This is a genomic window from Mesorhizobium sp. M0408, from assembly GCF_040321495.1.
Lineage (GTDB): Bacteria > Pseudomonadota > Alphaproteobacteria > Rhizobiales > Rhizobiaceae > Mesorhizobium.
On record NZ_JAMYRO010000015.1, the window covers coordinates 56085 to 170233 of the forward strand.

The window sequence follows — 114149 nt, forward strand, 5'->3', positions numbered from 1 at the left end:
TGCCGGCATCGTCGGCGTCAACATCGGCGCCAACAAGGACAGCACCGACCGCGTCAGTGACTATGAACGCGGCGTGGTCCGGTTCGCGCGATATGCCAGTTATCTGGCAATCAACATCTCCTCGCCGAACACGCCGGGCCTGCGCAACATGCAGGCACGCGAACAGCTTGGCGAACTTCTGTCGCGGGTCATGGCCGCGCGTGCGGCAGCACCGGCAAAACCGCCCGTGTTCCTCAAGATCGCGCCGGATCTGGTCGAGGCCGAGCTTGAGGACATCGCCGCCGAGATCAGCGACAAGCAAATGGACGGCGTCATCGTCTCCAACACAACGATCGCGCGAGCCGGCCTGAGCAGCGCCGGCCTTGCCGGCGAGACCGGCGGGCTTTCGGGGAAACCCTTGTTCGAGCGCTCGACTATCGTGCTGGCAAGGATGCGAAAACTGCTTGGCCCGGATCCCACCATCATCGGCGTCGGCGGCGTCGATTCCGCCGAGACGGCGCTGGAAAAGATCCGTGCCGGCGCCGATCTCGTCCAGCTCTATACCGGCATGATCTATGCCGGGCCCGCGCTGCCGGGGCGCATTCTTTCCGGCATGGCCCGTTTCATGGACAGTCAACGGCTGAAGTCGCTGCGCGAGCTTCGCGACAGCCGCCTCGATCACTGGGCGGCGAAACCGTTTTAGCGATCAGCCAAAGACCGCGCGCACCCGCAGCCGCAATATGGCGAGCAGGCTGAAGCCGCGTACCAGCAGGAAGACATGCAACGCCGCCCACAAGCCGTGATTACCGAAGGCCGGCGCCAGGATCAGCAGCGCGGCGCTGAACGCCAGGAATGACAACAGCATCATGTTGCGCATGTCGCGCGACCATGTTGCGCCGATGAAGACACCGTCCATCTGGAAAGCCAGCACGCCGCTGAGCGCGGTGAACGCCGCCCAGGGCAGGTAGATGTCGGCAATGGCGCGGACGTCCGTCGCGGTCGTGATCAGGGCGATCAGATCCGTGCCCTCCAGCAGGAAGAAGAGTGTCGCCGCGCCGGCCAGACCGAGTCCCCAAAGCAGCGTCAGCCGCACCGCCTGGTTAAAGGCGGTGGCGGCGCGCGCTCCGATGGCGCGGCCGGCGAGCTGCTCGGCGGCAGTGGCGAAACCGTCGATGAAATAGCCGGCAACCAGGAACAGGTTCATCAGCACGGCGTTGGCGGCCAGCGTCAGCGTGCCGAACTGCGCGCCCTGGCGCGTGAACAGCGCGAAGGCGGCGAGCAGCGAAAAGGAGCGGATCATGATATCGCGGTTGAGCGACATCATGCGCAGGAATGCCGGCAGATCGAGGACGCGGTGGCGCGGCAGCCTGGGTGCCGCCCAGAAGCGCCGGCCGACGATGGCGAGACCCAGCAGCATGGCGACGAATTCGCCGGTGAGCGTCGCCCAGGCGACGCCGGCGACGCCCCAGCCGAACTCCAGGCCAAGCAGGAAGCAGAGGGCGATGTTGATGCCGTTCAGTATCAATTGCAGCATCAGCCCGAGCCCGCCCTCGCCGCGCCCAAGCACGTAACCGAGGATGGCGTAATTGATCAGGGAGAACGGTGCGGCGAGCATCCTGATGCGGATATAGACGTCCATCGCCGCGCTGACGCGCGGTTCGGCGCCTATGAACCATTGCCCGGCGGTGGAGACCAGCGGCGCAAGCGCGGCAAGCACGACGCCGGCGACGACCGCGATCAGCACGGCGCGCCAGAACACCGCCTGCTCCTCCAGCGCATCGCCGCGCCCGAAGGCCTGGGCGACGAGGCCGGTGGTGCCGGAGCGCAGGAAGTTGAAGGTGGTGAAAACGACGTCGAAGATCAGGGCGCCGGCCGCCAGGCCGCCGAGAAGGGCGGCGTCGCCGAACTGCCCAATCACCGCCGTGTCGACAATTCCGAGCAACGGCGTCGTCAGATAGGCAAGCGTCATCGGCACGGCGATGGCGAGCACCGAGCGGTTGGTGACGACGAAGGCCCTGGCTTCGGTGGCGTGGACTTCGGTGGGTAAAGCCTGCTCCAAACGCGTGTTGCTTCCTGTTGCGGCTTGATCGGCTAGCCGATGTGCCCCAGTTTGCGGACCTCGCGCAACCATCCACCCCGCTATGGTCAACCGAAACCCGCCTCTGGCGCACCGCCCGTCCCATGCCCTTGCAGATCGTTCATCATCCCGACTACGACGCCGGCTTCGCCGTCAACCACCGCTTCCCGATGAGCAAATATCCGCTGCTGATGGATGCCTTGCGGGCACGCGGCCTGGCGCAGCCCGAAGCGCTCAACATGCCGGAGGCGGCGCGGCCATCATGGCTGAAGCTTGCCCACGCGGTCGACTATGTCGACCAGGTGCTTGCCTGCGAAGTGCCGGTGGCGATCGAGCGCGAGATCGGCTTTCCCGTGGGACCGCGGGTTTCGCTGAGGGCGCAGCTCGCAACGGCCGGCACGGTGCTGGCAGCGCGGCTGGCGTTGCTGAACGGCATCGCCTGCAACACCGCCGGCGGCAGCCATCACGCGCGGCGCGCGCAAGGCGCCGGCTTCTGCACCTTCAACGACGTAGCCGTTGCCGCGCTGGTGCTGCTCGCCGAAGCTGCTGTCCAAAACATCCTGGTCGTCGACCTCGACGTGCATCAGGGCGACGGCACGGCGGATATCCTCAACGACGAGCCGCGCGTGTTTACCTTCTCCATGCATGGCGACCGCAACTACCCCGCGCTCAAGATCGCCTCCGATCTCGATGTCGCCCTGCCCGACGGCGCCGGCGATTCAGCCTATCTGGAGCGGCTGGACGCCATCCTGCCGGAGTTGTCGGCGCGAAGGCGCTGGGACCTCGTCTTCTACAATGCCGGCGTCGATGTCCATGTCGAGGACCGGCTCGGCAGGTTGTCGCTCACGGATGACGGGCTGCGTGCCCGCGACGATATGGTGATCCGCCATTTCCGCACGCTTGGCATACCGGTATGCGGCGTTATCGGCGGAGGCTATTCGACGGATGTCGCAGCACTTGCTGCACGGCACGCCATCCTGTTCGAGGTGGCGGCGGGCTACGCCTGAAAATTCATTTCCGGTAGTTAGCGATCCTGAGCAGGATGAAGGCCGGCACGACGATCGCGGCACCGAGCAGGATGTAGCCGAGGAAACGGTCGATGGCGTGGAAGCCCAAATTCCACAGGTCGATGAAGAATTTGCGAATGCCGTAAAGCACATCCATCGGCGACCAGCCGAAGGCATTCATGACCAGCCCGACGAGGAACGACACCACAAGCAGCTTCAGGATCACCCGGAGCGGCGTATCGCCGAGAAAGCGGTTCAGTGCGGACAAGCCTGTCTCCACAGTCGGGTGCCGCGATTCGGGCACATGCCTAGAAATACGCAGTTGATAGCCCTGCATCAAGCCGAGCCCTCAAACCGGATTGCGCATCGGCGCCGGGCCATGATATCGGAGGAACCAGCGCGGGTATGATGTAATGGTAGCTTGTCAGCTTCCCAAGCTGAACGCGCGGGTTCGATTCCCGCTACCCGCTCCAGCTTTTGCCCCCGGTGCATTGCACTTGTTCTGGCCAAGCTGAAAACCAGCGGATTTATAGGCAGTTTTACAGCCCGGCTGGCCGTCTTTCATCTGTTTGGCCGATGTGCCAGTTCGTGGAATATCTCACATTGAGGGTCGGCGGGGCCTCGAATGACCCCAACCGGAAAGTCTACCCTTGGCCCGCTGGCTTCTGCTGGCGGGCTTTTTTTGAGCATCAGGCAGTAGTGGCCGACGTGCATCGGCGCCGCTGCTGGCGGGCCTGTCTGGTCGTCTGGCCGGCCACGGGATGCGCCCGCTACCCGCTCCAACCCTCAGCCCACCTCTCGCAAAATAAAATCGTGCAGCATCTTGGCTGCCGGTGACAGCGCGCGGTTCTTCACCGTGATCAGGCTGTACGGCCTGACCTCGATGTCGAATTCAGTGTGGACGACATCGATAGCGCCGGCCAGGCCCTCGGGGTTCTGGATGAACTTCGCGACCTGGATCGACACCGGCGCGATGGCGTCGGATTGCGCGACCATGACCAGAGTCAATAGCAGCGAGCTGGTGTTGAGGATGCGGTCCGGCAGCGCGATGTTGCGGTTCAAAAAGTTGCTTTCCATCGCCTGGCGCAGCGGCGAGCCGCCCGACTGGAAAACCCAGTCATAGGCGGCGGTGTCTTCCAGCCGCACCGCCTTGCCCTTGGTCAGCGGGTGGCCGCGGCGCACGATCAGGCAGGCTTTCTCGACGCCGATGACGCGCGCTTCGAACAGCCGCGGATTGAGGTCGTCGGGGATGCGGGCGATGATGAAATCGTGGCGCGAGGCGATCAGCTCGCGCGCCAGGACGTTCGATGTCTCGACCTGCATGGTGATTTCGATGCGCGGATAAAGGCGCCGGATCTCGCGGATCGCCGGCACCGCCAGCTCGATCGCCGGTGCTGTCACCGCGCCCAGGAACACCGAGCCGCCTTTGCCCGCCTTGAGCTCGAAAATCTCGCGATCGACCTCGCGCATCTCGAGCAGGATCGATCGCGCGCGCCGTGCCAACGCCTTGCCATAGGGTGTCAGCGTGACGCCGCGCGGCAGCCTTTCGCAGAGCTTGACGTCGAGCACGGCCTCCATCTCGGCGATCATGCGCGAGGCCGCCGGCTGCGAGATGTTCATGACCTGGGCCGCGGCGCTCACCCGGCCGTGCTCGTCGAGGGCTGCGATCATGCGCATGTGACGCAGGCTCAAGCCGCTGCGCAGCAAGGTTCCGCCATCACCCGGAATTTCATCGTAACTGGCTGATATTCCGTCAGGATTTCGCAGCGCCGCCATGATTCTTCCCTACTCTTACGCCCGGCGCCCTGGCTGGATCCGGCAGCGTCGTCACTAGCCTAAGCCATATCAGTCTCGATATAGCAACCATCAAAGATCGCATTTGACAGTTATGGCAAAGCGACACACCCTTCGCGCGTCCTGAGGCTTGACGGTCGGTGACGAGGGAAAACTCGTATCGATTGAAACCAGAGTCTCGGGGCCGATTGGGAGGATACCGGAGATCGATTGACGGCAGCGGCGCGTTTGGCGCTCCTGCACGATTGCGCGGCCCACGAAACCCAAGGGTACGCGTCCATCAACCAGGGAGAGTTAATGTGAAGATTGTCAAGACACTGGCCGCCGTCGCGGCCCTAGGCATCGCGGCCATGACGCTGCCGGCGCAGGCGGGCGAAGGCCTGATCGGCGTGCTGATGCCCACCAAGACCTCGCAGCGCTGGATCAACGACGGCGACGCCGTCAAGTCCCAGCTCGAGGCTCTGGGCTACACTGTCGACCTGCAGTACGCGCAGGACGACATTCCGAACCAGCTCAGCCAGCTGGAAAACGAAATCACCAAGGGCCCGAAGGCGCTGATCATCGCTTCGATCGACGGCACCACGATGGGCGATGCGTTGCAGAAGGCGAATGACGCCGGCGTTGTCGTCGTCGCTTACGACCGCCTGATCAAGAAGACGCCAAATGTCGACTACTACACCACCTTCGACAATTTCGGCGTCGGCGTCATCCAGGCCAAATCGCTGCTCAAGGGTCTCGGTTATCCCGAGAAGAAGGGCCCGTTCAACATCGAGCTGTTCGGCGGTTCGCCGGACGACAACAATGCGTTCTTCTTCTATAACGGCGCCATGTCGGTTCTTCAGCCGCTAATCGACGACAAGACCCTCGTCGTGAAGTCCGGCCAGATGGGCATGGACAAGGTCGGCACGCTGCGCTGGCTGGCGGCAACCGCCCAGGCCCGTATGGACAATCTGCTCTCCGCCAACTACTCGGACGGCAGCCGCGTCGATGGCGTGCTCTCGCCCTATGACGGCCTGTCGCGCGGCATCATCGCTTCGCTGCGCGCCGTAGGCTACGGCACCGCCGATCAGCCATGGCCGATCGTCACCGGACAGGACGCCGAGACCGCTTCGGTCAAGGCGATCATCGCCGGCGAACAGTATTCGACGGTGTTCAAGGACACCCGCGAACTCGCCAAGGCGACGGTCGAACTCGTCGATAAGGTGCTCTCGGGCGGCAAGCCGGAAGGCCTCGACACCACGACCTACAACAACGACGTCAAGGTCGTTCCCTCGATCCTGTTGACGCCGCATGACGTCGACAAGTCGAACTACCAGGCCCTGGTGGTCGACTCCGGCTACATCAAGGCCGAAGAACTGAAGTAATCGCGGTTACAAAGCCTGGGGTCCTGCGCAGGCAGGGCCCCTTTTCGTTGGCGAGCCAGCCCGGTATTGTTTGCGGACCTCGCAGGAGTGGTATTCTCAATGGCATCGACGATTTTGGAGATGCGCGACATCACCAAGACGTTTCCCGGCGTCAAGGCGCTGTCGAACGTCAAGCTCATGGTCGAGGAAGGCGAGATCCATGCCGTGGTCGGCGAGAACGGCGCCGGCAAGTCGACGCTGATGAAGGTGCTGTCGGGTGTGTATCCGTCCGGCACCTATGACGGCCAGATCATCTATCGCGGCGATGAGTGCCATTTCAAAGGCATCCATGACAGCGAGCGCAAGGGCATCGTCATCATCCACCAGGAGCTTGCGCTGGTGCCGATGCTGTCGATCGCCGAAAACATCTTTCTCGGCAACGAGCACGCCAGATACGGCGTCATCGACTGGAATGCCAATGAGGCGCGCACCAGCGCCCTGCTCAAGAAGGTCGGCCTCAAGGAGGACCCCAACACGCTGATCACCAATATCGGCGTCGGCAAGCAGCAGCTGGTCGAGATCGCCAAGGCGCTCAGCAAGGAAGTGAAGTTGCTCATTCTCGACGAGCCGACCGCGAGCCTGTCCGAAAAGGACAGCCAGGCGCTGCTCGATCTGCTGCTCGAATTCAAGCGGCAAGGCATCACTTCGATCCTGATCTCGCACAAGCTCAACGAGGTGAACCGGGTCGCCGACAAGGTCACCATCATCCGTGACGGGCGGACCATCGAGACGCTGGCCAAGAAGGACATCTCGGAGGACCGCATCATTACCTCGATGGTCGGCCGTTCGCTCGACGACCGCTATCCGCCGCGCGAGCCGAAGATCGGCGAGACCGTTCTCGAAGTGAAAAACTGGTCGGTCTACCACCCCATCCATGCCGAGCGGCAGGTCATCAAGGGTATCAACCTCAACGCCCGCAAGGGCGAAGTGGTCGGCATTGCCGGGCTCATGGGCGCCGGCCGGACCGAGTTTGCCATGAGCCTGTTCGGCCGGTCCTATGGCCGTCGCATCACCGGCGAGGTGTTCCTCAACGGCAAGCCGATCGACGTCTCTTCGGTGAGCAAGGCGGTGGAACACGGCATTGCCTACGTTACCGAGGACCGCAAGACCTACGGTCTCAACTTGATCGACCACATCAAGCACAACATCACGCTGGCCAACCTGCCCGGCGTGTCGCGCCACGGCGTGATCGACGATTTGCGCGAGCTTTCGGTCGCCAACGATTATCGCGGCAGGACCAATATCCGCGCCTCGAGCGTCTACCAGATGACCGGCAACCTTTCTGGCGGCAATCAGCAGAAGGTGGTGCTGTCGAAATGGCTGTTCGCCAATCCGGAAGTGCTGATCCTCGACGAGCCGACACGCGGTATCGACGTCGGCGCCAAGTATGAAATCTATACGATCATCGCGCGTCTCGCCTCCGAGGGTAAGGCAATCATCGTCATCTCGTCGGAAATGCCCGAACTGCTCGGCATCACCGACCGCATCTACGTCATGAACGAAGGACGCATCGTCGGCGAAATGGCGGCAAGCGACGCCAGCCAGGAAAAGATAATGCGCGCCATCGTCCGCGGAGAAGGAAAAGCATCATGAGCACCGAAAGCGCTCCCGGGCCGCAGACCGGCGTTGCCCAGGATCTACAACAGGGACCTCGCATTGCCGTCTCGGCGCTGGTCACCAACCTGCGCGAATACGGGTTGGTGCTGGCGTTGATCGCAATCATGGTGTTCTTCCAGTTCACCACGTCCGGAACGCTGTTCAAGCCGGTGAACCTCAGCAATCTCGTGCAGCAGAACAGCTTCATCATCGTGATGGCGCTGGGCATGCTTCTGGTGATCGTTTCGGGTCACATCGATCTCAGCGTCGGCTCCGTCGCCGGCTTCATCGGCGCACTGGCGGCGATGATGATGGTCATCTGGCCGCTTGGCCCATTGAGCAATCCGCTGGTGGTGTCGATCATCTGCCTGATCGTCGGTGGTGCGATCGGCGCGGCACAAGGCTACTGGATTGCCTATCACCGAATACCGAGCTTTATCGTCACGCTGGCGGGCATGCTGATCTTCCGCGGCATCTGCCAGGCGCTGCTGGGTGGCGGGTCTTCCGTAGGGCCGCTTCCCGTCGGCTTCAAGGCGCTCAGTTCCGGCTTCATTCCGGACCTGATCGGCCCATTGACGCTGATACCGCCAACCGTGAACGCCGCCGGCAAAACCATTGTCGGCAGCGGCCTGACGCTGCACCTGACGACGATCGTGATCGGCCTCGTCGCCGTGCTCGCCTATGCCTATTTCGGGCTCAGGGCACGGCGCACCCGCGAGAAACATGGCTACGAAGCCGAGCCCTTCTCGCTGTTCGTCGTCAAGACCCTGGTGATCAGCGCGCTGGCGCTGTTTCTCGTCTACCAATTCGCCACCTATAGGGGCCTCCCCATCGTTCTCATGGTGATGGGCGTGCTGATCGCGTTGTTCGTCTTCGTTACCAAACGCATGACGATCGGCCGTCGCATCTATGCGATGGGCGGCAATGTCAAGGCAGCCCAGCTATCGGGCATCAAGACCGAACGGCTGACGTTGATGGTGTTCATCAATATGGGCGTGCTGTCGGCACTCGGCGGCCTGATTATCGCAGCGCGCCTGGGGCAGGCTGTGCCGGCGGCCGGCCTCGGCAGCGAGCTCGACGTCATCGCCGCGGTGTTCATCGGTGGCGCTTCGGCGATGGGCGGCGTCGGCCAGGTCATCGGCGCGGTGGTCGGCGGCTTCATCATGGGCGTCATGAACAACGGCATGTCGATCATGGGCGTCAATGTCGATTGGCAGCAGGTGGTCAAAGGCCTGGTGCTGCTCGGCGCCGTCGTCTTCGACGTCTACAACAAGAACAAGGCTTGAGAGGCAACCAGGAGGCATACGGGTCACATCGCGGCGCTGCCGGGCGGCGCAAAGAAGTCCCCCGAGGGACCTGATCCGCGAGCGCAATCCGGACGAAGAATTTCAACCGAGGCGCGGACAGGGTCCGGGCCGCGCAGGGCAGGGTTTGCCAAGAAAGGCACGCCAAGCCCACAATTCAGAGAGGGTTACCATGCTGATCTCACAAATCCTCGACGACGCCGAGACGATCCGCGTCGTTGCCCGCAGCGGCGGCAAGACCCGCGTCATCAACGGCGCCCGCAGCGTCTATTCGCTGGCGATGGAAGCCGCGCGTACCGGCAGCGGGCTTGTCGCCCTGATCGAGCGCAAGGGCTTCGGCGAAACCGTCGATCTCGACGCAGCCTACAAGAAGGGCCGGCTGCTGTCGCCGATCAACCATCCCGATCCGGCGCATCTCCATCTCACCGGTACCGGGCTGACGCATCTCGGCTCCGCCGCGACCCGCGATTCCATGCACAAGAAGCTCAGCACGGACGGCGAGGAACAGCTGACCGATTCCATGAAGATGTTCCGCATGGGGCTTGAGGGCGGCAAGCCGGCGAAGGGCCAGACCGGCGTGCAGCCGGAATGGTTCTACAAGGGCAACGGCACCATGGCGGTGGCGCCCGGTGCGGCGCTTATGTCGCCGGCCTTCGCCCAGGATGCCGGCGAGGAGCCGGAAATCGCCGGGATCTATGTGATCGGCGACGACGGCGCCCCGTTCCGTGTCGGCTTCACCCTGTCGAACGAGTTTTCCGACCACGTCACCGAGCGTGTGAACTATCTCTTCCTCGCCCATTCCAAGCTGCGCAACGCTTCGTTCGGCCCGGAGATCCTGATCGGCGACCTGCCGTCCGACATCCGCGGCGCTTCACGCATCCTACGCGACGGCAAGCTGCTTTGGGAAAAGCCGTTCCTGTCGGGCGAGGCGAACATGTCGCACACCATTGGCAATCTCGAGCATCATCACTTCAAATACTCGGCCTTCCGCCAGCCGGGTGACGTGCATGTACACATGTTCGGCACGGCGACGCTGTCCTTCGCCGACGGCATCAGGACCGAGGCCGGTGACGTATTCGAAATCGAGGCGCAGGATTTCGGCCTGCCTCTGCGCAACCCGCTTGAAATCGAGCAGCCGGTGAAGGTGGCGGTGAAGGCGTTGTAAACTGGTGACATAATTCAGGGGCGAGAAATGAACGGCCTGCGGATTGGCACTGTGTTCGTAAGTTTAGTCCTGTTCCTCGCCTATTTCTCCCCAGCGGCTTACAGCGCCGGACAATGCAGCGCAAGATCCTATCGCGAAGCCCGAATGTCGATGACTGACCGGCTTCTGGCCACCGGCTATTCGAAATCGCAAGTGAGCTTTCTGATGCGCAACGCGGATCGCATGACGTCCGCACTCCGCGCTGACAGACTGAACGACAATGGCAGAGCCTGCGGTATCGACTCCGCCAGAGCCCATGTGCTGGGATGTCTCGGCAAGCAGTTGTTCCCCTTGCAGTCCAGCTCAAGCGCCTCACTTGACGACGAGAAGCAAACCAGAGGTTTTTGGGGGAAGAAGCGATTGGCAGTGCGAGAACTGCTCTTTGTCGGTCAGTTTCATGGCTGCCTTGGCGCCGCGAAAGAATATCTGTTTCGCGGCTGATGGCCTGCGAACAAGATCAGCGGGCGACGCGGAAATGCTTGGACAGTTTCAGGCCCTGCGCCTGATAGTTCGAGCCTAGATCTGTGCCGTAGAGCGCCTGCGGCCGTTTCAGCATGTGCTCGTAGACCAACCGTCCGACGATCTGGCCGTGATCGAGGATGAACGGCACTTCGTGGCTGCGCACCTCGAGCACCGCCCGGCTGCCGGTGCCGCCCGACGCCGAATGGCCGAAACCCGGGTCGAAGAAACCGGCATAATGGACGCGGAACTCGCCGACCAGCGGGTCGAAAGGCGTCATTTCGGCGGCGTAGACTGGCGGCACATGCACCGCCTCGCGCGACACCAGAATATAGAATTCGTCCGGATCGAGCACCAGCTCGCCGGCACCGCTCTTGTAGAGCGGCTCCCAGAAATCGACGACATCCTGCGCGGCGCGCTTGTCGACGTCGACCAGGCCGGTGTGGTGCTTGCCGCGATAGCCGACAAGCCCATCCTTGTCGCCGTCGAGGTCGATCGACAGCGCGATGCCGCCGCCTGAGATGTTGGGTGGTTCGGTGGCGACCAGCATCTCGGCGCGGTGCAACTCGTGCAGCTCGCTTTCTGACAAGAGCGCATTGCCGGTGCGGAACCTGATCTGTGACAGCCGCGAGCCGGTGCGCACGACGATCGGGAAAGTGCGCGGGCTGACCTCCAGATAGAGCGGACCTTCATAGCCTGCGGCGATCTTGTCGAACTCGTGGCCACGGTCGGTCATTACCCGGGTGAAGATATCGAGCCGTCCGGTCGAGCTTTTCGGGTTGGCCGAGGCGGAAATATGCGCGGGCAGCGCCAGGCTTTCGAGCAGCGGCACGATGTAGACGCAGCCGGTTTCCAGCACGGCACCTTCGGCGAGGTTGATCTCGTGCAGCTTCAGCCGGTCGAGCTTGTTGACAACCCTGTAGTCCGGGCCGGGCAAGAAGGAAGCACGCACCCGCCAGGCCTTGTCGCCGAGCCTGAGGTCAAGGCTGGCCGGCTGGATCTGATCGGAATCGAGCGTGCGCGGCGATTTCAGCGCGCCCGTCTGGAACAGCGCGGAAATATCCTGATCGGGAAGAATGCCTGTCTGCCGCAAGGGTCTGGCTCCGTTCGAACGCCGGGCGAGGTCTTGTTCTGTCGCAGGTCCGACCGTGGACGCCTTTGGCACCTGCTTGGTACAACCCTCTTAATCATGCCGGCAATTGACGCAAGCGTGGCGCGGGTCTAAAGCTCGTTATCCCGTGGTGATTTGGCCGGTCGGCTTGCAGCCACGTTAAACAAGTCGCTAAAGGACCGTCGGGCCGCAAGGCCATATGGACCGGTTGCGACTTTCGCGACCGGTTTTTTGTTGTTTGGACCAATTTTGGTGTTTGGATGGAATGATGACCAAGAAGCGCGACTGGAAGCCTCAGACCGCACTCGTGCATGCCGGGACGCTGCGTTCCGGCTTCGGCGAGACCTCCGAGGCGATGTATCTCACCCAAGGCTATGTCTACGAGACGGCGCAAGCGGCGGAGGCCCGCTTCAAGGGCGAGGAGCCGGGCTTCATCTATTCGCGCTATGCCAATCCGACGGTCGACATGTTTGAGAAACGCATGTGCGCGCTGGAAGGAGCCGAGGACGCGCGCGCCACGGCATCCGGCATGGCGGCGGTGACGGCAGCACTGCTGTGCAGCGCCAAGGCGGGCGACCATATCGTCGCGGCGCGCGCGCTGTTCGGCTCCTGCCGCTGGGTGGTCGAGACGCTGGCGCCGAAATACGGCATTGAGGCAACGCTGGTCGACGGCACCGACATCGCCAATTGGGAAAAGGCGGTCAAGCCGAACACCAAACTGTTCTTTCTGGAAAGCCCGACCAATCCGACGCTGGAGGTGATCGACATCGCCGCCGTCGCGGCACTTGCCAATTCGATCGGCGCCAGGCTGATCGTCGACAATGTCTTCGCTACGCCCTTGCAGCAGAAACCCCTGCAGCTCGGCGCCCACATCGTCGTCTATTCGGCCACGAAGCATATTGACGGCCAGGGGCGCTGTCTTGGCGGCATCGTTCTGTCGGACAAGAAATGGATCGACGAGAACCTGCATGACTATTTCCGCCACACCGGCCCAAGCCTCTCGCCCTTCAATGCCTGGACGCTGCTGAAAGGCCTGGAGACGCTGCCGCTACGCGTACGCCAGCAAACGGAAAGTGCCGGCCGCATCGCGGATTTCCTCGCCGAGCGCCCGCAAATCGCCCGTGTCATCTATCCTGGCCGTGCCGACCACCCGCAAGCGGCGGTGGTCAAGAAGCAGATGTCGGGTGGCTCGACGCTGATTTGCCTCGATGTGAAGGGCGGCAAGCAGGCGGCCTTTGCCTTCCAGAACGCACTCGACGTCGTGCTGATTTCCAACAATCTCGGCGACGCCAAGAGCCTGATCACCCATCCGGCGACGACGACGCACAAGAACTTGACCGATGAGGCCCGCGCCGAGCTCGGCATCGGACCGGGAACGCTCAGGCTGTCAGTTGGCCTTGAGGACGCCGACGACCTGCTCGAAGACATCGAGCAGGCACTGAGAGTTGCCGGATAAGGGCTGGCCGAATAGAGGCGAGCGGGGACGCGCCGATCAGGCGCCGGACGGGGTCTCTTCCAGCTCCGCGACGGGCTTGGTCTGGATAGTCATCACATTGCCGCGCCAGTCGACGGCGCCGCTCAGCCATCCGCGCGCCCAAATGGCGGGAAGCATCAGGTCTCGCGCCATCATCGCCAGGATGGTGCGCAGCGACAGGTGCCATCCCTTGGCCGAGGCCAAGGCGCATTCCGGCAGGTAGGCCGCGACCAGCACGGCGATGGCGGTTGCCGGCAGGCTGACGCCGGCGTCAGCCGCCGCGATCAGCGCAAGCACCAGCGGCGGCGCTGCGCCGATCAGGATCTCGGGGGCGAAGAACAGCGCGAAGGTGACGCGGCGCAGCCGCGCCCAGCGCGCCTGCCGCGACCAGATCTCGCCAAACGTGCGCCGGCCGAGCGGCTGTTCGAAGGGCGAGGCGACAAGATTGACCCGCAGTCCGAACCCGTTGACCAGCTTGGTCGCGGCGGCGTCTTCGGCGATCTCGGCAGCAAGCGCGCAGATGCCGCCATTGGCGTCGAGCATCGGCTTATTCCACAACATGCTCTTGCCCTGCGCGAAGCCGAGGCCGAGCGCCTCTCCGGCGTACTGCCAGCGTGCCTGCAGCGTGTTGAGAAAGGCGCATTCGACCTCCCCCCAGAAGCCGTCCGGCCGCGAGCCGATCGGCGTCGAGCAGACGAGGCCGGTGTCGTGCCGCCACGCCGCCATCAGGTGCTGGACGTAGTCGCTCGGCATAAGCACGTTGGAATCGGCAAGGATGACCCAGCTATAATGCGCCGCTTCCCAACCCTTCACGCAATTGTTGAGTTTTGGATTGCCGCTGATGCGGTCGTCACCGACTAGAAGACGGGCGCGAATAGCTGGAAAGCGCGCCATTGCGGCGGTGATCGGCTTGACCACCGGGTCGTCGGCATGGGCAACGCAGAAGATGAGTTCGTAGCGCGGCCAGTCGAGTGAGAAGGCGCGCTCCAGCGTCTCTTCGGCAAACGGCTCGACGCCGCGCGCCGGGATGACGATCGATACCGGCGGCGCGTTGGCCGCGGGCGGTGCGATCCTGCCTGGTCGCTTCAGCTTCAGCGAAGCTAACAGGATGCTGGCGAGATTTGAAAGAAGGAGGGCTATGGAAAGGAGGGCGGCTGCGAATGTCGGTTCCATCGAGATCTGGTCACTCCAGAAGTGCCGGCCGCATGACGGCCGTTTTCAACAATTCGACAGAACGCTGAGTCGCCCGGCACAAGCCTGCACACCATCATTGTCATGTGTCACTTAAATGACATTGTTTTTCGGCACCTGCGCTCGAGTCGGGCAAGGAGATGACGCGCATCGTTGATCAAACTGCGCTGAGCGTCGAAGTTCCATCTACATTGCTTTGGAGCAGTTTATGTACAGCGCCGTCACCCGCAACATCGAAGTGCAGGTCAGGCCGTTCTATCTGGAGGATCACTCCGACCCGCCGCAAAACCGCTATGTCTGGGGATATCAGGTGACCATCGACAATCAGTCGGATGAGTTCGTGCAGCTTCTGTCGCGCTACTGGCACATTACCGACGGCACCGGCAAGGTCGAGGAAGTGCGCGGCCCCGGGGTCGTCGGCGAGCAACCCGGACTCAACCCCGGCGACAGCTATCAGTATACGTCTGGATGCCCGCTCTCGACGCCGTCCGGCATCATGGTCGGGCACTACACCATGCGCAACAAGCGGGGCGAGACGTTCGACGTCGCCATCCCCGCCTTCTCGCTCGACTTGCCGGGAATGCGGCGCACCGTCAATTGACGGCCGTCATCCGGCCGCTGCAAACTCCGCCGGGTCGAAGTCATATTGCTTCGAGCAGAATTCGCAGGCGACGTGAATGCTGCCATCCTCGGTGCTGTCCCTGATCTCCTCGGCGGAAAAGCCTTCGAGGATGCCGTGGATCTTCTCCCTCGAGCATGAGCACTGGTCGGCGACCGGCACCCCGCCGAACACGCGGACGCCATGCTCGTGGAAAAGCCGGTAAAGCAGCCGTTCGGCGCCGATCGTCGGATCGATCAGCTCGGTCGGTTCAATAGTACCAACCAGCGCCAGCAGCTCCTGCCAGGAATTGTCGGTCGGGTCGTGGATTTCCTCACGCGGATCGCCGTCGCCACCGGGAAGGTCGGGTACGCGCATGCGCTCCGCCGACTGCGGCAGGAATTGTGCCAGCAGGCCACCGGCCCGCCATTGCTCGCGGGCACCGCCGACGCCGGGCGTCAGAAGCTTGGCAACCGAAAGCCGGAGGTCGGTCGGAATCTGCTCCGACTGGCGGAAATAAGTGCGTGCGGCATCTTCCAGTGTGACGCCGTCGAGCTGGACGATGCCCTGGTAGCGTTGTGTGTGAGCGCCCTGGTCGATGGTCAGCGCCAGGACGCCGCTGCCGAGCAGCGTCTGCGGTGACGTCTCGCCGGCAGAAGTCAAAGCCTGCAGCCGGTCGGCATCGAAGCGGGCATAAGCGCGCAGCGCGTGCGGCGTGGAGAAATCCGCGACCAGCATGTCGACCGGCCCGTCGGTGCGGGTCTGCAGAATGAACTTGCCCTCGAACTTCAGCGAAGTTCCGAGCAATACCGTCAACACACAGGCTTCAGCCAGGAGCCGGGCGACCGGCTCGGGATAGTCGTGGCGGCTGAGAATAGCATCGAGCATCGGCCCGAGCTGGACGGTGCGACCGCGCACGTCGAGCGGGCCGACCTCGAACGGCACGACATGGTCGTCGCCGGCGTAGCCGAATTCGCCGAGCTTGGGTTTATGTTCAGCCAATTGATGAGTTTCCAACATGACAAAGCTCCGGGGCGCGGCGATGCCGCCCTCCGGGGCGCATGCGACGAGACGCGCTCGATTTGCGTGATGCGCCTGAGATAGGCACCACCAACTCCCGGATCAAGGCGGCCCAGATCAAGGCGGCGCAGATCAGGCCGGCCCGGATCACCGCGGCTCGTATCAAGCGCCCAGGCACCAGGCCAAGACCGCCTTCTGGGCATGGAGCCGGTTCTCGGCCTCATCGAACACCACCGAATGCGGTCCGTCGATGACCTCGTCGGTAACCTCCTCACCGCGATGCGCCGGTAGACAGTGCATGAACAGCGCGTCCGGCTTGGCTTTCGCCATCAGTGCCGCATTGACCTGATAGGGCAGGAAGACATTGTGGCCGCGGGCACGGTGCTCCTGGCCCATCGACACCCAGCAGTCGGTGACGATGCAGTCGGCCTCGTGAACGGCCTCCTCGGGCGAACGGCTGAATTTCAGCTTGCCGCCATTGGCTTTCGACCAGTCGACATGCTTCTGGGCCGGTTCGCTGCCCTCGGGCACGGCGACGTTCAGCTTGAAATGGAACCGCGCGGATGCCTCCAGCAGCGAATGCAGCACGTTGTTGCCGTCGCCGGTCCAGGCGATCGTTTTACCGGCCACCGGACCGCGGTGCTCTTCGAAGGTCATGATGTCGGCCATCAGCTGGCAGGGATGGGTCTCGTCGGTCAGCCCGTTGATGACGGGGACCGTAGCGTTTTCCGTCAGTTCCAGCAGCCGGTCATGCGAGGTGGTGCGGATCATGATGGCATCGACATAGCGCGACAGCACCTTGGCCGTGTCGGCAATGGTCTCCGAGCGGCCAAGCTGCATCTCGGTGCCGGTCAGCATGATCGTCTCGCCACCCAACTGCCGCATACCGACGTCGAACGACACGCGCGTGCGCGTCGACGGCTTGTCGAAGATCATCGCCAGCACCTTGCCTTCGAGCGGCTTGCTGCGTTCGCCGGCCTTGAGCCTTGCCTTTCGCACCGCTGCGTCGTCGAGCATGAAGCGCAGATCGCCTTCGGAAACGGCGGAAAGATCGGTGAAATGGCGAAGGGACATCAGAAATTCCAGGATTACTTCGCAGCGGCAGCGACGATGGCATCTGCCAGGCTCTTGGCGCCGGCACGAATGCGCTCGAGCGCTTCGTGGATCTCGGCGTCGGTGACGGTGAGAGGCGGTAGCAGGCGGATAACGTTGTCGCCGGCCGGAACCGTCAAGAGATGCTGGTCACGCAGTGCCACCGTGACCTTGGTGTTGGGCATCGCGCATTTAAGCCCGAGCATCAGGCCGGTGCCCCTGATGCTTTCGATAACATCCGGAAATTCGTCGGCGACGCCAGCGAGCCCCTGCTTCAACAGCAGTGCCTTGCGCCGGACGTCTTCGAGAAAGCCGTCTTCCAGCACCACGTCGAGCACGGCGTTGCCGACCGCCATTGCCAGCGGATTGCCGCCGAAGGTGGTGCCGTGCACGCCGGCGGTCATGCCGACCGCTGCCTCGTCGGTGGCGAGGCAGGCACCCATCGGAAAGCCGCCGCCGATGCCTTTGGCCACCGCCATGAGGTCGGGTGTGACACCCGCCCACTCATGCGCGAACAGCTTTCCGGTGCGGCCGACGCCGCATTGGACCTCGTCGAAAATCAGGAGCAGTCCGTGCTGATCGCAGAGCTGCCTGAGCCGCTTCAGCGATTGCGTCGGCACTTGCCTGATGCCGCCCTCCCCTTGCACCGGCTCGATCAGGATCGCCGCGGTTTCAGGCGTGATCGCCTTCTCGGCGGCATCCACATCGTCGAAGCCGACCTGGTCGAAGCCGTCGACCTTGGGGCCGAAACCTTCCAGATACTTGTACTGGCCGCCGGCGGCGATGGTCGCCAGGGTGCGGCCGTGGAAGGCGCCTTCGAAGGTGATTGTGCGGTAGCGCTCGGGATGGCCCTTGACGAAGTGGTAGCGCCGCGCCGTCTTGATGGCGCATTCGAGCGCCTCTGCGCCGGAATTGGTGAAGAACACCTTGTCGGCGAAGCTTGCGTCGGCCAGCCGCTCGCCGAGCCGGCTCTGTCCAGGAATCTCGTACAGATTGGAGACGTGCCAGAGCTTGGCGGCCTGCTCGGTGAGGGCCGCGACCAGATGCGGATGGCTGTAGCCCAACGAATTCACGGCGATGCCGCCGGCGAAATCGAGATATCGCTCGCCCTTGTCGGTGACCAGCCAGGTGCCTTCACCGTGGTCGAAAGCCAGGGGTGCGCGAACAAAGGTCTCGAAAAGCGCCGAACCGCTCATTATATGCGTCTCCGGAACCGGAAAAATCAAAAAGCCGCCAAAGCGGCGGCCCTTGTGGCTTATCGTGTTTTTCGGCCGTGAAGTCAACGAAAAGGTCGCGCAAGGTCGCGCGGCAAGCCCCCCAGCATAACGCCGGCTCATAAGCGACCGGGCAAGTTGGGGAAAACCGAAAAAACCGATTCGTGTTGGCCTTGGGACTCTTGTCACCGAGTCAGCGCATAAGGTAATTGTAGTAGAGAAATAACTAGATTTCGTGCGGCGGACCTAATCACCCGATATATGTGGTGTCTGCCCGGCAGAAGCCGGGTCGGGAATGGATTCCGATTGCCGCACGTTTCAGCAGGAGCGCGGTCTCATGAACTGGACTGACGAGCGAGTCGAACTTCTCAGAAAATTGTGGTCGGAGGGCCTCAGCGCCAGCCAGATCGCCGCACAGCTTGGCGGGGTCAGCCGCAATGCGGTCATCGGCAAAGTGCACCGGCTGAAACTGTCCGGTCGCGGACGCACGACCGCCTCACCGGCACGCCAGAAGAAGACGGTGCAGGGATCGACGATCCAGAAATCGGTGTCCCGGGCAGCAAGCGCCACGCGCCATGCCACCACCTCGATGTCGATCGGTGCGACCGCGCTCAAGGCGCAGTTCGATGCCGAACCGGTGGCGCGCCACTATATCCGCCCGGTCGAGAACGTCGTCGTGCCGATCTCGCGGCATCTGCAACTTGTCGAACTCAACGAGCGCACTTGCAAATGGCCGAACGGCGATCCGCTTTCGGAAGACTTCCATTTCTGCGGCAACGACGCCGCCGAAACCGGCCCCTACTGCAAGTACCACGCCCGCGTGGCGTTCCAGCCGGCATCGGAGCGGCGGCGGAGCAGATAGTTAGGGGAATAGGGGAGTAAGGCAGTACGGCAGTAGGTGAATTGTAGAGAAGCGCGCTCCCGAAGCGATAGCCTACTGCCCTACTGCCCTACTGCCCTACTGCCCTACTGCCCTGCTGCCCTACTGCCCTACTGCCCTACTGCCCTACTGCCCTCCTGCCCTACTGCCCTCGCTTCAAAGCCACCCATTCTTGCGAAACCGCCAGTAAAGAAACGTGCAGATCAGGGCAATTGCCGCCAGGACGGCCGGGTAGCCATATTCCATCCTCAGTTCCGGCATGTCGCTGAAATTCATGCCGTAAATGCCGGCGAATGCCGTCGGCACGGCCAAGATTGCGGCCCATGAGGCAAGCTTCTTGGAGATCGCCGTCTCCTGGCTTTGACCGACCAGAAGGCTCGCCTCGAAGGCGAAGGCGAGAACCTCACGCAGGCTGTCGATCTTTTCCTGGACAGTGCGGATGTGGTCGGTGACGTCGCGAAACAGCGGGTGCATGGCTGTGTGGATTTGCGGCAGATCGGCGCTGGTGAGCCGCCGGCAGACCTCCACCAGCGGCAGGGCCGCATTACGCAGGCGCAAGAGATCGCGGCGCAGCATATAAAGCCGTTCGATATCGGAGCCGGTCATCGGTTTCAGCAGAACCTTGTCCTCGATCGCCTCGACCTCGTTTTCGATCTGCTCAAGCACCGGCATATAGTTGTCGACGATGAAATCGAGAATGGCGTAGAGGACGAAATCCTCGCCCTTGGCAAGCGAATGCGGGCAGCTTTCCCAATGCTGGCGAACGGCCGCGTAGGAGGTCGACGGGCCATGCCTGACGCTGACAATGTAGCCCGCGCCGACGAACAGATGCGTCTCGCCGAAGGTGACGCGGCTGTCGATCAGCTGCGCCGTGCGGGCAACGATGAACAGGGCATCACCATATTGCTCGATCTTCGGTCGCTGGTGCGGATGCTCGGCGTCCTCGATCGCCAGCTCATGCAGATGGAATTGCGCCTGGACGCGCAGCAACAAATTGCGGTCGGGCTCCAGCAGTCCGATCCAGACCACGTGGCCCGGCTTCCCGGCCCATTCGCCGGCTTCCTCGATCGGAATGTCGGCGATGCGCCGCCCAGCCGTATAGACGCCGCAAGCGATTATACCCGACATCGGCGGCGCAGGAGCAAACTCGCGGACGTATTCCATCGCAGCCTCCTGAAGGCGGGGCCTTCATCGCGGAACTGAGAAGTCGGCGCGTCGAAAGCTTAGCGCAATTTTCTGTCAGGTGGCGAATCCGAAATTCGCATCAGTTCTGAGAGAACTCACTTCGCTGGTTGGGTTGCGGGAAGAATAATCTTGTCCGTCTTGTCGCCCTTCGGACGATCGGCCGGCATCTGATCGCCGGTGACGATATAGTAGATCGTCTCGGCGATGTTGGTAGCGTGGTCGCCGATGCGCTCGATGTTCTTGGCGCAAAACAGGAGATGTGTGCAGGGCGTGATGTTGCGTGGGTCTTCCATCATGTAGGTCAGCAATTCGCGAAACAGAGAGGTGTACATGGCGTCGATCTGGTCGTCGCGGTCGCGCACGAAACCGATTTTCTCCACCGACCGCGACGCGTAGACGTCGAGTACTTCCTTGAGCTGGGTCAGTGCCAGATTGGCCAAAGCCTCGAGGCCGCGGAACAGGCTGTTCGGCTGGCGCCCGTCTGCGACGGCAACCACCCGCTTGGCGACGTTCTTGCCGAGGTCGCCTACCCGTTCGAGGTCAGCCGAGATGCGGATCGCGCCGACGATCTCGCGCAGATCCGTCGCCATCGGCTGGCGTTTGGCGATGATGATGATCGCCTTGTCGTCGATCTCGCGCTGTCCCTCATCCAGAACCAGGTCGTCCCGAATGACTTTCTGGGCAAGCCCCGGATCCGCATTGACCAGCGCCGCGACCGCCTGCTCGACCATGCGCTCGGCATGCCCGCCCATCGCCGCGATGCGCTTCGACAGATATTTCAGCTCCTCGTCATAGGCGCTGACGATATGCACGGATTGCATGGACGAAATGCCTTCCCGGGATCTCGTGGTTGAGTCGTTCCCTCGAATCCCCGCTGATACGCTAGCCGGATGACAGAAAAAAGAAACGGCCCATTATGTGCTAGAGATAGTACTACGTTAGCGAGCCGGCAAATGGACCGTGAACGCCGCACCCTTGCCGACCTCCGACCTGATGGAGAGTCTGGCGTTGTGGCGGGTCAGGATATGCTTGACGATGGACAGGCCAAGGCCGGTGCCCTTCTGGGTTCGGCTGTTCTCGACGTCGATGCGGTAGAAGCGCTCGGTGATGCGCGGGATGTGCTCTTCGGGGATGCCGGGGCCGAAATCCCTGATGGTGACGTCGATGCCTGGTTCGGGATCGCTGTCGCTGCGTATGATCGACACCACGACGCGTCCGCCCGACTGACCATATTTGCAGGCGTTTTCCAGCAGGTTTTCGAAGACCTGGAAAAGCTCGTCCCGATCGCCGGGCACGTCGAGCGGCCCTTCCGCGAAATCACGCTCGATGACGACGCCGTTTTCCTTTGCGAGCGGCCCAAGCGAATCGATGACGCTGTCGATGGCCTGGCGCAGGTCGACCTCGGTTCCCGGCTTGAGATAGGGCTTCATCTCCAAGCGCGACAGCGACAGAAGGTCGTCGATGAGGCGCGCCATGCGGCTGGTCTGGTTCTGCATGATCTGCAGGAACTGCTCGCGCGCCGCGGGGTCGTTGCGGGCCGGCCCGCGCAGCGTCTCGATGAAGCCGGCGATCGAGGCGAGAGGCGTGCGCAGCTCGTGGCTGGCATTGGCAATGAAGTCGGCACGCATTCTGTCGATCCGGCGCGCCTCACTCTGGTCCTTGAACACCAGTACGTAGAGATCCGTGGCATGGCCGACTGAAGACGCGCTCACCCGATAGGCTCGTTCGACCGGCAGCTTTTCTATGTAGTCGACGCTGTCCGAAGCGACGTTGCCCGCCAAGATACTATCCAGCAAGCCCTGCATTTCCGGCGCGCGGAATTTCAGCGACAGCGACATGCCGGGGGCAATCCCGCCGAAGGCGGCAAAGGCAGCGGCGTTGGCATGGACGATGGCGGCGGAGCGATCGAAAATGATCAGCGGATCGGCAACCGCCGCCGCGAGATATTCGCCGGAAAGTTGTTGCACGCTCGACTCGATGGCCGCGGCATTTTCGGTCGATTGGCGGGCGATGCCGGCCGGCAGCATCGCAGCGGCAACCAGCACGGCGCCAGCCAGCAGCACCACATAGCCAGACATGCCGGCAAAACCATAGACCATCAGAACCGCAACGAGGCCGGCCGCCAGCAGCCAGCGGCTGTTCCACAGCCGCATGGCGACGGCTTGCGCCCTGCCTCTCCGCTCTGTGCCGATGTCGGCCATTTGCGCTCCGTCTGCGGCCACTTCAAGAACTTCTTGCTGGACCGGCGCTAGAGCGCAGTGCGTCCAATTGGACGCACAAAGGACGCTCTACCACTTTATCTGCTGCATCGTTCTTTCCGAAATCGATTCCGATTTTCGGGCCGATGCAGTAAGGCTCCCAATAGCACGAGTCCGGAAGCTGGAAAGGTTCGCCTCGATGAAAAACGCTAAGGAAAGCCCCGCCGCACCCTCATCGGGGCCGCTGAAGATCATGATCGACGGCAAGGAGAGGGCGTTCGACATCGAGGCCCCCGCGCTTCCCGACTGGGTCGAGGACCGCAAGCTCACCGCCGGCGGTTACCCTTACGACAAGAAGATGAAGAGCGAGGAGTATGACGAGAGGCTAGAGAAGCTGCAGATCGAGCTGGTCAAGGCGCAGGCGTGGCTGCAGTCGACGGGCAAGCGGGTAATGTCGCTGTTCGAGGGGCGCGACGCTGCCGGCAAGGGCGGCACGATCTTCGTTTTGCGCCAGTATCTGAACCCTCGCACGGCGCGCAACGTGGCGCTGACCAAGCCAACGCCCACCGAGCTTGGACAATGGTACTTCCAGCGCTACGTCGACCACTTCCCGACGTCGGGCGAATTCGTCACCTTCGACCGCTCCTGGTATAACCGCGCCGGCGTTGAACCGGTGATGGGATTCTGCACGCCCGAGCAGCACGAGCAATTTCTGGACGAGGTTCCGCATTTCGAGCGGATGATCCGCAACGAGGGCATACATTTCTTCAAATTCTGGCTGAACATCGGCCGGGAAACGCAGCTCGAGCGATTCCACGACCGCCGCTGGAGCCCGCTGAAGAGTTGGAAGTTTTCGCCAATCGACATCGCCGGCATCACCAAATGGGACGAATACACCAAAGCGCGCGACCTGATGGTCGAGCGCACGCACAAGGAGTTCGCGCCCTGGATCATTGTGCGGGCGAACGACAAACGGCGCGCGCGGCTGGCCGTCATGCAGCGCATTCTCCTTTCGCTTCCCTATGACGGCCGCGACCTCGACGTCATCGGCAAGGAGGACAAGAAGATCATCGGCGAAGGGCCGACTTTCCTCGAAAAATAAGCTCACCTCATCGATACGCGGCTCTCATGCCGCCAGCCGGGCAATCCGCTGCAGTCGCTTCAGCGTGGTGTCGTCCTGCAGCGCCTGCTGGAAAAGCGAGATCTCCTGGTCGATGCGGTCGCAGAGCGCGCCGGTGTCGCCCCTCAGCAGGTCGCGCGTCTGTAGCAGCGCCGCGACAGGCTTCTTGGCGAGTTGCCTGGCTCTTGCCAACGTGGCTTCCTCGACGCTGCCGTCCGTCACGATCTCGCCGACAAGGCCCAGCGCCCTGGCATCTTCGGCGGCGAGCGTGTCGCCCAGGCAGAAGAAGCGGAACGCCCCGGCATAGCCGAGCTTCTGCGGCGCCAGAATGCTGGTCGCCGCGTCCGGCACCAGGCCGAAATCGACGAACGGCACCCGAAACGTGCTCTTGCTCGAGGCGATCACCATGTCGCAGTGGAACAGGATGGTGCAACCGACGCCGACGGCGTCGCCGTCGACACAGGCAAGGACCGGTTTCGGGAACGTCGCCAGCGTGCGGAACATATCGGTGACGGCGGCGATCAGTCGCCGATGTTTGGTGGCGTCGAGAAATTCGGAGAAATCGGCACCGAGGCAGAAGCACCCGGCCAAGCCGCGCAGGACCACGACGCGGACGTCGTCGTCGACAGCGGCTTCGTGGAATGTCCTGGCCAGGCTTTCATAGGCCCGCCTGTCCAGCACCGGGCGGCCGTCACCCGACGATACCGTGACGATCAGCGTGTGATTGCGGAATTCTGCTTTTGAGTGAACGTTCATGGCCTTTCTCCAATCTCACGAGGCGCGTCTCTGTCCGAGCATGTCCGGGTACCCTCTGGCCAGCACCGGCGCAAAGTGGTTGCGGCGCGAACGCACCACGTCGAGCGTGTGCTCGTTGAAGGTGAGCAGTGTGGCAACCACCTGCTGGTTGCCATAGGTACGCTGGTAACCGAGCGGCGTTGCCAGGAAATGCAGCTGCAGCGCGCGAAGCACCCACATCGGCTCGAATTCGATGATCACCTGGTTGACGTTGCGCTTCAGTCCCCACTCGACGAAGCCGGCGATCAGCTCGGTGCCGACCGTCGACACGCCGCGCCGACCGTCGCGGAATCCCGGCGCAACCGCATAGCGGGTCAGTTCATAGACATTCGGGCCCGACGGTGGGGTTCCCTCATAAAGGTCCGCCAGCACATCGGTTAGAAGATGTGCCCGGGTCGTCGGCAACATCCGCTGATAACCGGCGAGCTCGCCATTGCGGATGACGATCTGGTGCACTGCCTCGTCGTGGTCGAATTGATCGATCTCGAGGCCATCAGGGCGCTGCAGATCGGTCCATCCCATCTCTTCGACGAAAACTCTGTAACGCAAACGATGAACTGCCTCCCAGAGGTCGGGCCGTTCCATCAATTCCTGGGTCGTGAGGGAAAAAAGCATTTGCCGTCTCCTAGTTTCAATAGGAAGATACGGCCGTGCTTTCCCAAAAAAATTACGCGATCACGCAAGCAAGAATTTCTAGGCCGGCGCGGCCGACCTAGTTAATATAGCCGCGCCTTATCGCTTCCGCGACGGCCTGGACCCGGTTAACAGCACCGAGTTTGCTTTTGGCGTTAAGAAGGTGTTTCTCTGACGTGTGTTCCGAAATGCCGAGAATTTGTGAAATCTCCCATTCGGACTTGCCAACAGCAGCCCATTGCAGGCATTCGCGCTCACGCGGCGTTAATTCGACATGATCGATGGTTTTGCCCGCCATAGTGTGGAGCTGCATTGCGCGGCCAATCGCATAAGTCGAGACCAGCGACACCAACCCGAACTCGGCACTCGACAATTCGACAGCCTCGCCGCCTAGCGACACCATGACGATCTGGCCATCGAGCGTGATTAGCGGGAAGGCCAACCCGTCGCGCAGCTTGAATTCGCCGGCATCGCCCATCACCTCGCCGCCGCTCTTGCCGATGCGGATGCCCTGAGATGCTTCCCGCCACTGGAATGGCGCTTGAAGCTGCTTCATGTGGCTGACGACGGGGTCGTGATCGACGTAGTTGCGCGCGACGTAGCGCTCAAGCCATTCAGCCGGCCAGTCGCAGAGCAGCACATGGTCCTTTTGCTGGTTTCTCGGCGTGCCAGGTTGCGGAACCGTCCCGGCCATCAGCGCCGTCAGCCCGAACCCGCTTGTTACCCCCAGCAGCTTTTCGCAGACGGCGGCGGCTGTGCCGGCGTGCTGCAACTGATCTATCAACTCCAGCGTACGATCGAAATGACCCATCGCAACATCTACCCCATGTTGCCTTCCGCTCTTGACGCCAATGGCAGTGATCAACCCGCACCACGCCATCAACCCCGGACTGCAAAGCTGCCTCCCCTGTGCGTCCTACTGCTCCTCTTCAGCCGGCATCACGCAGTCACTTGCAAACTCACTAAACAATATCCCTAAATTGCAATGATGAAACCAAAAACCGTCGTACCTGTGTTTTTTTCGTACAAAAACCTGTTATTTCGTACGAAAGCCGGGGCAAGACCGGACGGAGTCGTCGCGTGGCGTTTCGGCGCATATCCATTTCATTGATCTCGATATTGATCGGAGCGCAATCGCTTGCGGTTGCTGCGCTCGCCGCGGAGCCGCAGGTGCCGGTGTTCTGGGACGCCAAGGAGCGGCTGCCAAAGCCGGACCTTTCGATGCTGCCGCGGCTGCGATTCCTGACCACCACGGATTTCCCGCCGTTCAATTTCCTCGATGGGGCAGGCCGGCTGTCGGGCTTCCATGTCGACCTGGCGCGCGCCATCTGCGCCGAGCTCGGCATTGCCGAAAAATGCCAGATCCAGGCGCTGCCCTGGGCCGAGCTCGAAGGTGCGCTCGGGAAAGGCGAGGGCGAAGCGATCATTGCCGGCATCGCCGCGACGCCGGAGTCGCGGTCGAAATACGCATTTTCACGCTCCTACCTGCAATTTCCGGCACGCTTCATCATGCTGAAGACACAGGCGCTGACCGAACCAATGTTCGACAAGCTGCGCAGCAAGCGTGTCGGCGTGATCGCCGGCTCCGCGCACGAGCGGATGCTGCGCGATTATTTCGGCGACGTCCAAATCGTCCCGTTCGCAAAGCCGGAGGAGCTTTATGGCGAGCTGAAAGCCGGCAAGATCGACGCCGCCTTCGGCGACGGCATGCGTTTCGCCTTCTGGCTCGGCGGTTCGGATGCAGCGGGCTGCTGCCGCTTTGCCGGCGGCCCCTATCTGGCGCCCGAATATCTCGGCTCAGGCATGGCAATCGCCACCAGGGCCGACGATCCGGCACTGGCCGCCGCTTTCGACTACGCGCTGCAGGAAATCTCGGTGAAAGGCACGTTCGCCGAGTTCTATCTGCGCTATTTTCCCGTCAGTTTTTTCTGAGCTTGGCCGCCGGCTCAGGTCAGCGTGCGAAGGCGGGCCTTGGCGGCTCGCGCAATGGCGGCGACCGTCAGCGCATCGAGGTCGAGTTCCCGGCGGACGAGCTGCAGGACGCGCACCTCCTCCAGGCGCATTTCGAGATCGACAGCTGCGACCTCGAAGGCGGCGGCATAGGCGGTGTCACGCAGGCGTTCGGGCAGCGCCTCGGCGACGCGCGCCAGGACGCCCTCCAGCCCATCCTTTTCATGCAGCATTTTCTGGCAGGCCTGGGCGACCTCGACCAGCCGCTCCTGGTTGAAATCCTCAAACACCGGCCAGGATCGAACGACGTCGCCGATCCGCGCCAGTTCGACGTCGGTCATGTCGCGGTCTGACGCCGAGGTGATGACCATCAGGTAGATCATGGCTTCGTGTGGCGACAATGGCATTTACAACTCCTTGAGACGGTCCCGAAGTTAGGAACGAGGGACCGGCGCCGCAAGGAAAAACAGCCGCGATCGTTGGCGCTCCGATCACGCCTTGGAACTTGATCCATCCTGACTATCGGGACGGGGGCTCTTAATCTTCTTGCCTGATCACGGTGCTGCCCGAAAACCGGGTTCCACTTTTCGGGATCATGGTCTAGAGCATGCGGCTGCCGGCATGGATGCTGGCAAAGTTGCAGGAATAGCATCATGGCCGAACAACAGCCGATCGATCTCAGCCCGGAAGTCCTCGCCGCCGCCGCCGAAAGCAAGGCGTGGCCATTCGAGGAAGCGAACAAGATCGTCGCCCGCTACGCGAGCAGCGGCTACCCGGAAACGGTGCTGTTCGAGACCGGCTACGGCCCGTCCGGCCTGCCGCACATCGGCACGTTCGGCGAGGTGGCGCGCACATCTATGGTGCGCCACGCCTTCCGCGTGCTGACTGAAGACAAGGTCAAGACGCGGCTGCTGTGCTTCTCCGACGACATGGACGGATTGCGCAAGGTGCCGGACAATGTGCCTAACAAGGACATGCTGCGCGCCTATCTCGGCAAGCCGCTGACCAGGATACCGGACCCGTTCTCCAATGAGTATCCGTCCTTCGGCGCCGCCAATAACGCACGGCTGCGCGCTTTCCTCGACCGTTTCGGCTTCGATTACGAATTCGCTTCCTCGACCGACTATTATACTTCCGGCCGCTTCGACGCGACGCTGCTCAAGATGCTCGAGCGCTTCGATAAGGTGATGGCAATTATGCTGCCGTCGCTGCGCGAGGAGCGGGCGCTGAGCTATTCGCCCTTCCTGCCGATCCATCCCAAGACCGGCATCGTCATGCAAGTCGCGATCGACGAGCGCAAGCTCGACGCCGGCACCATCGTGTGGCGCGACCCGGACACCGGCGAGCGCTTCGAGACGCCGGTGACCAGCGGTCATGCCAAGCTGCAATGGAAGCCAGATTGGGCGATGCGCTGGGCAGCACTCGGCGTCGATTACGAGATGTCCGGCAAGGATCTGATCGATTCCGTCAAGCTCGCCGGGCAGATTTGCCGCGCGCTCGATGCTCCGGCACCGGAGGGCTTCAATTATGAGCTGTTCCTCGATGAGAACGGCCAGAAGATCTCGAAGTCGAAGGGCAATGGGCTGACCATCGACGAGTGGCTGACTTACGCGCCGACCGAGAGCCTTAGCCTTTATATGTTCCAGCGCCCGCGAACCGCGAAGAAGCTTTATTTCGACGTCATCCCGAAGGCGGTAGACGAATATTACACGTTCCTCTCTGCCTATCAGAGGCAGGACTGGAAGGAGCGGCTGGGCAATCCGGTCTGGCACATGCATGACGGCAATCCCCCGGCAGTCGACCTGCCGGTTCCGTTCTCGCTGCTGCTCAACCTGGTCAGCGCCTCGAATGCGCAGAACAGGGACGTGCTGTGGGGTTTCATTTCGCGCCACGCGCCGGGTGTGACGCCGACAACCCATCCCGAGCTCGACCGGCTGGCCGAATATGCCATCCGCTATTTCGACGATTTCGTGAAGCCGGCGAAAGTGTACCGTGCTGCCGACGCGGTCGAGCGCGAGGCGCTGACCAAGCTTTCGGAAGCGCTCGCCGCGCTGCCGGCTGATGCCGACAGCGAGGCAATCCAGAACGCTGCCCTCAATGTTGCGCGCAAGATCGAGCGCTACCAGGATCATTCCAAGCAGAGCCCGGAGGGCGGACCCGGTGTCTCCGTCGCCTTCTTCCAGATGATCTATCAGGTGCTGATAGGTCAGGAACGCGGGCCGCGCTTCGGCTCCTTCGCCGCGCTCTACGGCATCGCCGAAACGCGCGAGCTCATTCAGCGGGCGCTGGCTGGTCAGCTGGCGGCATGAGGACGCCGTCTTGCTCCTCCAGGATCGAGCTAGGCGCTACAGGCGCGGATCGCGACGCAGCAGCCGGGAGCGGCGGCAGGCCTGAAACGCTCGGCGGCGGCCCGAAGACGCCTTTTTTTGCTGCACGCGCCTTCTCGCCGGCTTCTACGTAAGGGCCGCCCTTGGCGGCGCGCGCCCAGCCATTTTCGACCAGCCATTGGCCGATATCCTGATTGCCGATCCGGCACTCGGCGGCGATCAGATCAGGACCGCCTTCGGGCGGCACGGCACAGACCACCGCACGACTGCGGAGAAAGGCGCGGAAGGCCGTTCGCGCCCGAATGCCGCAATTCCAGGACTCGCCGCCGTCGGTGCAAGTCTCCTCCTGCTTGACGATGTCGATACCGGAAACCGCAATCGAATAGCCCTTTGCTTCGATGACCCCGGCGGCCGACGCGACGGGCTGGAATAGTTTCGTGCCTTTCCAGTCGTCGGGCATTTTCGTTTTTGGCGGCTTGGGCGGTCCGGCCAATGCCAGATCGCTCAACGGGGCGCGCGGCTCTATCCGTTCAAGCTCGTTGGAACCGAGCTGCGGCGGCACCACGATTTCTGGATCGATTGCCCTCGAATGCGCCGCCTGCTTGGCCGGCACTGGTTTCGGGATGGCCGACGTAGCCGGCGCGGCGGGCTGCGGTTCAGCGCCGACCTGGATTTGCTCCCAGGGGCCGCCGCTTTCGCTCTGGACGGCGCGGCCGCCGGCGACAATTGCCGTGGCCATCGCCGGGATCGCCAGAACAGCCAAGGCAAGGTGAGGCAGACGCACCGGCCCCGCGCCTACTGGCTTGCCCAGACAATCCGCGCCACCCATTCGACATCGCGCATGGGGATGTCGCGGTCCGGGTGATCGGGATTGAGGGAGACCAGCGCGATCGACCTCGGTGTCTGGCGGTCGAGCACCTTGGCCATCACCTCGCCGGCATTGGTCTTGACGACGACGCGATCACCCTTTCGTATGGTAGCCCCTGGCTCGACGATCAGGACATCGCCATTGCGATAGAGCGGCAGCATGGAATCGCCCTGGACCTTCAAGGCATAGGAGGTTTCGGTTGCCCGTGCCGGAAGCTCGATCAGGTCCCATCCCTGCCCCGCTGGAAACCCGGCGTCGTCGAAGAAGCCACCGGCGCCCGCCTGGGCGAAGCCGAGCAGCGGCACCGACGATCTCTGCACGGGTAGTGCGCCGGAATTACCCCGACCCTCGACCAGCCCCGCAAATTCATCCAGCGAGGCGCCGGTCGCCTCGATGATCTTGGCCAGCGATTCGGTCGACGGCCAGCGCGGCCGTCCATCTGAGGACAGCCGCTTCGATTTGTTGAAGGCGGTCGAGTCGAGGCCAGCGCGCCTGGCCAGCCCAGAGGCCGAAAGCGAATAACGCTCGGCAAGAGCGTCGATGGCGGCCCAAACGCGGTCGTGCGAGAGCACCTTGCTCTTCCTTCGAAACAGGAAAAAATACCTTCCCTGTTTTACCCCTTGGCCGCCATCTTGTCCACCGCCGAAGACGGCGTCAGGCTGCCTCCTTGGCCTCGTCCCTGGTATAGGGATCGAAGCGCTCGTAGAAGGTCTCGCCCTTCTCGGCCATATCAAGCAGCAGCTTCGGCGCCTTGAACTCGGTGCCGTATTTCTTCTGCAGGCGCTTGGCGAGTTTGACGAATTTCTTCGCGCCGATGCCGTCGATGTAGGACAGTGCACCGCCTGTATAGGGCGCGAAGCCGAAGGCCAGGATCGAGCCGACATCGGCCTCGCGTGGGTCGGTAACGATGCCCTCTTCCATCACCCGTACCGCCTCAAGCGCGATGGTGACCAGCAGCCGCTGCTTCAGTTCCTCATAATCGACCTGCTCCGGCGCCAGCTGCGGGTAGAGATCCCTGAGGCCTGGCCACAGCTTCTTCTTGGCCGGTTTTGCCGGATAGTCATAGAAGCCCTTGCCGTTCTTGCGGCCCAAGCGACCATGCGTGTCGACCATCGTGTTGATCAGCGCCATCTGCTTCGGATCGACCGCCTTGTCGCCGAGGTCGCGCATGGTCTGCTTCATGATCTTCTGGGCAAGGTCGATCGCCGTCTCGTCGGTCAACGCCAAAGGACCGACCGGCATGCCGGCGGCCTTGGCCGCGTTCTCGATCATTGGCGCCGGAACACCTTCGATCAGCATCTTGTAGGCCTCCGACATGTAGCGCAGCACGCAGCGATTAACATAGAAGCCGCGCGTATCGTTGACGACAATCGGCGTTTTCTTGATGGCACGGACAAAGTCGATCGCGGTTGCCAGCGCCTTGTCGCCGGTCTTCTTGCCGAGGATGATCTCGACCAGCATCATCTTGTCGACCGGCGAGAAGAAATGGATGCCGATGAAATTCTTCGGCCGCGCCGAATTCCTGGCCAGCGATGTAATCGGTATGGTCGACGTATTCGAGGCGAAGATCGCCGACGGCTTGAGCACAGCCTCGGCCTGTTCGGTGGCACCCTTCTTTACGGCCGAATCCTCAAATACCGCCTCGACCACAAGATCGCAGCCGGCGAGATCCGCATAGTCGGCCGTCGGCGTGATTAGCGACAGCAACTGACATTTGTCCTGCGGCTTGGCACGGCCCTTCTTTACCTGATCCGAGATCAGGTTGTCGGAATGCGCCTTGCCCTTGGCGGCGGACTCCATGTCGCGGTCGAGCAGCACCACCGGAATGCCGGCCTTGGCTGTCACATAGGCAATGCCAGCGCCCATGAAGCCGGCGCCGAGTACGCCGATCTTCTTGAACTTCGTTTCCGGCACACCGGCCGGGCGGCGCGCGCCCTTGTTCAGTTCCTGCAGCGACACGAACAGCGAACGGATCATCGCTGCCGCTTCCCTGGTCTGCATGATCTCGGTGAAATAGCGTTGCTCGATCCGCAAGGCGGTGTCGAACGGCACCAACAGGCCCTCATAGACGCATTTCAGGATGGCGGCAGCGGCGGGATAATTGCCATAGGTCTCTCGGCGCAGAATGGCGATGGCCGGGGGCCACAGATTGGCACCGGCCACCGAATAGATCGGGGCGCCGGGCAGCTTGAAGCCCTTTTCATCCCATGGCGCCACCGGTTTCAAGCCGTTCCTGATCATCGCCTTGGCGGTTTCGACCAGCTTGTCCGGCTCGGCAATCTCATGGATCAGGCCCATCGACTTGGCCTTCTGAGGCGACAGCGTCTGGCCGGACGTCAGCATTTGCAGCGCCTGCTGCTGGTCGGTCAGCCGTGGCACGCGCTGGGTGCCGCCGGCGCCCGGAAAAATGCCGATCTTCACTTCGGGAAGCGCCATCCTCACTTTGTCTGAATCGGCCGCGACACGGCCATGGCAGGCGAGCGACAATTCGAACGCGCCACCCATGCATGTGCCGTTGATCGCCGAAACCCATGGCTTTCCCGAAGTTTCCAGCTTACGGAACAGGCCGTTCATGGTGCCCGCATTGTCGAACAGCGCCTTGGTCGCCTTCTCCGGGTCCTTCGCCTTGTCGGCGGCGAAGGTCGCCAGCATCTTCTGCAGCATGGTGATGTCGGCGCCGCCCGAGAACGTATCCTTGCCGGAGGTGATCACCGCGCCCTTTATCGCTGCATCGCTCGCCACTTTGTCGACGATGGTATTCAGTTCGAGCATCACCTCCTCGGTGAAGACGTTCATCGAACGGTCCGGCATGTCCCAGGTGACCAGCGCAATGCCGTCGGCGTCGATGTCGAGGGTGAAATTGGTGTAGCTCATCATCTCTCTCCGTCAGACGCGTTCGATGATCGTTGCAGTGCCCATGCCGGCGCCGATGCAAAGCGTCACCAGCGCGGTGTTGAGGTCGCGGCGTTCCAATTCGTCCAGCACCGTACCGAAGATCATCGCACCGGTGGCGCCGAGCGGATGGCCCATGGCGATGGCCCCACCATTGACGTTGATCCGGTCATGCGGAATGTCGAAAGCCTGCATGTAGCGCAGCACCACCGAAGCGAAGGCCTCGTTGAGCTCGAACAGGTCGATGTCCGACAGCTTCATCTTCGCCCGCTTCAACAGCTTCTCGGTGACGTCGACGGGGCCGGTCAGCATCAGCACCGGTTCGGAGCCGATGTTGGCGAACGCACGGATGCGTGCGCGCGGCTTGAGGCCGAGCGTCTTTCCCGCCTTTTTCGAGCCGAGCAGCACGGCCGCCGCGCCATCGACGATGCCGGAGGAATTGCCGGCATGGTGGACGTGGTTGACCTGTTCCACCTCGGGATGCTTCTGCACGGCGACGGCGTCGAAGCCGCCCATTTCGCCGGGCATGACGAAGGACGGGTTGAGCGCGGCCAGCGACTGCATGTCGGTCGAGGGCCGCATATGTTCGTCATGGTCGAGGATGGTCAGGCCGTTCTGGTCCTTGACCGAGATCACCGAATTCTTGAAGCGGCCCTCGCCCCACGCCTTGGCGGCACGCTTCTGGCTTTCGACCGCGTAGGCATCGACGTCGTCGCGCGAAAAGCCGTATTTGGTGGCGATCAGGTCGGCCGAGATTCCTTGCGGCACGAACCAGCCGGGCAGGCCGACCGATGGGTCCATGAACCAGGCGCCGCCGGAGGCGCCCATGCCGACGCGCGACATCGATTCGACGCCACCGGCAATGACGATCTCGTCGGCGCCCTGCGCGATCTTGGCGGCGCCGAAATTGATGGCGTCGAGGCCCGAGGCGCAGAAGCGCGATATCTGCATGCCAGGCGCCTTGGTGTCGTAGCCGGCCTCGAAAGCGGCGGCACGTGGAATGACCGCACCCGCCTCGCCAACCGGATCGACACAACCGAAGATGATGTCGTCGACGGTGCCGGTGTCCAGCCCGTTGCGGTCGCGGATGGCCTCGAGCACCTTGGCGCCGAGCCGCACCGCCGGCACTTCGTGCAGCGAGCCATCCTTCTTGCCCCTGCCGCGCGGCGTGCGCACGGCATCATAGACATAAGCTTCGGCCATTTTCCTGCTCCTTGGGTTTGCTGAAACTCGCTCAGAGCGAGCGCCCGATCAGCAATTTCATGATCTCGTTGGTGCCGCCGTAGATGCGCTGGACGCGGGCGTCGCGGAACATGCGCGCAATCGGATATTCATTCATGTAGCCATAGCCGCCATGCAATTGAAGGCATTCGTCGACGACTTTTCCTTGCAGGTCCGACAGCCAGTATTTGGCCATAGACGCGGTCACCGGGTCGAGGCCGCCGTTAATGTGACGGGCAACGCAGTCATTGTAGAAGACGCGGCCGATGGTCGCCTCGGTCTTCAATTCGGCAAGCTTGAACTGGGTGTTCTGGAATTCGATGATGGGCTTGCCGAAGGCCTTGCGCTCCTTGACGTAGTCGATGGTAAGCGCCAAGGCCCGCTCGACCATGGCGATAGCAGTGGTGCCGATCTGCAGCCGCTCCTGCGGCAATTGTTGCATCAACTGGACGAAGCCCTGGCCTTCGTCGTTGCCGAGCAGGTTCGAGGTCGGCACACGTACGTCGTTGAAGAACAGTTCCGACGTGTCGTTGGCCTTGAGGCCGATCTTGTCGAGGTTGCGGCCGCGCTCGAAACCTTCCACCTCGTCAGTCTCGACGACGATCAGCGAGATGCCCTTGGCGCCCTTCTCAGGATCGGTCTTGGCAACGACGATGATGAAATTGGCGAGCTGGCCGTTGGTGATAAAGGTCTTCGAGCCGTTGAGCTTGTACTGGTTGCCGTCCTTTTCGGCGCGCGTCTTGACGCTCTGAAGGTCGGAGCCCGCACCGGGCTCGGTCATGGCGATGGCGCCGATCAGCTCGCCGGTCGCCAGCCTCGGCAGCCATTTCTTCTTCTGCTCGTCCGAGCCGTAATGGAGGATGTAGGGGGCAACGATCGAATTGTGCAGGCCAATGCCGAACCCGTCGACGCCGACATGGCCGATCGCCTCGATGATGGCGCTCTCATGCGCGAAGGTGCCGCCCGATCCGCCATATTCCTCCGGCATAGAGGCGCAGAGCAGGCCGGCAGCACCCGCCTTCAGCCAGCTCTCGCGGTCGACCATTTCGTTCTTCTCGAACTCGTCGTAACGCGGCGCGATCTCTTCCGACATGAAGCGGTGCGCCATGTCGTAAAGCATGCCGACCTCGTCCGCCGCCCAGGCGGGCTTGGGAAGGCCAAGGATTTCGGCGGGGTGGGTCATGGTTTCTCCCTCGCGCCGACGTTCCCCTCCCCCTCGAGGGGAGGGTGGCCGCGAAGCGGCCGGGTGGGGTCGCCGATGACTTGCTCGACCTTACCTTTTACAACCTGCGCCATGTGCCACGGCATTGCGATCATTTTCCTCCAAGGCATGCACCAGAATGGAGGTCGGCGCACTGCACGCAGGACCCCTCCCGGCCCTTCGGGCCACCATCCCCTCGAGCGGGAGGGAGACGCCGAACCTAGAACGCTTCCGCCGGCAGTGCCATCAATGTGTCGGCGCCGCTGGAGATGCGGGCAAGATGCGCCGACGTCTCCCGCATGATCCGCTCCATGAAGAAGTGCGCCGTCACCAGCTTGTTGTCGTAGAAGGACGAAGCGCCGTCGGCGCCGTTCGCCAATTTCGCTGCGGCCACCTTGGCCATCTGCGCCCACATATAGCCCAGCGCCACCAGGCCGAAGAGATGCATGTAATCGGTCGAGGCGGCACCGGCGTTATCGGGCTTGGCCATGCCGTTCTGCACCAGCCACATCGTCGCCGTCTGCAGATCGTTGAGGCCCTTCTTCAGCGCCTTGGTGAAGGGCGCCATCGTCTCGTCGGTGCGGTTTTCCTCGCAGAACTCTCCGACTTCCTTAAAGAAAGCCTGGACCGCGCGGCCGCCATTCAAGGCCAGCTTGCGGCCGACGAGGTCGAGCGCCTGGATGCCGTTGGCACCCTCATAGATCATGGCGATGCGCGCATCGCGGACGAACTGGCTCATGCCGTGCTCTTCTATATAGCCGTGGCCGCCGAAGACCTGCTGCGCCATTACCGCATGATCGAACCCCTTGTCGGTGAGCACGCCTTTGACCACCGGCGTCATCAGGCCGGTGTAGTCGTCTGCGACCTGGCGATCTTTGTCGTCACCGGAGCGGTGAGCGATGTCGGACTTGATCGCCGTCCACAGCGCCAGCGCGCGGCCGGCCTCGTTGAAAGCCTTCATGGTCATCAGGCTGCGGCGGATGTCCGGATGGACGATGATCGGATCGGCCTTCCTGTCCGGCGCCTTCGGCCCTGACAGCGAGCGGCCCTGCAGACGATCCTTGGCGTAGGAAACCGCATTCTGGTAGGCAACCTCAGATAGCGAAAGTCCCTGCAGGGCGACGCCAAGCCGCGCCTCATTCATCATGGTGAACATTGCTTTCAGCCCGCCATTGGCCTCGCCGAGCAGCGTGCCTTCAGCGTCGTCGTAATTCATGACGCAGGTCGAGTTGCCATGGATACCCATCTTCTCCTCGATCGAGCCACAGGAGACGGTGTTCTTCTCGCCCGGATTGCCTGAGGCATCGAGCTTGAGCTTCGGCACGATGAACAGCGAGATGCCCTTCACGCCATCCGGCGCGCCCTCGATACGGGCCAGCACCAGGTGGACGATATTGTCCGACATGTCATGCTCGCCGGCCGAGATGAAGATCTTCTGACCGGAGATCCTGTAGGTGCCGTCGCCATTTGGGACGGCCTTGGTGCGCAGCAAGCCAAGATCGGTTCCGCAGTGTGGCTCGGTCAGGTTCATGGTGCCGGTCCAGGCGCCCTCGACCAGCTTCGGCAACCATGTTGCCTTCTGCTCTTTGGTGCCATGGGTGATGATCGCAGCGATCGCGCCTTGCGTCAGGCCGGCATACATCATCAGCGACATATTGGCCGACACCATGTATTCGGCAACCGCAGTGTGCACCGCGTAGGGCAAGCCTTGCCCGCCAAACTCGACAGGTGCCGCGAGCCCCATCCAGCCGCCTTCGCGATACTGGTCGAAAGCTTCCTTGAAGCCTTTCGGCGTCGTTACCGAACCGTCGTCATGGCGCATGCAGCCTTCCACGTCGCCAACGCGGTTCAGCGGCTGCATCACGTTTTCGGCGAGCTTCGCGCCCTCGGCAAGGATGGCCTCGAGCACATCCGGCGTCGCGTCGGAAAATCCGGGAAGATTGGAATAACGCCGATATCCCAGCACTTCGTTCAGCACGAACAGCGTGTCCCGGACCGGCGCTCTGTAGATCGGCATGCGTTTCCTCCACCATGCGGTCTTGGCCCCGAAATCAGCCCCAGCATATGAGGATGGCAGACGGACCAACGTTGTGGTCGAGATAACAAATATTGACGTTTGCGTAAACGTCAATTCGGCGGTGCGTCAAATTTTCCCCGCGCGCCAGGACGACAAACGACAAAGCACGGCAAACGACGAAGAACCGCGCAGCGAAAGCCACGCGGCTCTTATTCGTCACAAATCGAAAGCTTAGTTTAGCTCGCTACGCTGGCCTGCGGCGTCGAGCGCTCGATCAGCATTTGCCGGACGGTCGACATCGAAGCACTCAGTTCGCTGATGGCGTCGTCGATCAGCGCCCGCTGCTTCTGCAGACGGGCAAGCTGCTTCTCCGACTTGTCGAGCGCCAGCCGCAATTGCTTGGTGTTGGAGCCGTTCGGATCATAGAGGTCCATCATCTGCTTGACGTCGCGCAGCGAGAACCCGACCTTGCGGCCAAGCAGGATCAGCTTCAGCCGGGCCCTGTCGCGGCGTGTATAGAGACGGGTCGAGCCGTCGCGCTGCGGGTTGAGCAGACCCTTGTCCTCATAGAAACGCAGCGTACGCAGCGTCACTCCGTATTTCTTGGCCATTTCGCCGATGCGGACAAGCTCTTCACCGGCTTCGCTCGACATATCGTTGGTGTTGGCCGCGGCTTGGCCGGGCGAAATAAGTTTCATGGTCACTGGCTTTCCCCGTCTGGTGGCGTCGCGGTCGCGGACCTTGCGTCGCCTGAGTGAAAGCGGGGGCGTGCTTCCACTCGTGGTTTCAACAAACAAATCGCAAACGGCGTAATCCGCTCATTTACGTTTACGTCAATTCTATATCGATAGCCGCCTCACCACGCAAGAGCGTTCTGGTCTTGCAACTTTATGCCGCAGCACCAGCGGACAACCTAAAAGGTCGTTGCCGATTTCGGGAGCGATCATGCGGCTGATCAAAATTCTACAACGTCTTTTGCGCGTCCAAAAAAGACACCCGGCGCCGTCGGCGGCCAGCCGACAAAGTTGCAACTTCTTAAGCTTGGTTAACGCGTTGTTTACCACGTTGGGGCGAAATGTGCGCATGTCGGTTACCCGTGTCTATCCTGTACTGAATTTTTCACGGTTTTTCGGAGCGCGGATGAGACCCGGGAAGCTCGTCTTCCACTGCAACAAGCCAAGCAGTCGCCTTCGTCCCGGCAGGACTTTGGGAACCTGGTGAAAGCCAGCAATTCTGAAACGGGCGCATTGATGAACAGCAAGCGGTCCTACCTCGATACACTCAACGCCGGCAGGCAACGCCGGCCGCACACGACGCTTGAAGAGCTCAACCGCTCCCTGGAAACTCTGGAGCAGCGGCTGGAGCGGACGCGCGAGGAGACGGCAAGCCACCCCGATCCGCGCCGACCAGCGGCAGAACCACGCTATCCCAGCGCCCAACCCTATGGCCAGCAGCGCCGGTATGAGGATCCACGCGCGCAGCGGCCGAAAGGTCCAGCAGCGGCTTTCGACCAGAATTACCAGGCGATCGCCCGCGATATCGACCGGGTACGCGGCCAGGAGGACAGCGTCGCCCTAGCCGGCAAGATCGCCGGGGAATTGCGCGGCCTGCGCGAAGACTTGCGCCAGCAGATGACCTCCGGCCTGCAACGCGAGTTCGAGGTACTGCGCAAGAATATTGGGCGAGCCTTCCAGTCAAATGGCGGCGGCAAAGGCAGCGCCGAACTCAGCGTCGAATTCGAGCGGCTTTCCGGCGCCATCCAGACACTGGCCGAAAAAAGCGACGACAGAAGCGTCAATATGCTGCGGCTCGAGCTTGAGCAGGTCAAAGCCGCGCTCGATACGCTGGCGCGCGAGGAGAGCGTGCAGGCGGTCGGACGCCGCTGGGACGATTTCGACCGCCGCTGGAACGCTTTCGAGGATCGCGTCGAGGCCGATCAGCGCAAGCGTTCCGATGCACCCGGCCTGTCGGCGCTGACGGAGCGGCTCGAACAGATCAGCAATGCCGTCAGCAATCTGCCGGAATCGCTGTCGCTGCGCTCGCTCGAGGAAAAGGTCCGCACGCTTGCCGGAGCGGTCGACCATTTCGCCCGCCAGCAGGACAATCGCGGCGGCGACACATTCAGTCAGATCGACGAGCGGCTCGACGAGATTTCCCGCGCGATCGTCGCCTCGACGGTTGCCGCGCAAGCCAATTCGTTCGACCCCGAGCCCTTCGAACGCATCGAGAAGCGGATCGATTCACTGGCCCAGCAAATCGAAGAAGTGTCGCAGGATCGTCCGGGTCGGGAGGTCATCGACCGTCTCAACACATTGTCGAGCCGCGTGGATGAACTGGCCGGCCGAGCCAATCTGCCGGAACAGGCGATGGAGCGCCTTGCCAGGCAAGTCGCGCTTATTGCCGACAAGATCGACCACGCGCCTGCCATGCCCGACGCCGACTACATCTTCCAGGGGCTCGAGCAGCGCTTCGACGTGCTGTCCAGCATGATGGAACGTCGCCAGGGCGACGCAATCGAACAAGGCAACATGCTGTTTCGCGACCTTGAGCGCCGGTTGGACGAGGTCGCCGACAGGCTGGACCAGCGCATGCCGCAGGTCGATAGCGCCGGCATTATGGATGCTATCGACGCCCGCTTCACCGCGCTGGCCAAGCGGATTGAGACGCGCGTTCCAGATCCCGCCAACGAGGCGGCGATCCGTGGCCTGGAGAGCCGGCTCGAAGACATCTCAAGCCGGCTGGATTCGTCCGCGGCGCAGGTCGCCAGCATCGACCCGGCGTTGATCCGCAGCCTTGAAGCGCAGGTCGCCGGCCTGACGGCGCATCTTTCCAAGCCCGGCACGCCGCTGCCGGAATTCGACGACATCAGCCCGCGTCTCAACGAAATCGAGAAGTCGCTGGCCGGAACCCGCGATTCCATCCTCGGCGCGGCGCGCGAGGCGGCTGAGAGCGCCGTCCGCTCACTGGCCGGATCAAGCGCCAACACGGCGGCCGTTACCGGCCTCGCCCAGGACCTGAAGACGCTCGAGGCACTGACGCGCCGTTCGGACGAGCGCAATTCGAGAACGTTCGAGGCTATCCACGATACGCTGCTCAAGATCGTTGACAGGCTTGGTTCATTGGAGACGGGCGAACCGGCAAGCGCGGAGTTGAGCAAGCGTTTCGGCCGGCCATCCAAGATCTCGGTGCAGGACGCACCGTCGATGGACCTCGACCAGCCGCTGCCGTTGACGGGCAGCATGGCCGATCTCGACGGCCGCGCCGCGGCGCTCGTGCGCGACGAGCCAGGTCCGCGTACGCCAGCCGAGGCCGCCGCCGCAGCAGCCCTGGCGGCTCTCGGTTCAGACACGACGCGTGAAAAAACCGAGCAAGGCGGCGGCAGGAAATCGATGTTAGGCGGGCTGGCGCGCGCCTTGAAGGGCAAGAAGGACGCCGAGATGCCGCCGCTTGCAGGCTCGGCGCAGAGCGCCGAGATACCGAGCGTCGATCTCGACGAGCCCCTCGACCCCAAGCTCGCCAACCGGCCACTGGAACCCGGCTCCGGCGCACCCGACCTCAGCGCCATCATGAAGCGCGTGCGCGACGAGCGCGGGCAGCCGACCCGGGAAGGCGGCGCTGAGGCGGCGAAATCGGACTTCATCGCGGCAGCCAGACGGGCTGCGCAAGCGGCGGCCGCCGAGGCGGACGCCCTCAAGCGCCAGTCGACGATGAAAGGCCCGGTCAAGGCACTCAGGATCGGCGACCTGCTCAAGGCGCGGCGCAAGCCGATCCTGATGGGGGCAATCGCCATCATGCTGGCGCTTGCCGGCCTGCAACTGGGCAAAGCCTTCTTCTCCGACCCGGTCGAAGTCACCAACAATGAGGCGGCACCGGCCGTGGCCGTACAGCCGGTGGAAACCGCTTTGGCCAGCGTTGCCAGCGAGCCGAAGGCGGACGCGCAGACGACAACACAGGAGAGCGCGCCGTCGCCCACCGTCAGGCAGGCAGAGCCATCCGCATCGATGACCAAGGACGACACGGCGGCGCAAACCGGCCCCGCTACACCGGCAGCCGAGACATCGACGGCGCCCTCGGCTTCCGCGGCGCCTGCTGACCTGGCGGCGCAAGACACCGCGGCCGCAGTGCCCGCGCCGGCAGCGGCGACGGCCAGCGACGCCGAGCCAATGGCTGCCGCGCCTGCTATAGCCACCACTGCGACGCAGGACACGACCGGCACGGTGCCGCCGGCGGATGCTGCCGCGGCAGGCGTTGCCAAGATCGACGTTCCGGCCGATGCGGGTCCGGCCGCCCTGCGCGATGCAGCGGCCGGCGGCGACGCCAAGGCGCTGTTCGAGATCGGCTCGCGCTACGCCGAGTCTCGCGGCGTCAAAGAAGACATGGCGGCGGCGGCCAAATGGTATGAGAAAGCTGCCGAACTCGGTTTCGTACCGGCAGAATACCGCATCGGCAATTTCTACGAGAAGGGCGTCGGCGTCGCACGCGACATCAAGAAAGCGAAAACCTGGTACCAGCTTGCCGCAGCGCAGGGCAATGCCAGCGCGATGCACAATCTTGCCGTGCTGTTTGCGATGGCGACGGATGGCGTGACCGACAATGAATCGGCAGCGCGCTGGTTCCAGGCGGCGGCGGATCTCGGTGTCAAGGATAGCCAGTTCAATCTCGGCATCCTCGCGGCGAAGGGCGTCGGCATGAAGCAGAACCTCGAGGAGAGCTACAAATGGTTCGCACTCGTCGCCAAGACCGGCGACAAGGATGCGGCGGCCAAGCGCGACGAGATCGCCAAGGCGCTGAGGCCCGACCAGCTGGAGCGTGCGCGGGCCGCGGCTGAACTGTGGAAGGCCAAGCCGCTCGATCCAGCCGCCAATTCGGCCGACGTTCCTGAATCGTGGCAGGACGGCACACCGCAGACGACCGCCGGCATCGACATGAAGAAAGCGGTCCAGAACATCCAGCGCATTCTCAACAAGAACGGCTACGAGGCCGGCAATCCCGACGGCATGATGGGCCAGAAAACCAAGAACGCGATCATGGCCTTCCAGGCCGACAACGATATGAAGGCAACCGGCGCGATCGACGAAAAGCTGGTCAAGGCGCTGCTTGCGCGTAAATAACGGCGGATGCGTCGTTTCCGCGACGCCTTTGCCACAGATTTGCCTGTTAACTGATTGAGTTGTTTTTTGTTTCGGCGGTGCTGCGAAGTTTGACTTCACGGCCCGGCCGGCGCAAGAACGAGATAGCCTTCTGACGCAAAAATGCCCGCAACGGTTGCATTCGCCAGGAGGCAAACTGATCGAGACTGACGGGTGGGCATCTATCTCCCGATCGCGGAAATTTCCGTCAACATCTTCGTGCTGCTGGCCATGGGTGCGGCGGTGGGTTTCCTGTCGGGCATGTTCGGCGTGGGCGGCGGCTTTCTCATTACGCCGCTGCTGATCTTCTACAACATACCGCCGGCAATCGCGGTCGCCACCGGCGCCAACCAGGTCATCGCTTCCTCCTTCTCCGGCGCCCTGTCGCACATGAAGCGCGGCACGCTCGATTTCAAGCTCGGCGGCGTGCTTTTAGCCGGCGGCATCGTCGGCTCGACCGGTGGTATCTATGTCTTTGCGCTCCTGCGCCGGCTCGGCCAGCTCGACCTGTTCATCTCGCTGCTCTACGTCGTGCTGCTCGGCACCGTCGGCGGACTGATGCTGGTCGAGAGCGTCAATGCGCTGCGCGCCACTCGCAGCGGCGCCGCACCGGTGTTGAAGAAATCCGGCCAGCATAATTGGATCCACCGCCTGCCGCTGAAGATGCGGTTCAGGGCCTCGAAGCTCTTCGTCAGCGTCATTCCGGTGCTTGGGCTGGGCGCGGCGATTGGCTTCCTGTCCTCGATCATGGGCGTCGGCGGCGGCTTCATCATGGTGCCGGCCCTGATCTACCTTTTGAAGGTGCCGACCAACGTCGTCATCGGCACCTCGCTGTTCCAGATCATCTTCACCTCGGCTTACACCACGCTGGTCCACGCCACCACCAACCAGACGGTCGACGTCATGCTCGCCTTCCTGTTGATGGCAGGCGGCGTCGCCGGCGCGCAATATGGCGCCAAGGCTGGTCAGAGGCTGCGGGGCGAGCAACTCAGGGCGCTGCTGGCGCTGCTCGTGCTGGCGGTAGCCATCCGGCTTGCCATCGATCTTTTCGTCACGCCGCCCAATCTCTATTCTCTGTCCGGCGTGGGCCTGAGCTGATGGCCGGCCTAAGGACGCTCGCGGCCGCCGCCTTGCTGTCGCTGCTGGCTGCTGCGCCATCGGCGAAGGCGCAGGCGCCACTAACCGAAAACATCCAGATCGGCCTTTCCACCGACAATGTCTCGATTACCGCCGGCTTTTCCGGCGCCGACCTGACCATTTTCGGCTCGCTGGAAAATGCCGATCCGCTTGTCGCGCGGCAAGGGCGCTACGACGTGATCGTCGTGCTGGAAGGCCCGGCTCGGCCGGTCGTCGTGCGCCGCAAGGACCGGGTGCTCGGCGTCTGGGTCAATCTGGAGTCGGAGACCTTCAAAAACGTACCTGTCTCCTATTCGGTGGCGACGACGCGGCCGCTGCAGGACGTCACCGATCCGAACAGCTACAAGCAGCTGTCGCTTGGCGCCTCCAACCTCTATTTGCAGCCCGCCGACGCGGAGGACAGCCCGGCGACAATCGAGGAGTTCACCGCCGCGCTGCGCGAACGCAAGGCGGCGACCGGCCTCTACAGCGAGAATGTCGGCGGTGTGCAGTTTCTGTCGCAGAACCTGTTCCGCGCCACCGTCAGGCTCGCCCCAAACGTTCCGGTCGGCACCCATAAGGCCCGCGCCTTCCTGTTCAAGAGCGGCTTGTTCATCAAGGAAAGCTCCGCCCAGCTCGAAATCCGCAAGTCCGGTTTCGAACAGTCGATCTTCCGCGTCGCGCACGACTATTCCTTCCTCTATGGTGTCTTTGCCGTATCGCTGGCCATGCTGACCGGCTGGCTCGGAAGACTGGTGTTCAGGAAAGACTGAACTCTCGTAAAAGTGGTTTCCCTTTCCGAGGGTATGGGTTAGACCGCGACCCCCGGCCCGACCGGATACGAGCTGCTGCTCCCCAAATCAGAACTACAGGAACGCACGATGCGACCAGCATTTGCCGGTATCGACTTCGGCACTTCGAATTCCACCGTGAGCGTGGTCAGGAACGGGCAGCCGCGGCTGGTGGCGTTGGAAGACGGCCAGGTCACGCTGCCCAGTGCGGTATTCTTCAATTTCGAGGACAACCTCACCTATTTCGGGCGACGCGCCATTGCCAACTATACGGACAGTATCGAAGGCCGCCTGATGCGCTCGCTGAAGAGCGTGCTCGGCAGCTCGCTCGCTCACGAAAAGACGCGCATCAAGGTGCGCTCGATCGGCTTCATGGAAATTGTCGGCCTATTTGTCGGCCACCTGAAAAAGAAGCTGGAAGAAGAAGCCCATGACGCGGTCGACAGCGTCGTGCTGGGACGGCCCGTGCAGTTCGTCGACGACGATGCCGAGGCCGATGCGAAGGCGGAGCACCAACTCGAAAACGCCGCTCGCGCCCAAGGCTTCAAACATATCGCCTTCCAATTCGAGCCGATCGCGGCGGCACTCGATTACGAACAGAAGGTGACGCGCGAGGAACTGGCGCTGATCGTCGACATGGGCGGCGGCACGTCCGACTTCTCGATCGTGCGGGTCTCGCCCGAGCGCGCCCGCTCGCTCGACCGCAAGGACGACATACTGGCCAGCCGCGGCATCCACATCGGCGGCACCGATTTCGACCGGCTGCTGAGCATCGCCCATGTAATGCCGCAGCTCGGTTATTTGACGCCAACCAAGGACGGCAAGCGCAATCTGCCGGCGAGCTACTTCATCGAGCTGGCGACATGGCAGCGCATCAACCTGGTCTACACAGCGAGGGCGATGACGCATCTGCGCCAGATCCGCTACGAGGCGGAGCGCCCGGACCTGGTCGAGCGCTTCATCCACATCGTCGAGCATCGTTACGGCCATGCGCTGGCGGCGCTGGTCGAAAAGGCCAAGATCGAGCTGACGGACCGATCGTCGGCCGATGTCGAGGTCGCGCTGCCCGAGGTGAGGTTCACGGCAGAAATCACGCGCAAGGGTCTCGAAGCCACCATAGTCAGGGACATTGAGCGTGTTGCGGCTACGGTCGAGCAGACCATCCGCGACGCACAGGTGAAGGCCTCGGACATCACCGCGGTGTTCCTGACCGGCGGATCGACCGCGATCCCGCTGGCCAGGCAGCAGATCCTGGCGCTGGTGCCGCAGGCGTCGGTAATCGAAGGCGATGTGTTCGGCTCGGTCGGGCTTGGACTGGCGCTCGACGCGCAGCGGAAGTTCGGCTGATCGGCTTAAAGCGGCGCGGATCTCTCAGCTTTGCCGCCAAGATGCGCCTTGAGCGCCATCTGGGCCAGGCTTGGCTGCCGGTCGCGATGCGTGATCATGGCAAATTCGCGCTTCGGCAGATCGACCGGCACAGAACGCAGGCTGCCTTCGGCGACCGCGCGGGCGACGACGAGTTCCGAGATGATGCTGGCGCCGGCGCCGGCCTCGACCGCCTGGCGAATAGCCTCATTGCTCGGCAATACCAGGAATATCTGCAGGTCCGCGAACGAAACCCCGTCGCGTCGGGCAAGGTCCTCCAGCGCCTCGCGTGTGCCCGACCCGCCTTCGCGAATGATCCAGCGAAGCCCGCCAAGGTCGGGATGTCCAGGCGAAACTTCCGCGATCTCAGGGTGCGAGCGCGCCACGACCAGCATCATGCGATCGATATCGACCTTGGCACGCCGCAAAATGTCGGATTCGGTGCGCCCCTCGACCAGGCCAAAATCGGCTGCGCCATCAAGTACATTGGTCTCGACCTGCCTGGTGTTGCCAATGCTCACACTCAGCCTGACGGCAGGATAGGCTTCGTGGAAAGAGGCGAGCCGGCGCGGCAGCCAATAGCTGGCGATGGTCTGGCTGGCAGCTATCGAGAGACTGCCTGATATCGTCTGCGAGACATGCTCCAGCACATTGTGGGCCGCCGCAGCCCGCTCGAGGACCGCCTTGGCTTCGGGCAAGAATCGGCGTCCGGTCTCGGCGAGCTCGATGTTGCGGCCGACGCGGTTGAACAACTGGACGCCATGCTGCTGTTCGAGCGAGCGGATCGCGGCGGATGCGGCCGACTGTGAGATGCCCAGCAACTCGGCCGCTTTGGTCATGTGCGCCCGTTCGGCGACGGCGACGAAGATCCGCAACTGGTCCAGGGTCATTCCGATACTAAGAAGCAAATCCGATTGGAATTACAAGAGCAAGTTGTTAGACGGATCGGTCGCTTTGTTCTAAATTTTGGCCCGAAATTGGAAAAAAGTCGCGCCAGAGCAGTCGAGGGTAGAATTGGTGGGGCGGTTCAAATCCGTGTTTGCGCACTGGACCCGCAGCCTGCGGCGGCGGCTCTTGGGTGAACGCTATCGGCCGGAAGAGCATTACATGCGCGGCCCAGGCCCGAAGACGAGAGCCAAGTTCGCGGAGCGCAAGAGCATCACCGGATCATGACCAACAACCTGCTGCGCGGAGCCAATTCGGCACCATCACAACGGCCGCTTGCCGATACGCGCGCGCCCGCTGAACGCGACGGCGTCGATACTTCGCCTGATGTCTCCGACAGCATCGCCAAGACCACCTGCTATATGTGCGCCTGCCGCTGCGGCATCGACGTCCATATCAAGGACGGCAAGGTTCGGTACATCAACGGCAACAAGGATCATCCGGTCAATCGCGGCGTGCTGTGCGGCAAAGGCAGCGCCGGCATCATGCAGCATTACAGCCCGGCCCGGCTGACGAAACCATTGCTGCGCACCGGACTGCGCGGCTCGGGCGAGTTCCGCGAGATCGAGTGGGAGGAAGCTTTGTCGATCGCGACAGAACGGCTTTCGAACATCCGCCAGACCGATCCGAAGAAACTCGCCTTCTTCACCGGGCGCGACCAGTCGCAATCGCTGACCGGCTGGTGGGCGAGCCAGTTCGGCACGCCGAACTTCGCCGCCCATGGCGGTTTCTGCTCGGTGAACATGGCAGCCGGCGGCCTCTACACGATTGGCGGCTCGTTCTGGGAGTTCGGCGAGCCCGACTGGGACAACACCAAATATTTCATGCTGTTCGGGGTTGCCGAAGACCATGATTCCAATCCGATCAAGATCGGACTCGGCAAGCTCAAGGCGCGCGGCGCCAAGGTGGTTTCAATCAATCCCTGCCGCACCGGCTATAATGCAATTGCCGACGACTGGATCGGCATCCGGCCCGGCACCGACGGCCTGTTCGTATTCGCCCTCATCCATGAATTGCTGAAGGCTGGCCGCATCGATCTCGAGTACCTCTTGCGGTTCACCAATGCCCACATCCTGGTCGTTCAGGAGCCTGGAGCTGTCGATGACGGGCTGTTCATGCGCAATGGCGACGGCAATCCGCTGGCTTGGGACAGGGTGGCGAAGACGCCTGTCAATGCCAGCGATGCCGACGCGAAGCCCGCATTGACCGGCAGCGTTCTCGTCGACGGCCGCCGCTGCGTGCCGGTCTTCCAACTCGTCGCCGACCGTTATCTGGACGAGAGCTATTCACCGGACGCCGTCACTGACCGGTGCGGCATCTCCGCCGACACCATCCGACGCATTGCCGCAGAACTCGCTCATGTCGCCTTCGAACAGCAAATCGAACTGCCGGTGGCCTGGACGGACTGGGCCGGCCGCCGGCACGAGACCATCAAGGGTCGGCCGGTGTCGATGCATGCGATGCGCGGCATCTCGGCCCATTCGAACGGATTTCACACTTGCCGCGCCATTCATCTGCTTCAGGTGCTTCTCGGCACGGTGGACGTGCCGGGCGGCTTCCGCTTCAAACCGCCTTATCCGCGGTCCGCGCCGCCGGGTCCAAAGCCCGCCGGCAAGAATGTGAAGCCGATGACACCACTCGAAGGCATGCCGCTCGGCTTCGTCTGCGGGCCGGAAGACCTGCTGATCGACGGAGGCGGCAAACCGATCCGTATCGACAAGGCATACTCCTGGGACGCGCCGCTGGCCGCCCATGGGCTCATGCACACGGTTATCCGCAACGCCTGGGCCGGGGATCCCTACACGATTGACACTCTGTTCATGTACATGTCCAACATGGCTTGGAACTCGTCGATGAACACCGTCGAGACGATGGCAATGCTGACCGATATCGATGCGTCAGGTGAGCACAAGATCCCGTTCATCATCTATTCCGACGCTTATTATTCCGAGACCGTACCTTTTGCCGATCTGGTGCTGCCGGACACGACCTATCTCGAGCGTCATGACTGTATCAGTCTGCTCGACCGGCCGATCAGCCACGCCGACGGTCCGGGCGACGCTATCCGCCATCCCGTTGTCGAGCCGGATCGCGACGTCAGGCCGTTCCAGACGGTTCTGATCGAACTCGGCGCGCGGCTCGGTCTGCCGGGCTTCGTTCATGACGACGGCTCCGCCAAATACCGCGACTATGCCGACTACATCGTCAATCACGAGCGCACGCCAGGTGTCGGTCCGCTCGCCGGCTGGCGCGGCAAGGACGGGGCCTCGGTCGGCAAGGGCGAGGTCAATCCCGACCAGTTGCAGCGCTACATCGATAATGGCGGCTTCTGGCACCAGGATTTCGCCGCCGATCAGCGCTACTACAAGATGGCCAACCGCTCGTATCTCGAATTCGCTGAGAGCATGGGCTTCATGCCGAAGGCCGAGCCGATCGTCTTCCAACTCTATTCGGAGCCGATGCAGCGCTTTCGCCTTGCGGCGCGCGGCCATGGCGGGGTGCTGCCGCCGGAGGCGGAGCGCAGCCGTATCGAGACCTATATGGATCCGCTGCCGTTCTGGTACGCGCCCTTCGAAGAGGCTGCCGTCGATAGCCAAGCCTATCCGCTCCACGCGCTGACGCAGCGGCCGATGCACATGTACCATTCCTGGGGCGGGCAGAATGCGTGGCTAAGGCAGATCACCAGCCAGAACCGGCTGTTCGTGCACAATCGGACCGCCGCCAGCCTCGGGCTTGTCGATGATGACTGGGTGTGGATCGAGAGCATCAACGGCAAGGTCAAAGGACAGATCAAGCTGGTCGACGGCGTCAACGCCAATACGGTGTGGACCTGGAATGCGATCGGCAAGCGTCGCGGCAGCTGGGGGCTGAAGGATGAGGCGGCCGAATCCAATCGCGGCTTTCTACTCAACCACATCATCGGCGACCAGACCTCTGCCGATGCGAATGGCAAACACTATTCGAATTCCGATCCTGTCACCGGCCAGGCGGCATGGTTCGACCTGCGCGTGCGCATCGTCAAATGCGCAGACGAGGAAGCAGGCTTCACCGAACCGCAGTTCGAGCGGTTCCGACAGCCGCCGCATTTTGAACCCCCGCCCGATAAGCTTAGTTTCGGCGCCGAATTCCGTCGGGAAAGAGAAGCTGCCAAATGACTTGCCTTCCCACCCACACCGACAAGAAGCTCGGCCTTGTCATCGATCTCGACACCTGCGTCGGCTGCCAGGCCTGCGTTACCGCCTGCAAGGAATGGAACACCGGCGGCCACATGGCGCCGCTGACCGACATCGACCCCTATGGCGGCAATGTCGACGGCGTCTGGTTCAACCGCGTGCACAGTTATGAGCACATGACCGAGATGGGTGGGCGCACGGTCAATTTCCCACGCTCCTGCCTGCACTGCGAGACGCCGGCGTGCGTCACGGTCTGCCCGACCGGCGCCTCCTACAAGCGGGCGTCGGATGGCATCGTGCTGGTCGACGAGGACAAATGCATCGGCTGCAAACTGTGCAGCTGGGCCTGTCCCTACGGAGCGCGCGAATTCGACACCAATGTCGGCGTGATGAAGAAATGCACGTTGTGCGTCGACCGCATCTACAACGACAATCTGGCGGAAGAAGATCGCGTGCCCGCCTGCGTCGCTGCTTGCCCGACCAGCGCGCGGCATTTTGGCGATCTGGGCGATCCGGCATCCGCTATCTCGCAACTGGTGGCCGAGCGCGGCGGTGTCGATCTGATGCCGGAAATGGGCTATAAGCCGACCAACAAATATCTGCCGCCACGTGCCCACACCACCCGCGCCGCATCGGTGCCGGCGCCAGCGCTTGAAGCGGTGCAGGCTGAAGGCGGCTTCCTCGGCTGGGTCGACCGCATGCTTTCGAACTGACCCGTGCCTTCATGCATCCAGCCTTCTCCGTCGTCTTTTTCACCACGGCCACGGGCGCCGGTTACGGCCTGCTCGCGCTGCTTGGCGTGCTCGCCGGACAGGGCTTTATCCCGCCCGATTTCTGGCTTGGCCTCACCGGCATGGGGCTGGCGCTTGGCCTGATCTCGACAGGCCTGCTGTCGTCGGCCGGCCATCTCGGCCGGCCCGAACGCGCCTGGCGTGCCTTCTCGCAATGGCGTAGCTCATGGCTGTCGCGCGAAGGTGTTGCCTCGGTCGCCACCTTCGTGCCGGCGGGGTTGTTCGGTATTGGCTGGGTGGTCCTCGGCCGTACGAGCGGCTGGGCGGCTGTCGCCGGGCTGCTCGCTGCCATCGGCGCGGTCGCAACCGTCTGCACCACCGGCATGATCTACGCGTCGTTGAAGCCGATTGCCCAGTGGCACAGCCGCTTCACCCTGCCCGCCTACCTGGTCTTTTCGGCGATGACCGGCAGCGTACTGCTCAACGCCCTGCTGCAGGGATTTGCCGCAGGCTCGAATATGCTTCTGGCGGCTGCCCTGTTGCTGACCGCGCTCGGCTGGGGTTTGAAGCTGGCGACCTGGCGATACAATGACAGGCTGGAGATCCCGACCAATGCCAACACCGCAACCGGGCTTTCCGGCGGCACGGTGCGGTCGCTGGAATGGCCGCATACCGAGGAAAACTATCTGCTCAAGGAGATGGGCTTTCGCATTGCGCGCAAGCACAGCGCTAAACTCCGCCAGATCACGCAGGTGCTGGCCTTTGCTTTGCCCGCGTTGCTGCTGGTCGCGGCGTTCGCCTTGCCGTGGCCCTATGCGGCAGCACTGTCGATACTCGCCGCAATCGCCCAACTCGCCGGAATGCTGGTCGAGCGCTGGCTGTTCTTCGCCGAGGCCAAGCACACGGTCACTTTGTACTACGGCAGGTAGGTTCAGCCCGGCCTGAGCATCGCGTGGGAAATCGCGAAAATGCGCTCTGTGCCAAGCATATAGGCCATCAGCGTTTCGCGGCGGAACAGCCCGGCATAGGCGCGATCGAGCACGTTGAGCGAGCCGGTATAGGCGCCGAAAGCCGGCATGATCATGCGGCCGCCATCGCCGGCAAAGCAACGACGCCGCACCGAACGGCCTTGCTGCACGATGCGGGCGCAAGGATGCAGGTGGCCTGATATCTCGCCTTCCACTCTCACCGCCGAAGGCTCGTGCCGGAAGAGTAGCGAGCCTATGGCCAGCTCGCGCACGGTCTCGCCTGGCAAGTCGGCCGGCGCTTCTGGATCATGATTGCCGGCGACCCAGAACCAGTCGCGCCCGACCATCAGCCCTTCCAGCCTTTGGCGAAAGCTCGCGTGCATACGTGCGGCGCCGCCGCCATCGTGAAAACTGTCGCCCAGGCTGATAACGATCGCAGGCTGATAATCGGCGATCACCGCCTGTAGCCGGAGCAACGTCGCACCGGTGTCGTAAGGTGGGACCAGCGTGCCGCGCCTGGCCAGTGATGAGCCTTTTTCCAGATGCAGGTCGGATACGGTCAGAAGCCGGAATTCGGGAAAATAGAGCACGCCGCGACGGTCGCAGATCGCGCGTTCGCCGGCGATACGGACAGCGCCCGCATCCGCCAGAGGCGCAGCCATGGCCAGCGCGACAGTCATTTCGTCCCCATGGCCTCCTCGACCAGCGTGGCTGCATCCATCAGCAGCGTGTCATCGGCCTCGCCGTGCACCGGCATTTTGCCGATCTCGAGCATGATCGGCACGGCGAGCGGCGATATCTGCTCGAGGTTCTTATGCATGATTCGACCTTGGACGCGCGAGAGCATCTCGGCAAGTCTGCTGACATCCAAGAGACCGGTCGCGGCATCGGCACGCGTCGCCTGCAAAAGGATATGGTCGGGCTCGTGGCTGCGCAGCACGTCGTAGATGAGATCCGTCGACACGGTTACCTGGCGGCCGCTCTTCTCCTGCCCCGGGTGGCGTTTCTCGATCAATCCCGAGATCAGCGCGCAATTGCGAAAGGTGCGCTTCAACAACCAACTGCCGGCGAGCCAGGCTTCGAGGTCGTCGCCCAGCATGTCCTGATCGAATAGCGCAGCCAGCGACGGTTTCTTCGCCCTGAACATATGGCCCATATCGGCCAGCGACCATATGGCAAGCGCATAGTCGGTGGCGACGAAGCCGAGCGGCTTGGCTCCCCCCCTGTCGAGGCGGCGGGTGAGCAGCATGCCGAGCGTCTGGTGCGCCAGCCTGCCCTCGAACGGATAGGCCACCAGATAGTGGCGGTTGCCGCGCTGAAAGGTCTCGATCAGCAGATCGTCGCGTTTCGGCAGCACCGACTTGTCGGCCTGGAAGCGTAGCCAGTCGGCGACCTGCTCCGGCAGCTTCTTCCAGCGCTGCGGATCGTCCAGCATGGCGCGGACCTGTTCGGCCAGGTACGTCGAAAGCGGGAATTTGCCACCACCGTAATACGGCACCTTGGCGTCGCTGCCGGGTGCATTCGAGACAAAGCACTCATTCTCGCGGATACCTTCGAAGCGCAGCACCTTGCCGGCGAACATGAAGGTGTCGCCATGCGTCAGCGTTTCGAGGAACGCCTCCTCGATCTTGCCCAGAACCCGGCCGCCACGCGAAGCCGCGCCTCTGCTGCCGGCCTGGACGTAGCGGACGTTGAGCGCCGGCACTTCGATGATGGTGCCGACGTTGAGCCGGTATTGCTGGGCGACGCGAGGATTTGAGACCCGCCACAGTCCGTCCTTGTTCAACCGGATGCGGGCATAGCGCTCGTAGTTCTTTAGCGCATAGCCGCCAGTGGCGACGAAATCGATGACGCGATCGAATGTCGGGCGATCGAGATCGGCATAGGGTGCTGCCGTCCGCACCTCCTCGAACAGCGCATCGGCATGGAACGGCGCACCGCAGGCACAGCCCAGCACGTGCTGCGCCAGGACGTCGAGCCCGCCATCGACCAGCGGCGGCGTATCCTGGGCACCGAGATAATTGGCGTCGAGCGCCGCCCTGCATTCCAGCACCTCGAAGCGGTTGGCCGGTATCAGGATCGCCTTGGACGGCTCGTCCATACGGTGGTTGGCACGGCCGATGCGCTGCGCCAGCCGGCTGGCACCTTTCGGCGCGCCGACATGGACGACCAGGTCGACATCGCCCCAGTCGATGCCGAGGTCGAGCGTCGACGTGGCGACGATGGCGCGCAGGGCGTTCTCGCCCATTGCCTTTTCGACACGCCGGCGCTGCGCGACGTCGAGGGAGCCGTGATGCAGCGCGATCGGCAAGGTCTCCTCGTTGACCCGCCACAACTCCTGGAACAGCAACTCCGCCTGGCTGCGCGTGTTGACGAACAGCAGGGTTGTCTTGTGGCGCTTGATCTCGTTGTAGATTTCCGGCGTTGCGTAGCGGGCCGAATGTCCCGCCCACGGCACGCGCTCCTCCGAATCGAGAATGGAGATGTCGGGCTTGGCGCCGCCAGTGACGACGATCAGTTCGGCCATCGGCCCCGGTGGATTCTGGCTGACCAGCCAGCGCCGCAATTCGTCAGGCTCGGCGACCGTCGCCGACAGGCCTATCGTCTGCAGGGCGGGCATAAACGAGCGCAGCCGGGCCAGCCCGAGCGACAGGAGATGCCCGCGCTTCGAGGTCACCAGCGAATGCAATTCGTCGAGCACGACATAGCGCAGGTCCTCGAAGAAGCGCCTGGCATCGGGCGCGGCAATCAGCAGCGCCAATTGCTCGGGCGTGGTCAGGAGAATGTCGGGCGGCGCCAGCTTCTGCCGCTGGCGCTTGTGTGCGGGCGTGTCGCCGGTGCGCGTCTCGACGGTGACCGGCAGCCCGATTTCTGCGACGGGTTTGCCGAGATTGCGCTCGATGTCGACGGCCAGCGCCTTCAGCGGCGAGATGTAGAGTGTGTGGATGCCTCGATGCGCCTGCCCCGGCCTTCTCCTCGGCCGGCCGGCCAGTTCGGTCAGCGATGGCAAGAACCCGGCCAGCGTCTTGCCGGCGCCGGTCGGGGCGATTAGTAATACCGACCGGCCGCCCTGGGCTTTGGCCAGCAAATCGATCTGGTGGGCGCGCGGCGACCAGCCCTTTTCTTCAAACCATTTGACAAATGGCTCGGGCAGGACGACGGCGGCATTCTGTTCGGCAAGGCGCGGCTGCTCTGTCACGCGCCAGACGTAGCGCGGCGGCGCGCAATCGCCAAGCAGAATCAGAACAAAAGGTGATCGATTCGCGTTACGGCCGGCGAAACCCGGTCGGTCCGCCATAGAGATAGCCGATACGGGCGACCGCCTCCCTCAGTCCTTCACGCGACACCAGCATGGTGTGGCCGTTGGCGTGGATCATGGTCTCCGGATCCGTCATGATCGCGACGTGGCCTTTCCAGAAGACCAGGTCGCCGCGCCGCAACCCGGCAAAATCCGGCCCGAGGTCGAGCGGTTCACCGACGGTCGCCGCCTGCATGTCGGTGTCGCGCAGCACTTGCCTGCCAGCCATGTGCATTGCAAGTTGCACGAGACCGGAACAATCGATGCCGAAGCCGGAAACGCCGCCCCATAGATAGGGCGTGCCGAGAAACGCCTCGGCGACCGCGACGTAGTCGGGGGCAACCTCGGCGACAGGCCTGAGATGGTCAGATATGACCGCCTCGCCGGATGGCAGCAGAGCATAGTACGTGCGGCGTGTTTCAGCCGCGCCTTTCACTGTTACCGCTGACCCCATCGAGAGCTCCCCGCTCACCGGGAACCGCAAATCCGGTCCCGGATAGAGGAAAGTGCGCGGCACCGAGACAACATGCGTGGGTGCATGGTCCCGACCGCCCAGCACAGTGTCGGCGACATAGCCGACATAGCCGTCGCGCTCGGCCTGTATCCAGGCCCAGCCCTCAACGTCCTCGAAGACGAGGACGTCTTCGCCGAACAGAAGCTGGGTATCGACGCCGGCATCCGGGCGCGGAGCCTTGCGGACATCGGCCGCGGAGGCTGATATGCGAGCCGGCCGGCCGGCGACGAAACGGTCGGCGGCGACCTCGCCTGTCAGCCTGGCGTCGGCGAGATCGGAGCGGAAGGCATGGAGGCGGGCATCCCTGGCGGTCAAATCGGCAACTCGTTCAAATGGGCAACTCTTGGGCTCTGGCAATGATAACATCGCCAAAGCGCTCGACAAAGAGCGCGCCTTCGACTGTGCGCCTGACCAGCACGTTGCGCTTGTCGAGCTCGTCGCGGTGGCGCGACACCAGTTTCAGCGCCCCCATCGTATCGAGCGCACGGGTGATCACCGGCTTGGTGACGTTGAGTCGGGCGGCTAACCCCCGCACCGTGTGCGGCGGCGGATCGAGATAGATGGTGAACAGGATCGCCGTCTGGCGCATAGTGAGATCGGGCGCGTCGTCACGCACCTCGGATAACACCACCTGTTGCCATAGTCGCAAGGCCTGGCTTGGACGCATGATAATCGACATCCGTCCAGCATGACGGAAAATTGTTTCGGTTCCGTTTCAGTCAATACCTTCGTCGGCTATGCCCGAGAATCAGCCGTAGCGGTTCGAAATGACCTGCTCCAGCGCCCGGATGCCTTGCGCTTCGCCACCGGCAAGGCCGTGCGGGCGGTCGAACGGGTTCCAGGCGAAGATGTCGACATGCGCCCAGCCGGCGGTCTTTTCCACGAAGCGCTTCAGGAAAAGCGCCGCGGTGATCGAGCCGGCGAAACCGTCCGACGTGACGTTGTTGATGTTGGCCACCTTCGACGCCAGCTTGGCGTCATAGGGCTTCCACAACGGCATGCGCCATAGCGGATCCTCGACCGCAACGGAGGCGTCCGCCAGCTCGGATGCAAGCGCCTCGTCACCGGTGTAGAACGGCGGCAGGTCGGGACCGAGCGCAACACGGGCAGCGCCTGTCAGCGTCGCCATATCGACCAGCATCTGCGGCTCTTCGTCGTCGGCCAAGGCCAAGGCATCGGCGAGCACCAGCCGTCCTTCGGCGTCGGTGTTGCCGATTTCGACGGTGATGCCCTTGCGGCTCACCAGCACGTCGCCTGGCCGGAAGGCGTTGCCGGCTATCGAATTCTCGACAGCCGGGATGAGCACGCGAAGCCGGACCTTCAGCCCGGTGGCCATGATCATGGAAGCGAGGCCCAGCACGTTGGCAGCGCCGCCCATGTCCTTCTTCATCAAAAGCATGCCCGAGGACGGCTTGATGTCGAGACCGCCTGTATCGAAGCAGACGCCCTTGCCGACCAGCGTTATCCTGGGGGCATTGTTCGGCCCCCAAATCATGTCGATCAGGCGCGGCGCGTCGGCAGAAGCCCGACCGACGGCGTGGATCATCGGAAAGTTGGCGGTAAGAAGATCGTCGCCTTTGGTCACCGATAATTCGGCCTTGTGCGTCGCGGCCAAGGTTCGGGCGGCTTTTTCCAGCTGATCGGGGCCCATATCGCTGGTCGGCGTGTTGACCAGATCGCGCGCCAGGAAAACTCCATTGGCGATGCGGCGGATGCGGGCAATGTCGGTGCCTGCCGGCAGCGCGAGGCGAAGCGTCTTGCCTGGCTTCTTGCCGTAGCGGGTGAAGACATAGCCGCCGAGCGCTACGGCGAGTGCCGTAAGCTCCGGCTTGGCCGGTGCGGACGCAAAATGCCACTCGCCTTCGGGCAAGGCTCTCGCTAGTGCGCCGATGGCCAGTGCGCCCTCGCCATCACCGGTGCCGAACAGGGCTCCGGCAATCGCGCCGTTGTCGCCAGGCACGATCAGCGTCCTGCCGGCCTCGCCGGAAAAGCCGTTGGCCTTGGCCCAGGCGACCGACGATGGCGCAAGGCCCGCCGCCGCCAGAGCATCCTTCGCCACCAGATGGACCGGCAGCGCATTGCTCAATTCTTTCTCGACGAGTTCGACAGGCATTCGCTGGCCTCCGGCTTCCGAGTCGGCGTTTCTTAACTCTCCGTTAGGGTTAACAGAATATTTCTGCGGGAGGAAAGATGACCTCGCAAATGGTCACGCGCATGAACGGAGCCCTGGTGCCGATGCCGACCAACCGCAGGATGAACGCCAGCGCAAATAGGCTGATCAGCACGGCGTTGATGATGGCGCTTGCCGCAGGCGTCGCTGGCTGCGGAACCAGCAAATTGACGACTGGCTCGATTTCTCGTCCAAGCGGCAAGCCGCTGGAAACAATGTCGGCGGGCGAACTGCACAACGCTACGATGGCGCTTGGCCAGTCCTATTCGAAAAACCCCAGCGACAAGCGGATCGCGACAAATTATGCCGCGGCGCTGCAGATGGACGGCGACGCAGACCAATCGCTTGCGGTGATGCGCAAGCTGGCGATCGCCCTGCCGAAGGACCGCGACGTGCTCGCCGCCTATGGCAAGGCGCTTGCCGCCAACGGACAGTTCGAACCGGCTCTCGATGCCGTGCGCCGCGCGCAGACCCCTGAATATCCTGATTGGAAACTGGTGTCGGCGGAAGCTGCCATTCTCGACCAGCTCGGCCAAAAGGACGAGGCGCGCCAAGGCTATCGCAAGGCGTTGGATCTCAGGCCGAACGAACCGTCGATCCTTTCCAATCTCGGCATGTCGTACGTGCTGGAAGGTGATTTGCGCACGGCCGAAACCTATATGCGCTCAGCCGCCCAGCAGCCGAATGCAGATAGCCGCGTCCGCCAGAACCTTGCGCTGGTCGTCGGTCTGCAAGGCCGTTTCGACGAGGCCGAGAAGATCGCCTCGCAAGAGCTGTCGCAGGATCAGGCGCAGGCTAACGTCGCTTACCTTCGCCAGATGCTGGCGCAGCAGAATGCCTGGAGCCAGCTCAAGGACCAGGACAAGGCAAAGCCCGCCACCAACTGACCGCTTCGAGCGCCGAACCGGCGCGCGAATTCCGCAACATGTCTAACGCAAAGAGCCGCGCTGCACCGGCAGCGTGGCTCTGAATCGTATCAGCGTTTCTGGCAACGCCGCTGGCGCTACTCGCTGCTGGATTTCGGCTGGTCGCCAAAGATGCCGCGCTGGCTCACCTGGATGCCGGCGGGACCCAGAATAATGGCGAACAGCACCGGCAGGAAGAACAGGATCATCGGCACGGTGAGCTTCGGCGGCAGCGCGGCCGCCTTCTTCTCGGCGGCATTCATGCGCATGTCGCGGCTCTCACTGGCAAGCACCCGCAACGCATGCGCCACGGGCGTGCCGTAGCGCTCGGCCTGAACCAACGCCTGGGACACCGACCTGACGGATTCCAGGCCAGTTCGGCTTGCAAGGTTCTCGTAGGCCTGCTTGCGCTCCTGCAGATAGGAAAGCTCGGCGTTTGTCAGGATGAATTCTTCCGCCAATGCCACCGATTGCGCGCCGATCTCATCGGCGACCTTGCGAAGCGCCGCTTCCACCGACATGCCGGACTCGACGCATATCAGCAACAGGTCGAGCGCGTCCGGCCACGCCATCTGAATCGATTGCTTGCGCTTGGTAGCGCGGTTGTTGACGTAGAGCACGGGCGCGTAGAATCCCGCATAGGCTACCACGATGCACACGAACAGCTTCACGAAAAGCGGCTGCTCGGGCAATCCGCCGAGCACGAACAGATACATCGCCGCCAATGCAAAGCCGATGAAGGGCAGGACGAGACGGAAGAAAAGGAAGCGCGTCAGCGGATTTTGCCCGCGAAAACCCGCCACTTTCAATTTCTGCAAGGTACCTTCATCCGCCAGCGCACGCCTGAGATCCAGGCGATCGACAATATTGCGCATGCCGACCGACTGTTCTTCGCGCAGGCCCTTGCGGCGGCGGTCGGCTTCGACTGCCAGCCGCGCGCGCTGCTTGGCGCGCAGCTCATCGCGCTCCAGCGCTACGGATTTCATGCGCGCCTTGAGCTGGTTCCCGCCAAAAGCGGGCAGCAGCGTGAAGACGGTCGCAAACACCGCGATACCGACCAGCAGTGCGATCAGCAGGGACGGGTCGGTGAGAGTTCTGATGACGTGATCGGTCATACGCGAGTCCTAGACTTCGAAATTCATCATCTTGCGCATTACCAGGACGCCCATCGACATCCAGATGCCGGAACAACCGAGGATCAGATGGCCGGTGCTGGTGATGAAGAGGGGCATGATGTAGTTCGGGCTCGTCAAATAGACGAGAAAGGCGACGACGAAAGGCAACGCGCCGATGATCACGGCGGATGCCTTGGCTTCCATGGACAATGCCTGGACCTTGGCTTTCATTTTCTTGCGGTCGCGAAGCACGCGCGAAAGATTGCCCAGCGCTTCGGAAAGATTGCCGCCGGCCTGAGACTGGATCTGGATGACGATGCCGAAGAAGCTCGCCTCGGTGCACGGCATCGTTTCTGGCATGCGCATGGCCGCGTCGGGGATCGACAAACCCATTTGCTGCGAATCGACGATGCGGCGGAACTCGGTCTTGACCGGCTCGGGGGATTCGTTGGCGATCAGGCGCACGGCATCGTTCAGCGGCAGGCCGGATTTTACCGCACGCACAATGATATCGAGCGCGTTCGGAAATTCGTTGAGGAACGCCTTGACGCGGTGCGCGCGGCGAAACGAGACGAACCAGCGGGGCAGACCCAAGACGCCGACCAGCAGCGCAGCCGGCAAGACCAGCAACGGTGCGCCGATGAAATAGACGAGAGCCGTCAAGACGACGCCGCAGACCGCCGAGTAGACATAGAAGCGCTCAAGCGAGATCTTCATGCCGGCCTGACGGATTTGGATCTTCAGCGGTGGTTTCTTGACCAGGCTCTGATTGGACTTTTGCTTTTGATCGAGATCCTTCAGCGAATCCTGGACGGACTTGCGACGCTTGGCCGCTTCCGCCACGCGATCGCGCGACGCCTTGACGACGGAACGATCCGTCTCGGCGGTCTTGATCGATTCAAGCCGCTTGCCGACCTGCTTCTCGGTGCTGATCCGGTTAAACAGGAAAGCATAGGCCACAGCGCCGGCGCTGAAGCCGGCGAGCACGACGAATGCCAATACGGTGCCGTCAATTCCGAACATCGACCCTGGCCCCCACGCTTCCAGACGGATCAATCAGCGCGTTTCTCCATCGCCTCGAGCGCAACCGCGAGGCGCTGCTCCTCACCGTAGTAGCGGGCGCGCTCCCAGAAATGCGGACGGCCGATGCCAGTCGACACGTGCTCGCCCAGCAGCCTGCCGTTCGCGTCCTCGCCCTTGATGTTATAGAGAACGATGTCCTGGGTGATGATGACGTCGCCTTCCATGCCGATCACCTCGGTGATGTGGGTGATACGCCGCGATCCGTCGCGCAGGCGTGCAGCCTGTATGATCACGTCGACGGAGCCGACGACGATTTCGCGCACGGTTTTTTGCGGCAGCGTATAGCCGCCCATGGCGATCATCGACTCTATACGGTTGAGGCATTCGCGCGGGCTGTTCGAGTGGATCGTTCCCATCGAGCCGTCATGGCCGGTGTTCATCGCCTGCAGCAGGTCGAACACTTCGGGTCCGCGCACTTCGCCGACGATAATACGTTCGGGGCGCATGCGCAGACAGTTCTTGACCAGGTCGCGCATGGTCACTTCGCCCTCGCCTTCGAGGTTGGGCGGACGGGTTTCGAGACGCACCACATGCGGCTGCTGCAATTGCAGCTCAGCTGAGTCCTCGCAGGTGATGACGCGTTCTTCGCGGTCGATATAGTTGGTCAGGCAATTGAGCAGCGTCGTCTTGCCTGAGCCGGTACCGCCCGAGATGACAATGTTGCAGCGGACACGCCCGATGATCTTGAGAATCTCGGCCCCTTGCGGAGAAATCGAGCCGAACTTGACCAGCTGGTCGAGCGTCAGCTTGTCCTTCTTGAACTTGCGGATGGTAAGTGCGGTGCCGTCGATAGCCAGGGGCGGTGCGATGACGTTGACACGGGAGCCATCAGGAAGACGCGCATCGCAGATCGGGCTTGATTCATCGACGCGGCGGCCAACCTGGCTGACGATACGCTGGCAGATGTTGAGGAGCTGCTGGTTGTCGCGGAAACGGATGCCGGTCTGCTCGACCTTGCCGTTGACTTCGATGTAGACGTTCTTGGAGCCATTGACCATGATGTCGGCAATATCGTCGCGGGCAAGCAGTGGCTCCAGCGGCCCGTAGCCCAAAACGTCATTGCAGATATCCTCGAGAAGCTCTTCCTGCTCGGCGATGGACATCGCGAAATTCTTGATCGCGATGATGTCGTTGACAATGTCGCGGATTTCCTCGCGCGCGCTTTCGGGATCGAGTTTGGCGAGCTGCGACAGATCTATCGTATCGATGAGTGCGGCGAAGACCTGGCTTTTGGTGTCGTAGTAGGTTTCGCTCTTTTGGCGCTGGATACTTTTCGGCTCCGGGGCCAATGGCGGCGGCTCGACCGCACGGCGAACCGCCGGCGCGGCAGGCGCGCCGGATGGCGGCAGCGCCGCCGACCTGGCAGTTACAGCCGCTTCCACAGGGTTTGCGGCCGCCGGCGCAGCAGGTGCGGGTGCTGGCTGACGGAATTCCGGAATGGTCCGGTTGCCGTCGTCGCTGCCTCTTTTACCAAACATGATCGCTTACCAATTCCACCGCTGAGGCATCACTTCTTGTTGCGCGAAAGCTTGCCGATCAGATTGCCGAGGCCAGCCTTTTTCTTCACCTTGATTTCGCTGCGCCCTGTCAGCACATGGGCGATCTCGTTGATCGTGGCGACAACCGGATTCTTGGCATCCATCTCACCGAGCATACGTCCGTTGTTGGCAGCATTTCCGAACAAAAGCGGCTCGAACGGGATGACCGACATCGGCGAAAGGCCGAGCGATTCGGAGAAGTCGGACGGCGTAATCTCAGGACGTTTCGGCACACCGGCCTGGTTGATCACAAGCTTTGGCGCGGGATCGTTCGGACGAAGCCGCTTCAGCATGTCGACCAGGTTCTTCGTGTTGCGCAGATTGGCCAGTTCGGGCGTCGCCGTGATGACGATCTCGTCGGCCTTGACCAGCGTGTTCTTGGTCCAGCCGGCCCACACGTGGGGAACATCGAGCACGAGGAGCGGCGCGCTACGCTGGGCTATGTCGATAAGCTGGGTGAAGGCGTCGGGATCGAAATCGTAGACCCGCTCCAGGGTCGAAGGGGCCGCAAGCAGCGACAGGTGCTCGGCGCATTGGGCGAGCAGCCGGTCGAGATAGACCTCGTCGACGCGTTCCGGCGAGAAGACTGCCTCGGCAATGCCTTGCGCCGGATCCTGGTCGAAATTGATATTGGCCGTTCCGAAGGCGAGGTCGAGATCGGCGACAACCACTTCGGATTTGAAAAGGGACGACATGGCCCAGGCCACATTATGGGCTATGGTCGAGGAGCCGACGCCGCCTTTGGCGCCGACGAAGGCAATCGAGCGGCCGATCGGCTCCGCTTCCGGATCAACGAAGATCGAAGACACCACGCTGACGATGTCGGCCATCGATACGGGCGCGATGACATACTCGGAAATGCCCGAACGAATGAGTTCGCGGTACAGGCCGACATCGTTGTAGTGGCCGACAACCACCACCTTGGAGGTCGGGTCACAATGCTCGGAGAGCTGGGCGAGTTGTTCAAGCAATAGCTTCGGCTCGCTGCGCGATTCAAGCAGGATCAGGTTCGGTGTCGGCGCCGACTGATAGAATTCGATAGCGGTAGGGATGCCCCCCATATGCACCTTCAGATGGGCCTTGGCCATGCGGCGATCCTCGCCGGCGCGCTCGACCGGATTGGCTACGCCTTCGGTCTCGCAAAATGCCTGGATCGAAATGCGCGGGATCGGCCGCAACGCCTGCATCGCGGCAATATCCTGCTCCGAGGTTTCGCCGCCCGGTACCTCTGTGTCATAGGCAAGATTGCTCATTGTCATCACTTTCCGTGACTTGCGCGGCTTAGGGTTTGTTGAGCCTCAACACTCGTTAATATTCGACTTCCGAATTGCCGAGGAATTCGTCCGAAATACCTCTGTCACGATAGACGTCGATCACCGCGCCGCGATTTTCCGCGTCGATCGGGGTCGGCTTGCGTGGCCCGATCAAATCGGACGGATTGGCCATCTGGGCAGCCAGGTTGTTCTGATACGAACAGCCGAAATCGGCATAGTGCTTGTTTTCCGAAGTCTGCAGCAGGTCTTCGGGCCAGCGCCCGCATTTATCCGTCTGAGCCTTCACCGAGACGTAGGCAACACGGATCGGTGCGGACGCTTCGGCCGAAACAGACTGATAGGACCGCATGGCGATCCGCTTCCGGCTGATGCCGCTGGCTATGGCCAGCCTGGCGAAATCGCGGCCGGCCACGGCCGCTGCGATTTCGTTGGCTGAGCCGCTCGGAATCTCGATCGTCAGCACCGGAGCCGCGCTCCTGTCGTATCCGTCCAGGAAGCCCAGGAGCGTGTCACGCTGGGATCTGGTCATGCCACGGTCGCCGGCGCCGACCGGAAGGTCGATCTTCTGTATCTTCTCGGCTATGACGATCGGATGGGTGGTGCGATAATCGTCCGGTATGGCACCCACCGTGACGCTGTCGCGATTGGCGCAGCCGGCCAGCAATGCCGCCACCGCGATCGCCATAATGGGAACGGCCGGCCGCCAGATTCGCGAATGGACCGACCGCGTCGCGGTGATCGCCCGTGCCTTCGATGCTGCCTTAGACATGACCGCTTCCCCGCTTACTTGTAGATAAAGCCGACAACGCCGTGGTAACGGCCGTTGGGCTTGTCGGTCTGCATGGTGCCGTAGACACGGTTGACGCGGCCAAGGAAGATGCCGGCGCCATCGCTGGCGGCGTTGAAATTGTCATCCGGCTTGGCAAGATCGTTGCGCGCCACCGGCTTCACCAGATAGGGCGTAATGATGATGACGAGCTCGGTCTCGTTGCGAACGAAATCCCTGCTGCGGAACAGCGCGCCAAGCACTGGAATCTTTGTCAGACCAGGTAAGCCGTTGACGGCTTGCCTGAGATCATCGCGGACAAGGCCGGCAATCATCATCGAGCCGCCCGAAGGCAGTTCCACTGTTGTGTCGGCCAAGCGCTTGCGGAGCGACAGGGCATTCATGCCCGGGCTTGTTACGCCTTCGGACAAAGACACAGACCCCTCCGTTGTCGGCTCGGAAACCGAGGTTCTGACTTTCAGGCTGATACGGCCGGGAGACAGCACCACCGGCTGGAATTCCAGGCCAATGCCGTATTCGATCTTCTCGACCGAATACGTCTTCAGACCGGTCTGGTTATCGTTTGATACGGCTTGGGAAACGCTGGTCACCATGTTGTATTCGCCGCCAACCTTGAAGGTCGCCTTCTCGCCGGATACGGCCGTCAATGTTGGTTCGGCGAGGGTTTTCATGACACCGGACTGTTCCATGGCATTGATGTAGGCCTGCAGCGTCGAGCTCCCGATAGAGAGGCCCGAGTTCGACAGCGACTTGCCCAAACCAGTGAAATTGTCGCTTACCGCGCCCCAGCTGATGCCGTTGCTGCTGCCGTTGCCCACCATGTTGACGCCGAGCTGCTTCATCACCGAGCGGCTGACTTCCGCGACCGTTACCTTCAGCGTCACCTGGTCGTCGCCGATGATCTGCAGCAGGTTGACGATCTTGCTGACGCGGCGCTCGGCATCTGGGTTATCGATCGCGACGCCGGCTTCAGCCGAACCGCCGGCAGCGGTCTGCGAATATTGACCCGTGGTCGCCTCGCCGCCGGACACGAAAATGGTTGCCAGATCGGCCGCGCGCTTGGCGTCCAGAGGAGTGTCCACGGTTCCGGTCAGAACGACGTTGTCGTTCAGCAACTCGACCTTGACCTCCGATGACGGGATGAAGCGCTTGATATAATCCTCCAGCCCGGCGACGTCACGTTCGACCGCTAGGTCAAGGCTGACGATCTGCTCGCCATTCGGGCCAAAGACGAAGATATTGGTCTCGCCGACCGCCTTTCCAAACAGATAGATGCGCCTGGCGGTGCGGGTCACCGCGTCGGCTACAGCGGGGTTGGCGACGAGAATGTCGTAGGCATCGCTCGGGAGGTCGATGACCACCGACTTGTTCAGTCCGAGCTTGACCCGCTGGGTGGCGGTCGAAGCCGTCACCCTGGCGTTGTCGCCTGCTGCGCTGGCACAGAGAACGCCATATGCATTCGTTCCAAGGAAAAGCAGGCCGATCGCCGCAGCCAGCGTGACCGGCAATTTGGTTTTTAGCCTCATTTCCTCGCCCCCACTTCGGAAACTTCGCCCGACTTGATCAACCGCACGGTTCCGCGCCGGCCATTGCCGGAAACCAGGTAATCGGCTTCGCCCACATTCTTGTCCTGACTGTCCTTGATCGAGCGCAGCGCCAATGTCAGGCGATCCGCCATCTGCTGTGCGACGGTGATGATCTCGGACTGCTGCGGCGTCAGTTCCAGGGTGGCGGTCTGGCCAACCCTGGTCTTCTTACCTTCCTCGTCCTCCTGAATGGTCTGGTCGATCGCCAGGACGCGAATGTTCTTCAGGATAGTTTCGGTCGTGAAGCCCGGACCACCGCCATTGGCGGGATCGGCTCTGCGGGTCATGATGACGTCGACGAAATCGTTGGGAAGAATAAAGCCACCGGCCGAGGTGTCGGCCGAGATGCTTGTGGCAACGGCCCGCATGCCGGAGGGCAGGATCGACGACATGAAGCTTTGCCCTTCACCGATCAGCTTCGAGCGCCGCAGCGGCTCGCCGGCGTAGAGCGCCACGCGAGCGACGGCGCCCTTCAGCTTGTCCAGCGCTTCAGGCTCGGCGGCGCGGGTGATGAAATTTGCGTTGATGCCGGCGGACGGCCATGACTCCCAGGAAATGTTGTTTTCAAGCGGACTGCCCATCGGAACGTCGCCGGAAAGAACAAGCACATCCTGCAGCGCGATCGCCGGCGCCTGAGGACCGGAATCGACAACCGGAGGCGGCGGAGCCACGACCATGTTCTTCGCGACATAGCCTGCACCACCGGCCGCGGCTATCGCCACGCTCAGAATAATCAATCGGGATGCTGGCATCTGTCCGAACCTCGCCTTGGCAAACCACGTAGCCAAGCGGGACTTTGCAGCGGCAATCGTCAAAACAAGGTTAATGTTATACTTACGATCGTGATTAATTTAACGTTTACATAAATTGGACCGACAAGCCCGGCCCGAAGGAAAACGTGGCCAACTCGCCTGCTCGGCGCCAACCGCGTAAAGCGAAATTCAGCCCGCCAGCCTGGTAAGTGCCCAGGCCATCAATGGCGAGTCGGAATAGGTGAGCAGACCGCCAATGCCAAGCGCGATGCCGTACGGAACGCCGGTCGCCTCATCGGCGAAATGGCGCAGGAACGGATTGTGGCTTGTGACGGCGGCAAGCGGCGATTTTCGATAGGCGAGGATGGCTAGCGTCAGCAGTCCGCCGATGAATGTCGAGGCGACGAGGTATTCGATGAGATGGATGTTCAGTCCCATCCACATGGCAGTGGCAGCCAGAAGCTTGGCGTCGCCGCCGCCCATGCCGCCCAGCGCGAACAGGCCGAACGTCACCGCGAGAACCAGGCCGGCGGCGGCGAAATGCCAGCCATAGGTGGCCCAGTCCATGCCGGTCAAAGGCGCAACCAAGGCGAAGACAACCACAAGCAACACCGGCACGCGATTGGCGATCGTCATCGAAAGCATGTCGGAGATCGCGGCAAAAAGCATGCAGAACGGAAACACGACGAAGATCACGGCTTCAAGCATCGGCGCGCCTATGACCCAATTGCATCTAGCCCCAGCCTAATCCTATTCGATTAACGACTGATGAGGCCTAAATTTCAAATCATGCGAGGACTAAATAAGGGCCGCCAGTGCGGCGGCCCTTATTTCAGAACAACCGAACCCGTTACGGTCAGCTACCGTTCACCTTAGTGGAGATGGCGGTGAACTTGGCGTTCAGCGAGTTGCCGAGCTGGCCGGCGCCGACCATGATGGCGAGTGCGATAAGAGCGGCGATCAGACCGTATTCGATAGCGGTCGCGCCGGATTCGTCCTTCACAAAACGTGCGATGAGGTTAGACATTCGAGCTCCTACTCCAATTGTTACAGCACTTCCGTCAACTTCTCTTGGTGGCTGATCGGATACTGCGAATCTAAGGAGAAGCTGTTTCAATCGGCTTAATAAACAGGCTTACCGATTCCTTTCCCGCTTCGACGACATTGCGTGGTTAACCCAGAACTAAAATACCCGCCGCTAGGCCCCCGGGCTGACAAAAGGCGCAAGAGGCGCAATTCGGCAAAGACGTTCCAGCCGTGCCGGCTAGGCCCAATGCCGGTTCCGGCTTGGTCCTGAACTCCAGCCGCTTAACGGTTGGTTCACCAATCTCATTCATGTTCCGTTGAACAGTTTGCCAGGGGGCGCCTCAATGGCCGGGCCGAGATCATCATTTCCAGTTGCCGTGCTTTTTGCCGCAGCGGCTTTCGCCTTTCCAGCCAGGGCCGGCGCCGGCATCGAGGTGACGATGAACCAGGCAAAGATCATCAAATTGTCGCGCGCCGCCGATACGATTGTCGTCGGCAATCCGGCGATCGCCGACGCCTCCGTGCAGGATGCATCGACGATCGTACTGACCGGCAAGGGATTTGGCGTCACCAATCTCGTCGTCCTCGACCAGGAGGGCAACCCGATCGTCGATGAGCAAATAACCGTCGTACGCCAGGCAGCGTCGTCGGTGCGCATCTATCGGCGTTCCGAAGTACAGACCATGTCCTGCGCGCCATATTGCGAAAGCTCGTATAAGAGCGATGCCGAGAAGGCCTCTGAAGCCGAAATGAGCGCCGCGCATTAGTAGCCGACGTCTCCGTCTTTGGCGAGTACGTGCTTCGGTTATCGCCGGGTTAAGGCCTTCCCGTTGAATTTAACGGTCATTCCAACCGGACTTCAATCGGTTCCGACTAAGGGTGGGACCGATACAGAAGCGGCATCGGCGGGCAGAGGACATGAGCAAGGCAGGACGAGCAGGTTCTCCAAGACGGTTTTTGGGCGACCGCCGCGGAAGCACGGCGATCGAATTCGCCATGCTTGCAATTCCTTTCGCGCTTCTTGTCTTCGCCATCCTGGAGAGCTGCATTTCTTTTGCCGCACAGGAAGTGATGGCAAACGCAACCGACGACATCGCGCGCCAGCTGCGTACCGGCCAACTAAGACCGGCCGATGTGTCCGGCACCAAGCTGCGGGATATGATCTGCACCAAATTGGAGATCATGGTCGCCAAGACCTGTCCCGGATTGCTGGTGGACTTGCGCGAATATCCGACCTTCGCCGATGCGGCGCTGGCCGGTTTCAAGATCCAGGATGGCGACGTCGTGCTGACCAAGGGCACGAGCACACAGACCTTCACCGTCGCACCTGGCCTGGCGGAGTCGAGAAACATGCTGCGTGTTTTTTACAAATGGCCGGTGATGACCGACTTCATGGCCAAATCGATGGCCAACCTGAAGGACGGCAAAACGCTGCATTTTGCTTCGATCACTTGGCAGAACGAGCCGTTCGACAACTGAACCACGTAGTCGCTTGAAAAGGGCAAAGCCATGATTCGTGCGGGGGCACAGCTGGGCATCGCAGGGATTTGTACAAGAGCAGTCCGGCTTTGCTCGGACCGCCGCGGTATTGCGGCTGTCGAGTTTGCCCTCATCGTGCCTGTCTTGTTGATCATGTACTTTATGACAATGGAGGCCTCGCAAGCCATCGAGACCAGCAAGAAGGTCAGCCGCATCGGCAGCATGGTAGCGGACCTCGTCACGCAGCAGCAGACCGTCAAGGCGGCCGATGTCGATGCCATCATGGCGATCGGCAGTTCCACGCTCCAGCCCTACAACCGCTCGAAACCGAAGATCATTATCACGGCGATACAGGTGACCAACGAGACGACGCCGAAAGTCCTGGTCGTGTGGTCGCGCAAACTGGTCGATGGCGTCTCTAGCGTCGACGCGGTCAAGGATTCCACCACAACGGTCCCGAGCGCGCTCAAGATCAAAGGCACGTTCCTCATTCGGGTCGAAAGCGATCTCGCCTACAAGCCAATCATCACCTGGTCGGCGGACGGCCAAAGCCGGTTCGGGTTGAGCTCGGTCTTCAATTCGATATCGATGGCGGAAACTTATTATCTGCGGCCGCGCAGGAGCCCGACCATTCCGTGCAGCGATTGCTGACGCCTGAAGCCCGCTAACCGGTCTGTTGCTATTGCTTGCGACCGCGGGCCGAGACTAGACGCACGATGGCTGCAGCCAGCACGCAGTCCCTCGGACCGGCAACGGTTCGGCGACGATACCGATACGGAACGTTCCGATAACATCGCGCCAATCGGCTCGCGCCAGGTTTGTGCAAGACGCATCCAGCAGCAAAGCCAGTACGGCGGCGAATGCTGTCAGGGCAAGCCTCATGCGAGCTCCGCGCCGCGCATTTCCATCCGCAGATCGACCATGCCGCGATTCGTCTCTCCGGGACCAGCACGCCAAGCCGTGCCGTTGGGTTTCCGAATTGCCAATGGCGGCGCGGAACCCTATGTCTGAGCCAACGCACAGGCAATGATGAACCTTTCGATGGCACGCGCCTTCCTTTTTGTCCTCGACTCCTTCGGCATCGGCGGCGCGGCCGATGCCGAACGTTATGGCGACACCGGCTCCAATACGTTCGCACACATCGCGCGGGCCTGCGCAGAAGGCCGCGCCGATCGCGAAGGCCTGCGTGCCGGACCCCTTCTTGTACCAAACATGTTCGCGCTCGGCCTCGGCCAGGCCGCGGCAACGGCGACGGGTTTCAGGTTCGAGAATGGCAGTGCCCCGCTTAGCGCCGCCTTTCACGGCGCGGCCCAAGAGGTTTCGAGCGGCAAGGACACGCCATCGGGCCATTGGGAAATAGCCGGCCTGCCGGTCCGTTTCGACTGGGGTTACTTCCCAGACAAGATTCCCGCCTTTCCGGCCGAGTTGACCGAAGCAATGGTGCGTGAAGGGAAGGTGCCTGGCATCCTCGGCAATTGCCATGCTCCGGGCACCGAGATTATCGAACGGTTCGGCGAAGACCATATCCGCACCGGCAAGCCGATCTGCTACACCTCGATCGACTCCGTCCTGCAGATCGCCGCGCACGAGGTTCATTTCGGCCTGGAACGGCTTTACGAGTTCTGCAAAGTGGTGCGCAGGCTCGTCGATCCGCTGAATATCGGCCGCGTCATCGCGCGGCCGTTTATCGGTGAAACCGCCGCCACGTTCGAGCGAACGCATAATCGTCGCGACTATGCCGTACCGCCGCCGGAACCGACGCTGCTCGACCGGCTGACGGCGCGCGGCAGCCGGGTTATCGCGATCGGCAAGATCGGCGACATTTTCGCCCATCGGGGGATCTCGGAAGTCCGCAAGGCTGCCGGCAACATGGCGATGTTCGACAAAACGCTTGGTGCCATGGAAGACGCCCGCGACGGCGACCTCGTCTTCGCGAACTTTGTCGACTTCGACACCGAGTTCGGGCATCGGCGCGACGTTGCGGGGTATGCCGCCGCACTCGAAGCTTTCGACCGGCGCCTGCCCGAGGCATTCGCACGGCTGAGGCCAGGCGATCTGCTCATTTTGACCGCCGATCACGGCAACGATCCGACGTGGCGCGGCACCGACCACACGCGCGAGCGTATTCCGATTATCGGGACACGGCCGGGTTTCAAAGGCGCAGACATCGGACTGAGGACAACATTTGCCGACATTGGCGAAACCGTGGCCGAACATCTCGGGCTGGCGCGCGGCCGTCACGGCACCTCCTTCCATGCCACGATAGGTGGCCATGCCTGAGCTGCCGGAGGTAGAGACAGTCAGGCGCGGTCTGCAGCCGGCCCTTGAAGGTGCCCGCATTGTCGGTGTCGAGGCACGCCGGCCGGATTTGCGGTTTCCGTTCCCCGAGAGATTTTCGGAGCGGCTGACCGGCAAGACGATTGCGGCGCTCGGCCGCCGTGCCAAATATCTGACAATGCACATGGACAACGGCCCGGTTCTGATCTGCCATCTCGGCATGTCGGGTTCGTTTCGCATCGAAACGGCCGACGAGAGCGCAACGCCCGGCGCGTTCCACCACGAACGTTCGAAAAACAATGCTCACGATCACGTCGTCTTCGACATCGCATCCCCTGCCGGCGTCCGCTCTCGCGTGATCTTCAACGACCCGCGCCGCTTCGGGTTCATGCTGTTTTCGGAAGGCGAGCCCGACATGCATCCGATGCTGGCGGGATTAGGCGTCGAGCCTACAGGCAACGCACTGGACGGCGCGCTGCTCGCTTCGTTGCTGAAAGGTCGCAAGTCACCGCTGAAAGCGGCACTTCTGGACCAGAGGCTGATTGCCGGGCTAGGCAATATCTACGTCTCGGAAGCGCTTTGGCGGGCCGGCCTGTCGCCGCTGCGCGAAGCGGGCACCCTCGCGAGAGCCGGCAAGAAAGCCAAAGAGCAGAGCGAACGCCTGGCCGAAGCAATCCGCTCGGTCGTCGCCGATGCGATCGCCGCCGGCGGCTCGTCGTTGCGCGATTATATGCAGACCGATGGATCGCTGGGCTACTTCCAGCATTCCTTCGCGGTTTACGATCGCGAGGGGGAAGCCTGCTCCAAGCCTGGTTGTGGCGGCCACATCGAGCGTATCGTGCAAAGCGGTCGTTCGACTTTCCACTGCCGGGCCTGTCAGGCTTGAACCAGAAGCGAGGAGGAGCAAAGCATGGGCTATGAAACCATCATCGTCGAAACCCGCGGCAAGGTCGGGCTGATTACGCTGAACCGGCCGCAGGCGCTCAACGCGCTGAATTCACAAGTGCTGGCGGAACTGGTCGCGTCGGTGAATAGCATGGGCGCCAATGCCGACATCGGCGCCATGGTCATCACTGGTTCGGAAAAGGCTTTCGCGGCAGGTGCCGATATCAAGGAAATGCAGTCCATCTCCTATGTGGATGCCTATCTGCAGGATTTCTTCGTCGGCTGGGAAGAATTTACGCGGGCACGAAAGCCGATCATCGCGGCGGTGGCGGGCTATGCGCTGGGGGGCGGCTGCGAACTGGCGATGATGTGCGACTTCATCATCGCCGCCGACACCGCCAAATTTGGCCAACCCGAGATCACGCTGGGCGTCATGCCCGGCATGGGCGGATCGCAGCGCCTGACCCGCTTTGTCGGCAAGTCGAAGGCGATGGATATGTGCCTGACGGGTCGAATGATGGACGCAGCCGAGGCCGAGCGTTCCGGCCTTGTCTCGCGCGTGGTGCCAGCCGGCGAGTTGATCGAGGAAGCGCTTAAGGCAGCGTCCAAGATCGCTGGTTTTTCCTTGCCGTCGGTGATGATGGCAAAGGAGGCCGTCAACCGCGCCTATGAGACGACGCTCACCGAGGGTCTGCGGTTCGAGCGCCGGCTGTTTCATTCGCTGTTTGCGCTGGATGACCAGAAGGAAGGCATGGCGGCCTTCACCGGCAAGCGGAAGCCGAATTTCACGAACCGATGAGATGACGAAGGCGCCGGTCAAAAAGAAAGCGCTGCAGCGTTGACGCGCCGGAAAAGCTGAACTATAAGCCGCACCAATCGAGGCGGCCCTGTGGCTGCCCGTTTGTTTTTTGCGCCCTGCGGTATCCCGCAAGCGCCCACCAGATCAGAAGAGAGGCACCATGGCCAATACCTCCTCGGCCAAAAAGGCAACGCGCAAGATCGCCCGTCGCGCAGCGATCAACAAGAACCGCCGCTCCCGCGTCCGGACCTACATCCGCCAGGTCGAAGAGGCGCTCGCAGCTGGCGACAAGGCGGCCGCACAGGCTGCCTTCAAGGTGGCCGAGCCGGAATTGATGCGCGCCGCGACCAAGGGCGTGGTGCACAAGAACACGGCATCGCGCAAGGTGTCGCGGCTGGCCCAACGGGTCAAGGTGCTGTCGGCCTAATATACCTTTTCCTGAACTGCGCTTCTTCAAACCCGGCCAATCGCGCCGGGTTTTTTTCGTTTGCCGGCAAGTACTTAAAAGAAAGCCCGCAAAATGGCGCTCCGCGGGCATTTCAAAGTTCGAAATGCTTTGCCGGCATATACATGCCTGCTGATATTCGCAGCCTTCGAAACCGCCAATGCGAAAATTTCCGAGCGTCACAGATTACCTTTTCTTTTCAGAAGCTTACCGATGGTGATCCACAGCTTGTTCACATCAGCTGCGGCCGATAGGCGACAATTGGCTGTCAAGTGAATTATTTCAGAAAATTTCGCGTTGTGTGGCCTTTTTCATATTCGCCGGAAAAGGGTTTGAATCACAATGGCTTTGTCAAAATCAACTGTTGCAGCATGGCGTTCGAAACGTCCCTTGCTAGTCAGATTCCTTAAAAATCCGTTAGGGGTGGCCTTGCCCTATCCACAGCGATTTCGGTAATGTCTGTCCATCGAAGGGACGGGCCCTTGGCCCTTGACCAGCCTGAAACCGGCCAGCTCAAATTGGCAGAGTTTACACCGCGGATTCAACTCCGCGGACGGGGTTGGTTTGTCTTTTCGATACGGTAGGGGACTGGCGTAATTGTACATGGCAGGTCGACGGTGCGCCGGCGGTTTTTCGCCGGACGGCATTTTGTTGCCCTGACATGACCAAAGCGGATCGGCTCTTCGGCGCCGGACCGACAACGAGGCGATTCATCAGCCGGCGGCGGCGATGGTGTCGCAGCGAAGACACGGTCGCCGGAAACATGGATGCAGGAGGCGCATCCCCGGCGGAAAACAGGTACAAGAGACAAGGAACTCGATCATGCAGAGCGGCGGCATCGAAAGGGAGCTTACAGGCGACCTCCCATTTCCTGGAACGTTAATCGGAAGGAACGACATGGCGGCTTCCAATGAAGCTGAACAGAAGTTCGATCGGGTCAAGGCCCAGTTGAAGGCGCGTCTGGGAACCGAGGTCTATTCGAGCTGGTTCGGGCGCATGAAGGTCGCTGAATCCTCTAAGGGCATTGTCCGCATCTCAGTGCCAACCGCATTCCTGCGTTCATGGATCAACGGCCACTATCTCGATCTCATCACCGAGTTGTGGAAGCACGAGGATCCGGAGATCCTCAAGATCGAGATCGTGGTTCGCACCGCCACACGGCAGGGCCGCAACAGCGTCGAGCCAGAAGTGGCCCCGGCGCGCAAGATGACCAGGCAGACGCAAACCGCGCTCTCTGCGGGCACGGCGAGCCCCAGTAGGGTCGAACGGGTCCCGGTACCCCGCCCGGGGATGCCGGCAGAAACCGAGTTCCGGCACAATGTTCTCGGTTCGCCACTCGATCCACGCTATACTTTCACCTCCTTCATCGAAGGACCATCGAACCGAGTGGCTTTTGCCGCCGCCAAGGCGGTCGCGGAATCGCAGTCGAGCGCGGTGCGTTTCAATCCGCTCTTTCTTCACGCGACGGTCGGGCTGGGCAAAACGCACCTGTTGCAGGCGATCGCCGCAGAATCGCTGAAGCAGAATCCGAAATCGCGGGTCGTCTATCTGACGGCTGAGTATTTCATGTGGCGGTTCGCCACCGCGATCCGCGACAACAACGCACTGACGCTGAAAGAACAGCTGCGCGACATCGACCTCCTCATCATCGACGACATGCAGTTCCTGCAGGGCAAGTCGATCCAGCACGAATTCTGCCATTTGATCAACATGCTGCTCGACAGCGCCAAGCAAGTGGTGGTCGCTGCCGACCGGCCGCCGTCGGAATTGGAGTCGCTGGAGCCACGCGTCCGCTCGCGCCTCAACGGCGGCGTCGCGCTGGAAATGTCAGCCCCGGATTTCGCCATGCGTATCGGTATGCTCAAGCTCAGGCTTGCCACCGCCAAGCTCGACGATGCGTCGCTCGATATTTCCGAAGAGATCCTCAACCACGTCGCCCGCACGGTGACCGGCAGCGGACGCGAGCTCGAAGGTGCCTTCAACCAGCTTTTGTTTCGCCAATCCTTCGAACCGCAGATCACCATCGACCGCATCGACGAGATCCTTGGCCACATCTATCGTTCGGGCGAACCCAAGCGGGTGCGTATCGAGGACATCCAACGCATCGTCGCGCGCCACTACAACGTGTCGAAGACCGAACTTCTGTCCAACCGGCGCACACGCACCATCGTCAAGCCACGGCAGGTCGCCATGTATCTGTCGAAGGTGATGACGCCGCGCTCGCTGCCGGAGATCGGGCGGCGGTTCGGCGGTCGTGACCATACGACCGTGCTGCATGCGGTGCGCAAGATCGAGGATCTTTCCGGTGCCGACAACACACTGGCGCAGGAACTCGAATTGCTGAGAAGGCTGATCAACGACCAGGCCTGACGGCCCGAAAAACGCCGGCTCGCGGACTCCGGCCTTTTTATCCCCAGAAAGCCCGTGCAGCCGGTCCGAACCGGTGGCGCGGGCTTGCGTTTGCCGGGTTTTTCCTGTCAGTTTACGCAGATTCTGAGCCTGTTCAGACCTTTCGCGGGGCGCCGCTTGCCGGAGACCCGTTCATTCATTCAAGCGAGCCTGTTTCGTCATGCGTGTTATCCTGGAACGGTCAAATCTCCTGAAGTCGCTCAACCATGTTCACCGCGTGGTCGAGCGGCGCAATACCATTCCGATCCTGTCGAACGTGCTGCTCAGCGCCGAGGGGGCCAGCCTTGAAATGAAGGCGACCGACCTCGACCTGGAGGTGACCGAAGCAACGCCGGCAAAGGTCGAACGTGGCGGGGCGACGACGGTCCCGGCACATCTGCTCTATGACATCGTGCGCAAGCTTGCCGACGGCGCGGAGGTGGCGCTGAAGACCGACGAAGACGGCAACGCCATGACGGTGACGTCGGGGCGCTCGAGCTTCCGCCTGCAATGCCTGCCGCAGTCCGACTTTCCCGAGCTTTCAGCCGGGTCGTTCTCGCATATTTTCCGGCTCGATTCCGTCGGACTAAAGGGCCTCATCGAAAAGACCCAGTTCGCCATCTCGACCGAGGAGACGCGCTATTATCTGAACGGCATTTATCTGCACACGCACGAGGCCGGCGGCAAGCTGAAGCTGCGCTCTGTCGCGACCGACGGCCACCGGCTGGCGCGCGCCGAGATCGATGCGCCGGCAGGCTCTGAGGGCATGCCTGGCGTCATAATCCCGCGAAAGACGGTCAGCGAGCTGCAAAAGCTGGTCGACGATCCCGATGTTGCAGTCACCACCGAGTTGTCCGACACCAAGATCCGTTTCACCATCGGCAGCGTTATCTTGACCTCCAAGCTGATCGACGGCACTTTCCCGGACTACCAGCGCGTCATTCCGACCGGCAACGACAAGAAGCTGATTATCGATCGCCAGAGTTTCGCCGCTGCCGTCGATCGCGTTTCGACCATTTCGTCCGAACGCGGCCGGGCGGTGAAGCTTTCGATCGCCGAAGGGCAGGTCACGCTTGCGGTCAACAACCCGGATTCGGGCAGTGCCACCGAGGAACTGGCGGCCGACTATTCCTCCGATCCGATCGAAATCGGCTTCAACGCCAAATACCTGCTCGACGTTGCCGCGCAACTGACCGGCACGGAGGCGAAGTTCATGCTGGCGGATGCCGGTTCCCCGACGCTGATCCACGACATGGCCGACGAGACCGCGCTCTACGTGCTGATGCCGATGCGGGTGTAGGGCCCGAACGGGGCCATCTTGCTGTCGTGACCAGATCTGCAAAACCGCAGCAGACGTACATAAGTAAGCTCACACTTACGAATTTCCGCAACTATGCGGCGTTGGCAATCGACCTTGATCCCGGCGCTGTGGTTTTCTCCGGCGACAATGGCGCCGGCAAGACCAATCTGCTTGAAGCGATCTCGCTGCTCACGCCGGGCCGCGGCCTGCGCCGCGCACCCTATTCCGAGGTGGCGCGCGAAGGCGGCGACGGTGGCTTTGCGCTGCATGCCCGGCTTGACGGGCCGGAAGGCCAGGTCGAGATCGGTACCGGAATATCGGGCAGCGACGGCGAAGCCGGCCGGCGGGTGCGGATCAACGGCGCGACGGCACGCTCAGCCGAAGACATGCTGGAATGGCTGCGCGTGGTCTGGCTGACACCGGCGATGGACGGCCTGTTCCCCGGGCCGGCTGCCGACCGCCGGCGCTTCCTAGACCGGCTGGTGCTGGCGATCGATCCTGGCCACGGCCAGCGCGCGCTTGACTACGAAAAGGCAATGCGCGGCCGCAACAGACTGCTCGCCGACGGTTCACGCGACGGTGCCTGGTTCGATGCGATCGAGATGCAAATGGCCGAGACCGGCGTGGCGATTGCCGCGGCGCGTGCCGAACTGGTGCGCCTGCTCGCCGCCATGATCGACCGGCTGCCCGGCGACGGACCGTTTCCGCAAGCCGACATCGGCATCTCTGGCGAACTGGAAGGCGAACTCGGTATTTTGCCGGCCGTCGACGTAGAGGAACGGTTCCGTCGTGCGCTTGCCCAGGGGCGCGACCGCGACCGCACCGCCGGACGCACGCTCGACGGCCCGCACCGTTCCGACCTCGTGGTGCGCCACCGGCCCAAGGCGATGCCGGCCGAGCTCTGTTCGACCGGCGAGCAGAAGGCGCTGCTGGTCGGCATTGTCTTGTCGCATGCGCGGCTAACCGGCGAGATGTCGGGCATGACACCGATCCTGCTGCTCGACGAGATCGCCGCCCATCTCGACGGCGGTCGACGGGCGGCCTTGTTCTCGATCCTGGAGGAACTAAACTGCCAGGCCTTCATGACCGGGACCGATGCCGCGTTGTTTGACAGCCTCAAGGGACGCGCGCAATTCCTGACCGTCGATCACGGCAAGGTCGGGCCGACCATTTGAATTTCGTCCATGGCGCATTTCTGAGCTGCATGCATTGACGCCTGACAAGCTTTTTCCTCCGTTATATGGTCCGGCGATGATCACAGCCGCCCTCACCGATGAAGAGCTCGAACGCTACGCCCGCCACATCGTGCTGCCCGAGATCGGCGGCGCCGGCCAGCAGCGGCTGAAGCGGGCGCGGGTGCTCGTCATTGGCGCCGGCGGATTGGGAGCGCCGGTGCTCGAATATCTCGCCGCCGCAGGGATTGGCACTCTCGGTATCGTCGACGACGACATCGTTTCGCTTTCCAACCTGCAACGACAAGTGATCCACGCCACGGGCGATGTCGGGGTGGCGAAAACCGACAGCGCCAGAGCGGCGATCATCCGCATCAATCCAAACGTCGTCGTGGAAGAGCACAATTTCAGGCTGACCGTGGACAACGCCCCTACCCTCATTGCCCGTTATGACATCGTCGTTGACGGCTCCGACAATTTCGAGACACGCTACGCGGTGGCCGACGCCTGCGCCGCGGAAAGCCGGCCGCTCGTGCATGCCGCCGTTGGCCGCTTCGACGGCTCGGTCACCGTACTGAAGCCATTCGAAACCGGCCCGGACGGCAAGTTGAACCCAAGCTACCGCGATCTCTTTCCCGAGGCGCCGCCGCCGGGACTGGTGCCATCCTGCGCGGTGGCCGGCATTGTCGGCGCGCTGACCGGGGTCATCGGCACGCTGCAAGCCATGGAAGCGATCAAGCTGATCACCGGGATTGGCGAGCCGCTGGTCGGACGACTGCTGCTCTACGATGCGCTGGCGGCACGCTTCGACACGATCCGCTACAAGCGAACCAGCCCGTGAGCCTGCCTGCCGACGTTTCCACCGTGCAGCTTGCGGCCGATTTCGACCGTTGGGACGAGGTGCTGGCGCTGGTCATGCGGGCCTTCGCCTTTATGGACGGGGTTATTGACCCGCCGTCCTCGGCGCATCGGCTCACCGTTGAAAATCTCAGGGCTAGAGCGCTGGAGGAGACAGCATTCCTGGCGCTGAAGGAAAACGAGATCGTCGGTTGCGTCTTCATCCTGAAGCGCGCAGACGAGCTCTATGTTGGAAAGCTCGCGGTCGAGCCGGTTCTTCAGGGACAAGGCATTGGAAAACAGCTGATGCAGGCCGTCGAAGATCTTGCCCGCAGCCACAACAGGACCGCCATCGAGCTCCAGACCCGGATCGAGCTGACCGGAAATCACGCAGCCTTTGCCCGCCTCGGTTTTCGTGAAACCGAACGGACAGCGCACAAGGGCTACGAGCGGCCGACCTCAATCACCATGCGCAAGGCGTTTTCGTAAGCCAACGCTATCCAACGACGAACGCGCGGTTGCCGCGGCAAGACCGTGTCGGCGTGACGGCAGGTCACGCCCTCAACGGCAGCACGCGGTCGGGCGGGCGATGACCATCGAAGAAGGCGCGGATATTGATGATCACCTTCTCGCCCATGTCGATACGGCCTTCGAGCGTCGCCGAACCCATATGCGGCAACAGCACGACCTTGCCTTTGTGGGCAAGCTTCAGCAGCTTGCTGTTCAGCGCCGGCTCGTGCTCGTAGACGTCGAGGCCGGCGCCGGCGATCTTGCCGTCATGGATGAGCTTGATCAGCGATTCCTCATCGATGATATCTCCGCGCGCGGTGTTGACTATGTAAGCGGACGGTTGCAGAAGCGCCAGCCGCCGTGCCGAAAGCAGATGGAAAGTTGCCGGTGTCGATGGGCAATTGACCGAGATAATGTCCATACGGGCAAGCATCTGGTCGAGGCTTTCCCAATACGTGGCTTCCAACTCCTCCTCGATTGCCGGCAGCACGCGGTGGCGGTTGTGGTAGTGGATCGAGAGGCCAAAGGCCTTGGCGCGCCTGGCGACGGCAGTGCCGATGCGACCCATGCCGACAATGCCGAGCCGTTTGCCCCAGATGCGACGGCCGAGCATCCAGGTCGGCGACCAGCCCGCCCATTTCTTATCGCCGGTCAGCACGTTGGCGCCTTCGGCCAGCCGCCGCGGTACGGCCAGCATCAGCGCCATGGTCATGTCGGCCGTATCTTCGGTCAACACGTTCGGCGTGTTGGTGACGGTGATGCCTTTCTTGGCCGCTGCCGCAACGTCGATCTTGTCGACGCCATTGCCGAAGTTGGCGATCAGCTTGAGGTTGTCGCCGGCCTGGGCAATCAGCGCCGCGTCGATATTGTCGGTCACAGTCGGCACCAGCACGTCGGCCTCCTTGACCGCCGCCACCAGTTCCGGCTGCGTCATCGGCCTGTCCTCCACATTCAAGCGGGCGTCGAACAACTCGCGCATGCGGGTCTCGACTAGGTCGGGCAACTTGCGCGTGATGACGACGAGGGGCTTCTTTTTGCCTGCCATTGTTTCCTCGAACTCGATCTCGTTGAGACCTCTTTAACCAAGAACGGCGAAACTGAGAGCCGATCGCGGTACCGGTCATCCATGTAACAAGCGGTTCCGCCGAAGACAAAGAAAAATGGGCGCGAAGGCCGATGGGTGGGCGCCGAAAGGAACGAAAGTGTCTGGTTTCGCGTCGCTCCGCCTGACCCTCAGTGCAGCATTCCTCGGCGCTCTCATCCATAGCCCACTGGTGATGGCGCAAAGTGCCGCCGCACCCGCCCAGAGCGTCACGCTCGGACCAAGCGGCTTGCCGCTGCCGCGCTTCGTCAGCCTGAAATCCGGCCGCGTCAACTCGCGCGTTGGGCCGGGCGTCAATTATTCCGTCGACTGGATGTATATGAAGCCAGGCCTGCCGATGGAGATCATCCAGGAGTTCGATACGTGGCGCCGTGTGCGTGATGCCGACGGCTCGGAAGGCTGGATCAATCAGTCGCTGCTTTCGGGCCGTCGCACGGCGATCGTCGCCCCCTGGCAGCGCGGCAAGGACGCTCGCGTCAACCTCCTTGACGACCCGGCAAAAGATGCAGGCGTCATCGCGATCCTCGAACCGGGGGTAATGGGCACGATCAAGTCCTGCGATGGCCAATGGTGCGAAATGACCTTCGACGGCCATACCGGCTGGCTCGCACAGTCGCTCGTCTGGGGTGCCTATCCCGGCGAAAAGGTCAAGAACTGACCTTTCCGAACCGGAGGTCAGGCCAGCGCTGCAAGCACCGGATCGGCATTTGTTTCGCTGATCTTCGGTTCGGGGATGGTTTAGCGGCCGATGCGGCCGAGATGGGTATCCTGGAAACTGCTCGACAGCTTCAAACCATAGCCCAGAGCGCGGTCGATGGCGATGTGGGCGATCCAGATCAGCGCGACAGCTATCGCCATTGCATTGTCAAAGACGCTGCCGACAAGCGCCAGCAGAACGGGCAAGATCAGTATGTGCAAGGCGTTGTAGGCGACGGCGCCGACGCGCGGCCCGGCCATGTAACCCAGCATCGACAGGTCGGGCGCCAGAATGAGCACGGCAAACAGCCACCAGGAAACACCGGCGATTGCATAGAAGACAAGAGCCGCCACCGCGACGGCGACCCATTCGAGCCGGAGCGTCAAATCCAGGAATTTCATAAGGCGCCGGTCAGTCGCAGCGTTTCGGACGCAGTCTCACCACGATATCGACATTGGCGATCTCCATGCCCTCCGGCGGTTCCGGCAGGTTGGAAACCGTCACCGGGCCGCTGTCGATATCGAAGATCCTGTTTTCGCCCTCGATATAGAAATGATGGTGATCGGAGGTGTTGGTGTCGAAATAAGTCTTCGATCCCTCGACGGCAAGGATGCGCAGAAGACCGGCCTGGGTAAACTGGTGCAGAGCATTGTAGACGGTGGCCAGAGACACCGGCACGCCGGCGGCAAGCGCCTCCTCGTGCAGTTCCTCGGCCGAAAGATGGCGGTCGCCCTTGGCGAAAAGCAGATCGGCCAGCGCGATGCGCTGGCGTGTCGGCCTCAGACCGGCCTCGCGAACCCGCTTGTCCACAGCGACATTATCCTTCCGGCAACCCAGATCCATCTATCCGTCGCGCTCACAGTTCCGCCTCAGACAGGTCCAAAATGGCAGAAATTGAGCATCTGCCGAAACTGGACGTGTCCTGACATATATTCTGTCGACCGAATGCGATCAATAGCGCGCATTGACCCGGGCAGACGGGCAGGTTAAGCGCAAGCGCCGGTTTCCGGCCTGAAACAGATTGTGTTAGGAAACCACCGACAAGGGCGCCTATCGCCCGGGACGATCACGGGGACGAGATTGATGGCGGGTTCGAAATCCAGCTACGGTTACGAGGAATTGCTTGCCTGCGCCCGCGGCGAGCTGTTCGGACCGGGAAATGCGCAGCTGCCCTATCCGCCGATGCTGATGTTCGACCGCATCACCGAGATCAGCGAGACCGGCGGTGCGTTCGACAAGGGTTTCATCCGCGCGGAATTCGATATCAAGCCGGATTTGTGGTTTTTCGCCTGCCATTTCATCGGTAATCCGATCATGCCAGGATGCCTAGGCCTGGACGCCATGTGGCAGTTGACGGGGTTCTATCTCGGATGGCTCGGTGAACCCGGCAAGGGGATGGCGCTGTCGACCGGTGAGGTGAGGTTCAAAGGCATGGTCACGCCTTCGGTCAAGAAGGTGGAGTATGGCGTCGACTTCAAGCGAGTGATGCGCGGTCGGCTTGTGCTTGGCATCGCCGATGGCTGGCTGAAGGCAGATGGCGAGCCCATATACGCGGCAACGGATCTGAAGGTCGGTCTGTCCAAGCAATCGGCCGCCGTCTGAAACGAAGACCCTACAGTACGACGTCTTTGACGTCTGATGAACGCTGTAGCACTTTAATTTTGCGCATGGTTCCATTCCGGAAATTGATTTCAGGTTCGGGGTCCGCGCTGGAAGGAGTTGCGAATGAGACGGGTCGTAGTCACAGGTCTCGGCATCGTGTCGTCGATAGGCAACAATGCCAACGAGGTGCAGACCTCGCTGCACGATGCCAGATCCGGCATCAGCTTCTCCGACTCTTTCGCCGAGCATGGCTTCCGTTGCCGGGTGTGGGGTGCGCCGACGCTGGACCCATCGGGCATGATCGACCGTCGCGCCATGCGGTTCCTGTCGCAGGGTGCTGCCTGGAACCATGTCGCAATGGACCAGGCGATCGCAGACGCCGGCCTCGACGAGGCCGACATCACCAACGAGCGCACCGGTATCGTGATGGGCTCCGGCGGACCGTCGACCCGTGCAATCGTCGAGGCGGCCGAGACCACGATCAAAAACGGCAGCCCCAAGCGGATCGGGCCGTTCGCGGTGCCAAAAGCGATGTCGTCGACCGCGTCGGCGACGCTTGCCACCTGGTTCAAGATCCACGGCGTCAACTATTCGATCTCATCGGCCTGCTCGACGTCTGCGCATTGCATCGGCAATGGCTACGAGCTGATCCAGTGGGGCAAGCAGGACATCGTCTTCGCCGGCGGCCATGAGGATCTCGACTGGACGATGTCGGATCTCTTCGATGCCATGGGCGCCATGTCGTCCAAGTTCAACGACAGGGCATCGGTCGCCTCACGCGCCTACGACGTCGATCGCGACGGTTTCGTCATTGCCGGCGGCGCCGGCGTGCTGATTCTTGAAGAGCTCGAGCATGCCAAGGCACGCGGCGCCAAGATCTATGCCGAGATCGTCGGCTATGGCGCGACATCGGACGGCTACGACATGGTGGCGCCGTCGGGCGAAGGCGCGGCGCGCTGCATGAAGCAGGCGCTCGCAACGGTGTCCTCGCCGGTCGACTACATCAATACGCACGGCACCTCGACGCCGGTCGGCGACTCCAAGGAAATGGGCGCCATCCGCGAGGTGTTCGGCGAGAAGATGCCTTTCATCACGTCGACCAAATCGCTAACCGGCCATTCTCTGGGCGCCGCCGGCGTGCAGGAATCGATCTACTCGATCCTGATGATGCAAGGCGGCTTCATCGGCGAGAGCGCCCACATTGAGAACCTCGATCCGGAATTCGAGGGCATGCCGATCGTGCGCAAGCGCATCGACGATGCAAGGATCGACACCGTTTTGTCCAATTCGTTCGGTTTCGGTGGCACCAACGCAACGCTGATTTTCCAGCGCTATTCCGCATAAGGATTTGCCGACCATGGACGGATTGATGAAGGGCAAGCGCGGGCTTGTCATGGGTGTTGCCAACGATCATTCGATCGCCTGGGGTATCGCCCGCAAACTGTCCGAACATGGCGCGGACCTCGCCTTCACCTATCAGGGCGAGGCCTTCGGGCGCCGGGTCAAGCCGCTCGCCGAGAAATTGGGCGCATCCCTGGTGGTGCCTTGCGACGTCGAGGACAGCGTGTCGGTCGCCGCGACTTTCGAGACTTTGGGGAAGGCGTGGGGCGGGCTGGATTTCGTCGTCCATGCCATCGGCTTTTCCGACAAGAACGAGCTGAAAGGCCTCTACGCCGACACGAGCCGCGACAACTTCATCCGCACAATGGTGATCTCCTGCTACTCCTTCACCGAGATCGCCCGTCACGCCGCCACATTGATGAAGGATAGCGGTTCGATGATCACGCTGACCTATGCTGGTTCGGTCCGTGTCATGCCGAACTACAACGTTATGGGTGTCGCCAAGGCGGGGCTGGAGGCCAGCGTCCGCTATCTCGCCAACGACTACGGCCCGCGCGGCATCAGGGTGAACGGCATATCGGCGGGACCGGTACGGACGCTTGCGGGCGCCGGGATTTCCGACGCACGCCACATGTTCTCCTACCAGCAGCGCAACTCGCCGCTACGTCGTACAGTGACGATCGACGAAGTCGGCGGCTCCGCGCTCTATTTGCTGTCCGACCTGTCATCCGGCGTCACCGGCGAAATCCACTATGTCGATTCCGGCTATCACATCGTTTCCATGCCGACGCTTGACGAATTGAAGCAGACCGACGGCGGGCGGGAATAGCGCGAGCGACGTATCGCCGGCTTGCCCCGCAGGATTTCAGCGTCGCGCCGATAAGACCTTGAACATGCCGTCGCGGGCGAGCTCCGCATGGCTGGAGAAGGCGGCCGCCAGCACCGGTTCGTAGGGAAGCTGACGGTTTGCCACCATGAACAGCCGGCCGCCGGGCTTCAGCGCCTTGCCTGCCGCGCGGATCATGCCGGCACCGATTTCCGGCTCAGTCGCCCGGCTGCGGTGAAAGGGCGGGTTCATGACGACCACGTCGTAGCGGCGCTCGACCGGTTCGCTCAAAAGATCTATCCAGAAGAAACGTGGCCCCACGCCTGTGTTGCCGACATTGGCCTTGGCCGCCTCCAGCGCCTCGAAATCCGCTTCGTAAAGGTCAAGCGCCGATATGCCGGGTGAGCGGGCGGCGACTTCGGCGGCGACATAGCCCCAACCGGCACAGAAATCCGCAACGCTGCCACGCAGATCGTTGGGCAGATTTTCGACCAGCAGCTTCGATCCGGCATCGATCTTGTCGAAGGAAAACATGCCTGGGGCCGTGCCGAAGCGGTCCTCGACCACCAAGTCCGGATTGGCGGCGCGAAGCGTTGCCGCGGCAACGGTATCGGCCGGCCGGCGAAACCAGAAGGCAATGCCGTGATGCTTCGGCAGGTGGTCTTCGAGCGGCACAAGGGCGCCGACATGCTTGCGCAGGCTGGCGATTCCATCGTCCTTGCTGCCGGCGACAACGATCAACCCGCCTGGTGCTGCGCGTTCGACCGCTTCGGCAACGCGCAACTCGTTTTGGCCGCGATGGCGGCCAGCGAGCACAAATGCCGCGTCGAAAGCCTCGCCTTCGACCTGCGGTGTGACCGCGAAGCCGGACGCCTGCAAGGCGCGAAAGTGCGGCCTGAAGCCTTGGACAAGATGAAGCTTGGCATCAAACCCTTCCGGCAAGCGAAAGCCGGGCTCGGCACCGAGAAAGAGTATCCGTTCATCCTTTCGTGGCAGGGAAACAGCACCGGCCTCGAACGGATGGAAAAGCGTTTTCAGCGGCTCGGCGGACATTCACCACTCTTGAACTGCAAGGCTGTTGTTGAAACGCAAACGGGCGCGACCTTCCGGCGCGCCCGCTTCGATTGCATAGTTAGATCAGCTTAGGCGGCGTTTTCTTCGCCTTCGCTCTTCTTGTCGCGCACGATTTCCTTGCCGGTGGCCTGGTCGACGACCTTCATCGACAGGCGGACCTTGCCGCGCTCGTCGAAGCCCATCAGCTTGACCCAGACCTTGTCGCCTTCCTTGACCACATCGGAGGTCTTGGCGACGCGGTCATTGGCGAGTTGCGAGATGTGGACGAGGCCGTCACGCGGACCGAAGAAATTGACGAAAGCGCCGAAGTCGGCGGTCTTGACGACCGTGCCTTCGTAGATTTCACCGACTTCCGGCTCGGCGACGATGGTGTGTATCCACTTCTTCGCCGCCTCGATCTCCTTGGCATTGGCCGAGGCGATCTTGACGGTGCCGTCGTCCTCGATGTTGATCTTGGCGCCGGTCTTTTCGACGATCTCGCGGATGACCTTGCCGCCCGAGCCGATCACGTCGCGGATCTTGTCGGTCGGGATGTGCATGACCTCGATGCGCGGCGCGAACTCGCCGAGCTCGGCACGTGCGCCGGACAGCGCGTGGGCCATTTCGCCGAGAATGTACTGACGGCCATCCTTGGCCTGGTCGAGGGCGATCTTCATGATCTCCTCGGTGATGCCCTCGATCTTGATGTCCATCTGCAGCGAGGTGATGCCGTAGGCGGTGCCCGCAACCTTGAAGTCCATGTCGCCGAGGTGGTCCTCGTCGCCAAGGATGTCGGAGAGCACGGCGAAGCGCTCGCCTTCCTTGATCAGGCCCATCGCAATGCCGGCGACCGGCTTGGCAAGCGGCACGCCCGCGTCCATCAGAGCCAGCGAGGTGCCGCAGACGGTAGCCATCGACGACGAGCCATTGGACTCGGTGATCTCCGAAACGACGCGCAACGTATAGGGGAACTGGTCGGCGGTCGGAAGCATCGGCCGGATGGCGCGCCAGGCGAGCTTGCCATGGCCGATTTCGCGGCGGCCCGGCGAACCCATGCGGCCGGTTTCACCGACCGAATAGGGAGGGAAGTTGTAGTGCAGGAGGAACTTCTCCTTGTACATGCCGGTCAACGAATCGACATACTGCTCGTCCTCGCCGGTGCCGAGCGTGGCGACGACCAGCGCCTGGGTCTCGCCGCGAGTGAACAGCGCCGAGCCGTGCGTGCGCGGCAGGACGCCGACTTCCGAGACGATCTTGCGGACCGTCTTCAGGTCGCGGCCGTCGATGCGCGAGCCGGTGTCGAGGATGTTCCAGCGCACGACCTTGGCCTGGAGCTCCTTGAACACGGTGCCGATCTGTTCGGACGTGTATTTGGCCTCTTCGCCTTCTGCCGGTGCGAACGCGGCCTTGACCTTCGCCTTGACGGCGTCGACGGCGGCATAGCGCTTCTGCTTGTCGGTGATCTTGTAGGCGTCGCGAAGCTCGCCTTCGACGATCTTGAGCATCTCGGCTTCAAGTGCGGAATAGTCTGGCGCGTTGAAGTCGCGCGGGTCCTTTGCCGCGACTTCAGCCAGCTTGATGATCGCGTCGATCACCGGCTGGAAGCCCCTGTGGCCGAACATGACGGCGCCGAGCATAAGGTCCTCGCCGAGTTCCTTGGCTTCGGACTCGACCATCAGCACGGCGTCGGCGGTGCCGGCGACGACCAGGTCGAGCTTCGATTCCTGCATCTCGTCGACATGCGGGTTGAGCACATATTCGCCGTTGATGTAGCCGACTCGGGCGCCGCCAACCGGGCCCATGAACGGCACGCCGGACAAGGTCAGGGCGGCGGAGGTGGCGACGATCGACAGGATGTCCGGGTCATTTTCGAGATCGTGCTGGACGACGGTGACGACGATCTGGGTGTCGTTCTTGTAGCCTTCGGCGAAGAGCGGGCGGATCGGGCGGTCGATCAGGCGGGAAACCAGCGTTTCCTTCTCGCTCGGACGGCCTTCCCGCTTGAAATAGCCACCCGGGATCTTGCCGGCGGCGTAAGTCTTTTCCTGGTAGTTGACCGTCAGCGGAAAGAAGTCGAGGCCGGGCTTCGGCTCTTTCATCGAGACGACGGTGGCGAGAACCTTGGTTTCGCCGTAGGTGGCCAGCACCGCGCCATCAGCCTGACGCGCGATCTTGCCGGTTTCGAGAATGAGCGGACGGCCGCCCCATTCGATTTCCACTTTGTGGTAATTGAACATGTCTTGTCCTTCATATGCGGAAAGGGCCGCGCCGTTTCAGCGTGCGCGGATGCCCCTTTCCCTTGGCTTCCTTTCTCGGGCAGCCACGGGCAAGACAACGGGAGGCTCGGTTTATTCGGCGCGGTGCCGCACGAGCGTCCTGCAATCCTGCCCCATGACCGTCCATGGGCGGTTTCGAGCGGCCCTCTGCTGTTTCGAAACCGGGTTGGCCAATCGATCCGAGTGGCCTTGCGCGTGAACCCGAAAACCAGGTTTTCGGAAAATATCCTGCGCAAATCTAAACTTCAGAGCGTCCTTTGCGCATCCAAACCGATGCGCGGCGCTCTACTTCCTTCATGGAGCCTTGGATGACCCGATGCTCCAATGCGCGACCGGCGGGCTCTCGAAAGAACCCGCCGGTCAATTCGTCAACGGCGCAGACCGAGCTTCTCGATCAGCGTCTGATAGCGCGCGTCGTCCTTGCGCTTGAGATAATCAAGCAGGCTGCGGCGCTGGGAAACGAGAGCGAGCAGACCACGGCGGGAATGGTTATCCTTCTTGTGGTCCTTGAAATGGTCGGTCAGGTTCTTGATGCGCTCCGAAAGGATGGCCACCTGGACTTCCGGAGACCCGGTATCGCCCTTGGCGGTAGCGAATTCGCCCATCAATTCCTTCTTGCGTTCGGCAGTAATCGACATCGTGTTTTTCCTTGTCTGTTTGAGGAAACGGGACGCCCTCAGCCGGGATGTCGTCCAGCAGGGGCCGGTGCAAGCAACGCGTCAAAGCGCGAGGCTGCGGCGCATATAGTGCAATTCCGACAAAAAGGCCAGCCTAATTCACAAGCCGGCTTTTTGCTGCATAAACGGGCACTTCCGCCTAGTCAGAGCCATTTCTTCCATTTGAAGTACGCAAAGAGCCCGACCGCAACAAGCGCCATGAAGACGAGCGACAGGGGATAGCCGTAATAGGCTTTCAGCTCCGGCATGTTCCAGGGCGAGGTGTCGGGGTCGAAATTCATGCCCCATACGCCGACGAGAAAGGTAAGCGGCATGAAGATCACCGAGACGATCGTCAGATAGCTGATGACGTCGTTGGTGCGCGCCTGGCTGAGCGACAAGTGCATCTCGATCAGGCCGGTCAGCATGTCGCGCTGGGTTTCGACCAGTTCGATCAATCGCAGCGAATGATCGAGCGTGTCGTTCAGAAATATCTTGGTTTCGGCCTTCACATAAGAGACGTCGTTGCGGATCATGGTCGCCAGCGCGTCGCGCATCGGCCAAAGCACGCCCTTCAGCACATTGGCATCGCGCCGCAATTCGTGAAGCTGCCGCATCTGATGCTTGTGCGCCTGGTTCAGCATCTGGTCCTCAATGCTGTCGACCAATTCGCCGGCAGCCTCGATCGGCGGGAAATAGCTGTCAACGATGGCGTCGATCAAAGCATAGGCGAGATAGTCGGCGCCGCGCGAGCGCAAGCGGTTGGGCACCGAGCTTGCGATCCGCTTGCGCACGGGATCGAACGGGTCGCCTTCGCGTTCCTGGAAGGTGACGACGAAGTTCCTGCCGAAGAAGACGGCGATCTGTTCGTAGCGATGCGCGGTGACATCGTCGATCATCCTGACGACGACAAAGGCATGGTCCTCGAAGAAATCCACCTTCGGCCGCTGGCCGGTGTTGACGACATCTTCCAGCGCCAACGGATGCAGGTTGAAGATCCGGCCGATCTCCTCGATCAGCTGGATGTTGGCGAGGCCTGTGCAATCGAGCCAGATAACCGGCCAATTGTGGCAATGGGTGTTGACGTCGTCGATGCTGGCATTGTCGATGGTCTTGAACTTTTCGGGCGAGATCAATGTCAGCCTAAGCTCGGAACGGCGTGCCGCCGGGTCGGCGATCAGCGTGCCGGGCGAAGCCCCGACGGGCGGCCGCCGTGTGTTGAGCACCGCCCGCTTCCTGCCCGTCTCAGCCTTTGCCATGTGCCCCCTCGAATGCAGCGTCGGTGCCGCGCATCCCTTCGGACGGCAAACGACGCCGTCGCCCTGTTGATTTAGCGCATGATCCTTTCCCAAAATAGAATCCGGTTGGAGATCATGCGCCGAGAGACAGCTGTTACCCGATAAAGACCCGCTTTGGCTTGAACATGCCTTGCTCGATGGCGCCGATGGCGACCAGCTTGCCGCGCGCGGTGGCGCAGGCCTCCTCCGCTTCTACCGGCGCGTCACGGCCGCGAATGATGACCGGATTGCCGAGGCGGATTTTGGTTGCCGCATCATCGCTGATCGCGACCTGCGGCAGGCATTCGAGCGCCGCGGCGGTGTCGACCAGAAGTGCATCGATGGCACCGAAGTCGATCGGGGCGTCTGCTGCTTGCGGCTCGCCCTGCTCGCCGAAGCGGGCGGCTTCCAGCTCGGCCAGCGTAACGAAATCTTCCTGCGTGAACGGCTCGACCTCGACCCGCCGCAGCTCGGCGATGTGACCAAAGCAGCCAAGGTCGCGGCCCATGTCGCGCGCCAGCGAGCGGACATAGGTGCCCTTGCCGCATTCGACCTCGAAGATGGTGCGATCGGCCATGTGCTCGACCAGATCGAGCCGGCCGATCTCGACCTCGCGTGCCGGAATGTCGATCGTCTCGCCATCGCGGGCAAGGTCGTAGGCGCGCTCGCCGGCGATCTTGATCGCCGAAAATTGCGGCGGCGTCTGCATGATGACGCCGGTATATTTCGAAAGCAGCGCCCGTACGTCGGCTTCCGCCGGACGGCGGTCCGAGCTTTTGGTCGCCGGGCCTTCGAGGTCGTCGGTCGAACGCTCCTCGCCCCAGGCAACCGTGAAGCGGTAGACCTTGGCGCCGTCCTGGACGTATGGCACGGTCTTGGTCGCTTCGCCGAGCGCGATCGGCAGCATGCCGGACGCCAGCGGGTCGAGCGTGCCGGCATGGCCGGCCTTTTCCGCCTGGAACAGCCATTTGATCTTGGAGACGGCTTCAGTCGAGCCCATGCCGACCGGCTTGTCCAGTACCAGCCAGCCCGAGATCGGCCGGCCCTTCTTCTTGCCGCGACGCGCCACTATTCGCTGTCCTTCCGGTCGTCTTTGTCTTTGTCGTCGGCGCTGAGATCGCGCGCCACTTCGGGCGAGTGCAGCAACTCGTTTATCTTCTGGAAATTGTCGTAGCTGGTGTCGAGCCGGAAGCGGAATTCCGGCATGTACTTCATCTGGCGCAGCGCGCCGGAGACGCGGCCGCGCACGAACTTCGCATGCTTGTTGAGCGCCTCGATCACCGCCCCGGCATCCTTGGCGCCGAGCGGCGAAACGAAGGCGGTGGCGATCTTGAGATCGGGCGACATGCGCACTTCCGAGACCGAAACCACCGTGTTCTCGATCAGCGGATCGAGGATCTCGCCGCGCTGCAAGGTTTCCGACAGAGCATGGCGCACCTGCTCGCCTACGCGAAGCATGCGCTGGGATGGGCCTGATGTGATTGAACGGGGCATTTTTCTCTATCCTGAAATCGTGGGGCGCGGGATAGGACCGCACCACATGTCTCATATGGTTTGGGCGGCGGTCTTTCGACCACCGCCCGGTCTCGATGGATGCCCGAACTCGAACGTTCGAGCTCAGAGCGTCCTGGTCACCATCTCGACGCGGAAGCACTCGATGACGTCACCGACGCGCATGTCCTCGTAGTTCTGGAAGGCCATGCCGCATTCCTGGCCGCCCGGAACTTCCGAAACCTCGTCCTTGAAGCGCTTCAGGGTCTTCAGCGTGCCTTCGTGGATGACGACGTTGTCGCGGATCAGGCGCACGCCCGCACCACGCTCGACCTTGCCTTCGGTGACACGGCAGCCGGCGATCTTGCCGACCTTGGTGATGTCGAAGATCTCGAGGATCTCGGCATTGCCGATGAAGGTCTCGCGACGCTCCGGCGAGAGCAGGCCGGAGAGCGCCGCCTTCACGTCATCCACGAGATTGTAGATGATGGAGTAGTAGCGGATCTCGATGCCTGCCGCGGCCGCTGCCGCACGCGCCTGCACATTGGCGCGAACGTTGAAGCCGATGATCGCGGCCCCCGAGGTCTCCGCCAGCGACACGTCGCTTTCGGTGATACCGCCGGCTCCCGCATGGACGATGCGCGCACGCACCTCGTCGGTGCCGAGATTGTCCAGCGCCGCGTTGATCGCCTCGATCGAACCCTGCACGTCGCCCTTGATAACCAGCGGGAATTCTTTCAGTCCGCTGGTCTGCAACTGCGACATCATCTGCTCCAGCGAACCGCGCTGGCCGGCATGCCTGGCAACCGCCTTCTCGCGTGCCAGACGCTGGCGGTATTCGGTGATCTCGCGGGCGCGGGCCTCGTTGTTGACCACGGCGAAGCGGTCGCCGGCCTGCGGCGTGCCTTGCAGGCCGAGCACCTCCACCGGCATTGCCGGCGGCGCTTCCTTGACCTGCTCGCCGCGATCATTGACGAGCGCGCGTACCCGGCCCCATTCGTTGCCGGCGACGAGAATGTCGCCCGGCATCAACGTGCCGGTCTGCACCAGCACGGTAGCGACTGGGCCGCGGCCCTTGTCGAGCTGGGCTTCGATGGCCACGCCTTCGGCGGTGCGGTCCGGATTGGCCTTCAGGTCGAGGATTTCGGCCTGCAGCAGGATCGCTTCGAGCAACTTGTCGAGATTGATGCCCTTGGTCGCCGACACCTCGACATCCAGCACCTCACCGCCCATGGATTCGACGAACACCTCGTGGCGCAGCAGTTCCGAACGCACCTTCTGCGGGTCGGCGTCATGCTTGTCGATCTTGTTGATCGCCACAATGATCGGAACGCCGGCCGCCTTGGCGTGATTGATCGATTCGATCGTCTGCGGCATGACGCTGTCGTCAGCTGCCACCACGAGGATGGCGATATCGGTCGCCTGGGCACCGCGGGCACGCATCGCCGTGAAGGCGGCGTGGCCGGGCGTGTCGATGAAGGTAACCTTGTGACCGTTCTTCTCGACCTGATAGGCGCCGATATGCTGGGTAATGCCGCCGGCCTCGCCGGAGACGACGTTGGCATTGCGGATGGCATCGAGCAACGAGGTCTTGCCGTGATCGACATGGCCCATGATCGTTACCACCGGCGGACGCGGCTGCAGGTCCTCGGGACGATCGGCGATGTTGAACAAGCCCTCTTCGATGTCGGACTCGGCGACGCGGCGGACCGTGTGGCCAAATTCGGTGGCGACGAGTTCGGCCGTGTCGGCGTCGATGACGTCACCAGGCTTCAGGATCTGGCCCTGCTTCATGAAGAACTTGACCACGTCGACAGCGCGCTCGGACATGCGCTGCGCCAGCTCCTGGATGGTGATGGTTTCGGGCAGGATCACTTCACGCATGACTTTCTCGCGTGGCTCGTTATGCAACGCGCGCTTGAATTTCTCCTGACGGCGGCGCATCGACGAGAGCGAGCGGGCGCGCGCATCCTCGTCGGAAAGCGCCGAATTCAGCGTCAGCTTGCCGCGGCGGCGGTCTTCCTCGCCCTTGGTCGGTTTGGCCGGACGCGCCACTTCCGGCGTGACCAGACGGCGCACTGGTGCGCCGGCACCGGTCCGCTTCGGTTTGACCTCTTCCTCGTCATCGACTGTTGCCAGTTCGGCGGCGAGCGGCGCACGGCGGCGCGCCTCTTCCTCGGCACGGCGGCGGGATTCGGCCTCGGCTTGCAGCCGTGCCTCTTCCTCGGCCTGACGGCGAGCCGATTCCTCGCGCTCGCGGCGGCGGCGCTCTTCGTCCTCGCTGCGGCGCTTGGCTTCCTCGATGGCGCGCTGGCGATCCTCGACATCGCGGACCTTCGAGCCCTCGAGAGCCCGGCGGCGTGCTTCCATTTCCTGGCGCGACAACTCGTTCAGCACCATGCCGCCGCGTTCGACCGGCGGCGGAGGGGGAGGCGCCTTGGGAGCTTCCTGCACGGCAGGCGCTGCCGCGACCGGCTTCGGCGTGAAGACGGACACAGGCACTGCCGCCGGCTCCGGCTTGTCGCCGGGCAGCGAGAACTTGCGCTTCTTGGTCTCGACGACCACCGACTTGGTGCGGCCGTGCGAGAAGTTCTGGCGCACCGTGCCCTGTTCCATACCGGGGCGCTTCAGCGTCAAGGTCTTCTTCGGCGTAACACTCAGCGTCTTGTCGTCGCCCGATTTCGTATCGCTCATTCCATATCCTCTGCGGCATCATCTTCGTCAGCAACGGCCGCAAGCATTGCCAGATCGTCCGGGGAACCGCCCCGATATCGGTCGAGCGCAACCATGCGCTTCTGGACCGCCCTGCCCGCGTCTCCCGCGAGAACGGCAGCATGTATCACATTTGTACCCCCCAATGCCAAGCTCAACTCGGCCTCGGAGAAAAGTTTGTAAGCGCGGATCGCAGGCCCGCCGAGGTGGACGGTTGCCCGCCGCGCCTGGCTTATCTTGCGGACGCCATCGTCGGAAGCCTCGATCGCGTGGAGCACGAAAAGTGCAAGTCCGCCGCGCACGGCGCTCTCGACCTTGGTCGCTCCGAGCGCTATGGCGCCCGCCTTGCGGGCCAGGCCAAGCATGCCCAGAGCGGACCTGGAAAGCAGCGCGTCGACCATGCCGCCAAGATCGGCCGGCACGCTCACCTGCGCCTTAAAAGCACGGGCAAACAGGTTTTTGGCCGCTGCCTTTTCTATATGTAGGCGGTCGGCCGTCACCCAGCAACCGCGGCCGGGCAGGTTTCTCTTGATGTCCGGAACGACGGCCGAATCCGGGCCGACGACGAAACGGATCAGTTCATCCGGTTCGGCTTGCCTGCGGGTGACGATGCAGGTGCGATCGTTCATCTCGTCGAAGGGCGGGTTCGGTGCGATGCGGTTTCACCTCACGCACCGACGGTTTCGTCAGCCGGCACGCCCTCGGCGGCAAGCTCGTCTTCGGTGATCCAGCCAGCCTTCAGGCGAGCGGCCAGGACCATCTGCTCGGCATCGGCGCGTGATACGCCGTGGTTGGCGAGCACACCCGGGAATACCTTCGTCTCGCCGTCCTTGCGTTCCTTCCAACCGGTCAGGTCGTCGGCGGCGTAGCCGGCGAAATCCTCGATCGTCTTCACGCCGTCCTCGCCGAGCGTCACCATCATGGCGGTGGTGATGCCGGGAATCTCGCGCAGCTCGTCCTTGACGCCGAGCGCCTTGCGCTTCTCGTCATGCTCGGCTTCGATCTTCTCCAGATATTCGCGGGCGCGGGTCTGGATTTCCGAAGCCGTGTCCTCGTCGAAGCCGTCGATCGACGCGATTTCGCCGGAGTCGACATACGCGACCTCCTCGACGCTGGTGAAGCCTTCGGAAGCGAGCACCTGGCCGACCATCTCGTCGACGTCGAGGGCTTCCATGAACAGCGACGACCGTTCGACGAATTCCTTCTGGCGGCGTTCGCTCTCTTCCTGCTCGGTCAGGATGTCGATATCCCAGCCGGTGAGCTGCGAGGCAAGACGGACGTTCTGGCCGCGGCGGCCGATGGCCAGCGACAGCTGATCGTCGGGAACGACGACCTCGATGCGCTCGGCATCCTCGTCGAGCACGACCTTGGCGACTTCCGCCGGCTGCAACGCATTGACAATGAAGGACGCGGCCGAAGGCGACCACGGAATGATGTCGATCTTCTCGCCCTGCAATTCACCGACGACCGCCTGGACGCGGCTGCCGCGCATGCCGACGCAGGCGCCGACCGGATCGATGGAGCTGTCGCGCGAGATGACAGCGATCTTGGCGCGCGAACCCGGATCGCGGGCGACCGACTTGATCTCGATGATGCCGTCGTAGATTTCCGGCACTTCCATGGTGAACAGCTTCGCCATGAACTGCGGATGGGTGCGCGACAGGAAGATCTGCGGGCCGCGCTGTTCGCGGCGCACGTCATAGACATAGGCGCGGACGCGATCGCCATATTTGTAGTTTTCGCGCGGAATCAGCTCGTCGCGGCGGATGATCGCCTCGCCGCGGCCGAGATCGACGATGACGTTGCCGTATTCGACGCGCTTGACGGTACCGTTGACGATCTCGCCGATACGGTCCTTGTATTCGTCATATTGCCGGTCGCGCTCGGCCTCGCGCACCTTCTGCACGATGACCTGCTTGGCGGACTGGGCGGCGATGCGGCCAAAATCCATCGGCGGTAGCTGTTCGGCAATGAAATCGCCGAGCTGGGCGTCCGGATTGCGCTCGCGCGCCGAGGAAATGGCAATCTGCGTCGCGTAGTCATCGACCTTCTCGACCACTTCCATCAGCCGCTGCAGCTTCATCTCGCCGGTGTTGGCATTGATGTCGGCGCGGATATTGGTTTCCTGGCCGTAGCGCGAGCGCGCGGCCTTCTGGATCGCATCGGCCATGGCGGCGATGACGATCGACTTGTCGATCGACTTTTCACGCGCGACCGCATCGGCGATCTGCAGCAGTTCAAGCCTGTTGGCGCTTACAACCATCTTCTTTCTCCCGAGCTTGTTGCCGACCTTTACGGCCGGCAGCCCAATCACATTTCCTGTTCGGTTTCGTCTTCCGCACCCTCTGGTGCGTCTTCGGGTTCGCCGCGGCGTTTCCTGGCTTCCTTGCGCGCCCGATTGTCCTTCGACAGCGCATCGCGGATAAGGTCGTCGGTCAGAATCAGCCGCGCTTCGGCAATCGCATCGTAGGGAACACGTACCGTCGGCTCCTCGCCGTAAGCGGCCTTGTCACGCTCGATCAGCACACCGTCCGCGTCGCTTTCGGCGATCTTGCCCTTGAAGCGCTTACGGTCGGCGACGAGAACCGACGTTTCCATCTTCACCAGATGGCCGGTCCAGGCTGCAAAGTCCGATTTGCGGACCAGCGGCCGGTCGATGCCCGGCGACGACACTTCGAGATGATAAGCCTTCTCGATCGGATCATCGACATCGAGCGCCGGCGACACCGCCCGGCTGACCTCTTCACAATCCTCGACCGTCATCGTGCCGTCCTCGCGCTCGGCCATGATCTGCAGCGTCAGCCCGTTCTGGCCCGACAGGTGCACACGTACCAAGCGGAAGCCAATGGCGCGCAGTACCGGCTGAACGATCAGCGCGATGCGCGCATCGATGCCGCTTTCGCGGATGATGCGGTCGTCGCCTTCGCTTGCCGTCACTGTCATTCGGTCCTGTCACTCGATTTCTGTTGGTCGGCAGGTAATAAAAAAGAGCGGGACCGGGTGGACCCACTCTTCGTCATAGCGACCAAGAATTTGAAGCTGATATAGACGATCGTGGTCCTCGTTTCAAGCCCGTCCTGCATGACGGCAAGGCTCCGAGTCCGCAGCGCTGCGCCAAATGCATGGCGCCCATGCAGTGATCCCCCTTTGAGCACCGGCCACGCACGACTATCTATGTTGCATTGCACAATTGGAGCGCTCACTGCGCTCGAAAGGGTACCATCATGAACAATCGTGGATTTTTTTCAGCCATAGGCGATGTCTTTAGCGTGTTCGGCAGCGCCGTAGCCGCGTCGCGGGCTGTGGAAAGCGGTCGCAAGCCGCGTGCGCGTGATCTGCGCAATCTCGGCATGGAGCCGGCAGCCTTCGACAAGATCCGTCGCTTCTGAGCCAAGTGAGCGCCGAGAGCCTTCGGCCCGCTCGCCTTGTGCTCAGCTCTAATTTCCCGCTTATTTCCGCACGAAGGTGAGATAGGCGGGCCGTCGGCCTTCGCGAATGGCCTTGGCCTCATAGCGCGTCCCCGGCCAGCCATCATAGGGCCGGTGCCAGTCGGCTGCTTCGCTTGCCTGCCACGTGAAGGCGTCGTGCGCCCGGCAATGCAGGAGCGTCCAGTTCACATAGCTGTCGATATCGGACGCAAAGTGGAACTTTCCGCCGTGCTTCAGGACGCGCGCGAAGCGGTCGAGATTGACCGGGCTGACGAAGCGCCGCTTCCAGTGCTTCTTCTTCGGCCACGGATCCGGATAGAGAAGATCAATGCCGTCAAGCGAAGCCTGCGGCAGCCAGTCCAGCAGACGTGTGGCGTCGTCGTCATAGACGCGCAGATTGGCAAGCGGCCGCTCCCGGACCGCTATCATCATCTTGGCCATGCCGTTGACGAAAGGCTCGACGCCGATAAAGCCGGTCGCCTGGCTGGCCGTAGCACGGTGCAGAAGATGTTCGCCGCCGCCAAAACCGATTTCGAGCTGGACAGCCGAAACTTCGGCTTCGAAAAGGCTGCGCAAGTCGGCCGGCGGTTCAACCGTCAGATCGAGCCTGTAGGCGGCGAAGCCGCTCTCCAGCGCCGCTGCCTGTTGTGGTCGAATGGTCTTGCCGCGCCGGCGACCGAAAAAGGCCTCGGTCGCACGGCTTGGCCGGTCCTTCGGATCCATAGGCGCCGCGGTTAGGCGGCGACTGCTTCGGCGACCGGTTCGGCGAGAGCGTCCTTGAGCGCCTTGGCGAGATCGGTCTTCTCCCAGGAGAAGGATCCGTCGCGGCCGGCCTTGCGGCCAAAATGGCCGTAGGACGACGTCTTGGCATAGATCGGCTTGTTGAGATCGAGGTGGCGGCGGATGCCGGACGGCGACAGGTCCATCACGGCGCGCAGTGCACGCTCGAGTTTTGCCTCGTCGACCTTGCCGGTGCCGTGCAGGTCGACGTAGATCGACAGCGGCTGGGCGACACCGATCGCATAGGAAAGCTGGATGGTGCAGCGATCGGCGAGCTTTGCGGCAACCACGTTCTTGGCGAGATAACGCGCCGCATAGGCCGCCGAGCGGTCGACCTTGGTGGTGTCCTTGCCAGAAAAAGCGCCGCCGCCATGAGGCGCAGCCCCACCATAAGTGTCGACGATGATCTTGCGGCCGGTCAGGCCGGCGTCGCCATCAGGCCCGCCGATGACGAACTTGCCGGTCGGATTGATGTACCAGTTGCAATTGTCGGCAATCTTCAGGTCGCCCAGTGCTTCGCGAATATAGGGCTCGACGACGTTGCGCACCTTCTTCGAATCCCACGTCTCATCGAGATGCTGGGTCGACAGCACGATCTGCGTCACTTCCGCCGCTTTGCCGTCGACATAGCGGACGGTGACCTGGCTCTTGGCATCCGGCCCAAGCCTGCCGGCATCACCGCTGCCTTCATGGCGCGCAGCCGCCAGCAATTCGAGGATCTTGTGGCTGTAATAGATCGGCGCCGGCATCAGGTCCGGGGTTTCGCGGCAGGCATAGCCAAACATGATGCCCTGGTCGCCGGCTCCCTCCTCGCCTTGCCGGTCGGAGGCGTTATCGACGCCTTGGCCGATATCCGGCGACTGGCCGTGCAGCAGGACCTCGATCTTGGCTGTCTTCCAGTGGAAACCGGCCTGCTCGTAGCCGATTTCGCGGATCGCCTTGCGAGCGACCGACTTGAACTTGGCCGGGTTGACAATCGGATGGCCGGCCGCATCCTTCAGGACGTTGCCCTCCTTGTCCTTCTTGAGCAGCGTCTCGGGGACGCGCACCTCGCCGGCGATGACAACGCGATTGGTCGTCGCAAGCGTCTCGCAGGCAACGCGGACCTTCCACGGGTCCATGCCGGTCTTTCTGGCTTCGCGATAGACGAGATCGACAATCTCGTCGGAGATGCGGTCGCAGACCTTGTCGGGATGGCCCTCGGCAACGGATTCCGAGGTGAAGAAGTAATTGTGCCGCGTCACGGGTGTCCCCTCTTGAAAAAAATATCGGCAGGCCGCCGATTTTGGCGCGCCAGTTGTTAACGGTGCCGGGCGTCGCTCGTCAAGCCATGCAGCCGTTCTGGCATGAATTTTGACGTTATTATCTTTGCATCCCGAGACGGCGGCAGGGCGCACTGCGATCAGCCCTTGCACCAACAGACTGAGGAAAACGGCTTCGAGGAAGCGTGTCGAGCGAAATCGATCTGCGCTTCAGCGCATCTGCGGAATGAACATCCCTCAATGGCGCAGCCGCGAGAAATTGCATGCCCAGCTACGACGACCCCTTCCTTGTTGAACTCTTCACGGGCCAGTCAATCGACTTCGTCGGTGGAAAGCGACTTCACCAGCTCGATGATCTTGCGGCGCACTTTCACGTCGGCGATCTTGACGAAGGCGCGATTCAGCTGGAGGCCTTCCGGGCTGCCGCAGAATTCGACGGCGGAGGTCATCGAAGCATCCTCGGCAAATCCACGGTTGCCCACGGGCTCCTGACCGGGCGCATCCTCGAAAAAGAAGGCGACGGGGACGCCGAGTATGGAGGCGATTGCCTGCAAACGGCTGGCGCCGACGCGATTGGTGCCCTTTTCGTACTTTTGGATCTGCTGGAACGTTATGCCGAGGTTTTCACCCAGTTTTTCCTGGCTCATTCCCAGCATATTGCGGCGAAGCCGGATGCGGCTTCCGACGTGGATGTCGATCGGATTCGGCTTTTTCTTGTTTTCTTCTGTCATTTTTTCCTCGCCGAATTTTTCCGGCTTTTTCTATTTTGCTGCCCAAACGACGCCGCGGCCCGTGCCCCAACAGAACGACCTTATCGACTTCGAAAATTTTCGGGCGCTTACAGTATGAGTTTCTAATGTGTCGGCTGTCAATTCGCCCGTAGCCTTTGCCTTACGTTCAAAATGCATGCCGTAACGGCAAGCAAAAACATGATCAGCATTCCGTTAATGCGTCGTTGGCCGGAGGAAACGACGGCTTGGTTGGAGATCGGCACACGCACATCGATCGCGCCGCGTGCATCGATTGCCAGCGCGTCGACGATGCGACCGCGCGGGTCGACAACGGCCGAAATGCCGTTATTAGCCGCGCGCAACAGGGGCACCCCATTCTCCACCGCCCGGATCTGCGCCTGCCTGAAGTGCTGGTACGGCCCCGGCGTGTCGCCGAACCAGGCGTCATTGGTGACGTTCACAATAAGCTCGGCTGACGTTGCGTCAACTGCGACCAGATCGGGAAAGATGACCTCATAGCAAATAAACGGCAGCGCCCGGATACCGCCGGGCAGCGCGATCGGATGCCGCTCATTGCCCGCCGCGAAGGTCATTGGACCGGCAACAAGCTGCTCAAGCCCGAAGCGGCCGAGCAGATCGGCGAAAGGCAGGTATTCGCCGAAGGGTACCAGGTGGACCTTGTCGACGGCATCGACGATTTCGCCCCTTTCGTCGATCGCCACCACAGAGTTGTAGTAACGGCTGCCGGCCGCCGAGCCGCCTTCCTCGCGAACGACGCCGGCGACCAGCATCTGGCCATCGCCAAGCATCTCTCCGATCGCAGGCAGGGCATCCGGACGTTCGGTGAACAGAAACGGCACGGACGTCTCCGGCCACAGGATCAATTGCGGCCTGTCATGGCCGGGTTCCGGCGCCTTGGCCGAAAGCCCCATCATGGTGGCGAAGATACGGTCACGCACCGAGGTATCCCATTTTTCCGTAAGGTCGACGGCAGGCTGCACGATACGGACGTCAAGGCTGCGGGCGGCCGGCTTTTCGGGGGCGGCGAGCCGGATATAGCCGAAGCCGGCATGGGCGGCGACGAGAACGACAAGCAACGCCGCGCCGAGGCGAAGATGCTGGCGCGCCGCAAGCAGCGCCGGCAGCGCGAAGACGAAGACCGCAAGCGCGTTCATGCCGACCATGCCGGTCACCGAGACGCTCTGCATCAGCAAAGGCACCGGCATCGCCGCATAGCCGACGGCATTCCACGGAAAGCCGGTGAACAGGAAGCCGCGCAGCCATTCCGCCAGCGCAAAGCCGAAGGCGAGCGCGGCGATGCGCCCGATGTCGTTGCTCCACAACAGCCGGGCAACCACGGCAGCGAAACCGTAAAAGAGGGCCAGCGCGAGGGGGATGCCGACCACCGCGAACGGCAAGGCCCAGGCAAAGCTGTCGGCCTCGACCAGCAGCGCCGAGCCGACCCACCAGAGACCGGCAAGAAAGTAGCCGAAACCGAACCACCAGCCGGTGGCGAAAGCCGGCCGCAAGCGCCGCAGAAAACCGTCCGAGGCTTCGCCGGTCGCGCCGTCGAGGAGCCACACCAGCAGCGGGAACGAAACGAAACAGACGGCGAAGAAATCGTAAGGCGCCTGGGCAAGAACCGTCAGCGCCCCGGCAAGAAACGCCACTAGCGCGCGCCGCCAGCCCCAAAGCAGAATTATCCGGCCGGCCTGGCGCTCCATCTATGCTTCCGAGTCGTGCGAATCAGGAAGCAAGATTTATCAGGCTGCGGGCTTGGCTCCAAACCGGGCGACCTAGTCCGCTCATAGCTATCGATGCCAGCCTTGTATCTTCAGCCCGCCCAGCCGCTCAGCCTCTACGCGTGGGACAGAGCCGACAGTCTGGGAAAAGGTCCAGACATGGCCTTCAGGATCGCGCGCGTGTTCTTGCCTGCAACTGAAGCCGGGCTGGCTATATGGTCGGCCCATTCGGAATCGACGATGATATAGCCGTCGCCGAACCGCATCTCGGAATGGACGAGCCTGCCATTAGCATCGCTGACCACCATGCTCGGCTCGAAGCCGAAAGCCTTTTCAAGCCATGTCAATGCGGCCCGCGGATCCTGGTAGAAGACGCCGGAGCCTAAGTCGAGTGCTTGAACGGGTCCTCAACCGGCATCGGGCAAGCCGCGTCCTTCAAGCCTGCTCGGTGCGGACGGCGCGGCGGCGGCGCTCGCCCTTCAGGGTCTCGACGATGCGCACGCGCTTGACGCGGCGTGGGTCGGCGTCGAGCACATGAAACTCGAAGCCGGGTATGGCCTGCACCACTTCGCCGCGCGCCGGCACCCGGCCAAGCGTGTTGAAGATCATGCCGCCGATCGTGTCGACATATTCGCCGTGCTCGCCGGCGGCGAAATCCTCGCCGATCATCTTGGCGACGTCGTCGATCTCGGCCTTGCCGTCGACGATGAAGACGCCTTCGCCGGCCTGGGTAATCATCGGCTCGTCCTCGTCATGCTCGTCCTCGATGTCGCCGACCACCATCTCGACGATGTCCTCGAGCGAGACGAGACCGTCAGTACCGCCATATTCGTCGATGACCAAAGCCATCTGGGTCCGCGTCGTCTGCATCCGCCCCATCAGGTCGGAGGCGAGCATCGACGGCGGCACGAACAGCACCGGTCGGATCAGGTTGAGATCGCCGATGGTGCGCGCCAGATCGACCTGAGCGAGATCGAGAACCGTCGCGACCGGAGTTTTCCTTGTCGTCCTGCCCTTTCTGACGCGGGCGACCTTGGTGATGTGCGCCAGCACGTCGCGGATATGAACCATGCCGCGCGGATCGTCGAGCGTCTCCGAATAGACCGGCATGCGGGAATGGCCGGACTGCTCGAACAGCCCCAGAAGATCACCCAGCTTCGTGGTGATCTCGACCGCCTCGATGTCGGCGCGCGGCACCATGACGTCCTCGACGCGCACTTCGCGCAGGCGCAGGATGTTGTTGAGCATGGCGCGTTCGCCAGGCGAGAAGGATTCTGCATCGCTCGCCGTTTCGGCAAGCGCACCGGCAATCTCCTCGCGCAGGCTGGTGCCGTTGCGGTGCCTGAAAAGCCCGAGCACGCGATCAAACAGGGAAGGACCGGCAGGCGATGCCTCGCTGGCGAAGCTGCCGGTCGAGGTACTCGGACTCGAGCCCTCTTCCGTCGTTTCGGAAGGCTTGATCACACTGCCGGCGTCGGAGCGGGCGGCAGTCTCTGGTTTGTCGTTCATCATCGTCCGGTCAATTGGTCTTTTGTAATTACGTGTAGGGATCGGGAATGGCAAGCCTCGCAAGTGCTGCGCGCTCTGTCGCTTCCATCAGTTCCGCTTCGGCATCGGTTTCGTGATCATAGCCCAGCAAATGCAGCAGGCCATGGATGACGAGATGGGAGATATGGTCCTCGATGGGCTTGTCTTCCAGTGCCGCCTCGCGCGCGACAGTCTCGGCGGCCAGCACGATGTCGCCGAGCATCGGCGGCAGAGGCCCGCCCCTGGCAAACGGAAAAGCCGGAAAAGACAGGACGTTGGTCGGCTTGTCCTTGCCGCGCCAGCCGGCATTGAGCGTACGGATATGGGCATCGTCGGAAAAGACGATGCTGAGCTCGGAACGGCCGTCGGCACCGGTTTCGGCAAAGCCGGCCGAGACGGCGTGGTCGACCAGCCGCGTCAGCGTCGTCTCGTCGGGCCAGTCGCCCGCCTCGATCGCGATGTCGATCTCGACGGGAAGCGGCCCCCCCGCCTTTTGCTCCTCAGCCATGCGGCCGCATAATCATATCAGCTTTCGACACCCAGGCCCCTGGCCAGCTTGCCGTCGCGGTCATAGGCCTTGACGATCTCGGCGACCAGCGGATGCCTGACGACGTCGCCTTCGTTGAAGCGGACCGTCACCATGCCGGTGACGCCGTCGAGGATTCTCAGCGCCTCGACCAGGCCGGACTTGGTGTTTGGCGGCAGATCGATCTGGGTCGGATCACCGGTGACGATCATGCGCGAGTTCTCGCCGAGGCGGGTCAGGAACATCTTCATCTGCATCGGCGTAGTGTTCTGCGCCTCGTCGAGTATGACGGCAGCGTGCGCCAGCGTACGGCCGCGCATGAACGCCAGCGGCGCGATCTCGATGACCTCGGCGGCAATCGCCCGCTCGACCTTGTCGGCCGGCATCATGTCGTAGAGCGCGTCATAGAGCGGCCGCAGATAGGGATCGACCTTCTCCTTCATGTCACCCGGCAGAAAGCCAAGCCGTTCGCCCGCCTCGACCGCGGGGCGCGACAGCACGATGCGTTCGACCATGCCGCGTTCGAGCAGCATTGCCGCATGCGCCACCGCCAGATAGGTCTTTCCGGTGCCGGCCGGGCCGATGCCGAAGACGAGTTCCGACCGCTCCAGCGCGCGCATGTAGGCGTCCTGGTTGAGCGAGCGGGCATAGATGGTCTTCTTGCGCGTCGATATCTGGGCGGCGGACACCTTGCCCTTGCGCTCCAGCGTCGGCAGCGTCAGCTGGTCGTCGCTGGCGATCGCCATGCGCACGGCGCCGTCGACATCGGACTGGCCGATGTCGGTGCCTTTCTGCAGAATGCCGTAAAGATTGTCCAAGGCGCGGCGTGCCTGCTCGGCGGCCGAGGAAGAGCCCTTGATGGTCAATTGATTGCCGCGCGAGCGGATATCGACGCCGAGCTTCTGCTCGAGTCGGGCCAGATTCTCGTCGAACTGGCCGTAAAGGGCGCTGGCAAGCTTGTTGTTGTCGAAAGTCAGTACGATGTGCGCGATATCCGAGGCCCCCGAGGGTAGGTTCTGGGGCAGGTTCTTCACTTCAGCAGCGCTCAACCGTCTCTCCTCATCTGCCGAGACCTTCAGGCCAATTCGGCGAACAGGCTGTTGTAGCCCGTCTTCGTGATTCGTACCTGGATAATGTCACCGATTTCGCCGGCCTTTTCATCAACAATAACCGGCTGCAGCCAGGGCGAGCGGCCAACCTTCTGGCCGGCCTGGCGGCCCGGCTTTTCGATCAGCGTGTCGATGGTCCTGCCGACCAGGCTGGTGCCGAAATCCTGCTGCTGTTTCAGCAGCAGCGCCTGCAGCCGCTGCAGGCGCTCGTCCTTGACGGCCTCCGGCACGTGATCGCTCATCTCGGCGCCCGGCGTGCCGGGGCGCGGCGAATATTTGAACGAAAAGGCCGAGGCATAGTTGACGTCTTCGACCAACTGCATGGTCGCCTCGAAATCCGCTTCCGTCTCACCGGGAAAGCCGACAATAAAATCGCCGGACAGTGCGATGTCGTTCCGTGCGGCACGGATGCGGTCGATCAACGTCAGATAGTCCTTGGCCATATGCCTGCGGTTCATCGCCTTGAGTATGCGGTCGGAGCCGGACTGCACCGGTAAATGTAGATAGGGCATCAGCGTCGGCAAATCACGATGGGCGGCGATCAATTCATCCTCCATGTCGCGCGGATGACTGGTCGTGTAGCGCAGCCGCGCCAGGCCTGGAATCTCGGCCAGCCTGAACAGCAGTCGGCCAAGGCCCCATTCCCCGCCGTTTTCGCCTCTTCCATGCCAGGCATTGACGTTCTGGCCGAGCAGCGTCAGCTCGCGCACGCCGGCATCCGCCAGGCGCTCGGCCTCGGCGACGATCTGTGCCACCGGCCGCGAGACTTCCGAGCCGCGCGTATAGGGCACGACACAGAAGGTGCAGAACTTGTCGCAGCCTTCCTGAACGGTCAAGAACGCCGTCACGCCGCGCCTGATCAGTTCGGCGCGCTTCGGCTGCGGCAGATACTCGAACTTGTCCTCGACGGCATAGTCGGTCTCGACGATCTTTTCGCCGCCACGCGCCCTCGCCAGCACACCGGGCAGCCGGTGGTAGGTCTGCGGGCCGATGACCAGGTCGACGGCCGGCGAGCGGCGGATGATCTCGGCACCCTCGGCCTGCGCCACGCAGCCGGCGACGCCGACCAGCATTTCGCGCCCGGCCTTTGCACGCTCGGCCTTCAACTCACGGATGCGCCCAAGTTCGGAATAGACCTTTTCCGCCGCTTTCTCGCGGATGTGGCAGGTGTTGAGCAGCACCAGATCGGCCTCGCCGATAGCGTCTGTCGCGGCATAGCCGTCGGCCGCCAGCGCATCGGTCATGCGCTGCGAATCGTAAACATTCATCTGGCAGCCATAGGTCTTGACGAAGACCTTTCTGGTCGCGGCAGGCGGAACGACCAGGTCTTCGGCGGCAGCGCCGATGTCGTCGCGTTCTATCGTGTTCAATTCCATTTCGCGGCTTCTAGCGCCTTTCCCCGACAAAAAACAGACGAATCTGGCCGGAACCTGCGCAGCCTACCGGCTCGGACGCGGTTCGGCGAGCGCCGCTTGTACCATCTCGCGTACCTGGCGTTCCATCTGCTTTGCTGTCTCCTTGCGGCTGGAGCCCTTGGAGAAAGCAATCGCCTCGCCAAAATGCACCTCGACGTCGAGGGCGCCCTCGGCCATCAGCACCTTGAGGTGCGGCATCAGCTCCTCGTCGCCGATCCAGGCGGCAACCGGCCGATGCCGGCGGCCGAGCGGCACGCCATGCAGGCGCGTATAGACGATCGCCACCGGCTGGATGAAGACCTGTTCGGCCGCCCCTTCCGCAATCGCCATTGTAGCGGCGCCGAACAGCGTGCTCTTGAACGGCAGGATCATGTTGCCGTCGCCGGTCGAGCCTTCGGCAAACAGCACCATGGCGTCGCCCTTGGCCATGCGGCCGGCGATCTCGCTCGCCTGGTCGCCCGACGAACGCTTACGCTCACGTTCGATGAAGACCGTGCGTTGCAGCTTCGACAGCATGCCGATCAACGGCCAGCCGGCCATGTCGGCCCTGGCGATGAACGTCACGTCGACCATCGACCCCAGCACCATGATGTCGGTCCAGGAGATGTGGTTGGACGCAACCAGCAATGGGCGTTGTTCGGACAGAGTCCCCTTGACATGGATGCGCAGCCCCAGCGTCCTGACGATCATCCTGTGCCAGATTTTCAGGATGAAGGTCTCGCGCCAGAGCCCGGTCCGCATCGACAATATCTGCAGCGGCACAAGCACCAGCGAGCCGACGACAACCAGCCCCAGGGCCAGGAAAATCCTGATTTTTCCGATCATCCGCACCACCCCGGCGTTTGGCTAGCGAAGATCGCGGCGCATGACAAGCGCGCCGGTCGGGCCGTGCTCCGGCGACTTGTAATAGTTGGCGCGCTTGCCGACCTCGCGGAAGCCGAACCGCCGGTAGAGCGCGATCGCGGCGACATTGGTCTCGTCGACCTCGAGGAAAAGCGCCTCGGCGCGCTGTGCGTGCAGTTCGCGCAGCACCGCATCCATCAATTGCCAGCCGAGCCCCCGGCGCCGATGCGAGCGTGCCACCGCGACCGTCAGGATCTCGCCCTCGCCGGCCGCGAGCCGCGCCAGCACGAAGCCGACCGGCGGCTTGGCACCCTGTCCGGTCTCGCGCGCGGCATAGCCGAACACCGTGTCCTGCTCGAGCAGCGCGGCGAATTCGTCGTCGGTCCACGGCCGCGCGAAATCCTCGCGATGCAGCACCGACATGGCCGCGCTATCGGCAACCGTCAACGGCTCGAGCGCATAGTCCCTGCGGCGCGACTGGAGGAAAGGAATGCGCATCAGGACTTGTTTCCGTTTGGACCATGATCTTTTCCCAAAACCGGTTTCCACTTTTTGGGATCATGGTCTTGCCTCGATAGAATAAAGCCTGCCTGAGGCTTTGCGTCGGCGCCGCGCAGATAGAGTGGTTTCGGCTTTTCGCCCTCGCCCTTTTTACCGGCACGTTGGGCGGCGGCCAGCCGGGCATAGACGGCGATGTCGGCGGTGGCCGCTGTCGCGCCGACGTCGAAGGCGCGCCCGGCCGAGGCGGCAATTTGCGTTGCCGCCGTACCGGCCAGAACCGCGGAGCTGTCAACCGCCTTGGCGGCGGCTTGCGAGAGCGTGGTCACCGAGGGACCGTAAATCAAAACGGATGCTTCATCGTAAAGTGCCGCATGGATCTCCTCGCGACCTGCATCGAGCGCGGCGAGCACGGCGCGACCGGGAAATGCCGCTCTCGCTTGCGCCGCCAGGGCCTCCAGAGTCGTCACGCCGATCGCCGGGATTTTCAGCGCCAGCGCAAGGCCGCGCGCCGCCGAGACGCCGACGCGCAGACCGGTGAAGGAGCCCGGACCCGTCGAAACGGCAATGGCGCCGAGGCCGGAATAGTCGGTTCTGCTGGTCCCCAACGCCTTTTCGATGACACCCATCAGATGCTCGGCATGACCCTTACCGAGATCGAGCACCGAACGGCCGAGTTCTTTCCCGGCCGCCGCGTCGTAGACGCAGGCGGCGCAGAGATTGGCGGCACAGTCGATGGCAAGCAATTTCATGAAGCGGCCGGTTGAGACAGTTTCGAAAACAACTTCCCTCTGCCCGCCAGGGCTGATCCCCGCAAGGGAATAATGGATAAATCGTCAGGCGACTTGGCTTCGGCGCGGGTCCAAGAATGTAAGTTCCAACGCACGCAATCGCCACAATAGGTATCGGGACTAGCCGACCTGCTCGATACGCAGCACGTGATTGTCCCAGACATAGTCCGGCTCGGAACGTATCGAGCCACCGGACTCGACGATATCGCCGGCGCCGGTCGTCGCCATGAAGCTTTCCCCATCGGCTGCAACGCCGCAAACCTCGACCAGCGCCTTGGTGGCGACGATGCGGCCGCTGGCCGCGTCGATCACGGCAAGCGAATTGCCCTCAGGCGAAGACACGGCGATGGTGCCGGCGGCAGGGTTGGCGGCGACCGAGCCGATATAATTCCTGAAGCCGGAGAGCACATCCTGCGACATATCGAGCAATTGCAAGTCCTTGCCGCGCGGCGCGCGGCCAACCAGCGGGGGACGATCGGTACCCGGCCCCCTGTACTGGCAGCCGAACCAGACGGTGCCGGACCGGTCGGCATCCATATGGCGGATCGACAATTGGTGCAGCGCCGGCGGCAATTCGTGCTTTTCGGTGAGATCTCCGGTAAGGCGGTCGACCAGAACGTAGGAAGGCTTCATCGTTGCGATGTTGAGCTCGGCGCGGCCATAATCCGGATGCGTCTCGATGCCGCCATTGGCCACAGCAATCGTCCTGCCGTCGGAAAGCAGCAACAGCTCGTGCGGGCCTGTGCCGTAGGTCGGGAACTCGCCGATGCGCTTGAATTTCGCATGCGCGTCATAGACGCCGACGACGCCGGCGGCATTGTCGAAATCGTTCTCGGTTGCGTAGAGCAGCGTGCCATCGGCCGAGAACACGCCATGGCCGAAGAAATGCCGGCCGGCAACGCTGGCAATGGTGCGCGGTTCACCGCGGCCGGTATGGTCGAAGACGACAGCAAAGGTGCCCGGCTGCCTGGCAAACACCACCGAACGCTTGGACACCGGGTCGAAGGTAACGTCGTGACCCCGATCGGGCAGATCGATCGTGTGCAACAACTTGCCGGCCTCGGACAGGACGGCCGCGCCATAGCTGCCGTCGCGCTTGACGAAAGCGGTGGCGAAGACCGCGTCGGCGTCGAGTGTCTTTGCCCAGGCCGACGGCGCCATCGCCGCTACGAAACCAGCGCCGGCGGCCCTCAGGAAATCGCGCCGATCGATCAGCGGCGTCCTCATGATCAGTCGCCATCCAATGACGAGAACCCGGCGGTCAGGCCGAATTCGGCGGTCAGCCTGGTGCCGATCAGGGTCGTCAGGCTGGATGTCACCAGCGAGAAATAGTCGAGCTTCTGGCGCAGCGCCGGATCGGCAAGTGCCTTGTCGATCGGTCCCCTGATCGCCTTGGCCGCCTCGATCCCGTTGGTGAGCTGGATGTGGACCGATTCTGCCATCCAGCGCGCATCGGGCGGCAGCGCGTCGCCAAGCTGCGAGGCCTGGAACAGCGTGTCCATGCCGGCCAGATTCCCGGTCAGCGAGCGGGCGGTGTTTTGCGAGCGCCAATAGATCGCCTGTTTCGGTTTGTCGGCCTCCGGCTTGGCGCCCAGGAAGCCTTTCAGGCGTACGTCGCGGACCATTTCCAGCTCGTTGATGAAGACGCCGACCAGTTCGGTCACCGCTTCAGTTCCGTGGTGGTAGAGCGCGTTCTGCGGACCCGGATTGGCCCAGAGCGCGGCAAAGCCGTTGGGCTCGTTCCAGTCATCGCCAACCTCGCCGGCAATCGTCTCGACATTGCCGGCAATGGCCGCACCGTAGGCGCAGCGATAGGCGTCGTCCCTGCCGACCAATTGACCGGCTCCGTCGCCGTAGAGGACGAATTCCAGTGCGCCGAGCCCTTGCATGGCGACGCTCTTTGTAGCCAGCTGGGCCGGATCGGCGGCTGTCGGATCCTTGCCGGCAAGTGCCGCCTGCACCTGCTTCAGGCCGATGCTCTTGCGGTCCGGCCAAAACAGCATGCGCTCAAGCCGGTTGTTTTCCGCGATCGGCCCGAAACGGATGATTTCCACCACCGACCAGGCATCCACGACACCCGAGAATTCGGCGCGTGCCGCATCGAGATTGTCTCGCGAGGGCGCTTGGCAAAGCGCGTGCATGGTCTTGGCCAAGCTGTCCGCATGGTCATGCAGTCTGGCATAGGCCGGGCGGACGAAGCCGTCGATCGCCCGCTGGATCACATCCGAAGCCTTCACCGCCGCGGATGCCGGCAGCGCACCGGCGAGGACCAGCATCAGAGCGAATGCAAGACGCTTCCGCATCAGAGCGACTCCAGAAACTTGATCAGCGCGGCGCGGTCGGCCGCATCGGCAGCGGCAAAGCGGTCACGCGCCTTCTGGCCCTCGCCGCCATGCCACAGAATCGCCTCGGCCAGGCTTCGTGCGCGCCCGTCATGCAGGAAGAAGGTGTTGCCGCTGACGGTCTGGGTGAGCCCGATGCCCCACAGTGGCGGCGTGCGCCATTCGCTTCCCGTGGCCTCGCCCACCGCCTGTCCGTCGGCAAGGCCGGGTCCCATGTCATGCAGCAGGAAATCGGAATAAGGCCAGATCAGCTGGAAGGCCTGCGCCTTGTTCGGGGTGCCGCGACGGGTGACGAATTTCGGCGTATGGCAAGAGATGCAGCCCATATCGTAGAACAGTTTTTTGCCGGCGAGCACGTCCGGTCTGTCGAGATCGCGCCGGGCCGGCACGGCAAGGTTTTGCGAATAGAAGGTCACGAGGTCCATGACCGGCGGCGGCGCTTCGACCGGACCGAGGCGCTCCTGTACACCGTTAGGTTGGGCAAGGCAGGTCTTTTCCGCGGCGCTGCAATCGCCCCAGTGCTTCGGCACCTCAGGCGTCGAAATGCCGATATCGCCGGCAAAAGCGTCGGCCGATTGCTGGCGGATCGATGCCGCCTGCGCCTTCCAGCCGAAACGGCCGAGCGTCAGTTCACCGCTGCTGGCGTCGCGTATTATGTTTGGCCTGCCGGAAATCCCGTCACCATCGCGGTCGGCCGCATCGGCACGCGTAAGGATGTCGGCAGGAGCGATCTGCTCGACCAGGCCAAGGCCGATCATCGGCGGCGTCATGCGCGGCGACAGCGTGGTGTGTGGATCGAGCGCCCCGTAGGCGAGACCGTCGACCGAATAGCTCGGCTTGCGCAGCGACACGACGCTGCCGTCCGCCAGTTTTACTTTTTGCTCCTGATAATCGACATGCATCCTGCCTTCGCCCTGCAGGCCGGGAACGGCTAGCTCCTGAAGTTGTGTGCCATAGACCGGGTCGGGAAAGTTGAGCACCTTGTGATCGGCGAGCGCGGCTTTCTCCTCCTCGGTACTGGCTTCCCTTGCCAGGCGCAGGAACATCGAGGTGGTGCCGCTGTCGCCTTGGGGCGGATGGCCGCGGCCGTCCTTCAGATGACAGTTCTGGCAGGCGCGCTCGTTGAACAACGGGCCGAGCCCATCCGAGGCTTGTGTCGAGGATGGCGAGGACACCCAATTCTTGCGGAAAATGGCGTTGCCGAGCTTGAAGGTACCCTCTTCCTCGAAGCTGATGTTGGCAGAGGATTGCGAGAAGGCGTCCTTGTTGACGTCCTTCTTCGAGGTGCCGGCGCCGCCCTGCATCAGCTCGAATTGCTCGGGCTTGGAGAAATCGCTGGTCGGCCTGGTGATGGCGATGACGCGCGCCAGATCCTTCGGCGTCAGATCCGTGCGGCTGGTGGCAAGCCCCGCCGGTTGCGGCGCCCCGGCCAGCGCCGAGGCTGTGAGCGTCGCCACCACGGCAAGAAAGGCGCCGCGAAGGATACCGTATCGCGGCTTCTTCTGAGGCGGCAGGCCACAATGCTCGGCCGGCCGCAAGCGGCGCATGAAATCTAGGGGGCGCCGCATTCCGGCATGTCCTTATTCCGCCTCGTCGGCCGACGCTGCGTTGAGTTGGCCGTACTTTTCTTCGCCGATCGAGGCGAGCAGGTCGAGTTGCGTCTCGAGGAAGTCGATGTGACCTTCCTCGTCAGCCAGCAATTCCTCGAACAGCTTCATCGTCACGTAGTCGCCTGCTTCGTTACAAACCTCGCGCGAACGCTTGTAGGCGGTGCGCGCGTCATATTCGCCGGCAAGATCGGATTCGAGCACTTCCTTGACATTCTGCCCGATGCGCAGCGGCGCCACGGACTGCAGGTTCGGATGGCCCTCGAGGAAGATGATGCGCGCCACGAGCCGGTCGGCATGGTGCATTTCCTCGATCGATTCAGCGCGTTCCTTCTTCGCTAGCTTGG

General features: G+C 62.5%; 104 protein-coding genes, 1 tRNA gene, 1 pseudogene and 1 riboswitch (2 of these 107 cut by a window edge). Of the genes and pseudogenes, 39 read left to right on the forward strand and 67 right to left on the reverse strand.

Annotated elements, in window-relative coordinates:
- Positions 1-682: the 3' portion of a quinone-dependent dihydroorotate dehydrogenase gene (locus NKI67_RS18785; protein WP_023677365.1), read on the forward strand. It extends 395 nt beyond the left edge of the window; only the last 682 of its 1077 coding nucleotides appear in the window; the start codon falls outside the window, past its left edge; it ends in the stop codon at positions 680-682.
- A 3-nt stretch (positions 683-685) separates the two neighbouring features.
- Here NKI67_RS18785 and NKI67_RS18790 read toward each other — a convergent pair whose 3' ends face one another.
- Positions 686-2110 carry an MATE family efflux transporter gene (locus NKI67_RS18790; RefSeq protein ID WP_031211968.1) on the reverse strand — a complete coding sequence of 475 codons (1425 nt, stop codon included), beginning with the start codon at positions 2108-2110 and terminating at the stop codon, positions 686-688.
- A gap of 50 nt (positions 2111-2160) precedes the next feature.
- On the opposite strand from NKI67_RS18790, the gene NKI67_RS18795 reads away from it, so the two are divergent.
- Complete coding sequence (locus NKI67_RS18795; protein ID WP_023677363.1) at positions 2161-3063, forward strand: histone deacetylase family protein; 903 nt, start codon at positions 2161-2163, stop codon at positions 3061-3063.
- 4 nt (positions 3064-3067) lie between these two features.
- Here the strand turns inward: NKI67_RS18795 and NKI67_RS18800 are convergent, their stop codons facing one another.
- Entirely contained in the window at positions 3068-3331 is a 264-nt protein-coding gene (locus tag NKI67_RS18800) for a DUF6460 domain-containing protein (protein ID WP_023677362.1), read from the reverse strand.
- 131 nt (positions 3332-3462) lie between these two features.
- On the opposite strand from NKI67_RS18800, the gene NKI67_RS18805 reads away from it, so the two are divergent.
- Positions 3463-3536: transfer RNA gene (locus NKI67_RS18805), tRNA-Gly, on the forward strand.
- A gap of 313 nt (positions 3537-3849) precedes the next feature.
- On the opposite strand, the gene NKI67_RS18810 is transcribed toward NKI67_RS18805, so the two are convergent.
- The gene (locus tag NKI67_RS18810) at positions 3850-4839 is read right to left on the reverse strand and encodes a LysR family transcriptional regulator (RefSeq protein ID WP_023677361.1); all 990 of its coding nucleotides are present in this window, start codon (positions 4837-4839) and stop codon (positions 3850-3852) included.
- A 317-nt stretch (positions 4840-5156) separates the two neighbouring features.
- On the opposite strand from NKI67_RS18810, the gene chvE reads away from it, so the two are divergent.
- From chvE to NKI67_RS18835, 5 genes are all read left to right on the forward strand, one after another.
- On the forward strand, positions 5157-6221 hold the full coding sequence (chvE, locus tag NKI67_RS18815) for a multiple monosaccharide ABC transporter substrate-binding protein (RefSeq protein ID WP_023677360.1): 1065 nt from the start codon (positions 5157-5159) through the stop codon (positions 6219-6221).
- A gap of 99 nt (positions 6222-6320) precedes the next feature.
- Positions 6321-7853, forward strand: a complete 1533-nt coding sequence (gene mmsA, locus NKI67_RS18820) for a multiple monosaccharide ABC transporter ATP-binding protein (protein WP_023677359.1) — start codon at positions 6321-6323, stop codon at positions 7851-7853.
- On the forward strand, positions 7850-9142 hold the full coding sequence (gene mmsB, locus NKI67_RS18825) for a multiple monosaccharide ABC transporter permease (protein ID WP_023677358.1): 1293 nt from the start codon (positions 7850-7852) through the stop codon (positions 9140-9142). The genes mmsA and mmsB overlap by 4 nt, the downstream gene beginning before the upstream one ends.
- A 190-nt stretch (positions 9143-9332) precedes the next feature.
- Positions 9333-10325 carry an AraD1 family protein gene (gene araD1, locus NKI67_RS18830; protein ID WP_023677357.1) on the forward strand — a complete coding sequence of 331 codons (993 nt, stop codon included), beginning with the start codon at positions 9333-9335 and terminating at the stop codon, positions 10323-10325.
- Positions 10326-10352: 27 nt separating this feature from the next.
- Positions 10353-10805 (forward strand): hypothetical protein, encoded by a 453-nt coding sequence (locus tag NKI67_RS18835; RefSeq protein WP_023677356.1) that lies wholly within the window; start codon positions 10353-10355, stop codon positions 10803-10805.
- A gap of 16 nt (positions 10806-10821) precedes the next feature.
- Here the strand turns inward: NKI67_RS18835 and NKI67_RS18840 are convergent, their stop codons facing one another.
- The gene (locus NKI67_RS18840) at positions 10822-11916 is read right to left on the reverse strand and encodes a 2'-deoxycytidine 5'-triphosphate deaminase (protein WP_023677355.1); all 1095 of its coding nucleotides are present in this window, start codon (positions 11914-11916) and stop codon (positions 10822-10824) included.
- Between the two features lie 135 nt (positions 11917-12051).
- Positions 12052-12129, forward strand: a riboswitch (SAM riboswitch).
- Positions 12130-12199: 70 nt separating this feature from the next.
- On the opposite strand from NKI67_RS18840, the gene NKI67_RS18845 reads away from it, so the two are divergent.
- Entirely contained in the window at positions 12200-13390 is a 1191-nt protein-coding gene (locus tag NKI67_RS18845; protein WP_031211967.1) for an O-succinylhomoserine sulfhydrylase, read from the forward strand.
- 36 nt (positions 13391-13426) lie between these two features.
- Here the strand turns inward: NKI67_RS18845 and NKI67_RS18850 are convergent, their stop codons facing one another.
- Positions 13427-14581 (reverse strand): glycosyltransferase, encoded by a 1155-nt coding sequence (locus tag NKI67_RS18850; RefSeq protein ID WP_023677353.1) that lies wholly within the window; start codon positions 14579-14581, stop codon positions 13427-13429.
- A gap of 226 nt (positions 14582-14807) precedes the next feature.
- Here NKI67_RS18850 and apaG point away from each other — a divergent pair, with 226 nt between their 5' ends.
- The gene (gene apaG / locus NKI67_RS18855) at positions 14808-15200 is read left to right on the forward strand and encodes a Co2+/Mg2+ efflux facilitator ApaG/CorD (RefSeq protein WP_023677352.1); all 393 of its coding nucleotides are present in this window, start codon (positions 14808-14810) and stop codon (positions 15198-15200) included.
- 6 nt (positions 15201-15206) lie between these two features.
- Here the strand turns inward: apaG and NKI67_RS18860 are convergent, their stop codons facing one another.
- From NKI67_RS18860 to NKI67_RS18870, 3 genes are all read right to left on the reverse strand, one after another.
- Positions 15207-16217 (reverse strand): Hsp33 family molecular chaperone, encoded by a 1011-nt coding sequence (locus NKI67_RS18860; RefSeq protein WP_023677351.1) that lies wholly within the window; start codon positions 16215-16217, stop codon positions 15207-15209.
- A gap of 162 nt (positions 16218-16379) precedes the next feature.
- Positions 16380-17291 carry an ornithine carbamoyltransferase gene (argF, locus tag NKI67_RS18865; RefSeq protein WP_031211966.1) on the reverse strand — a complete coding sequence of 304 codons (912 nt, stop codon included), beginning with the start codon at positions 17289-17291 and terminating at the stop codon, positions 16380-16382.
- 14 nt (positions 17292-17305) lie between these two features.
- The gene (locus NKI67_RS18870; RefSeq protein WP_023677349.1) at positions 17306-18505 is read right to left on the reverse strand and encodes an aspartate aminotransferase family protein; all 1200 of its coding nucleotides are present in this window, start codon (positions 18503-18505) and stop codon (positions 17306-17308) included.
- Positions 18506-18860: 355 nt separating this feature from the next.
- Here NKI67_RS18870 and NKI67_RS18875 point away from each other — a divergent pair, with 355 nt between their 5' ends.
- On the forward strand, positions 18861-19385 hold the full coding sequence (locus NKI67_RS18875; RefSeq protein WP_023677348.1) for a GcrA family cell cycle regulator: 525 nt from the start codon (positions 18861-18863) through the stop codon (positions 19383-19385).
- Between the two features lie 174 nt (positions 19386-19559).
- Here NKI67_RS18875 and NKI67_RS18880 read toward each other — a convergent pair whose 3' ends face one another.
- The 3 genes from NKI67_RS18880 to NKI67_RS18890 all read right to left on the reverse strand — a co-directional run bounded on the left by NKI67_RS18880 (position 19560) and on the right by NKI67_RS18890 (position 22789).
- Positions 19560-20567, reverse strand: coding sequence for a magnesium and cobalt transport protein CorA (locus tag NKI67_RS18880; RefSeq protein ID WP_023677347.1), 1008 nt, complete (start codon positions 20565-20567; stop codon positions 19560-19562).
- Positions 20568-20683: 116 nt separating this feature from the next.
- A complete protein-coding gene (gene phoU / locus NKI67_RS18885; protein ID WP_023677346.1) occupies positions 20684-21409 on the reverse strand; it encodes a phosphate signaling complex protein PhoU in 726 nt (241 codons plus the stop codon).
- Between the two features lie 117 nt (positions 21410-21526).
- Positions 21527-22789 carry a sensor histidine kinase gene (locus NKI67_RS18890; RefSeq protein ID WP_023677345.1) on the reverse strand — a complete coding sequence of 421 codons (1263 nt, stop codon included), beginning with the start codon at positions 22787-22789 and terminating at the stop codon, positions 21527-21529.
- A 196-nt stretch (positions 22790-22985) separates the two neighbouring features.
- Between NKI67_RS18890 and ppk2 the strand changes: the two genes are divergently transcribed.
- Positions 22986-23888 carry a polyphosphate kinase 2 gene (gene ppk2 / locus NKI67_RS18895; RefSeq protein WP_023677344.1) on the forward strand — a complete coding sequence of 301 codons (903 nt, stop codon included), beginning with the start codon at positions 22986-22988 and terminating at the stop codon, positions 23886-23888.
- 24 nt (positions 23889-23912) lie between these two features.
- On the opposite strand, the gene NKI67_RS18900 is transcribed toward ppk2, so the two are convergent.
- The 3 genes from NKI67_RS18900 to NKI67_RS18910 form a co-directional block, all read right to left on the reverse strand.
- A complete protein-coding gene (locus NKI67_RS18900; RefSeq protein ID WP_023677343.1) occupies positions 23913-24662 on the reverse strand; it encodes an enoyl-CoA hydratase-related protein in 750 nt (249 codons plus the stop codon).
- A gap of 15 nt (positions 24663-24677) precedes the next feature.
- Positions 24678-25316, reverse strand: a complete 639-nt coding sequence (locus tag NKI67_RS18905) for an acyl-homoserine-lactone synthase (protein WP_023677342.1) — start codon at positions 25314-25316, stop codon at positions 24678-24680.
- A gap of 97 nt (positions 25317-25413) precedes the next feature.
- Positions 25414-26145: a helix-turn-helix transcriptional regulator gene (locus NKI67_RS18910; protein ID WP_023677341.1), complete on the reverse strand. Its 732-nt coding sequence runs from the start codon at positions 26143-26145 to the stop codon at positions 25414-25416.
- A gap of 269 nt (positions 26146-26414) precedes the next feature.
- On the opposite strand from NKI67_RS18910, the gene NKI67_RS18915 reads away from it, so the two are divergent.
- Positions 26415-27266 carry an ABC transporter substrate-binding protein gene (locus NKI67_RS18915; RefSeq protein ID WP_023677340.1) on the forward strand — a complete coding sequence of 284 codons (852 nt, stop codon included), beginning with the start codon at positions 26415-26417 and terminating at the stop codon, positions 27264-27266.
- A gap of 14 nt (positions 27267-27280) precedes the next feature.
- On the opposite strand, the gene NKI67_RS18920 is transcribed toward NKI67_RS18915, so the two are convergent.
- Entirely contained in the window at positions 27281-27691 is a 411-nt protein-coding gene (locus NKI67_RS18920; protein WP_023677339.1) for a tellurite resistance TerB family protein, read from the reverse strand.
- 246 nt (positions 27692-27937) lie between these two features.
- On the opposite strand from NKI67_RS18920, the gene NKI67_RS18925 reads away from it, so the two are divergent.
- Positions 27938-29593, forward strand: a complete 1656-nt coding sequence (locus tag NKI67_RS18925) for a lysine--tRNA ligase (RefSeq protein ID WP_023677338.1) — start codon at positions 27938-27940, stop codon at positions 29591-29593.
- Here the strand turns inward: NKI67_RS18925 and NKI67_RS18930 are convergent.
- The 7 genes from NKI67_RS18930 to NKI67_RS18960 all read right to left on the reverse strand — a co-directional run bounded on the left by NKI67_RS18930 (position 29556) and on the right by NKI67_RS18960 (position 38508).
- Positions 29556-30395, reverse strand: a complete 840-nt coding sequence (locus NKI67_RS18930; RefSeq protein WP_023677337.1) for a thermonuclease family protein — start codon at positions 30393-30395, stop codon at positions 29556-29558. The genes NKI67_RS18925 and NKI67_RS18930 overlap by 38 nt on opposite strands.
- A gap of 11 nt (positions 30396-30406) precedes the next feature.
- Positions 30407-31051, reverse strand: coding sequence for a S24 family peptidase (locus NKI67_RS18935; protein ID WP_023677336.1), 645 nt, complete (start codon positions 31049-31051; stop codon positions 30407-30409).
- 82 nt (positions 31052-31133) lie between these two features.
- The gene (locus tag NKI67_RS18940; RefSeq protein WP_023677335.1) at positions 31134-33353 is read right to left on the reverse strand and encodes a 3-hydroxyacyl-CoA dehydrogenase NAD-binding domain-containing protein; all 2220 of its coding nucleotides are present in this window, start codon (positions 33351-33353) and stop codon (positions 31134-31136) included.
- A gap of 12 nt (positions 33354-33365) precedes the next feature.
- A complete protein-coding gene (locus tag NKI67_RS18945; RefSeq protein WP_352589120.1) occupies positions 33366-34574 on the reverse strand; it encodes an acetyl-CoA C-acetyltransferase in 1209 nt (402 codons plus the stop codon).
- Positions 34575-34605: 31 nt separating this feature from the next.
- Positions 34606-35775 carry an acyl-CoA dehydrogenase family protein gene (locus tag NKI67_RS18950; protein WP_023677334.1) on the reverse strand — a complete coding sequence of 390 codons (1170 nt, stop codon included), beginning with the start codon at positions 35773-35775 and terminating at the stop codon, positions 34606-34608.
- 238 nt (positions 35776-36013) lie between these two features.
- The gene (locus NKI67_RS18955) at positions 36014-37810 is read right to left on the reverse strand and encodes an acyl-CoA dehydrogenase (protein ID WP_023677332.1); all 1797 of its coding nucleotides are present in this window, start codon (positions 37808-37810) and stop codon (positions 36014-36016) included.
- Between the two features lie 236 nt (positions 37811-38046).
- Positions 38047-38508: a MerR family transcriptional regulator gene (locus NKI67_RS18960; protein WP_023677331.1), complete on the reverse strand. Its 462-nt coding sequence runs from the start codon at positions 38506-38508 to the stop codon at positions 38047-38049.
- 552 nt (positions 38509-39060) lie between these two features.
- On the opposite strand from NKI67_RS18960, the gene NKI67_RS18965 reads away from it, so the two are divergent.
- From NKI67_RS18965 to NKI67_RS18980, 4 genes are all read left to right on the forward strand, one after another.
- Positions 39061-42921 (forward strand): peptidoglycan-binding protein, encoded by a 3861-nt coding sequence (locus NKI67_RS18965; protein ID WP_352646410.1) that lies wholly within the window; start codon positions 39061-39063, stop codon positions 42919-42921.
- Positions 42922-43113: 192 nt separating this feature from the next.
- Positions 43114-44037: a sulfite exporter TauE/SafE family protein gene (locus NKI67_RS18970; protein ID WP_023676949.1), complete on the forward strand. Its 924-nt coding sequence runs from the start codon at positions 43114-43116 to the stop codon at positions 44035-44037.
- Positions 44037-44828, forward strand: coding sequence for a TIGR02186 family protein (locus tag NKI67_RS18975; protein ID WP_352589111.1), 792 nt, complete (start codon positions 44037-44039; stop codon positions 44826-44828). Before NKI67_RS18970 ends, NKI67_RS18975 begins: the two co-directional genes overlap by 1 nt.
- Before the next feature lie 108 nt (positions 44829-44936).
- On the forward strand, positions 44937-46193 hold the full coding sequence (locus tag NKI67_RS18980; RefSeq protein ID WP_023676947.1) for an Hsp70 family protein: 1257 nt from the start codon (positions 44937-44939) through the stop codon (positions 46191-46193).
- Between the two features lie 5 nt (positions 46194-46198).
- Here the strand turns inward: NKI67_RS18980 and NKI67_RS18985 are convergent, their stop codons facing one another.
- Positions 46199-47101, reverse strand: coding sequence for a LysR substrate-binding domain-containing protein (locus tag NKI67_RS18985; RefSeq protein WP_023676946.1), 903 nt, complete (start codon positions 47099-47101; stop codon positions 46199-46201).
- Between the two features lie 279 nt (positions 47102-47380).
- On the opposite strand from NKI67_RS18985, the gene NKI67_RS18990 reads away from it, so the two are divergent.
- Genes NKI67_RS18990 through NKI67_RS19000 form a run of 3 tightly spaced genes read left to right on the forward strand, consistent with a single transcriptional unit; the run spans position 47381 to position 51989 of the window.
- Positions 47381-50311 (forward strand): molybdopterin oxidoreductase family protein, encoded by a 2931-nt coding sequence (locus NKI67_RS18990; protein WP_352646412.1) that lies wholly within the window; start codon positions 47381-47383, stop codon positions 50309-50311.
- Entirely contained in the window at positions 50308-51042 is a 735-nt protein-coding gene (locus NKI67_RS18995; RefSeq protein WP_023676944.1) for a 4Fe-4S dicluster domain-containing protein, read from the forward strand. Before NKI67_RS18990 ends, NKI67_RS18995 begins: the two co-directional genes overlap by 4 nt.
- Before the next feature lie 11 nt (positions 51043-51053).
- On the forward strand, positions 51054-51989 hold the full coding sequence (locus tag NKI67_RS19000) for a dimethyl sulfoxide reductase anchor subunit family protein (protein ID WP_023676943.1): 936 nt from the start codon (positions 51054-51056) through the stop codon (positions 51987-51989).
- Between the two features lie 2 nt (positions 51990-51991).
- On the opposite strand, the gene pdeM is transcribed toward NKI67_RS19000, so the two are convergent.
- The 5 genes from pdeM to NKI67_RS19025 all read right to left on the reverse strand — a co-directional run bounded on the left by pdeM (position 51992) and on the right by NKI67_RS19025 (position 57953).
- Positions 51992-52708: a ligase-associated DNA damage response endonuclease PdeM gene (gene pdeM / locus NKI67_RS19005; RefSeq protein WP_023676942.1), complete on the reverse strand. Its 717-nt coding sequence runs from the start codon at positions 52706-52708 to the stop codon at positions 51992-51994.
- A complete protein-coding gene (locus tag NKI67_RS19010) occupies positions 52705-55227 on the reverse strand; it encodes a ligase-associated DNA damage response DEXH box helicase (protein ID WP_023676941.1) in 2523 nt (840 codons plus the stop codon). The genes pdeM and NKI67_RS19010 overlap by 4 nt, the downstream gene beginning before the upstream one ends.
- Before the next feature lie 67 nt (positions 55228-55294).
- Complete coding sequence (locus NKI67_RS19015; protein WP_084641121.1) at positions 55295-56206, reverse strand: C40 family peptidase; 912 nt, start codon at positions 56204-56206, stop codon at positions 55295-55297.
- Positions 56169-56519, reverse strand: coding sequence for a MarR family winged helix-turn-helix transcriptional regulator (locus tag NKI67_RS19020; protein WP_023676939.1), 351 nt, complete (start codon positions 56517-56519; stop codon positions 56169-56171). The genes NKI67_RS19015 and NKI67_RS19020 overlap by 38 nt, the downstream gene beginning before the upstream one ends.
- 69 nt (positions 56520-56588) lie before the next feature.
- Entirely contained in the window at positions 56589-57953 is a 1365-nt protein-coding gene (locus NKI67_RS19025) for a leucyl aminopeptidase family protein (RefSeq protein ID WP_023676938.1), read from the reverse strand.
- A 122-nt stretch (positions 57954-58075) separates the two neighbouring features.
- Between NKI67_RS19025 and NKI67_RS19030 the strand changes: the two genes are divergently transcribed.
- The gene (locus NKI67_RS19030; RefSeq protein ID WP_023676937.1) at positions 58076-58897 is read left to right on the forward strand and encodes a tetratricopeptide repeat protein; all 822 of its coding nucleotides are present in this window, start codon (positions 58076-58078) and stop codon (positions 58895-58897) included.
- Between the two features lie 116 nt (positions 58898-59013).
- Here the strand turns inward: NKI67_RS19030 and NKI67_RS19035 are convergent, their stop codons facing one another.
- The 9 genes from NKI67_RS19035 to NKI67_RS19075 form a co-directional block, all read right to left on the reverse strand.
- A complete protein-coding gene (locus NKI67_RS19035; protein ID WP_023676936.1) occupies positions 59014-60030 on the reverse strand; it encodes a type II secretion system F family protein in 1017 nt (338 codons plus the stop codon).
- A 9-nt stretch (positions 60031-60039) separates the two neighbouring features.
- Entirely contained in the window at positions 60040-61053 is a 1014-nt protein-coding gene (locus NKI67_RS19040) for a type II secretion system F family protein (RefSeq protein ID WP_023676935.1), read from the reverse strand.
- A gap of 29 nt (positions 61054-61082) precedes the next feature.
- Positions 61083-62591: a TadA family conjugal transfer-associated ATPase gene (locus NKI67_RS19045; protein WP_352455132.1), complete on the reverse strand. Its 1509-nt coding sequence runs from the start codon at positions 62589-62591 to the stop codon at positions 61083-61085.
- A gap of 29 nt (positions 62592-62620) precedes the next feature.
- Complete coding sequence (locus tag NKI67_RS19050; protein ID WP_352646414.1) at positions 62621-63904, reverse strand: CpaE/TadZ family protein; 1284 nt, start codon at positions 63902-63904, stop codon at positions 62621-62623.
- 55 nt (positions 63905-63959) lie between these two features.
- The gene (locus tag NKI67_RS19055; RefSeq protein ID WP_023676933.1) at positions 63960-64694 is read right to left on the reverse strand and encodes a CpaD family pilus assembly protein; all 735 of its coding nucleotides are present in this window, start codon (positions 64692-64694) and stop codon (positions 63960-63962) included.
- 14 nt (positions 64695-64708) lie between these two features.
- On the reverse strand, positions 64709-66238 hold the full coding sequence (locus NKI67_RS19060; RefSeq protein WP_023676932.1) for a type II and III secretion system protein family protein: 1530 nt from the start codon (positions 66236-66238) through the stop codon (positions 64709-64711).
- On the reverse strand, positions 66235-67050 hold the full coding sequence (gene cpaB, locus NKI67_RS19065) for a Flp pilus assembly protein CpaB (protein WP_023676931.1): 816 nt from the start codon (positions 67048-67050) through the stop codon (positions 66235-66237). The genes NKI67_RS19060 and cpaB overlap by 4 nt, the downstream gene beginning before the upstream one ends.
- Before the next feature lie 189 nt (positions 67051-67239).
- Positions 67240-67758: an A24 family peptidase gene (locus tag NKI67_RS19070; RefSeq protein ID WP_023676930.1), complete on the reverse strand. Its 519-nt coding sequence runs from the start codon at positions 67756-67758 to the stop codon at positions 67240-67242.
- 148 nt (positions 67759-67906) lie between these two features.
- Positions 67907-68077: a Flp family type IVb pilin gene (locus NKI67_RS19075; RefSeq protein WP_023676929.1), complete on the reverse strand. Its 171-nt coding sequence runs from the start codon at positions 68075-68077 to the stop codon at positions 67907-67909.
- Between the two features lie 343 nt (positions 68078-68420).
- Here NKI67_RS19075 and NKI67_RS19080 point away from each other — a divergent pair, with 343 nt between their 5' ends.
- The 3 genes from NKI67_RS19080 to NKI67_RS19090 all read left to right on the forward strand — a co-directional run bounded on the left by NKI67_RS19080 (position 68421) and on the right by NKI67_RS19090 (position 70206).
- On the forward strand, positions 68421-68843 hold the full coding sequence (locus NKI67_RS19080) for a pilus assembly protein N-terminal domain-containing protein (protein WP_023676928.1): 423 nt from the start codon (positions 68421-68423) through the stop codon (positions 68841-68843).
- A gap of 151 nt (positions 68844-68994) precedes the next feature.
- On the forward strand, positions 68995-69555 hold the full coding sequence (locus NKI67_RS19085; protein ID WP_023676927.1) for a TadE/TadG family type IV pilus assembly protein: 561 nt from the start codon (positions 68995-68997) through the stop codon (positions 69553-69555).
- 30 nt (positions 69556-69585) lie between these two features.
- A complete protein-coding gene (locus tag NKI67_RS19090; protein ID WP_023676926.1) occupies positions 69586-70206 on the forward strand; it encodes a TadE/TadG family type IV pilus assembly protein in 621 nt (206 codons plus the stop codon).
- Between the two features lie 102 nt (positions 70207-70308).
- Here the strand turns inward: NKI67_RS19090 and NKI67_RS33890 are convergent.
- Positions 70309-70437 (reverse strand): annotated as a pseudogene (locus tag NKI67_RS33890) (phosphate/phosphite/phosphonate ABC transporter substrate-binding protein); the annotation flags it as partial.
- A gap of 159 nt (positions 70438-70596) precedes the next feature.
- Here NKI67_RS33890 and NKI67_RS19095 point away from each other — a divergent pair.
- The 9 genes from NKI67_RS19095 to NKI67_RS19135 all read left to right on the forward strand — a co-directional run bounded on the left by NKI67_RS19095 (position 70597) and on the right by NKI67_RS19135 (position 80147).
- On the forward strand, positions 70597-71835 hold the full coding sequence (locus NKI67_RS19095) for a phosphopentomutase (RefSeq protein ID WP_023676925.1): 1239 nt from the start codon (positions 70597-70599) through the stop codon (positions 71833-71835).
- A complete protein-coding gene (mutM, locus tag NKI67_RS19100; RefSeq protein WP_023676924.1) occupies positions 71828-72718 on the forward strand; it encodes a bifunctional DNA-formamidopyrimidine glycosylase/DNA-(apurinic or apyrimidinic site) lyase in 891 nt (296 codons plus the stop codon). Before NKI67_RS19095 ends, mutM begins: the two co-directional genes overlap by 8 nt.
- A 24-nt stretch (positions 72719-72742) precedes the next feature.
- Positions 72743-73516, forward strand: coding sequence for an enoyl-CoA hydratase (locus NKI67_RS19105; RefSeq protein WP_023676923.1), 774 nt, complete (start codon positions 72743-72745; stop codon positions 73514-73516).
- A 160-nt stretch (positions 73517-73676) separates the two neighbouring features.
- The gene (gene rpsT / locus NKI67_RS19110; RefSeq protein WP_023676922.1) at positions 73677-73943 is read left to right on the forward strand and encodes a 30S ribosomal protein S20; all 267 of its coding nucleotides are present in this window, start codon (positions 73677-73679) and stop codon (positions 73941-73943) included.
- A gap of 915 nt (positions 73944-74858) precedes the next feature.
- Positions 74859-76331 (forward strand): chromosomal replication initiator protein DnaA, encoded by a 1473-nt coding sequence (dnaA, locus tag NKI67_RS19115; RefSeq protein ID WP_023676921.1) that lies wholly within the window; start codon positions 74859-74861, stop codon positions 76329-76331.
- 199 nt (positions 76332-76530) lie between these two features.
- A complete protein-coding gene (dnaN, locus tag NKI67_RS19120) occupies positions 76531-77649 on the forward strand; it encodes a DNA polymerase III subunit beta (protein ID WP_023676920.1) in 1119 nt (372 codons plus the stop codon).
- Between the two features lie 26 nt (positions 77650-77675).
- On the forward strand, positions 77676-78824 hold the full coding sequence (gene recF / locus NKI67_RS19125) for a DNA replication/repair protein RecF (protein ID WP_023676919.1): 1149 nt from the start codon (positions 77676-77678) through the stop codon (positions 78822-78824).
- A 76-nt stretch (positions 78825-78900) separates the two neighbouring features.
- Complete coding sequence (locus NKI67_RS19130) at positions 78901-79662, forward strand: molybdopterin-synthase adenylyltransferase MoeB (protein WP_031211813.1); 762 nt, start codon at positions 78901-78903, stop codon at positions 79660-79662.
- Entirely contained in the window at positions 79659-80147 is a 489-nt protein-coding gene (locus NKI67_RS19135) for a GNAT family N-acetyltransferase (protein WP_023676917.1), read from the forward strand. Before NKI67_RS19130 ends, NKI67_RS19135 begins: the two co-directional genes overlap by 4 nt.
- A gap of 64 nt (positions 80148-80211) precedes the next feature.
- On the opposite strand, the gene NKI67_RS19140 is transcribed toward NKI67_RS19135, so the two are convergent.
- Positions 80212-81213, reverse strand: a complete 1002-nt coding sequence (locus NKI67_RS19140) for a 2-hydroxyacid dehydrogenase (RefSeq protein ID WP_023676916.1) — start codon at positions 81211-81213, stop codon at positions 80212-80214.
- A gap of 157 nt (positions 81214-81370) precedes the next feature.
- Between NKI67_RS19140 and NKI67_RS19145 the strand changes: the two genes are divergently transcribed.
- The gene (locus tag NKI67_RS19145; protein WP_023676915.1) at positions 81371-81928 is read left to right on the forward strand and encodes an SH3 domain-containing protein; all 558 of its coding nucleotides are present in this window, start codon (positions 81371-81373) and stop codon (positions 81926-81928) included.
- An 80-nt stretch (positions 81929-82008) separates the two neighbouring features.
- Here NKI67_RS19145 and NKI67_RS19150 read toward each other — a convergent pair whose 3' ends face one another.
- Together NKI67_RS19150 and irrA are read right to left on the reverse strand one after the other, a co-directional pair.
- On the reverse strand, positions 82009-82368 hold the full coding sequence (locus tag NKI67_RS19150) for a DUF4260 domain-containing protein (RefSeq protein ID WP_023676914.1): 360 nt from the start codon (positions 82366-82368) through the stop codon (positions 82009-82011).
- A 10-nt stretch (positions 82369-82378) separates the two neighbouring features.
- Entirely contained in the window at positions 82379-82810 is a 432-nt protein-coding gene (irrA, locus tag NKI67_RS19155; protein ID WP_023676913.1) for an iron response transcriptional regulator IrrA, read from the reverse strand.
- 240 nt (positions 82811-83050) lie between these two features.
- On the opposite strand from irrA, the gene fabA reads away from it, so the two are divergent.
- The 3 genes from fabA to fabI all read left to right on the forward strand — a co-directional run bounded on the left by fabA (position 83051) and on the right by fabI (position 85739).
- Positions 83051-83569 carry a 3-hydroxyacyl-[acyl-carrier-protein] dehydratase FabA gene (gene fabA, locus NKI67_RS19160; protein ID WP_023676912.1) on the forward strand — a complete coding sequence of 173 codons (519 nt, stop codon included), beginning with the start codon at positions 83051-83053 and terminating at the stop codon, positions 83567-83569.
- A gap of 123 nt (positions 83570-83692) precedes the next feature.
- Complete coding sequence (fabB, locus tag NKI67_RS19165) at positions 83693-84913, forward strand: beta-ketoacyl-ACP synthase I (RefSeq protein WP_023676911.1); 1221 nt, start codon at positions 83693-83695, stop codon at positions 84911-84913.
- A gap of 13 nt (positions 84914-84926) precedes the next feature.
- Positions 84927-85739, forward strand: a complete 813-nt coding sequence (gene fabI, locus NKI67_RS19170) for an enoyl-ACP reductase FabI (protein WP_023676910.1) — start codon at positions 84927-84929, stop codon at positions 85737-85739.
- A 36-nt stretch (positions 85740-85775) separates the two neighbouring features.
- On the opposite strand, the gene NKI67_RS19175 is transcribed toward fabI, so the two are convergent.
- From NKI67_RS19175 to rimP, 10 genes are all read right to left on the reverse strand, one after another.
- Positions 85776-86789, reverse strand: a complete 1014-nt coding sequence (locus tag NKI67_RS19175; protein WP_023676909.1) for a class I SAM-dependent methyltransferase — start codon at positions 86787-86789, stop codon at positions 85776-85778.
- An 89-nt stretch (positions 86790-86878) separates the two neighbouring features.
- Positions 86879-89026: a polyribonucleotide nucleotidyltransferase gene (pnp, locus tag NKI67_RS19180; protein WP_023676908.1), complete on the reverse strand. Its 2148-nt coding sequence runs from the start codon at positions 89024-89026 to the stop codon at positions 86879-86881.
- Between the two features lie 407 nt (positions 89027-89433).
- Positions 89434-89745 (reverse strand): 30S ribosomal protein S15, encoded by a 312-nt coding sequence (gene rpsO, locus NKI67_RS19185; protein WP_280940423.1) that lies wholly within the window; start codon positions 89743-89745, stop codon positions 89434-89436.
- 140 nt (positions 89746-89885) lie between these two features.
- Positions 89886-90980: a magnesium/cobalt transporter CorA gene (gene corA / locus NKI67_RS19190; protein ID WP_023676906.1), complete on the reverse strand. Its 1095-nt coding sequence runs from the start codon at positions 90978-90980 to the stop codon at positions 89886-89888.
- A 133-nt stretch (positions 90981-91113) separates the two neighbouring features.
- Positions 91114-92067, reverse strand: coding sequence for a tRNA pseudouridine(55) synthase TruB (gene truB, locus NKI67_RS19195; protein ID WP_023676905.1), 954 nt, complete (start codon positions 92065-92067; stop codon positions 91114-91116).
- Positions 92067-92492: a 30S ribosome-binding factor RbfA gene (gene rbfA, locus NKI67_RS19200; protein ID WP_023676904.1), complete on the reverse strand. Its 426-nt coding sequence runs from the start codon at positions 92490-92492 to the stop codon at positions 92067-92069. The genes truB and rbfA overlap by 1 nt, the downstream gene beginning before the upstream one ends.
- A 123-nt stretch (positions 92493-92615) precedes the next feature.
- Complete coding sequence (gene infB, locus NKI67_RS19205; protein ID WP_352646421.1) at positions 92616-95183, reverse strand: translation initiation factor IF-2; 2568 nt, start codon at positions 95181-95183, stop codon at positions 92616-92618.
- Positions 95180-95830, reverse strand: coding sequence for an RNA-binding protein (locus tag NKI67_RS19210; RefSeq protein ID WP_023676902.1), 651 nt, complete (start codon positions 95828-95830; stop codon positions 95180-95182). Before NKI67_RS19210 ends, infB begins: the two co-directional genes overlap by 4 nt.
- 38 nt (positions 95831-95868) lie before the next feature.
- On the reverse strand, positions 95869-97464 hold the full coding sequence (nusA, locus tag NKI67_RS19215) for a transcription termination factor NusA (protein WP_023676901.1): 1596 nt from the start codon (positions 97462-97464) through the stop codon (positions 95869-95871).
- 47 nt (positions 97465-97511) lie between these two features.
- Positions 97512-98144: a ribosome maturation factor RimP gene (rimP, locus tag NKI67_RS19220; protein WP_023676900.1), complete on the reverse strand. Its 633-nt coding sequence runs from the start codon at positions 98142-98144 to the stop codon at positions 97512-97514.
- Between the two features lie 281 nt (positions 98145-98425).
- Here rimP and NKI67_RS19225 point away from each other — a divergent pair, with 281 nt between their 5' ends.
- The gene (locus NKI67_RS19225; RefSeq protein WP_023676898.1) at positions 98426-98590 is read left to right on the forward strand and encodes a hypothetical protein; all 165 of its coding nucleotides are present in this window, start codon (positions 98426-98428) and stop codon (positions 98588-98590) included.
- A gap of 60 nt (positions 98591-98650) precedes the next feature.
- Here the strand turns inward: NKI67_RS19225 and trmB are convergent, their stop codons facing one another.
- The 16 genes from trmB to bfr form a co-directional block, all read right to left on the reverse strand.
- A complete protein-coding gene (trmB, locus tag NKI67_RS19230) occupies positions 98651-99352 on the reverse strand; it encodes a tRNA (guanine(46)-N(7))-methyltransferase TrmB (protein ID WP_023676897.1) in 702 nt (233 codons plus the stop codon).
- An 11-nt stretch (positions 99353-99363) separates the two neighbouring features.
- Complete coding sequence (gene metK, locus NKI67_RS19235) at positions 99364-100653, reverse strand: methionine adenosyltransferase (RefSeq protein WP_023676896.1); 1290 nt, start codon at positions 100651-100653, stop codon at positions 99364-99366.
- A gap of 329 nt (positions 100654-100982) precedes the next feature.
- Positions 100983-101402 carry a helix-turn-helix domain-containing protein gene (locus NKI67_RS19240; RefSeq protein ID WP_023676895.1) on the reverse strand — a complete coding sequence of 140 codons (420 nt, stop codon included), beginning with the start codon at positions 101400-101402 and terminating at the stop codon, positions 100983-100985.
- A gap of 137 nt (positions 101403-101539) precedes the next feature.
- On the reverse strand, positions 101540-103126 hold the full coding sequence (gene lnt / locus NKI67_RS19245; protein ID WP_023676894.1) for an apolipoprotein N-acyltransferase: 1587 nt from the start codon (positions 103124-103126) through the stop codon (positions 101540-101542).
- Between the two features lie 134 nt (positions 103127-103260).
- Positions 103261-103491: a VOC family protein gene (locus tag NKI67_RS19250; protein WP_245274703.1), complete on the reverse strand. Its 231-nt coding sequence runs from the start codon at positions 103489-103491 to the stop codon at positions 103261-103263.
- Between the two features lie 88 nt (positions 103492-103579).
- On the reverse strand, positions 103580-104653 hold the full coding sequence (locus NKI67_RS19255; RefSeq protein WP_023676893.1) for a hemolysin family protein: 1074 nt from the start codon (positions 104651-104653) through the stop codon (positions 103580-103582).
- Between the two features lie 28 nt (positions 104654-104681).
- Positions 104682-105179 (reverse strand): rRNA maturation RNase YbeY, encoded by a 498-nt coding sequence (ybeY, locus tag NKI67_RS19260; protein ID WP_023676892.1) that lies wholly within the window; start codon positions 105177-105179, stop codon positions 104682-104684.
- Between the two features lie 17 nt (positions 105180-105196).
- Complete coding sequence (locus NKI67_RS19265; protein ID WP_023676891.1) at positions 105197-106246, reverse strand: PhoH family protein; 1050 nt, start codon at positions 106244-106246, stop codon at positions 105197-105199.
- Between the two features lie 26 nt (positions 106247-106272).
- A complete protein-coding gene (miaB, locus tag NKI67_RS19270; RefSeq protein WP_023676890.1) occupies positions 106273-107682 on the reverse strand; it encodes a tRNA (N6-isopentenyl adenosine(37)-C2)-methylthiotransferase MiaB in 1410 nt (469 codons plus the stop codon).
- A 63-nt stretch (positions 107683-107745) separates the two neighbouring features.
- Entirely contained in the window at positions 107746-108546 is an 801-nt protein-coding gene (olsA, locus tag NKI67_RS19275) for a lyso-ornithine lipid O-acyltransferase (RefSeq protein WP_023676889.1), read from the reverse strand.
- Between the two features lie 21 nt (positions 108547-108567).
- Entirely contained in the window at positions 108568-109062 is a 495-nt protein-coding gene (gene rimI / locus NKI67_RS19280; protein WP_023676888.1) for a ribosomal protein S18-alanine N-acetyltransferase, read from the reverse strand.
- On the reverse strand, positions 109062-109814 hold the full coding sequence (gene tsaB, locus NKI67_RS19285; RefSeq protein ID WP_023676887.1) for a tRNA (adenosine(37)-N6)-threonylcarbamoyltransferase complex dimerization subunit type 1 TsaB: 753 nt from the start codon (positions 109812-109814) through the stop codon (positions 109062-109064). The genes rimI and tsaB overlap by 1 nt, the downstream gene beginning before the upstream one ends.
- Positions 109815-109973: 159 nt before the next feature.
- The gene (locus NKI67_RS19290) at positions 109974-111080 is read right to left on the reverse strand and encodes a DUF1513 domain-containing protein (RefSeq protein ID WP_023676886.1); all 1107 of its coding nucleotides are present in this window, start codon (positions 111078-111080) and stop codon (positions 109974-109976) included.
- 2 nt (positions 111081-111082) lie between these two features.
- Positions 111083-112156 carry an imelysin family protein gene (locus tag NKI67_RS19295; protein WP_023676885.1) on the reverse strand — a complete coding sequence of 358 codons (1074 nt, stop codon included), beginning with the start codon at positions 112154-112156 and terminating at the stop codon, positions 111083-111085.
- Positions 112156-113763, reverse strand: a complete 1608-nt coding sequence (locus NKI67_RS19300) for a di-heme oxidoreductase family protein (protein ID WP_352646426.1) — start codon at positions 113761-113763, stop codon at positions 112156-112158. Before NKI67_RS19300 ends, NKI67_RS19295 begins: the two co-directional genes overlap by 1 nt.
- Positions 113764-113775: 12 nt before the next feature.
- On the reverse strand, positions 113776-114149 hold the 3' portion of the coding sequence (gene bfr, locus NKI67_RS19305; RefSeq protein WP_023676883.1) for a bacterioferritin. It continues 112 nt past the right edge of the window; 374 of the gene's 486 nt are visible here — the last part of the coding sequence; the start codon falls outside the window, past its right edge; it ends in the stop codon at positions 113776-113778.

Coding starts and splice junctions, on each gene's coding strand:
- NKI67_RS18790 (WP_031211968.1), bottom strand. CDS start 2,110: ATGGTTGCGCGAGGTCCGCAAACTGGGGCACATCGGCTAGCCGATCAA.
- NKI67_RS18795 (WP_023677363.1), top strand. CDS start 2,161: ATGCCCTTGCAGATCGTTCATCATCCCGACTACGACGCCGGCTTCGCC.
- NKI67_RS18810 (WP_023677361.1), bottom strand. CDS start 4,839: ATGGCGGCGCTGCGAAATCCTGACGGAATATCAGCCAGTTACGATGAA.
- mmsA (WP_023677359.1), top strand. CDS start 6,321: ATGGCATCGACGATTTTGGAGATGCGCGACATCACCAAGACGTTTCCC.
- mmsB (WP_023677358.1), top strand. CDS start 7,850: ATGAGCACCGAAAGCGCTCCCGGGCCGCAGACCGGCGTTGCCCAGGAT.
- araD1 (WP_023677357.1), top strand. CDS start 9,333: ATGCTGATCTCACAAATCCTCGACGACGCCGAGACGATCCGCGTCGTT.
- NKI67_RS18835 (WP_023677356.1), top strand. CDS start 10,353: ATGAACGGCCTGCGGATTGGCACTGTGTTCGTAAGTTTAGTCCTGTTC.
- NKI67_RS18845 (WP_031211967.1), top strand. CDS start 12,200: ATGATGACCAAGAAGCGCGACTGGAAGCCTCAGACCGCACTCGTGCAT.
- NKI67_RS18850 (WP_023677353.1), bottom strand. CDS start 14,581: ATGGAACCGACATTCGCAGCCGCCCTCCTTTCCATAGCCCTCCTTCTT.
- apaG (WP_023677352.1), top strand. CDS start 14,808: ATGTACAGCGCCGTCACCCGCAACATCGAAGTGCAGGTCAGGCCGTTC.
- NKI67_RS18860 (WP_023677351.1), bottom strand. CDS start 16,217: ATGTTGGAAACTCATCAATTGGCTGAACATAAACCCAAGCTCGGCGAA.
- argF (WP_031211966.1), bottom strand. CDS start 17,291: ATGTCCCTTCGCCATTTCACCGATCTTTCCGCCGTTTCCGAAGGCGAT.
- NKI67_RS18870 (WP_023677349.1), bottom strand. CDS start 18,505: ATGAGCGGTTCGGCGCTTTTCGAGACCTTTGTTCGCGCACCCCTGGCT.
- NKI67_RS18875 (WP_023677348.1), top strand. CDS start 18,861: ATGAACTGGACTGACGAGCGAGTCGAACTTCTCAGAAAATTGTGGTCG.
- NKI67_RS18880 (WP_023677347.1), bottom strand. CDS start 20,567: ATGGAATACGTCCGCGAGTTTGCTCCTGCGCCGCCGATGTCGGGTATA.
- phoU (WP_023677346.1), bottom strand. CDS start 21,409: ATGCAATCCGTGCATATCGTCAGCGCCTATGACGAGGAGCTGAAATAT.
- NKI67_RS18890 (WP_023677345.1), bottom strand. CDS start 22,789: ATGGCCGACATCGGCACAGAGCGGAGAGGCAGGGCGCAAGCCGTCGCC.
- ppk2 (WP_023677344.1), top strand. CDS start 22,986: ATGAAAAACGCTAAGGAAAGCCCCGCCGCACCCTCATCGGGGCCGCTG.
- NKI67_RS18900 (WP_023677343.1), bottom strand. CDS start 24,662: ATGAACGTTCACTCAAAAGCAGAATTCCGCAATCACACGCTGATCGTC.
- NKI67_RS18905 (WP_023677342.1), bottom strand. CDS start 25,316: ATGCTTTTTTCCCTCACGACCCAGGAATTGATGGAACGGCCCGACCTC.
- NKI67_RS18910 (WP_023677341.1), bottom strand. CDS start 26,145: ATGGGTCATTTCGATCGTACGCTGGAGTTGATAGATCAGTTGCAGCAC.
- NKI67_RS18920 (WP_023677339.1), bottom strand. CDS start 27,691: ATGCCATTGTCGCCACACGAAGCCATGATCTACCTGATGGTCATCACC.
- NKI67_RS18925 (WP_023677338.1), top strand. CDS start 27,938: ATGGCCGAACAACAGCCGATCGATCTCAGCCCGGAAGTCCTCGCCGCC.
- NKI67_RS18940 (WP_023677335.1), bottom strand. CDS start 33,353: ATGAGCTACACCAATTTCACCCTCGACATCGACGCCGACGGCATTGCG.
- NKI67_RS18945 (WP_352589120.1), bottom strand. CDS start 34,574: ATGGCCGAAGCTTATGTCTATGATGCCGTGCGCACGCCGCGCGGCAGG.
- NKI67_RS18950 (WP_023677334.1), bottom strand. CDS start 35,775: ATGACCCACCCCGCCGAAATCCTTGGCCTTCCCAAGCCCGCCTGGGCG.
- NKI67_RS18955 (WP_023677332.1), bottom strand. CDS start 37,810: ATGCCGATCTACAGAGCGCCGGTCCGGGACACGCTGTTCGTGCTGAAC.
- NKI67_RS18960 (WP_023677331.1), bottom strand. CDS start 38,508: ATGAAACTTATTTCGCCCGGCCAAGCCGCGGCCAACACCAACGATATG.
- NKI67_RS18965 (WP_352646410.1), top strand. CDS start 39,061: ATGAACAGCAAGCGGTCCTACCTCGATACACTCAACGCCGGCAGGCAA.
- NKI67_RS18975 (WP_352589111.1), top strand. CDS start 44,037: ATGGCCGGCCTAAGGACGCTCGCGGCCGCCGCCTTGCTGTCGCTGCTG.
- NKI67_RS18980 (WP_023676947.1), top strand. CDS start 44,937: ATGCGACCAGCATTTGCCGGTATCGACTTCGGCACTTCGAATTCCACC.
- NKI67_RS18985 (WP_023676946.1), bottom strand. CDS start 47,101: ATGACCCTGGACCAGTTGCGGATCTTCGTCGCCGTCGCCGAACGGGCG.
- NKI67_RS18990 (WP_352646412.1), top strand. CDS start 47,381: ATGACCAACAACCTGCTGCGCGGAGCCAATTCGGCACCATCACAACGG.
- NKI67_RS18995 (WP_023676944.1), top strand. CDS start 50,308: ATGACTTGCCTTCCCACCCACACCGACAAGAAGCTCGGCCTTGTCATC.
- NKI67_RS19000 (WP_023676943.1), top strand. CDS start 51,054: ATGCATCCAGCCTTCTCCGTCGTCTTTTTCACCACGGCCACGGGCGCC.
- pdeM (WP_023676942.1), bottom strand. CDS start 52,708: ATGACTGTCGCGCTGGCCATGGCTGCGCCTCTGGCGGATGCGGGCGCT.
- NKI67_RS19015 (WP_084641121.1), bottom strand. CDS start 56,206: ATGTTATCATTGCCAGAGCCCAAGAGTTGCCCATTTGAACGAGTTGCC.
- NKI67_RS19020 (WP_023676939.1), bottom strand. CDS start 56,519: ATGTCGATTATCATGCGTCCAAGCCAGGCCTTGCGACTATGGCAACAG.
- NKI67_RS19025 (WP_023676938.1), bottom strand. CDS start 57,953: ATGCCTGTCGAACTCGTCGAGAAAGAATTGAGCAATGCGCTGCCGGTC.
- NKI67_RS19030 (WP_023676937.1), top strand. CDS start 58,076: ATGCCGACCAACCGCAGGATGAACGCCAGCGCAAATAGGCTGATCAGC.
- NKI67_RS19035 (WP_023676936.1), bottom strand. CDS start 60,030: ATGACCGATCACGTCATCAGAACTCTCACCGACCCGTCCCTGCTGATC.
- NKI67_RS19040 (WP_023676935.1), bottom strand. CDS start 61,053: ATGTTCGGAATTGACGGCACCGTATTGGCATTCGTCGTGCTCGCCGGC.
- NKI67_RS19045 (WP_352455132.1), bottom strand. CDS start 62,591: ATGTTTGGTAAAAGAGGCAGCGACGACGGCAACCGGACCATTCCGGAA.
- NKI67_RS19050 (WP_352646414.1), bottom strand. CDS start 63,904: ATGAGCAATCTTGCCTATGACACAGAGGTACCGGGCGGCGAAACCTCG.
- NKI67_RS19055 (WP_023676933.1), bottom strand. CDS start 64,694: ATGTCTAAGGCAGCATCGAAGGCACGGGCGATCACCGCGACGCGGTCG.
- NKI67_RS19060 (WP_023676932.1), bottom strand. CDS start 66,238: ATGAGGCTAAAAACCAAATTGCCGGTCACGCTGGCTGCGGCGATCGGC.
- cpaB (WP_023676931.1), bottom strand. CDS start 67,050: ATGCCAGCATCCCGATTGATTATTCTGAGCGTGGCGATAGCCGCGGCC.
- NKI67_RS19070 (WP_023676930.1), bottom strand. CDS start 67,758: ATGCTTGAAGCCGTGATCTTCGTCGTGTTTCCGTTCTGCATGCTTTTT.
- NKI67_RS19075 (WP_023676929.1), bottom strand. CDS start 68,077: ATGTCTAACCTCATCGCACGTTTTGTGAAGGACGAATCCGGCGCGACC.
- NKI67_RS19080 (WP_023676928.1), top strand. CDS start 68,421: ATGGCCGGGCCGAGATCATCATTTCCAGTTGCCGTGCTTTTTGCCGCA.
- NKI67_RS19085 (WP_023676927.1), top strand. CDS start 68,995: ATGAGCAAGGCAGGACGAGCAGGTTCTCCAAGACGGTTTTTGGGCGAC.
- NKI67_RS19090 (WP_023676926.1), top strand. CDS start 69,586: ATGATTCGTGCGGGGGCACAGCTGGGCATCGCAGGGATTTGTACAAGA.
- NKI67_RS19095 (WP_023676925.1), top strand. CDS start 70,597: ATGGCACGCGCCTTCCTTTTTGTCCTCGACTCCTTCGGCATCGGCGGC.
- mutM (WP_023676924.1), top strand. CDS start 71,828: ATGCCTGAGCTGCCGGAGGTAGAGACAGTCAGGCGCGGTCTGCAGCCG.
- NKI67_RS19105 (WP_023676923.1), top strand. CDS start 72,743: ATGGGCTATGAAACCATCATCGTCGAAACCCGCGGCAAGGTCGGGCTG.
- rpsT (WP_023676922.1), top strand. CDS start 73,677: ATGGCCAATACCTCCTCGGCCAAAAAGGCAACGCGCAAGATCGCCCGT.
- dnaA (WP_023676921.1), top strand. CDS start 74,859: ATGGCGGCTTCCAATGAAGCTGAACAGAAGTTCGATCGGGTCAAGGCC.
- dnaN (WP_023676920.1), top strand. CDS start 76,531: ATGCGTGTTATCCTGGAACGGTCAAATCTCCTGAAGTCGCTCAACCAT.
- NKI67_RS19130 (WP_031211813.1), top strand. CDS start 78,901: ATGATCACAGCCGCCCTCACCGATGAAGAGCTCGAACGCTACGCCCGC.
- NKI67_RS19140 (WP_023676916.1), bottom strand. CDS start 81,213: ATGGCAGGCAAAAAGAAGCCCCTCGTCGTCATCACGCGCAAGTTGCCC.
- NKI67_RS19150 (WP_023676914.1), bottom strand. CDS start 82,368: ATGAAATTCCTGGATTTGACGCTCCGGCTCGAATGGGTCGCCGTCGCG.
- irrA (WP_023676913.1), bottom strand. CDS start 82,810: ATGGATCTGGGTTGCCGGAAGGATAATGTCGCTGTGGACAAGCGGGTT.
- fabA (WP_023676912.1), top strand. CDS start 83,051: ATGGCGGGTTCGAAATCCAGCTACGGTTACGAGGAATTGCTTGCCTGC.
- fabB (WP_023676911.1), top strand. CDS start 83,693: ATGAGACGGGTCGTAGTCACAGGTCTCGGCATCGTGTCGTCGATAGGC.
- fabI (WP_023676910.1), top strand. CDS start 84,927: ATGGACGGATTGATGAAGGGCAAGCGCGGGCTTGTCATGGGTGTTGCC.
- NKI67_RS19175 (WP_023676909.1), bottom strand. CDS start 86,789: ATGTCCGCCGAGCCGCTGAAAACGCTTTTCCATCCGTTCGAGGCCGGT.
- pnp (WP_023676908.1), bottom strand. CDS start 89,026: ATGTTCAATTACCACAAAGTGGAAATCGAATGGGGCGGCCGTCCGCTC.
- corA (WP_023676906.1), bottom strand. CDS start 90,980: ATGGCAAAGGCTGAGACGGGCAGGAAGCGGGCGGTGCTCAACACACGG.
- rbfA (WP_023676904.1), bottom strand. CDS start 92,492: ATGCCCCGTTCAATCACATCAGGCCCATCCCAGCGCATGCTTCGCGTA.
- infB (WP_352646421.1), bottom strand. CDS start 95,183: ATGAGCGATACGAAATCGGGCGACGACAAGACGCTGAGTGTTACGCCG.
- NKI67_RS19210 (WP_023676902.1), bottom strand. CDS start 95,830: ATGAACGATCGCACCTGCATCGTCACCCGCAGGCAAGCCGAACCGGAT.
- nusA (WP_023676901.1), bottom strand. CDS start 97,464: ATGGTTGTAAGCGCCAACAGGCTTGAACTGCTGCAGATCGCCGATGCG.
- rimP (WP_023676900.1), bottom strand. CDS start 98,144: ATGACAGTGACGGCAAGCGAAGGCGACGACCGCATCATCCGCGAAAGC.
- NKI67_RS19225 (WP_023676898.1), top strand. CDS start 98,426: ATGAACAATCGTGGATTTTTTTCAGCCATAGGCGATGTCTTTAGCGTG.
- trmB (WP_023676897.1), bottom strand. CDS start 99,352: ATGGATCCGAAGGACCGGCCAAGCCGTGCGACCGAGGCCTTTTTCGGT.
- NKI67_RS19240 (WP_023676895.1), bottom strand. CDS start 101,402: ATGACAGAAGAAAACAAGAAAAAGCCGAATCCGATCGACATCCACGTC.
- lnt (WP_023676894.1), bottom strand. CDS start 103,126: ATGGAGCGCCAGGCCGGCCGGATAATTCTGCTTTGGGGCTGGCGGCGC.
- NKI67_RS19255 (WP_023676893.1), bottom strand. CDS start 104,653: ATGAACGACAAACCAGAGACTGCCGCCCGCTCCGACGCCGGCAGTGTG.
- ybeY (WP_023676892.1), bottom strand. CDS start 105,179: ATGGCTGAGGAGCAAAAGGCGGGGGGGCCGCTTCCCGTCGAGATCGAC.
- miaB (WP_023676890.1), bottom strand. CDS start 107,682: ATGGAATTGAACACGATAGAACGCGACGACATCGGCGCTGCCGCCGAA.
- olsA (WP_023676889.1), bottom strand. CDS start 108,546: ATGATCGGAAAAATCAGGATTTTCCTGGCCCTGGGGCTGGTTGTCGTC.
- rimI (WP_023676888.1), bottom strand. CDS start 109,062: ATGCGCATTCCTTTCCTCCAGTCGCGCCGCAGGGACTATGCGCTCGAG.
- tsaB (WP_023676887.1), bottom strand. CDS start 109,814: ATGAAATTGCTTGCCATCGACTGTGCCGCCAATCTCTGCGCCGCCTGC.
- NKI67_RS19290 (WP_023676886.1), bottom strand. CDS start 111,080: ATGAGGACGCCGCTGATCGATCGGCGCGATTTCCTGAGGGCCGCCGGC.
- NKI67_RS19295 (WP_023676885.1), bottom strand. CDS start 112,156: ATGCGGAAGCGTCTTGCATTCGCTCTGATGCTGGTCCTCGCCGGTGCG.
- NKI67_RS19300 (WP_352646426.1), bottom strand. CDS start 113,763: ATGCGGCGCCCCCTAGATTTCATGCGCCGCTTGCGGCCGGCCGAGCAT.